Genomic DNA, 112,249 nt, shown 5'->3' on the forward strand with positions numbered 1-112,249 from the left:
GTCGTAGCGAGCCATAGTTCAATGTGTTGTGGAAACAGGCAGTTACTATAGCTCAGGAGATTAAGGGACACAGCCTAATCTACCCTCTCGCAAATCATCAGCTATCAGCACTTCTGGCTGCATGATAATCCCCTGGCCATTTAGTGCCGCGCTGCGCAACGCCTCGCCGCGATTCACCGACAATACGATATTCACCGGACCGTGATTGACTTGTTTTCTTGATGAAGTGCTCATTCACTACCGGCAAGGGGATGAGCAAAACCCAGGCAGTGATGTCGGCTAAGCGCTTCAGACGTTGCCGGTGTCCCCGCTTCGCGCAGATAAGCGGGCGAAGCGCATACGAGCGACCGATAGGATGCCAGCGGGCGCGCAACCAGCGAGTTCAGGTTTTCCAGATCGCCGATTTTTATCATCACGTCGATGTTTTCCTCAGCCATGTCGATGGTCTTATCGCTCAACACCAAATCAAGGGTCAGTTCTGGCCAGCGGGTCAGGAACCGGGCCGTTACGGGCGAAAGTGCATGAACGCCAAAAGAGACGAGCAACGAATATTGCCCATAGACATCATAACCAATCCTACATGGAGATTAAGTGCAATATTTATGAAGTAATTTAACGTACTCATCTTTTGTCTGAATACCAGTGTCTTCATTTAAATTTTGCGTAGCTTCTTCATTTCATTGCTCATAGTCATTTATAAAGTTAATGACTGTCTGCTGAAGAGTCAGCTTGGCATTTGAACTCATTGTAAAAGCAGAGAAAGTTATCGACACAAATAACACGACTAGCAATTTTAAACTTTTCATATTTACTCCTTGATGGCATAATAATCGCCTTCTTGTTCTGTAAAATCGTTAAGCGCATACCAGGCGTGCTTAAAAGCAGGCCACCTGACGTCCTCAAACGCCATTCTCCCTGGCTTTATTCTTCGCGTAACTGAACCCCTCTAATATAGAGTTTACTCACTTAGCTCCATGCTCTCCATTGTTGAGGATGAGCATTTCCCCTAACTAATGCAATATTTGCAAAAACAAAAAAGTAAAATAATATATTTCATGACAACCCCTTATGATTTTGCCATGTCAATAGCACAAGGCTTCAGCATTGCAATTTTGTAAAATTTTAATTTTCATCAAATGAGATGGATTCAAGAAGCTTCAGTGTCTTTTTAGATAAATCGTCACCTGCATTCACTACAGCACTGTTTCCTGAACCACAAAGAGCGTTATTATTGTGAATCAAACAGAAATAAACACCTTCACCGACACTTCCGTCTTTAAATTTAGCTTTGCGGTTGATGGTCATAAACCCATTTGAATTTTTACTTTTCACCTTCACTAATGATAAATGATTAAGATCTCCATTTTTTATATATGTTTTATCAGGGGCTAGTTTCCAATCTTTGTTTTTATAATCGTAAATAATTTTATTGTCTGAACTGCTAACATTAACACCTTTATTGTTAATCTGCTGACTATCATACCCGGCTTCGAAAGCCTCCCCTGAATATAGACAGCTCCATTCAGATACAGGATATTTTTTCTCGAAATATTCGTCATCAGTTAATTTTTGATATTCATAATCACTGAAGTGTACATTACATGAATCAAAGCCAGATGATGAAGAAATATCAGCATTAGAATCAGATGACAGATTTCTAATTACTGATGGGCTTCCATCGCTAGCAGTAGTCGCAGAAGCCATAGCGAAAGAACTGATACTAAGAAAGAATGACATGCAAACTAATTTCATAACGTTATGTCCTATGCTTGTATCCTTCCGGAAAATTTACTACCAAACTACCGGAAGCATTCGGGAATTTATTTTCGGTTAAAATAGCAATGGCTACACCGTACGCACAACATCTCGAATCAAATCCATTGAGTGAGCGATGGTAAAGTGAACCGATTCGACCAGGCAAATTTACTGCTGCACTTGCTTCCCAAAAACTAGGGCTCCTATAGTAATATTTAACCCCAGCATTTGAGTTAACTGATACTCTTTCTAAAACATGCTCTTTATCAGCATATTTAGCCATTTTATTTTTAACCCAGTAAAAGCCGGCACTATCCGCAGCTAATATGCTAGATGAATCACTATTGCTAACGTCGTTTCTCAACTCAATAAACTCTGTTGAAAGCGTAGGGAAGTGACGATCTTGCAGTGTAGCATTAGATCTATTTCCAGGAAGCTGAGCTGCGATTGAAGCATAAGTATTAACCAGGCTTTGTCTAAGGGGTTCCTGAACAGCTTTCCCAATATATTTAAAATAATTCAAATAATTGTCTGGGTTAGTTAATTGGAGAAAACCTCGTCCATACCATGGTGCATACCAAAGATTGCTACCATTTCCCTCGTGAAGAGTACTTAGCCAACCCGTTTCTTGTATTGCATTTCCTAAAAAACATGCAATTCTAAATGAAGTGTTAATACAATACTTCCTCATTGCATAGTTCAAATTCGAAATTTGATTGCTTAAAATAGATCCGGACTCTCTTAAATTTGTATTAATCGCTTCCCAGGCATATCGATTTATACCGGACTGGCGAAGTGCATGGCTGGGTACTATTTGTTTCATTTCAGAAAAACTCAACCAACTACAGTTCCTTAAGTGGTTAATTATCGCCTTAGGCTCGAAATGCCACAGCCTTCCGCTACCGAGAGCTCCTGAATCAAAACACAGCGCCTCAGCGTGTTGCTTAAGCTTGCCATAATCCTCTTCACTCATAAGTACCCGGTCCTTCGTTTCCTGTGTTCCGGGAACCTGCCATATGGCCGTTTTTTCCGGCGTACACTGCTCCGAGGGCAGACCGGTCATCAGCCATTTATACCTGTCATCAATGGTGCTTTTTTCCCACTCGAACGGTAAACAGCAGATAAGCCTGTTGCTTTGAGCTTCGTACCTGCCCTCTTCCTGTAACTTTCTGACGATCGCCGAATTACACTGGCTGTGAGTATCTTTATCATCATCAACCAGCAGCCACCCTGTCCAGTGAGGAAAATCGGCATCGCTGAACTTTTTAATACCGGGATCGGCAAGATTGACCACCCCGTTTCCACCCGGATAACTGACCGTCATCCATAATGGCGCATCTGCCGGCACCAGTGTTTCATTTTCCGTATTGATTACCCGACCAAAACGAAGCAACTCAAATCCGGCGCTGGGGCTCTCCTTATAATTCCGCATCGCGGTTTTATAGAGGTTGTATTCGTAATCTTCACCATCGGCATTAACCAGCGGCTCGCCCAGCAGATCATATTTCCCGTCAACCTGCGTATTTTTTTGCCGGGTCACCACCGTACAACTGCCTTGCGCCAGGGTCATGCTGACATACAGAGGCGCATTACTGGTATAGCGTTCAGACATACCCGCTGTGGAAGTGCTGTTATCCGCCGGTGCCTTGTCGTAAAACGTTGTCCCTGCAGGCAGATAAAAATGAATATCACCGTAAACCGCATCGGTGCGACCATCTTTCGAAATATCCAGCTCCTTCGTTTTTCGGCCCGTCAGTTTACTGACGTTGTCATCATCGCAGAAAATCTGAAAGTGAAATTCATTCTGGCCGTCAGTCATTCCGCAAGAGCCTATCGGGTCTTTCCGGTAAATTTTGGCGTCAGCTTTTATCTCTGCTTCCAGAAAATTCAGATGCATATACAGAGAGTAAAAAACGACCTTACCGTCCTCTCCGGAACCTATTTCCGTCTCATGCTTCAGTAAAACATAGCCATCATCCGTTCCCCTGACAGGAGCATACTTCAGGGAGAACTGATCTCTTTTTTCTGGCGGGGACGGCTTGCGGAACGACACCACGGACCCGTCAGCGATTGCCCTCACTTTCTCCGGCGTTGTGCCTGCATCCGTATGCGATATATGGATGCCCCCATGCCAGGACTCTGATGCATTGAGAGGATATCCCCGGCGAGCATTGACTGGCATCATCGCTTCAATCCAGTCTGCGTCAGACTGAGTGGCATCTTTTGCTCTCAGGAACGGAGGACTGATAATCATATTGTGACTCCCTGTCAGAAAAAGCTGAAGTTACTGGAAGGTTCGGTGGTTTCAGGTGCCACATTCGGGAAATCTTTTGGCTCACTGGCCTTATCTTTTCGCCCGTAGTGCCCGGCTCTGGTCCGGTACTCCCCCTGAGTGGCAGACTCAATGCCATTCACATCAAGCGTGATATAGCTTCCGCCCCCGTTAATCGTGACTTTTTTCTTCGCAGTAATATGGATTTCATCTTCGGTGCTGGTGAAGCTGAGTTCGCCGCAGGCGATCAGCTCCATCAGGTCATTCTGTGCCTGTATTTTTACCGGCCCTTGATTCGCAATAAGTCTGATACCCATCTTGCGCGCAAACACGCTCAGGGCATTACCCACCCCGACAAACAGATTTTTCACCACGCTGACATCGGCATTTTTACCGGCCGTGGCAATCAGGTTCTGGCCTGCCGATACCTGCAGGTGCTGTCCGCTGGTCAGCGCAATCCCGTCCGGCGCACTCATCAGCAGTACTGATTTCTTAAGGTCCGTCAGCTGTTGTTCCAGCAGCTTAATCAGTGCCTGAAGGTCCGCCGGATTTGCCCTCGCCGTCAGAGCATCATCCGAAATAGCCGTCATCTGCTTCCGGGCCTCGCCCAGGTTACTCACCGCCGCCCCCATCTCCAGCACCTCGCCCTGTGCCTTCGCCTGGCCGTCCGCCGAGATAAATATCCCCTTCTGCGCCCGGATGGCGCCCCAGCTGTCGGTTCGCAGCTCAAAGCCTTCGCCCCGCTTCTGCCGCTCGCTGTCCACCAGGTGGCCGAGGTTCAGCTGGCTTTTACCGCCGTACTCCGTCGAGACCTTGATATGCTCTTTCCCGCGTTCATCGTCGAGGCGGATTTTGTTGTTTGACGGGGTGCGCAGCACGTTGCGTTTGTAGTTCTGGATAGTGACATGGTCACCGTGCGCCGAGTCGTGCAGCACCCCAGAAATGTACGGTCTGTCCGGGTTGCCGTCCTCAAAGCCAATCGCCACTTCGGTGCCCGCCAGCGGCGGCAGGTGCAGGCCGTAAGTGTCGCCGGCGTACGGGCGGGACTGGCGGCCCCACAGGCTCTCGAACCCGGTTTCCCAGTTATCGCGGTCAAACAGCATGTTGACGCGATAGCGGCCGTCTTTATCGATGTGGCCGTAGGTATCGTTCTCGGTGGTGCTCGTGACGCGTGCCGGCAGCGTCCCGGCCATCACGGGGCGTGAGCCAGGCTCAGGACGGAAACTGAAATCAGTGCTGTCCGGGATACCGTCGAACCTGACACCAAAATCTTCATCCCGCCGCGCATGGCTGTGCATCGCCGTGATAAGCACGCCGTCAGCAAACACCGCCGCCACTTCATAACCGCCGGTGACTTTCAGTACCTGGCCCGGTGACAGCGTCGGGCAGCTGGTGATGGCCTGCGTCCGGGTCTGGCCATTCATGTAGCGCTTATGATGGCTCTCCATGCCCCAGACCGAGTCTACCCCTTCCGAATGCTGGCCAGACGGAGGTACTGACGGCAGCGTCAGGCCTTTTTCATACCCCTGCTGGCCGTCGTAAAACTCCACGACGTCGATGTTCAGGCACGTATCAGTGGTAAAGCGGAACCAAATGCCCACCTCGCCCAGCAGACGGGTAATAAAGTGCAGGTCATCCTCGCCGTACTGCATCACCTGCTCACGGCGCGGGTACTCTTTTGAGAGTGAGAACAGAAAATCCTGACCGCGCATGTTGTGACGCTCGCGCAGAATTTTTTCCACGATTTGCGGCACCGACATGTCCTGATAAATGGCGTTCTGATGCGAACGGTCAAACAGCGCCAGGCGTGGCTGGAGCGTCAGGGCATAGTGGGTTTCATCTTTTGAAGTGCTGAGTCGGTCAAAGCCCGTGACCACGCCCTGAATCATCCGCACCGGCTGCTTAATCCCCCAGCCCTGATCCACCGGGGCCTGTAACGTCAGTGAAGCCGGTTTCAGCAGCATGGCCTCTTTGCTGATAGCATGCTCGCTGCTGGTGAACTCAATGTGGTAGCTGAACGGCTGGCTTAGCGCCTCCCGACCAGCAAAGACCAGGACATCCAGATCCGCATCGCTGCCGCGTACCGCCAGCAGGTGGTGGCTGTGGCTGAATTTTATCGCGGGGTTAGTGCTCATATGTGTACGCTCCTTGTCGCTGGCCTCACTCCTGCCCGGCCCCCACTTTTCACGCCATCCCGGTGAAAGTGACTTCAGTTTTTGTGGCCATGCGGGCCAGCGGCTGCTGTCCCGTTATCGGCAAAATCTGTTGGCTGGCAGGCTGTCGATCCTGTTTGGTCATCCATGTTGGAAAGAAAGAAATTTTACGCCTGGTTTTACTCAGCAAAAGACAGCGCGTAATTCAGAAACTGAGATTATTCCTAAAAAAATTACTCTTTCCAATAACGCATTTGAACCGAAATATAGTACCAGGAGATATTCAAAAGTTTAAAAACAGACCGGCCATGTTGACACGGAATTAACATCTGAAAAATACACTAACCATCCAAACCCATCTTCATTCGCTCATTTAATCTGTAATACTCATTATATTTTTCGATATTTCCTGAATATTATTTCCCTAAAGGACGAACACCTCACCAGCATTCTAAAATTAGTTAGCTACCCAAGGTTTACACCTTATATCGTCAGGGAATGCTAATATCCCAACAATCCCTGACGCTCACATCCTCACCGGCAAACTCAGCAAACCCTTCAATGCTTTTCCCGGTGCATAGCGCCAGCCCGCCGCATGCGGCTTTGATCGCCACGGCAACCCGCACGACGACCTGTTCCGTTGCGTATATGTCATCAGAGACATTCAGATAGTGCAGCCGATTATCTGCACCGGATGCCTCAACAATGCCCATCATCCAGTCGCGATTCGCCCGGGTATTTGCCGGAAAATCCAGAACCACCGAAACGCTGCTCTGAAGCAAGGAAACCAGATGCGGCTTCATCGCCCCTTTGAGCTTAGCGGCGCAGCGCACGTAATCGGCAACAGACTGCGTTTCCTCGGCATAAAGCGCAGCAAGCCAGAGATTTTCACTGAGGGTGATGGTACCGGGAGAGGCGGATAGTTTGTCCGCAAGGGTAGATTTGCCCGAGGCGATTTTTCCACACAGCAGGTGGAGCGTAGCTTTTGCTGTCTTTGCTGGCGTGTTGCTGTTCATGTCTGACCTCACTGGTTTGTTACCGGTAAGGCCCGCCTTACCGGCGGGAAAATGACGCGTGCTATCCCACCTGGGTAAAGGAGGTGATAATAATGATCGCTGAGGGGGATGACGCTGAGCAAGTATTGTTCATCGTTTTAACCTGGCAGAGCGTGAGGGAAAAAGCAGCGGGTTTTTGAGACTGCAACTCAGAAACATGCAGGCAATCGGGGCTGGGCGGATAAACAGGCCAACGAGCACATGGACGTGCGAGGCCGAGCGGACAGGGACGTGGCAGCGGGTCCGCGTTCCGGCCAACCATGATACTCCAGGCGTGAAGAGTGAAGCCAGACGTTGAACCTGCAACAGGTTCAGAACCTCATCCCCCACACGTTCATGAAATTCCTTCATGTTCGGTGAAATTAAATCACTTTTCCTCACACAAATAATCTGGCATAAAATATGCATTAATTACTATAGACAATCATGAAGATTGATGAAGCGAAAAGCCAGAAGAACATTGCAAATTTGAGAAGGCAATAAATCAATTCAGAAATCAAGACGGCAGGTTACCATGACTCAAGAATTTAATTTTTCGATTAAAAAAACGCGTTTCGATGAGAACTATAATCCATCCGAAAATACGCGCATCACCACCAACTTTGCTAACCTGGCCCGCGGTGAAACCCGCCAGCAAAACCTGCGTAATGCCCTGGTGATGATGAATAATCGCCTCAATAACCTGGCACACTGGGACAACCCCAAAAACGATCGTTACGCTATCGAACTTGATATTATTTCGGTTGACTTGAATATTACTGGCGAAAACCACACCAGTGCGTTCCCGGTGATTGAAATTTTAAAAACCAATATCATTGATAAAGAAACCAACGAACGTATTGAAGGTATTGTCGGCAATAATTTCTCTTCCTACGTTCGTGATTATGATTTCAGCGTGCTGCTGTCAGAGTATAATAAAGGTAAAACCGAATTCAGCACGCCGGAGAATTTCGGCGATCTGCACGGCAACATCTTTAAATGCTTCGTGAAGTCAGAAACGTATAAAGCGCACTTCGCCAAGCAGCCGGTTATCTGCCTGAGTGTCTCCAGTAAAAATGTCTATAAACGCACTGGAAATGTCCATCCTGTACTGGGTATCGAATATCAGCAGGACGAACCGTCCCTGACCGATGACTATTTCGCCAAGATGGGCTTACGTGCGCGTTACTTTATGCCTGCCAACAGCGTTGCACCGCTGGCCTTCTACTTCACCGGTGACCTGCTGAGCGATTACACCAGTCTGGAGCTGATTGCGACCATCAGCACGATGGAAACGTTCCAGAAGATCTACCGTCCTGAGATTTACAATGCGAATTCTGCAGCCGGCCAGTGCTATCAGCCTAGCCTGAATCATCAGGATCACTCATTAACTCTGATTGTTTACGATCGAGTAGAACGTAGCCAGCTAGCCGTTGAACAGGGCAAGTTCACCGAGCTGCACTTTATTAAACCTTATCAGGCCGTTCTTGAAGAATGGACAGCTGATTACGCTATTTGATCCACCAAATCTATAAGGTCATGTTTTATGAAAATTTTGTTACCGACATCTACCGCTGGCAGCTTACCGAAACCTTCATGGCTGGCACAGCCGGAGACGCTTTGGTCACCGTGGAAATTAGAAGGCGATGAGTTAATAGCGGGCAAACAGGATGCTTTACGTCTGACGCTGGATAACCAGATCCGTGCGGGGATTGATATCGTCAGCGACGGCGAGCAGAGTCGCCAGCACTTTGTTACCACCTTTATTGAACACCTGAGCGGCGTGGATTTCGAGAAGCGTGAAATCGTCCGTATCCGTAATCGTTACGATGCCAGCGTGCCGTCGGTGATTGGTGAAGTCGTGCGTAAAAAGCCGGTTTTCGTTGAAGATGCGAAGTTTTTACGTCAGTTGACCGATAAACCGATCAAATGGGCCCTGCCGGGACCGATGACCATGATCGATACGCTGTATGATGGTCACTATAAAAGTCGTGAAAAGCTCGCCTGGGAATTCGCTAAGATCCTGAACCAGGAAGCGAAAGAACTGGAAGCTGCCGGCGTTGATATCATCCAGTTCGATGAGCCTGCGTTTAACGTCTTCTTTGACGAGGTGAATGACTGGGGTATTGCAGCCCTGGAGCGCGCCGTTGAAGGACTGAAATGCGAAACCGCCGTGCATATCTGTTACGGCTATGGCATCAAAGCGAACACCGACTGGAAAAAGACGCTGGGTACCGAATGGCGCCAGTATGAAGAAGTCTTCCCGAAACTGCAGAAATCGAGCATCGACATCGTTTCACTGGAGTGCATGAACTCCCGCGTACCGATGGACCTTATTGAATTGATTCGCGGTAAAAAAGTGATGGTCGGCGCGATCGATGTGGCAACCAATGCCATTGAAACGCCGGAAGCCGTCGCCGATGTGCTGCGTAAAGCTCTGCAGTTTGTGGATGCCGATAAGCTTTATCCATCAACCAACTGCGGTATGACGCCGTTATCCCGTCAGGTTGCGACCGGCAAGCTGCAGGCTCTGAGTGCCGGTGCAGAAATCGTTCGTAAAGAGCTTTCTGCCTGATAATCGGATTGTTCACGCACAGGGATGTGCCGCCTAAGGCGTTCGCTATTTTCGCTGTGGAATCGGTGAACCTGGTGAGCGTTTCGGGCAGATCGCCGGGTCGCCGTGAATCCTCCCTGGAGGCTTGGCTGCCGCATCCCTGCGGCAGACACCCGGCTAACCTGTCCCGTCACGTTCTCCCCTTTCAGACCATCGTGTTGCTGCCTAAAAGTAGCCACTAAACGTGCATATTCGCATCTTCAAACTATTAAGAAATACCGTTCCCAGGCCACAACATTAAATCAGTTCAGCTATAGCTAAATAGTGTTGCTCCGGCAGCAACGCCAAAGCATGCAGGCAATCGGGGCTGAACGGATAAGCGGACCGTCCGAGCACATGGAAGTTTGAGGCCGAGCGGAAAGGGACGTGACAGCGGGTCCGCGTTCCGGCCAGCCCCGATAAGCCAGACGCGGAAACTACAGCGACTCTCCCCGAGCACCGACACCTGGCAGCAAATCCGCCTATCCGACCAGCCCGGATAAGTCAGGCGCAGAACCAGAGACGGCTGGATCAGTGACTCTGACGTTATCAATATCTGTTAATTCAGCCGACTATCTCAATCGTTCACTGGCCAGATTATAAACCTCACTACGTTCTCGTTTACCCACCGCGACAACGGCGATAATGACTTTATCGTCGATTACCTGATACACCAGACGAAAACCCGACGAGCGAAGTTTAATTTTATAACAATCTTTTACGCCACGAAGTTTGGCCGAGGGAATATGTGGATTATCACAGCATTTCTTCAGCTTCTTAGCAAACTGCTGTTGAACGGTCTTATCCAGCTTTTGCCACTCTTTCAGCGCATCTTCCCTGAATTTAACCGTATACCTCATAGGTAACTGTCCAGATCCACATCAATCAGGGGCTGATTGCTACGCTCACTCACCATTTTTACCAGCTCATTATCGTCGAGTGCTTCGAGTATTTTCTCGTATAGTTCCGCAGGCACGCAGTAAAAAGCGGGTTGATTGCGATTTAAAATAGCAACCGGGTAACCCTCTCCTGCGTTAACTGTTGCCATTGGATTCTTCTTCAGCTCACTAACGCTGGCACTGGTGTCGCTTAGAATAAGGTGTGGCATGGGAATACCTTTCGAGACTATTTAACAGGTCTTTAAAGTACAAAATAAAAGACTGGTTAACAAGTACCGGATTGGCTGTTTTCGCGGCAAGATCCGTGGTGAGGCGACTGTTTCGAGCAGATCGCGGCAGGTTCTGTTGACGGGGCTACCGTTTCGGGCAGATCGCCGGGTCGCCGTGAATCCTCCATGGAGGCTTGGCTGCCGCATCCCTGCGGCAGACACCCGGCTAACCTGACCCGTCACGCTCTCCCCTTTCAGACCATCGTGTTGCTGCCATCTCACTTAAACTTTTCAGCAGCAATGCCAAAAGAGGCAGGTAATCGGGGCTGAACGGATAAGCGGACCGTCCGAGCACATGGAAGTTTGAGGCCGAGCGGACGGGAATATGTCCACGGGTCCGCGTTCCGGCCAGACGCAGAACCCTGTAGCGATTTAATCTTCCACCGATAAGCCGATCGCTGACTCTGAAACGGCTGGATCAGCCCCCCACCCCACTCAACGCCACCGCAGACTGACTCATATCCTGAACCTGCCCTTCACCACCAAAACGAATCCTCCGATGGCTAATCCGATCGATCAACGTCTCATCGTGACTCACCACCAGCAGCGCGCAGTTCTGCTCCGCCGCCACTTCCACCATCAGCTCCACCGTCTGCTGCTGGGTCAGCACATCAAGACGTGAGGTGGGTTCGTCAGCAAACAGAAATACCGGATCAAGCAACAGCACGCGCAGCAAAGCAAAGCGCTGAAGTTCACCGCCGGAAATCTCACCGGGCAAACGCTCCAACAGCACAGGCTGCAACTTTAGTCGCGCCATCAGCGGTGCAATACGCCCGGCATCCAGCTTATGGTGGCGTACCACATCCGCCAGCGCCTGGCGCAGCGTCACCCGGGGGGCAAAGGCCGATGGCGGGTCCTGGAAGATTTTCTGATACTTCACCGCTGCCAGCTGACGATCGCGCTGAACCTCACCGCTGTCGGCGGCCAGCAGACCGAGCAGAATATCGCCAAAGCTGCTTTTACCGCAGCCGCTCGGCCCGGTAATGCCAATCACCTCTCCGGCATGTACCCTCAGCGACTGCCCGGAAAAAAGCGGCCTGCCGCCACGCGTTTTGCTCAGGTTTGTTGCCTCCAGGACCACTTTCCCGCCGTGCGGCCGGTGCTCCCGCAGCGGCCAGCGGCTCGGATCGGCGGCCAGCAGCTGGCGGGTATACGGATGTTGCGGATGATTCAGCACCTGCTCCGCCCTGCCGCGTTCGATAATTTTACCGTGCAGCATCACCGCCACCTCACCGCCAATCTGCCGTGCCAGTTCAATATCGTGGGTGATGGTGAACAGCCCACCGCCCGCCCGAACTTCCTGCATCAGCAGCGCAATGACCTCATCGCGGCGGGCCACGTCCAGCCCCTTCGTCGGTTCATCCGCAACGATAATCTGCGCGCCGCCCGCCCGCGCGGCGGCGAAAGCCACCCGCTGGGCCATGCCGCCGGACAGCGCCTGCGGCAGGCGCGAAGCCGCATGGCCGACGCCCAGCGCTTCCAAATCGTCCCTTGCCGCCCGCAGCGCCGGGCGTTTTTCCATACCGCGCACGTAGCGATAACCTTCCGCAACCTGCTGTTCGGCCCGCATGGTCGGATCAAGCGCCAGCCACGGCTCCTGCGGCAGAACGCCCAGCCGGTGCCCCCACAGCGCCATCGCCGGGCGGCTGGCGAGGTCATGCGCTTCGCCATCAACACGCAGCCTGCCGCTGCCAGCCAGCCCGGCCGGCAGCGTACCAATAACGGCCTGAGCCAGCAGGCTCTTCCCCGATCCGGTTTCGCCCAACAGGGTAAACGGTTCACCGGGGTTCAGCACAAATGACAGCGGTTCAACCACCACGCCGTCACCGCTGACTGCGGCATTTTCAATCTCCAGCAGGCTCATGACTTCTCCTTCCCTGCCAGCAGCAGCAGGCTTAACACCAGTAAAAATACCACCGCCACCGGCTGCAGCAGCGCGTATGGCGCTTCATCATAATACGGCAGCATTTCGGTCATCATCAGCCCCAGCTCCGGGGTGGGCGGGCGCACGCCAACGCTGACAAAGCCCAGCGCGGCAATCGCCATAATCGCGCTGGCGGCACCAAATGCCCCGACGGTCAGCACCATCGGGGCCATTTCCGGCCACAGGTGGCGGCGGAATATCGTCCACGGACCGAAGCCCAGCAGCTGTGATGCCTGCACCGCCGGGGAGTTCAGTATCGGCCTGGCAATCGCGCGGCTCAGGCGAAAATACTCCACCCACAGCAGCAGCGAGATGCCGACATACAGCATCAGCGCCGAATCCGGCACCAGCGCGGTAAGCAGCAGAACCAGCAGCAGCCCCGGCAGCGCAAGAAACGTATCCGACAGCAGACCGATGCCGCGATCGACTATTCCGCCCCGCCACGCCGCCAGCACGCCCAGCAGGATGCCGGGGATCATCGCACTCAGTACGCTGACCAGCGCCAGACCCAGCGACAGCCGAATAGCCGACGTCAGTCGGGCAAACAGCGAGCGGCCAAGGTGATCGTAGCCAAACGGCGCCTGCCATTCCGGCCACTGTAGCGCCAGCATCAGCTGCTGACGCACCGGGTCCTGTGGCCAGATTAACGGCAGGACAAAAGCAAAGATCAGCAGGAGCAGGAGGATCGCTGCCCCAGCCAGCTGAGCGCGTGAGGCTTTTCGTAATAGCGTTATCATGCGGTTTTTCTCCGTGGGTCCAGCAGGTAGCACAGGCCGTCACTCAACGCATTAAGCAACACAAACATCAGCCCCATAATCAGCGCGGTCCCCTGAATCATCGGCACGTCGCGGTGGAAAATGGCATGCACCAGCGCGTGACCAATTCCGGGCCAGGCGAACAGGGTTTCCACCACGATCACCCCTTCAACCAGATAGATAAACTGCACGCTCAGATAAGTGACCACCGGTACGCTGACGTTGCGCAGGCCGTGCCGCCAGAACAGCGTTCCCGGCTTCAGGCCTTTGGTGCGGCCAAAGCGATACCACTGTGATTCCGTCACCTGACGCATCGCGTTACGCGCCACCCGGCTGGAAACCGCAGCCAGCCCCAGCGCCAGCGTCAGCGCGGGCAGCAGCACGTGCTCAGCATCGCCATATCCGGCGGCGGGCAGCAGGCCAAGCCCCAGCGCGAAGATCAAGACCAGGATCAGCCCCAGTACAAAATGCGGCAGCGCGCGCAGCGTGGTGGAGATCGCCAGCAGCAGGCGATCCAGCCTGCCGCCGGAAGACAGCCCGGCAATAATGCCCAGCGGTGGACCCATCAGCAGCGACAGCAGCAGGGCCACCGCCGCCAGCTGCATCGTCTGCCCCAGCTGATGGGCAATCTCGCCCATCACCGGCTCGCCGGAGACCAGCGAATTGCCAGGATTAAAGCGCAGCAGCTGCATAAACCAGTCGGCCAGCGCCTGCCAGGCCGGGCGATCCAGCCCCAGCTCCTGCTGTACGGCCTGCGCGGCAGCGGCATCGACGCGGTCATAGCCGTAGCGCCCGGCGGCGATACGATAGGCAACATCGCCGGGCAGCATGCGCATCAGCACAAACGTGAGTCCGCCAACAAGCAGCGCCACCAGTCCGGCCTGCAGCAGACGAAAGCCAAGCAGGCGGATCATTCACGCCACCTCATTTTTTCCAGCCCGAAGGTGCGTTCAAACGGATCGAGGGCTGCCCCGCTCAGGCGCGATGACACCGCCGCCGTTTGCTGGTACCACGCTACCGGGATAGTCGGCAGCTCGGTTTGCAGAATGCGCGTCAGCCGCTGACGTTCTGCTTCGCTGTCTTGCGGATTGCTGCCGCGCACCAGCTGGGCCAGAGTGTGATTGAAAGTGGCGTCAGACCAGTTCATCGCGCCCCAGTCGCCGCCCTGCGGCGGGTAATCCTGTAGCAGCGTGCCGAGCGGGTCCGGCGTCAGGGCGAAGTTACGCGCCACCAGTCCCAGCTCCATTGAACCATCGTGATGTTTTAAGGCGATTTCGCCGGAATTGGTCGAGTTGATGGTCAACTGCACGCCGATTTCGCGCAGCTGCTGCTGGATCGCGGCGGCAATCAGCGGCAGTTCCGGGCGATCGGGATAGGTGGTCAGCGTCAGCGAGAACGGTTTACCGTCGCGCTGCAGGATGCCGTCAGCGCCCGGCTGCCAGCCCAGCTGCGCCAGCACTTCGCGTGCCCGGGCAGCATCGGTGGTCAGCGGTGCCAGGCTGGCGTTATGCCACTGCGCCACCGACGGCGGGAACAGCTGACCGGCCGCTGCCGGATAACGCAGAATAGCGCGGGCAATCCCTTCGCGATCGATCGCCAGGCTCAGCGCCTGCCGCACGCGGACATCGTTCAGCAGCGGATGCCCGGCGTTGACTTTCACCAACACGGTACGCGGAATCGACACCGCCAGCACGATCAGCTTAGGATTTTTCTTCAGTCTGGCGCGGCTGGCGGGATCGAGGTTAAACACCATATCGGCATCGCCGCTCTCGGCCATCAGCGCGCGGGTTTCCGCACGCCCCGCCGACATATAGCTGGCCTGTTCAATGACCGGTTTATCGCCCCAGTAGCCGTCATAACGGCTGACGGTCAGCTTCTGCGGCGCCTGTAATGAGGTCAGGCGGTACGGTCCGCTGCCGATCACCTGCACCACTTTATGTTCGGCGTTATAGGATGCAGGCGCAAGGATCTGCGCGCGGTTCTCGGTCAGCAGGCCCAGCAGCGGAGTAAACGGCTGGCTGAGGTCAATCACCACCTCTCCGGCATCGGCGCGAATGGCGGTAATCGGTGCCTTATCCAGCAGTCCCGGCTGGCTGCGCGCCACTTCCAGCGCGTTGACCACGCTGTCGGCGGTCAGCGGGCTTCCGTCGTGAAAGGTGACGCCGGAACGCAGAGTGAAGCGCCACGTCAGGCCATCGTCGCTGACCTTCCAGCTACTGGCCAGGCCCGGCAGCGGTTTCCCGGCAGCATCGGCATTAATCAGCGTTTCAACGATGGACATTTTCAGGAAGATGTCGCCAGAAAGCGTGGGATCGGTGCCTTTAATTTCAAACGGGGCGACCAGCTTCGCCACGCGCGGAGCTTCCGCGAAGACACCCGCCGAAGTAGCGGTCAGCATCAGCGCCAGCAGCGGCGATAAAACAGTTTTGCGCATCAGAATATCAATCCTTAATCCAGAGAAAATGGAACAGCGCAGACAAACGCCTGCGCCGAGATGATATTTGTTACTTTATAACATTACAATTGGAAATCAACGGTTACATTTCACCACGCTGATTCAGCTGCGTGGCACCTCCACCGCGCTGGCCGGGGGGAGTTATCGCCCGTCGTTAGGGATGTCACGGTGCCCGCCGGGTAATCTCCTGCCGAAGCGTCATACAGCGGCGTGGTTACGCTGGCGTGGCCATCATACTTCTGCTGCAGCGCGAGGGAGCGGCGTTTAATTTCCGGGTAGAGATCTTCCCCATAGCGGGTGATGTTCAATAGCCAGGCCATATGGTTGATCCCGGCGATTTGCCATTTCACCCCCTCGGTAGACATATCCACGGATTTCAGCAGCGTTTCGGCGCAGACCTGCACGCTGTGGCACAGGCCAACGGTTTTGATGCCGGTGTGCTGGAGCATCGCGTCGGCCAGCGAGGCCATCGGGTTGGTGTAGTTCAGCAGCCACGCATCCGGGCAGACCGCTTCCATATCTCGTGCGAAGTCCATCATCACCGGGATGGTGCGCAGCGCACGGAAGATGCCGCCAATGCCCAGCGTGTCGGCGATGGTCTGCCGCAGGCCAAATTTTTTGGCAATCTCAAAGTCGGTAATGGTGCAGGGGATCGTAGCCGCCCACCTGGATGGCATTAATGACGTAGCCTGCACCGCGAAGCGCATTGCGCCACTGCTCCACGCCGGAATATTTCTCAATCCGCGCCTTTCCCTGGCAAAGATTGGCGTTGAGGTTATTTAGCATTCTCCAGGAGTCGTCCAGACGCTGAGCGTCGATATCATAAAGGGCGATTTCCACCTGTTGCAGCGCCGGAGTGGCAAGAATATCGCCGAGCACATTTTTCGCAAATACCGTACTGCCCGCACCCAAAAAGGTAATCTTCATTATCGGTTCCTTGTTACATCATGAGGGGAAGTCGCCCTCAACTCCAGACAAGCTGATGGCGGCTTCCTATGTCATTTTTTGACATTAATATGGTGAAAAATGACCGCCGAAATGAAGTGTAATCCGGTTCGCTAATTGCCAAGCGCCGTGATGTGATTTCAGTACCGGCTTCACACTTTGTTCAAACCGCTACATAACGAGGTCGAAAGTGGTGTTGTAATGATCTGAAATAAAACGGGAAGCCATCATGCAAAAAGATATTAATCCCAACGACATTACCTAATTTGGCCTGAATATTTATCAATACGGCCATGAGATTTGCGCCAGTCGTCACAGTTACGGCCCGGCGGTACGGCAGCACTATCTTTTACATTATGTGATAACCGGTAGCGGCACGCTGTTTACCGAAAAACAGCGCTGGTCAGTGGTAAAAGGCGAAGCGTTTCTGATTCATCCGCACGAAATTACCACCTACACGGCCGATAAACAGACGCCGTGGGAATATATGTGGATTGAGCTTGACGGATTGATTGCGGCACGAAGTCTGGAAAAATGCGGGTTACGGCGTGATATGCCAATATGGCGGCCGAAAGATCCGCTTTTACCAGCCCTGGAGTCCCAGCTGCTGCAACAGCTGATTGCCGAAGATCCGCACTATTCGCTGCGTATTACCGGCCTGACCTGTCTGCTGCTGGATGCGCTGATCGCCAATGCCGCCACAGGACGCCGCTTTGATGCCACAAGTGGCGGAAATCGTCATCTGGACGCGGCGGTTAACTTCCTTGAGCGCCACTATCGCCGCAGTGTGACAATGAGCGAAGTGGCCGCATTTTGTAACATCGACCGCAGCTACCTCAGCCGCCTTTTTCAACAGCAGTTTGGCTATGGCCCTAAGCAATATCTGTTACAGCTACGAATGCATGCGGCCACGTCACTGCTTGAGGATCGCAGCCTGCCAATAAAAATCATCGCTTATTCTGTGGGATACGGTGGTCAGATGCAGTTTGCCAAAGTCTTTCATCAGCACTTCAACTGCTCGCCCAGCGCCTGGCGTTTATCAAAGGCAGGTTCCGGCTGTTGAGCAGAGAATAATCTGCCATACTCTGTGGCACTATCCGGCCTGAAGGCTGCGGTTTTGTCTCTGCGAGGATTCTGATGAATACAGTTCTCAGCCTGTCTCCGGCTTACGATCGGCTCCACTCTTCCCTGCTGGAACAGCGCTCACAGGTGCAGTCGGCGGAGGTTATCCAGCTGGTTAACCGCGCGCTGCTGGCGGGTGAACGCGTCAGTGCGGCCTTTTACGATCTCAGCCAGCTCAAGCTGTTACAGCAGCGTAAAAGCCAGCCGCTGCTGACGCCAAAAGCGGAAAAAGAGATTGGGAAGTTTCTTGATGAGTTGAACGCGATCACCCCAAAAACGGTGGGCGACAAAGCGCAGTTCTCCGCGTTACAGAAGCAGGTTTCGCGCCTTATCGACAAGTTTCACTGGAAGCACGCCAGCCCGATCCTGGTGCAAAATGCGCTGTTTAATCGCACCTACTATCAGTGGCAGCAGGCGCTGGAAGCGCTGTTCAGCGAAGGCAATGGCGCTGACGTTTTCGACGATCTGCAACGCATTCTCAACGACTCTGCCAGAAAGATCCCGGTGCTGGGCGACACGGTTAGCCTGTTTAAACAGCTGACGAAGCTGGCTGCCGAATGCCGTGAAAAGTCGTCGCTGAACGGTTTAGAAGAGAACGTGATGGCGGGCTATATTGCCGCTGCCGATATTGCCACCCGCGGCATTATTATCTTCGGTTCCACCGCCGAAGCCGTGCTGCGCGGCGGTCCGCTTCCCGACGCCGAGCAACAGGAAAAACTGATTAAAGAACACTATCAGCAGGTCGTTGAGCGCATGCATCCGTGGTTTACTGCGGTGTGATCTTTGATGTTTCCCGGCCGGTAATGTCGCCGCTTCAGATTATAAAAACTGTCGATATAATCGATAACGTCTGCCATACCCTGACTTCGGGTTTCATAGCGACGATAGTTAACTCTTTTTTAGTAGATTATCCGCCACTACAGCCGATTTTCCACCACGTGGATAGCGGTGACGTCCGGGACGTTTCGCAACCAGCAACATGGCTTTCATTACCTGACGGACGCGGTATCGGCCAACGTTAAAACCCTGTTCACGCAACTCAATACACATACGCCGACTGCCGTACGTCGCATCCATTTCAGCATGAACATGTTTAGCCGCTGCGTGAAGCATAAGAACATCGGCTTTGAGCGCTGGCCGCCTGCTCCGTGCGTAAAATACGCTGCGCGTAAGCGACAGGCAGCGACATACCTGCTGGATGTTTGCCCCGGCCTTCTTCAGCTTAACCGCGACTTTTTGTCGTTGTTCATTACCATGGCGAAGAAGGCCGACACTTTTTTTAACAGGTCATTGTCGCTCTGTAGCTGACGTACCTGCTTTTCAAGTTCCTGTATTCGCCGTTGTTCAGGTGTAATGGCACTGGCTGCTGGCGTCTCGCCCCGTATTGCTCCGCGATACTGGCGTAACCAGCGCTGCAATGTAGAAAGACCAATATTCATTGTTTCAGCAGCTTGCGTCACCGGGTAGTTGTGCTGAAGGACCAGATTGACACATTCCTGTTTGAACTCATGGGTAAACGTTTTTCTGCGCATTCTCACCTCGTTAGTGATGCTTATTATATCTCTAACAAAGTATCCGGGATCATTAGACCATTACGGCTATTTAACTAGCTTCAAGTTGTGTCGCCAATTGTCACAGGTATTGAATGGCAGCGCAGACCTGGCGGTTCGGCTGGAATTGGCGGGACTGGGGCAGGCGCGTCAGTATCTGGCGGAGCAGGCGGCCTATAACCTGTGGCAGGCACAACAGCATGAGCACCCGCCGATTACCCGACTCACTGAGATCGCATAAATAAACCTCACCTTTCCATTGAAATCCCCCGGTGACTTTTCTAGAATTCCGTGGGTAAAAACAGTCACTGCGCCAGCATAAAAATTCATAAGACACTGGCAGTTCCCGTTGCACGATCTTTATTGTTTGTCTATTTGTTTCCCTGTTTGTATTTCCACCAGTCGAATTGCGTTTTACCGCGCCCCCCGGCAAGGAATGGCCTTTCGGGGAAAACCACCCAAGGGACAAGACTGACATGGCAAACAACATCTATGTGACCATCACAGGAAAAAAACAGGGACCCATCTCAGCCGGATGCTGCACCCTCGACTCCATCGGCAACAAATACCAGAGCGAACACAAAGACCAGACATTTGTCCTCCAGTTTGATCACGCCATCAGCCGCAGCCAGCACACCAGCCATCACCCGGTCAAATTCTGCAAACCCATCGACAAATCCTCCCCGCTCCCTGGCACCGCCATCACCAACAACGAAGAACTCGAACTCCTGTTTGACTTCTACCGCAGCAGCCAGACCGGTGCTCAGGAAAAATACTACTCCATCCAGCTCACCGGTGCGACCCTGACCAACATCAGCGTGTCCTACCCGCATGCCCTCACCCACGCGGACAACCAGCCCGAAGAAATGATCTCCGTTGGCTATAAAAGCATCTACTGGAAACACCACATCGCCGGAACCGGCGGCTACAGCATTTGGGACGAGCGCGTGTACTAAGAGGAGGGGAGTGTATGCGAAACACCATCGTTGCCCGGAACCCGTTCTGTGATATCCGGCAGGCCGGATTCAGAAAATGGGACGAAATCGACGCCATGTACTGGAAACTGACCCGAAACAATCCGGAGCGCAAAAGCGGCGAGTACTACCTCAATGCCTACAAAGACGCCTATGTCGGATACAACAAAGACAAAATCATCAAATATGCCTATCAGGCTGGCATTCTGCCCGAACTCCTGGGCGGTGTTGCCTGGATCGAATCAGGCGGCATGCCCGAAGAATACAAATTCCAGATCTTTGAAGCAAAACGCGCCCTGGGCCTGAAAGCCTACCCGGCCGACAAAACCTCCTTTGGCTCCGTTGCCATGCAGATCCAGGTGGCCGCCAGAACCCTGGGCTTTGACCCATCCACCCTCACCACCCGGGATCAGCTTGAACTCGCAAGCTGCCTGATGGAAGACGATTTTAATCTCTGGATCGTTGCACAACACCTGCGGGACATGATCCTCTACGACTACCCCGATACCGCAACCCTCTACCTGACCGACGAACAATACGTGCTGGCCGGGATCCGCTACAACCGGGGGGCAGAAAGACCCTTAAGCGACTTCATCCGCATCATCCGCATGAAACCGTCACGCGGCTCCGTCGAATTCGACTACATCTCCTACGGCGCACGACTCCTGCAGATTCGAAACCACATCAGACAACTGCTGGGGCTGATATGAAACTAGACAAAGACAAACTCATCGACCTCCTTTCCATGGTGGGGTACTTTGCATTTGCCTGCCTTGCCATTACATTCTTCTCGATCAACAAATACGACTGGATGCTGGAACCGGGCGACAGCGTGTGCAGCGTTCCCCACCAGTCACTTGGTAACCGTACCTTTCAGGCAGGCATCGCCGCATTCTTTCTGATTACCCCCTTGCTGATAGCATTCCTGCGCAACCTTTACATAGGCAACCGCTATAAGACGGGGTATTACGCAGCGGGAATCCTGGGGGTAGCCCTCTACGGCGGGTGGGTGTTCTTTGGCCGGTTTATTGTGTGCTGACCCATCACTCTGCCCCTGAACACCCTGACGCGGCCTGTGGCCTTGTCGGCTGCCCATCTGCCATTCACCTTGAAGGATGACTCACAGCCTGGCAGCTCAGGTAAAGGCGGGTTTGCCCTGCTTATGGTTAAGCTGCTTTATAAGGGAACGAATATTCCGCAGATGTCCCCTTGCCACCTCGGGTGTCGCAGGCTGGTAATCCGGTTTAGGTGAGGTCGGCGGAACCGCTGGCACAGCTTGCCTGACCTTGCTGACCACTGGCACAACCTCCGGGGTTGTTGCCTCTGGAACCGCCCTGCGCCCCGCCCACAACCTGAACTGCCCCGCCAGCGCCTTCTTGATCAGCCCGAACAGATACGCCACCGGATTCCAGGCTTCCCCCCGTTCACAGCGGCTGTCCCACTCATCGAGCACTGGCTGGCGCTGTGTGGAGGGTAGGTGCGTAACTGTTCGTAGCTGACTGTGGCAGTCAGACTGACGTGAGCAGCCAGCACCAGTAGTGCATTACGTTCCAGAATCGTGAGGCGGTTATCCTGCAGCAGAGCAAGATGCCGGGGACAGGTCGGAAAAGATTCGAAAGCAGACATGAGCGGGCTCCATCAACGTGGCGGCACACTGACCGAACCGCGTCATGTTATCCGAAAGGAAAAGCAGCAAAAAAGCGGAACGCCAAGCATTCCGCTTTTTTGAATTAATTCACTGAAACCATTTTTGAACCACTGGGTATATTGGTATTTTAAATTTATTGAAATGAGATGCGTTTTAAGCAGGTATAAGATGGTTATTTTTGAAGGGTGATTTTGTACGGCTTCCTGCATGCGGGAAGTCTTGCTTACGGATAAATTTCATGGGCATAATTAACTTCTGACTGTCCATTCTCTTAGAATCCAGCAGGCATGTAACAATCTGGAGTAACCGTCCCATAAGGAGTGCCGTGTGTCAAAGCAGCTATCACCAGCCGGAATCATGGCACTCAAAGAGGCCCTTTGTTCCGTGTATTGGTACAAATCTGAGCTTCGTAGTTTTTTGCAACTCTGCTTATCAAAACCTGGGATTTTAAATAATTTCAACTGGGAAAACTACAAACGTCAGATCGTATCTGATGTCATTGACTATTTGACAGTAAATTCATCTACACACCTCAGTGATTTAACCAATATTTGTTATGAGCTTTGCAAACTGAAAGATTTTTCACATTTAAAACCGTTGGATGATGGACCGCAAAAGGTTGAGAGAGCCCGTAATGCAGTTAACCAACTCAAGCAGCTTGTTGAACCACACCAGGATGTAAAAAAAGAACAGGACGATATCAAACAAAGGCAAGAGCTTGCTGCAAAAAAGCTTAGAGAGAATGCTGCAGTTCGTCAAAAGCTTGAAACGATAAAAACTCGATATATGACTTTGGTTGGGTCTGATAATGCGCAAAGCAGAGGATTCGAACTTGAGCGGATTATGTATGAGCTTTTTGAGTTATTTGATCTTGACCCGAAAGCATCGTTCAAAAACTTGGGCGAGCAAGTGGACGGTGCTTTTTCTCTGGAGGGGACAGAGTATCTGTTTGAAGCAAAATGGCAAAAGGAAATGGTCAATAAAGCTGATTTAGCGGTATTTACCGATAAGGTCAGAACAAAGCTTGAAAATACTTTAGGTGTGTTTTTATCAATTAATGGTTTTTCACCAGATGGTGTTAATGCACATCAAGCTGGCGGTGCATCAATATTACTCGTAGATGGTAGTGATCTTATGGCAGTTTTTGAGGAGAGAATTGATTTTACCAGTTTATTACTCCGTAAAAAACGTCATGCTGCTCAAACAGGTCAAATTTATTTGACTTTCTATCAGATGGTGGCTTCTGGTAATAGCGGTTTCTGAGGTATTGATTGCTTATCAAAATATGGAGACAGTGATTGAGAACTGTGAAGTCTGTAATATCTCGTGCGGGATCACATGCAGGTCGAGGTTTTCATTACCATGGCGAAGAAGGCCGACACTTTTTTTAACAGGTCATTGTCGCTCTGTAGCTGACGTACCTGCTTTTCAAGTTCCTGTATTCGCCGTTGTTCAGGTGTAATGGCACTGGCTGCTGGCGTCTCACCCCGTATTGCTCCGCGATACTGGCGTAACCAGCGCTGCAATGTAGAAAGGCCAATATTCATTGTTTCAGCTTGCGTCACCGGGTAGTTGTGCTGAAGGACCAGATTGACACATTCCTGTTTGAACTCATGGGTAAACGTTTTTCTGCGCATTCTCACCTCGTTAGTGATGCTTATTATATCTCTAACAAAGTGTCCGGGATCATCAGACCATTACAAACCAGCTCGCTGGAATGCTATGTTCGCCAACGCTACGGACAGCAGAAAGTGCACTATCTGCACATTCTGCTGAATCCAGGGAGCTTATCGAGGAACGGCGAACACCGCTTCGATCTCGATATTCACATCTGGTGAGAATAGCCCGGCCACCTTGACCAGTGAGCTGGCTGGATAGGCGCCGTCATAGCGTTTCGCCAGAACGTCGCGCAGCGCGCCAATATTTTCGAGCGAGGTCACAAAGACCGTGACTTTGATGAGGTCGCGCATACCAATACCTTCTGCCTGCGTGACCCGTTCAATCTGATCGAAAATTGCCTCTGCTTGCTTCGCCGTATCGTGGCCCTGCTCAGGGGTACCAAACGCCGTCATTCCCGATAAATACAACGTGTCGCTGTGGCGTACCGCAACTGAATAGGGACCGGCCGGGGGAGGCAGGGTGGGATAGTTCATTCTGCTAACCATGAGTGTTCTCCATTGTGGGAGTTAGGATTGTCTGCCGCCAACGCAGGCAGAGAGTTGGCCGAGCCTACCAATAGGCAGGCCGCTACGAGTGCTTTCATGACGGGTGTACTCCTTGTAGAAAGACAGGTGTCAGGTGGGTTGCCAGCCACCACCGAGGGATCGGTAGATGGCGACAATGCCGCGATAGAGATCCACTTCGGCCTCAGCCTGGGCATCTTCGGCGGCCAACTGCTCGCGCTCAGCATCCAGGAGTACGAGGAAATCCACGATTCCCTCTCTGTACTGGACTGACGCCAGCTGGGCCGCACCGCGGCTGGCATCGCTTCGGCGCATCAATGCCTCGAGCCGCTCCTGCCGCTTGCCATAGTCGCTGAATACGTTGGCTGCTTCCTCCAGGGCCAGTAGCACCCGCTGCTCGTACTGCGCGAGGGCAACATCCGAACCGGCTTGAGCTTCACGGAGGCGAGCCCGCACACTGCCCAGGTCGAATGCGCTCCAGGTGATCGATGGGGCGATACTCCATGCCTTTGACGCCGATGAGCCAAGTTGTGATCCGCGTCCAGCCGTGAAGCCGGGGAAACCGCTCAGACTGACGCGGGGAAACAGATCTGACGTAGCAACGCCGACTTCTGCAATGCTGGCCGCGAGCCGCCGCTCTGCCGCTCGGATGTCGGGCCTGCGACGAAGCAGTTCTGCGGGATCGCCGATAGGCAGCGTTGTGGCAATTGCCGGCAACGCTCGGGGAGAAAGGTCCTCGGTGAGTTCATCTGGGCGCATCCCCAGCAACATGCTTGCGGCGGCAAGCGTCGTGCAATGCTGGAGGCAACTGAATAGTGAAATACGCATTTCTGGCTCCCTGAAAGAGGTTCAGCTTGTACTTCCGATGTTTGAGCGCGGAGCTAGAGCTTCCGCAGGCTCGCCGACAACTCGCGATGCTCCTCAGCAAGCCACGTGTCGTGCAGCCACTTCTCGGTTTTCCGCTTGCCCGGGAAGGTGATCCACACAATGTCGCGCTCGAACACCATTGGCTTTCCGTCGCCACCGACGATGACCCAGAACCAGCGACCGTCAGCCAGATTGCGGGCCTTGACCTTCATGCCCGTGAGCGTGACCGTCTCAACGCGTCCGTTGCGCACCACCTTTACGGGCTCGTCGTGCGGATCAATCCAACTGAGCTGCATACGCTCAAGAAGGTCGGGGGCAAACTGTTGGAGAAAGTCCCGCGCGATCGCCTCAGTGCGTTCGCGCGACGGCAATGTCTTGCCGACAAGCTCCTGCGACATGTTTGCGAATCCCTTCAGCACACCGGCGTCCGACACCACAGTGCTGAAGTGTTCACCGCCCAGATCAGCGTTGCGGCCGTCGGACCGCACGTACCGCGTAAGCACCGCAGACTCGCCATCAACCGTAACCGCGTGACGGGCGACCTTTTGGTGAGAGGACGGGATGGCAACAACAGTGTTGATGGTTTGGTTCATGACTGGAATCTCCTTGGTTGAGTCAGTGTTGGCGTTGGCCATGTTCGCCAGCAAAGCGGTAGCGAGGGCCAGACTTGCAGTGGTGAACCGGATCGTGGTCATGGAAGGCTCCTATGGACAGATGGAATGCCGGGTTCGGCGGACTGCGCAGCGGGGGAGACCGGCTGCGATGAGGGCTCCCCCTGCACGAACACCAGCGCAAGAAGGCCAATCAAAATCAAAGTCATATGGACGGATTGCATGGGGCCCTGCTTCAGCCAGTAGCCAAACCACAGGCCACCGCAAATGAAGCAGAACACAGCAGCAGGAAGTTCGAACTCGCGCTTGTAGCCGCCTGCAATCGCCAGATCATGCGCAAGCTGGATGTCCTTGCGAGCGAGTCCCTGACCTGCAATGACCCTGCTGCCTTTCAGTTTGACGTTGTCCGGTTCTTTCAGCGCGTGCATCAATTCGCTGTAGGGCATCACGTGTGCATGCCGGGAAAAATCCTCAAACTGATCTGCAACTACTACGTAAATTCCCATTGCTGGATTTCCTTCCTTTTCGGTTTCCGGGGACATCGGCGGGTTGCACGGCTGTTACCGGTTTTCTTCAGAGAGACCTGTCTTGCCACCGATACCCCACCGCGGAAGTTCAGGTCATTCAACTAGCCAACACGGGAGCTTCTAACTCCCTGCGTAGCGCTAAATACAGCGGCGGCGCCGAGGCCCACCGCCAAAACCAGGAATAGAGATTCCGCTGGCCATGCACGACTACTGCTGGCAAGCCACGGCCCCAAGCTCGCGCCGATGAAAAGTAAGAAGGTGTAGAAGGACACAGCCAGACCGCGAACTTCTGGCACCGTGATTGCCGCAATTCGGGCAATGAGCCCAGGAACGCTGATTGCCACGCCGGCGACATAGACCACGCTTGCCGCAAGCAGCCAGACAATGTGGCGTTCGCCTGCGCCAGCACAAAGCGCGAGGCCAATAGCGGCGATGGTCAACCCTGCGGTTGCTACACGATGGGCTCCCCAACGCCTGATTAAGGTGGGCGCCAGCAACGGGGCGAGGAATGCTGGTAGGGCCGCACCACGCGCCTGAATTGGGCTGATCCCGAGCTCCCCGAAGGCTGTCCCCAGATGCAGGTCCATTCCGATGTAGAACGCGACGAACGACATCAGCAGCAGCAACGCGGGGAGGTAGACGCGGCGCAAGGCTGGACTCAGCAGCAACGTGAAGACCTGCAGATATCCTTCCCATAGAGAGGCCTGAGGACGTCCCGCCTCATTGCCAGCTGGAGCCGCCACTAGCCGAAGTGCTGTCAAGGCATAGACTGCCGCCAGCGGAACCAGAGCCCAGCCAAAGCCCCACCGGGTTGCCACGACGCTGCCATAGATCTGGCCGAGCAGCCCTGCGGAAAGGAACGCCGTGCTCATCCAGGCCACTCCCCAAACACGTTGCCTGGGCGTCCCTCGCTCGGACAGGTACGCCAGGGCAACGGGAGGAAAGGAGGCTGCGGCGAACCCCTGCAATGCCCGTCCGGCAATGAACAACATCGGTGTGGAGACCCACGCCAAGCCCACGGTGATGACTGCGAGAAGCGCCAGGCCGCTTACCATGACGCCCCTACGACCCACTCGGTCCGACAGTGGGCCAAACACCATGAATCCGACGGCATACGCGACGCCGAAGGCGCCGAGTGCGTACCCAGCCTGCTCTGGCGGCAGCTGGTAGACGGTCGCCAGTAAGGGAAAGATGGGGACCGGGATATACAGGAGGGAGACCACGGCCAGTGCGCAGAGGACCATCTGTGCCAATAGACTGCTTGTGTGTGACGGAGTACTGAGAGTAGATGTGTGCATTGCTACATATCTCGCTAAACGATGGATTCTATGCCGCGAGCGCTCCGCAGACTGATTCCTGCTGAGCGCCGGGCGAAAGCCGCCAAATGTGCATCTGTAGCTTGCTGTGTAGCTTGCTACATATGTATCAAAAAACTCGGCGTCAACCGAGTTCGCTCTCAAGTCGGATCCGGTGAAGTGCCGGGGCAACTCGCAGCATCAGTTTCGCCAGGACTTCACGTTCGTCTTCGTTGAAATGGCTCATGAACTTAGCCACCCAGGCATAGTGTTTTGGAAGTACGCGGCTAAGAGCATCATCCCCTTCGGGCGTGAGTCGGACGATCCAGAACCGGCCATCATTCGGATCCGGGTGTTTGCTGCACAGACCGGAAGCCTCCATCTGCTTCACGGCGCGCGTCATAGTCTGCGAGGCAACGGCCACGCCATCGGCCAGCGCACCAATAGTCAGCCCATCCGGATTGCGCTTGAGCAGCAACAGAACGAAGAATGGCGTTTGAGCCAAGCCTTCCCGCGCCAGATTGGCATTGAAAGCTGACAGCATTTCGTCCGTCGCGGATGCCCAGATCAACCAGGTGTAGAGACCCTCGACATCTGGATTGCCATAGAGCTCGCCAAAACGCGTAAGTGTCTCCCGTGACGGGAGGTCTTTCAGTTCGAACATTACTTATGTGCCTGTCTGTGTAGCTTGCTACATATTATGGCTTTGCTGCCGCAAATGTCAAGGACCTGAAACTATTCGCCAGCGGAGAGGGATGGATCTGAATCACCTCAGTGCGGTTCGGGCACTGACGCCAATCTACGATCCGGCAGGCCGGCGAGTAACGTTGTGCCACTGGGCTAGCGCTTGAGTTCAGCCGATCTGCCAGCAGTCCGTTGAAGACCGCAGACCTTTTCCACGCGGTTAGAGAGTGAAGCACTCGACCAGTGTATTGAGGTCCATAGCCAAGCGTGAAAGCTCATTGCTGGCGGCGCGAGTCTGGTCGGCTCCGGTGGCCGATTGCACTGACAAGTCGCGGGTGTTCACCAAGTTGCGGTCCACTTCCCGTGCCACTTGAGCCTGCTCTTCAGATGCGCTGGCAATCACCAGGTTACGCTCGTTGATCTCACTGATGGCGGTGTTAATGGTTTCCAGGGACTTTCTCTCTTTGTAAATCGCCGCGCCAGACGTTACTCTGGTGACGGTCTCCACGGAAAGATAATGGATATTTACAGGTTATGTCTGCCCCCGCCAAACGTAAGAACGATCCGGAAGGGTTAAAAAAACGCATTATTGCCAGCGCTCTCACCACCTTTGCCGAATTTGGCCTGCAGGGCGCGCGCATGGAACATATCGCCGATAATGCGGGAACCACCAAACGTATGGTGGTTTACCACTTCAATAATAAAGAGCAGCTTTATATTGCGGTACTGCATCAGGTTTATCAGCAGATCCGTGAGCATGAAACCGGCCTGAACCTCGCCGAGATGTCACCCTCACAGGCGATTGCCTGCCTCGCCGAAGCCAGCTTTGATTATCACATCAACCATCCTGATTTTATGCGGTTGATATGCAGCGAAAACCTGATGCGTGGCCGCTACATCAGTCAGTCAGAATCGATCCGCATGCTGAATCAGAGCGCGCTGGACGTGCTGGACGCGGTGCTGAATCGGGGGAAAGAGAGCGGTGAGTTTTCCAGCAGCGTCTCAACGGTGGATGTTCACCGGTTAATCAGCAGTATCTGCTTCCACAATGTCTCTAACCGCTACACCTTTAACAGCCTGTTCGGCAGCGAAGAGACGGAAAGCCAGAGCATCAGTCGTAACCGTAAGCTGGTGGTGGATGCCACCCTGCGCTATCTGCAACCTGCCGCCCGCTAATTTGTACAATAAAATCATGAATGTACAACTTTCCCCGCCCGTTATCACTAAATAACGGGTTTTTTTGTCTACGCTTAATAGTCCACTCTCCCGATCGAGTTTTACAGGAGCTGTCGATGACGCGTAAACCCTCTGATTTCCCGCAGCGCAATACCGGGCTGTCATCACAGGAAGCTCGCCTGTGGAACTGGGCGCAGAATGCGCCGCTGGCGGGTAAGAATCAGATACTCCAGCCTGAAAATGAACATCGCCTGTGCGAACTGGTTGCCGCTATGCCAGGCAAACTGCGGGTGATGGGCAGCCGTATGTCACCGGGCCGTATGCTGGCGCTGGGTAGTGCTGATGACTGGCTGATCGATACCAGCCGGCTTCGCGGCCTGATATCCCACGATGCCGACAGCGCTACCTTCGCCGGCGGCACGTCGCTGCATGAAGTGTATGAACTGCTGACGGCAATGGGCCGAATGCTGCCCGCCTCGCCCGGCGTTATCGACTCGCAGACGCTGGCCGGAGCGCTGGCCACCGGTACCCACGGCCAGGGGCTGTATCAAAGTTCGATCGGTGACGAGGCGCTGCGCATTCGCATAGTGCTGGCCGATGGCAGCATAAAAGAGTTTGACCGCCAGTATCCCTGGTTCCACGCGGTACAGCTCGGCCTGGGATGCCCTGGCGTGGTGACCGCCGTAACGCTTCGCACCCGCCCTTCTGCGGTCTATACCTGCTTTAAAAATGCCGTCAGCGGCGATTCGCTGGCGGAAGATCTGCTGGGCTAAGGAGCTATCGCCATGATGGCATGGACCACATTACTGACCCAACCCGGCTACCTGATCGGCGTTCGCACGCTGGCAAAATCGCTCCAGGTGAGCGGCAGTCGCTATCCGCTGGTGGTGATAGTCACCGGGAATATCGGCGCGGAGGTGCGTTCAACCCTGGAGCAGGATGGCTGCCTGGTGAGAGAGGTGGACCCGGTCAGCCCCAATCCCACGCTGGAAAATCACTATGCCAATGCGCGTTTTGCCGAAGTGTGGACCAAACTGGCGGCGTGGACGCTAACCGAATTCGAACGGCTGGTCTTTCTGGATGCGGATATGCTGGTGACGCAGAACATGGATGAACTGTTTGCACTGCCGCTGGCGCCGGACACCCTTATCGCCTGCCACGCCTGCCGCTGCAACCCCAACCGCATCGCCAGCTATCCCAGCGACTGGACGCCGGAAAACTGCTTTTACAGCTGGTGCAAGGGAGAGGAACACGTCGAGCAGCTCGATAAGGTGGATAACTATCTCAACGGGGGATTTCTGCTGCTGACGCCGGATAAGGCAGTTTTTGACGCGATGATGGCGCAGCTGGCGGCGCTGGACGATCTGTCCACCTACCTTATTCGCCGAACAGGATTTTCTCAATCACTTCTACCGCGATCGCTGGCAGCCGCTGCCGTGGGTGTACAATGCGCTGAAAACCTTGCCGCATCAGCATCCCGACATATGGAACGACCGGCGGGTAAAAAACATTCACTACATTATCGATAAGCCATGGGAAATAACGCCGGAGCCCGGCGATCGGTATTATGAGCTTAACCGCAAGTGGTGGCTGATCGCGGACACCCTGAACTGAAAAGGTCGGGAATCGACCCGCTGATATCCTGCGCTATACCGGCGAGCCGTTTTAGTCCGGCAAGCGGTTATCCTGGACGTCTCATTCTTGTCATTGCTAACAGGCAAGCTGCCAAAGCCTGAGGGTTAAGGGTTGAGGGTTAAGGGTTAAGGGTTAAGGGTTGAGGGTTGAGGGTTGAGGGTTGAGGGTTGAGTCATGCGGACTTTAGCGTTTATTGCAAAAGTCCGCATCAGGCTCAATAACAGCTGACTGTTACTCTACCCCGGAAGCCGCGTTCCTGCTTATTCTCGCGCTTAACCACGATATTCCGTTACTTCTTCGCCTCAAACAGCGGCACAGGCTGGCCCTGAATGTAGCGCTTGCGCAGCTTCGCCGAGAGGTAATCTATGGTCATGACGATCACCACCATAATAAGCGTGATAAACATCACCACGTCCCAGTTCCACAGGCGCATATTCTCCGCATACACCAGCCCGACGCCACCGGCCCCGACAAAGCCCAGCACCGCCGCCGAGCGGGTGTTGGACTCAATCTGATACAGACTGAGCGCAAGGAACGCCGGGAAAGACTGAGTGAAAATCCCGAACCGCTGCTTCTGCACCGCCGTCGCACCCAACGCATTCAGCCCGCGCCCCGGTGAACGTTCCACCGCTTCATGTCCTTCGGCATACAGTTTCCCCAACAGCCCGACATCCTGCATGATAATCGCCAGCACCCCGGCCAGCGGCCCCATGCCAACGGCGCGCACGAAGATGAGCCCCCAGATCGCCATATCAATGCCGCGTAGCAGATCCAGCAGCCTGCGTACGATCAGCGAAACCGGGCGCAGCACCGGCGTGTTCATCACGTTACGAGCGGCGAAGAACGACAGCGGCAGCGCAATCAGCGTGGCGGTCAGCGTGCCGGCAAAAACAATACCGATAGTGATGCCGATCTGGCCGAAGTAGTAGGCAAACGGCCAGTTGGCAACATCGTGCCAGACGAACATCCGCAGGAAGTAGTGACCAAGCTGCCCCAGACCAATAGTGAGCTGCTGCCAGCTGATGCCAAAGTTGGTAAAGAAGAAAATATAGTAGAGCAGAATGGCTCCGACGATAATTCCGGTCTTAGTCAGATAACGGCGCTGGACGGCAAACAGCGCGCTGTGCTGCTGCCGAATGCTGTTCTGCCGCTCGCTGTTGATGGATACGATCATACGGCTTTCCCCTCTACCACGCGCTTGCGAACCTTACCGGAAAAGGTATCCAGCAGCGAAACCACCACAATAATCAGCAGCAGCGTCATGCTGACCTGATCGTAACGATCCAGTTTGATATTGATCATCAGCTCCTGGCCGATGCCGCCCGCCCCCACTAATCCGAGAATGGTTGACTGACGGAAGTTAATTTCCAGGCGCATAAAGCCGTAGGACAGGAATACCGGTTTCACCTGCGGCCACAGCGCGAAGCGCATGCGCTGAAACGATGAGGCTCCCGCCGCCGCCAGTCCACGTACCGGCTTGTCCGAGGCGCTTTCAATGGCTTCATAGAACAGTTTGGTCAGGCTGCCGATGGTGTGCAGCGCCAGGGCAAGGAAGCCGGGGATCACCCCGATACCAAAGGCCATGACGAACATCACCGCCCACGCCAGTTCCGGCATGGTGCGTAAAAAGGCCACCCCGGTGCGGATAGCAAAACTGACCCCGCGCGGCGTCTGAGTATTGCCGGCGGCAAGAAATGCCAGTATCCCGGCCACCATCACCGACAGCACCGTGGCCGCCAGCGCCAGCTGCAGCGTTTCCCAGATCAGCGGTAGCTGAATATGCAGGCGATAACCCCACCACGCCAGCGAGCCTTCGGTTTTCACGTCTTCAAACAGGGCATGAAAACGCAGCGCCGGTATCGTTTCGCGCAGGTAGTCAAAGAAGTGCGGCAGCGACACCCAGACAGTGTGCAGATTAAATTCAGCCAGATGTGCCGAGCCAAGATACAGCCCCAGCAGCAGGAGTGACCACAGCAGCGTATCGCGCTTTTGCCTGCCGCGGATTTGCTGGTAGTAACGTTCAAAATCGGAATTTGTCATGCGGATACCTGAATTAAGGGTCGGAAGCCCGGCCCTTACAAACGGGGAGAAAGTGGCGGATTAAGAGCGCCTGGAGATCAGTTCACGTTTCATATCGATGATCGCCTGGAAATCTTTTACCGTGGACGGGCCGATATGCTGCGCGCCACCTACGGCCTTAATGAAGCAACTGTGCTGTTCGGTATCCAGTTTTTTGATCGCGGTAATCAGTTTGGCTTTAAAGTCCGCCGGCAGCTTGTTGCTGACCAGAATCGGGCCGTTAGGGATCAGCGGCGATTCCCAGATAATGCGGATTTTCTTCATCAGGTCAGGCTGTCCGGCACGGATCATACGGGAGAAGGAACCGCTGGTATAACCGGTATTATAGTCACCGATCATTGAAGCCCAGGTCACTGCGCCTTCAAACTGACCGTTCAGCACGCCCAGCACACCCTGCTCGTGGCCGCCGGAGAACGTCACGCTGGAGAAGAAGCCGTTGTATTTATCATCAATGCTGCCGCCGAACTCTTTCTTAAAGCTCTGGTTCGGGATCAGGAAGCCGGAAGTGGAATCCGGGTCGGCCATGCCGAAGGACTTGCCTTTCAGGTCAGACAGCTTTTTGTACGGGCTGTCGGCTTTCACCACCACCACGGAATGGTAGCCGCGCGATTTGTCCGCGTCGTCCACCACGATGCCAACCACATCAACCGCCTGCGGATCGGCGATGTACACCGAGGCATAAGAGGATGGAGACATGCTCAGTACCATATCTACTTTGCCGCCCAGCAGGCCCTGGATCACGCCAGAGTAGTCTGAAGAGTTACGCAGCTTAGTATCAACGTTCAGCTCTTTATCGAAGAAGTCTTTCACGCACTGGTTATCACCGATCTGCTGGGTGGCGTTCTGGCCGCCGAGGATGCCCAGATTCAGTTCTTTTGGCGCGTCTGCTGCAAAAGCGTTGGCGGCCATAACACTGCTGATTACCGCTGCGAGTAGGTATTTTTTCATTGCTGTGTCCGTATCCCAAAAAGTGTTAGTTAAGCTGCGACATCTCTTCGCCATACAGTGTATGAAGAAGACTGTCGGTCAGCTGCGATGGATGTCCGTCAAAAACAATGCGCCCTTTGGCAATGCCGATAGCGCGCGTGCAGTACTCTTTCACCAGCTCCACCGAGTGCAGGTTAACCATCACGCTGATCCCGTTTTCACTCACCTGGCGGAGCACATCCATAATACGGCGGGTGTTTTTCGGATCGAGCGAGGCAACCGGTTCGTCGGCGAGCAGAATTTTCGGGTTTTGCATCAGCGCGCGGCAGATCGCCACGCGCTGCATCTGTCCACCGGAGAGGTTCTCGGCGCGCTGTAACGCCTGCGGCAGCATATTCAGCCACTCCAGCAGGCCAATGGCGCGGGCGCGATCCTCATCCGGGAAAATTTTAAACAGGGATTTCAGCGTCGAAGTCTGGCTCAGACGCCCCAGCAGGACATTGGTCAGCACGTCCAGGCGCGGCACCAGGCAGAAATCCTGGAAAATCATGCCGCATTCACTACGCCACTGGCGCATCTGTCGGGCGTTGAGCTCAACGATATTCTGCTGTTTGCCGTTTTCGGCGAAGTGGCGGATCTCACCCTCGCTGGCCGGGATCGTGCCGTTCAGCACGTGCAGCAGCGTGGATTTCCCCGCGCCGGATCGGCCGATGACTGCCACCAGTTCACCGGCGTGCAGGTCGAAGTTAATCTCGTCCAGCACGCGTGCCTGCGAGCCGTAGGATTTACCCAAACCGTTAACCGCCAGCACTTTGGCGTGGCTGGCCGGATTGGGTATCGCCTGATGCTGTGGGGCAATTTTTAACTGTGCCTGTGCCATTGTTATTTACCCTTGTGGTTAAGCGCGTTCGTTGTTGTGCGCTTATTAAGGGCGAGCGCGATGACGCTCATATGACAGGCGGGTGATGAAACGGTGACAGACGAAAAGAATTTTGTCGGCGTTAATCCGCGGATGAAGCCCGGTAGATACGCTGCGGTCGCCCGACTCTGCCATAAACAATTTCGGCGCAGAGCCGCTGCTGGCCGGCGGCAAATTCCAGATAGCGCCGGGCAGTGGTCCGGCTCAGCTGTAGCGCCTGGGCCACCGTTTCGGCAGTATGGCGTGCGGTGGCGTCCCTGAACAAATCACTGACTTTCGCCAGGGTAAGCGCGTCAATACCGGCAGGCAGCGGTATTTCACCGGCAGTGCGGGCATAGGCATTAAACATGTCGTCAATCTGGCGCTGGCTGGCGGCATCCGGGTTTGCCAGCATCGTTAACCGCTGCTGATAGCGATCCAGCGTCTGCTCCAGTCGCGCCCAGGAAACGGGTTTAATCAGATAGTCAAACACACCGCAGCGGATGGCTTCCGCTACCGTATCCATATCGCTGGCCGCGGTGGTGAATACGATGCCGCACGCGCTGTGCGCCGCGGTGAGTTCATGCAACAGCGTGATGCCTTTCCCATCCGGCAGCGCGTTATCGAGCAGGATCAGCGACGGCCTGAAACGTGCAATCATCACCCGCGCCTGGGCTAAATCTCCCGCCAGCCATACCTGACCACGGCTGCTGCGCTGGCGAATAAACTCAGCGTGCGTTTCAGCCAGCGCGGTTTCATCTTCAACGATTAATATGCTCAGGGGTTGTGCCATGAGTTGGTTTCACTTTTGGTAAATAGATGGAAAACAATGTGCCGCGCGGATGATTATCCTCCAGCGTAATCACCCCGCCGCAGCGGGCCACGTAGCCAGCGATCAGATAGAGACCAATGCCGTGCTCGTCGTGATTATCGGCTTTACTGCTGACTCCCCGGTTAAAAATCGCTTCTCGCCGCGCTTCGGCGATACCGCAGCCCCGGTCGGCCACTTCAATCAGTACCTCCGCCCCTTCATCACTCAGATACAGCTCAACGTGACGATCTTTCGGCGCGCAGTCCCGACTGGCTTCAAAGGCATTGTCCAGCAAATTGCCAACGACAGAGGCAAATTCACCGCTGCTCAGCTCTGCCGGCAACTGCCTGAGCTGGCTGCCGTCAGCGACCGCGAGTGTTAATCCCAGCTCACTCGCCCGCTGCATCTTGCCAAACAGCAGACCGACAAGCTGTCGGTCTGTAAAAGAACCCAGCAGACGATCAACCGTCGCCTGCTGCAGCTCCGATTCGCCGTGTACCATCTCCAGTACCCGATCGTACTCCTTCATTTGCAGCAGGCCATTGAGCGTCGCCATCCAGTTGAGCTGTTCATGGCGCTGGGTTCGCAGGCCGTCAACATACTGCTCCATGCCGAGCATCCGGCGACGCAGGTAGGCGGCAAACAGCCACCACAGCAACAGCAGCAGGAAAAGCATCGCCGCAAAGGCACCGGCTACCGGCAGGATAAAATCCTGCCGCCAGCCCTCAATTTTGCTGGAGAGATAACCGAGTGATACCACGCCTATGACCTTCCCATGACGGTCAAATACGGGCGTTTTGGCGCGAAGAGCCACGCCAATCGACCCTTCCCCGCTGATAAAGTAGCTTTCGCCCTTCTCCAGCGCACCGGGTTTGGTCCACTGCATCGGATAACCAATTTTAGCGGGATTGGGGTGATACAAACGAATCGAATGGCGGTCGCCGATCACCAGATAGTCGAAGTCCGATCCGCTCGCCAGGCGACGAACGATGGCGCGAAGCTGAGCGGTATCTCGCGACTCTACCGCCGCCACCACGCCGTCATTAGAGGCGATAATCCGCGCCTGATTCATCGCCATATCGCGCACCTGGTTGTTGAGATAGTTCTCAAACCTGGCGGCAAAATAGTGCCCCAGCGCAGCGATTAATAGTGCGGAAATCAGTAAAAGAAACAGGAAGAATCGCAGAGGAAACATTTGACGATAGAACAGGCGTAAACAGTTTGTATTCATTTTATTTACCATTGCTTAATTACCTGTTTTGCCGCGCCGTATCCGTTATTGTCAATAAAATTCAAACACTCTGCATTAAGAAAAATATAACCCCGCCAGTATCCGTCACAAAATGAATTAAGCAAATAAAAACCATTAAGCTCTTTTAAATCAGATCGCAGTTTATGAAACAAATCAAAAAAAACGGGACGTCTTGCACGTACTATCGCCACATCAGTCGGTCAGCGAGCGCATTCATATAATGAATGTTATTGATTTGAAAAAATTTATCATCCTGTACGTTGCCTGAACGGAAACGTGAAGAGGTGGAAAAAGTCCAGATATGTTATCCCATTGTGTTTTTTCCCAGGTAAAACGTGCTGAAAACCGAAAGATGGCTGCCATTATTCAGTTTTTACGCAATAACGATTTGAACATCGACACATCGGTAGAGGTATTTATTACCGTTACCCGCGATGAACAACTGATTGCCTGCGGCGGCATTGCCGGAAATATTATTAAATGCGTTGCCATCAGCGAGTCCGCGCGCGGGGAAGGCCTGGCGCTAACGCTGGCGACAGAATTAATCAACCTGGCCTATGAACGGCAGTGCACGCACTTATTTATTTACACGAAAAGTGAACATGAGACGTTATTTAAGCAGTGCGGCTTTTACCCCCTTGCCCGCGTTCCCGGCATCATGGTGCTGATGGAGAATGATGCCACCCGCCTGGAGCGCTACGCCAGCTTTCTCACCACTCTGCGTCGCGGCGGCAGCAAAACCGGCTGTATTGTGATGAATGCCAATCCGTTCACCCTCGGCCACCGCTACCTGATCCAACAGGCTGCCGCTCAATGTGACTGGCTGCACGTGTTCCTGGTGAAGGAAGATACCTCGCGCTTTCCGTATGAAGATCGTCTGGCGCTGGTGCGTGCCGGTACCGCAGACATTCCGGGCCTGACGGTGCATCGCGGCTCGGAATATCTGATCTCCCGCGCCACCTTCCCCTGTTACTTCATCAAAGAACAGGGGGTGATTGACCACTGCTATACCGAAATCGACCTGCAGATCTTTCGCCAGCACATTGCCCCGGCGCTGGGGATCACTCACCGCTTCGTCGGCAGCGAACCGTTTTGCACGGTAACGGCCGATTACAACCGCGATATGCGCCGCTGCCTGGGCGATCCGGCGATGGATGCGCCGCCGATTGAGCTGGTTGAAATTGCGCGCGTTCAGTATCAGGGCAAAGCCATTTCCGCTTCCTGGGTCCGCCAGCTGCTGGTGAAACAGGAAACCGCGACCATCAGACATCTGGTACCGCCCACCACTTTCGACTATCTGCAGCACATGCTCCCCGCCGGGAAACAACCCCATTCTGAATCAGTAACAGGTGAAACATGAAAATAATCCATGCAGCCGTTGCCGGCACTCTGGAATCAGGCGATGTGATGATCCGCATCGCACCTGCCGACGGGCAGGAAATCGAATTGCAAATCAACAGCAGCGTTGAAAAACAGTTTGGTGAGGCGATCCGCGCCACCCTTTTGCAGACGCTACGCCACTATAGCGTGCAGGGCGTACAGCTGATCGTTGACGATAAAGGCGCGCTGGATTGCATCCTGCGAGCCCGTCTGGAAACCCTGCTGGCCCGCGCCGCCGACCTCGCCGCCCTGCCCTGGGAGAACGCAAAATGACCGTGTCACACAACGAGGCGCTGCGCTCGCGCATCCGCCGCAGCATGCTGTTTGTTCCCGGTGCCAACGCCGCGATGGTCAGTAACGCGTTTATTTATCGCGCGGATGCACTGATGTTTGATCTTGAGGACTCGGTGATCCTGCGCGAGAAAGACGCCGCGCGCCGTCTGGTCTACCACGCGCTCCAGCACCCCCTCTATCGGGAAGTCGAAACCATTGTTCGCGTTAATGCCCTGGATTCCCCCTTCGGTCTGGACGATCTGCAGGCCGTGGTGCGTGGCGGCGCAGATATCGTGCGCCTGCCGAAAACCGACAGCGCGCAGGACGTTATTGATATTGAAACTGAAATCAGCCGCATTGAAGCACAGTGCGGCCGCGAGCCCGGCAGTACCGGGTTGCTGGCAGCCATCGAATCGGCCCAGGGGATTACCCAGGCAGTGGCGATTGCCCACGCATCACCGCGATTGATCGGCATCGCGCTGGGAGCGGAGGACTATGTGCGCGATCTGCGCACCGAGCGCTCTCCTGAAGGCGTGGAACTGCTGTTTGCCCGCTGTGCCATTCTGCAGGCAGCGCGCTCGGCGGGTATTCAGGCGTTTGATACCGTCTATTCCGATGCCAACAATGATGCCGGATTCCTGCACGAAGCGGCGCATATCCACCAGTTGGGTTTCGACGGCAAGTCGCTGATTAATCCGCGCCAGATCGACCTGCTGCACAACCTCTACGCGCCTACACGCAAAGCCTTTAATCAGGCTCAGCAGATTGTTGACGCCGCCGAAACGGCAGCGCTTGAAGGTCGTGGTGTAGTGTCACTCAACGGAAAAATGGTTGACAGCCCGGTAATAGAACGCGCCCGCCTGGTGCTTTCCCGCGCGGCGCTTTCCGGAATTCGTGATGAATAAGGACAGACTATGACTCAGCATCAACAGCAGGAATCTATCAGCGTGCAGCGCCAGTCAGCGTTTGACTACCCGGCGTATCAACCCGTTTCCAAGCTCAATCTGCAGGCGCAAAAACCCCGTGATGGAAAACTGTGTACCACTCTCGAAGAGGCTATTCGCCGTTCGGGGCTCAAAGACGGTATGACCGTTTCCTTCCATCACGCTTTTCGCGGTGGCGATCTGACGCTGAACGCGGTGATGGACGCCATTGCCCGCATGGGATTTAAAAACCTGACGCTGGCGTCAAGTTCGCTGAATGACTGCCACGCACCGCTGATCGATCACATCCGAAATAACGTGGTCAGACGCATTTACACCTCCGGCCTGCGCGGCCCGCTGGCGGAGGCAATATCGCGCGGGCTGCTTGCCGAACCGGTACAGATCCACTCCCACGGCGGCCGCGTAGAACTGGTTGAGCGCGGCGAGCTGAGCATCGATGTCGCCTTTCTCGGCGTGCCGGCCTGCGACCCGGCTGGGAACGCCAATGGTCGCATCGGTCGTGCCTGCTGCGGCTCATTAGGCTATGCCAAAGTCGATGCAGAATATGCGCACAAGGTGGTGCTGCTGACCGAAGAGCTTGTCAGCTACCCGCACGCTCCGGCCAGCCTGGCACAGGATCGGGTCGATCTGATTGTTCAGGTAGAGCGCGTGGGCGATGCCGACAAAATCGGCGCGGATGCCACCCGCATGACCACCAATCCTCGTGAGCTGCTGATCGCCCGCAGCGCCGCCGAAGTGGTGGTTAACTCCGGCTACTTTAAGGAAGGCTTTTCGCTGCAAACCGGTACCGGCGGGGCCTCACTGGCGGTGACCCGTTTCCTGGAGGACAGCATGCGCCGCCGCGATGTCCACGCCGCCTTTGCCCTGGGTGGCATTACCGCCGCGATGGTGGATCTGCACGAAAAGGGGCTGATTGGCAAGCTGCTCGACGTGCAAAGCTTTGACCGCCACGCGGCGGAATCGCTGGCGCGCAACCCCAACCATATTGAGATCAGCGCCAACCAGTACGCCAACTGGAGTTCAAAAGGCGCCTCGGTCGATCGTCTTGACGTGGTGATCCTCAGCGCGCTGGAGGTGGATACCGGCTTTAACGTTAACGTGCTGACCGGTTCCGATGGCGTGCTGCGCGGCGCTTCAGGCGGACACTGTGACACGGCGGTTGCCGCCGCGCTGTCGATTATCGTCGCCCCGCTGGTCCGGGGCCGTATCCCAACTCTGGTCGATAACGTCACCACCTGCGTCACGCCGGGGTCCAGCATCGACATTCTGGTTACCGATCACGGTATTGCCGTTAACCCGGCACGTCCCGAGCTGGCGGACCGGTTGCAAGAGGCCGGGATGAAGGTGGTGGCGATTGAATGGCTACGTGAACGCGCCGAACTGCTGACCGGTAAGCCTCAGCCGATTGCCTTTACCGACCGAACCATTGCCGTGGTGCGCTATCGCGACGGCTCGGTCATTGATGTCGTCCGTCAGGTCAGGGAGTGACTTATGCCGCTTTATATCACCTCGGCCACCCGCGCCAGTATCACCGTAGAGCAGCTGCTGGCCAGCCGCGATGCGCGCAGCGCCCGTCAGCAGGAATGGCTGGCGCGCGATGCCAGTACGTTAATTTCCTTCACCGTGCTGGCACCGGGATCGGTAAAAGACAGTCCGCTCACGCGGTGCATTTTTAATCACGGCCTGCGGGCGCTACGGCAGTTACTTGCCGGGTCCGGCTGGGAAATCAACCGCCAGCGCTGCGTTGCGCTGCCCAGCGGTCCGGAAGGCCTGCTGGCGGTTAGCGCCCCCGCCGAGCGGCTGAAACGCGCACTGATCGATCTGGAGCAGGCTTCGCCGCTGGGCAGGCTGTGGGATTTTGACGTACTCACGCCGCAGGGGACCCTCCTGTCGCGCAAAGACTTCAGTCTGCCTCCCCGCACCTGTCTGCTGTGTCAGCAGGAGGCATCGGTGTGCGCCCGCAATCGTGCGCATCCGGTGGCTGACCTGCTCCGTCAGATGGACGCGCTGCTCCAGAAGGCCGATGCCATTAACCCCCATTAAATCCCTGATAGAGGATCGATTATGTCCATTGCGAAAGATAAAATATGGAAATCTCTGACACCGCTGGTTGTTCTCGCCATTATGCTGCTGATCCCGGCCCCTGACGATATGCCGCCGCAGGCCTGGCACTATTTTGCCGTATTTGTGGCAATGATTGTTGGGATGATCCTTGAACCGATCCCGGCAACCGCCATCAGTTTTATCGCCGTCACCATTTGCGTTATCGGCAGTCACTATGTGTTATTTGATGCCTCCGAACTGGCAGATCCGGAATTTAACGCCGGTAAACAGGCGCTGAAATGGGGGCTGGCGGGATTCTCCAGCTCAACGGTATGGCTGGTGTTCGGCGCGTTTATTTTTGCGCTGGGCTATGAGGTCACCGGTCTGGGGCGTCGTATTGCGCTGTTTATGGTTAAGTTTATGGGCAAGCGCACGCTGACGCTGGGCTACGCCATCGTGATCATCGACATTATGCTGGCGCCGTTTACCCCTTCTAATACCGCGCGTACCGGCGGCACGGTATTCCCGGTAATCAAAAACCTGCCGCCGCTGTTTAAGTCATTCCCCAACGATCCCTCATCAAAACGCATCGGCGGCTATCTGATGTGGATGATGGTGATTGGCACCAGTCTCAGTTCCTCGATGTTTATTACGGGTTCTGCGCCTAACGTGCTGGGTCTGGAGTTCGTGGGTAAAATTGCCGGTATTCATATCAGCTGGCTGCAGTGGTTCCTCAGCTTCCTGCCGGTGGGGATTATCCTGCTGATAGTTGCCCCCTGGCTGTCCTATATTCTTTATAAGCCAGAAATCACCCACAGCGAGGAAGTCTCGAACTGGGCAGGCGAAGCGCTGAAAGAGATGGGTCGCCTGACGCGAAAAGAGATCACGCTGATTGGTCTGGTACTGCTGAGTCTGTCTTTGTGGGTATTTGGTGGAAAAATCATCAACGCCACGGCAGTTGGTCTGCTGGCGGTTTCCCTGATGCTGGCGCTGCACGTGGTACCGTGGAAGGATATCACTCAATATCACAGCGCCTGGAACACGCTGGTTAACCTCGCCACGCTGGTAGTAATGGCAAATGGCCTGACCCGATCCGGCTTTATCGACTGGTTTGCCAGCACCATGAGCCGGCACCTTGAAGGATTTTCCCCCAGCGGTACGGTGATCGCGCTGGTGCTGGTGTTCTACTTTGCCCACTATCTGTTTGCCAGTCTGTCGGCCCACACCGCTACTATGCTGCCGATGATCCTTGCCGTGGGTAAAGGTATTCCCGGCGTGCCGATGGAACACCTGTGCATCCTGCTGGTACTGTCGATTGGGATTATGGGCTGCCTGACACCGTATGCCACCGGCCCCGGCGTGATTATCTACGGCTGCGGCTACGTTAAGTCGAAAGATTACTGGCGGCTGGGCGCGATATTCGGCGTGGTGTTTATTTCGCTGCTGCTGCTGGTTGGCTGGCCGATTCTGGCGCTGTGGAGCTGACCGGTTTGGGGCAGACGGCCGCATCGCCGTCTGCCCCACTCTTCCTGCGGTCAAACGGTCAAAGTTTCTCGAACCAGGAGGTCGCCGTATCCTGTAATACCTCGTTTAGCTGGCTGATATTGCGCTGGCCTTCCGCGTGCATCCAGCACTTAGCCCGCTCCTCACCTTCGGTAATAAAAGGCTTCACCCCGTCCGCCCAGGTAGCACGCCCGCACAGCACGCCGTTAAAGGTAGAACCCGCCGATTTGGCAAATCGCAGCGTCTGCTGGAACAGATCGGCGCTGACCCCTGCACTTAAAAAGATAAATGGCAGCGGCGTGGCTTCGGACTGCTGTTTAAAGTAGTGCGCCGCCTCCTGCTGGCTGTAAACCGCATCACCCTCGGCGGCAAAGCCCGCAACAAACTTCATATTGACCGGCACTTCAACTTTGAGCACATCTACGCCGTAGCGCGGTTTGGAGAACTCTTTCATCATGTCGTTGACCTTATGCGGCTTCACCCGGGCATAGGCCTGACTGGCGGAATCGGCGTTTTGCGCATCGTAGGACACCAGTTCGAGGTAAAAAGGAATATCCTCGGCGGTGCATTCCGCGCCCAGCCGTTCAATAAACGCATGCTTTTGTTCGTTAATCTCTGCCTCTTCATCAATATCGTAATAAAGCAGGAACTTCACCGCATCCGCCCCGGCCTCCTTCAGCCGTTTTGCTGACCAGATATTCAGTAAATCAGGCAGGCGGCCTTTTTTGCTGGCGTCGTAGCCGGTCTTTTCATAGGCCAGCAACAGCCCGGCGTGGCGGTCCCTGACTTTGGCCGCGGCAAGGCCGTATTCAGGATCCAGCAAAATGGAGGAAGCGAACGGGGTCAGCTCTTTTGATACCAGGGTTTTAAAGTCAACAATATCGCGATCCTCGGCACCGGAGGGCTTATGTTTCGCAATCATTTTTTTGAGCGCACCGCGCTGATCGATGGCCAGTGCAGCAATAATACCGGATTGATTGGACAGTCTCAGCATGGCCTGTTTTTTTTGTTCCGTCAGTTTGATCATCTTTATTACCTTTATACAGTGAAATGATTGAATAGCGCTTAACTGCTTTATCAGCAGGATTGGATTTTTATCTCGGCCATCATTCCTGGGAAATCAACTATATCGATGCAGCCCGTTTGTTGCTGCATGGCGTTTAATATTCCGAATGTCATCCCCTGTTTTAATGTTTCCTCCGGGGAGAAATTTTCTTTTATGGCGATAGCCAGACCGGCAAGGGTGGCATCGCCGGATCCGACTGGATTTAGTGCGTTAATTTCTGGAATGGTTGCCATGTAGTAACGTTTATTTATTCTGGCGAACGCTCCTGATTTACCCAGAGAGACAATCAGCCATGGAATACGTTGTAACCCCCGGTGGCTCTCTACCAGTGAAATAAAGGGGTCGATGGTCGTGCAGTCCAGTTCTTTACCGGTGAGTTGCTCTATTTCCTGTTTATTCGGCTTAATCAGCCAGGGAATATCGTCGCCGTTCACCACGCTGTTTAAGCATTCAGCCGAGCAGTCCAGCAGCACTTTCTTTTGCTTAGCGTTCGCCCGCTGAATCAGCTGGCAGTAGTAGTCTTTCACCATCCCCACGGGCAGACTGCCTGACATCGTGATAACCGTGGCCTGGTCCAGCAGCCGATCGAAATGGGCCAGAAACTGCTGCTGTTCCTGCTCGCTGACCTGCGGACCGGACTCCAGTATTTCTGTCTGCATTCCCTGATGCAGTATGGCGATACAGTTTCTTGATTCCTGGGCTATGGGATAAAAATCGTGGGAAATATCCACTTCGCTGAGATGGCTGAGAATATACTCGCCTAATATTCCGCCAATAACGCCGGTCGCCAGCACGTTATTACCGGCCAGTTTAATCACTCGGGAAACGTTAAGCCCTTTGCCACCTGCCTCCTTGCGCACACCGGAGACTCGATTAACCGAATTAAGTTCCAGCATCGCTAACGGATAGGAAATATCCACCGATGGATTCATCGTTACCGTAAGGATCATAGTCATACCTCTTCACACACGGTTAATATTCAGCGCTGAAAAACTGAAAATAAAATCGCCACAGCGACAATTAGTCGTTGAGTTGTTAATTACTGATGAAATAAAATGCCCATTGACTTACTCAGCAGTAATTTAAATCTCCGAACCATAAACCAATAGCGCCGTTCGAAAATAATAAAGACTTCGCCCGCAAGATATCCGGCATGGAAACGAACTAAATTAACGGTTGAAAATATACTTAGCTGACGACTTTTTCCCGTTCAATAAATGCCGTGATTTCCGCCAGGGTAGACGCCCCCTCCATCGGCCCCATGCGAGTAACGGCCAGGGCACCGCAGGCGTTGGCGTAGTACATCGCCTCACGCACGTCATAGCCCAGTGCGCGGCAGGCGATATACGCGCCGCCAAAACAGTCACCGGCACCGGTAGGATCGATTTCCTCCACCCGATGGCTGCCGACGTGGAACGTTTCACCGGCAGAATAGAAGCTGGCACCGTTTTTACCGCGTTTAATAATCACCTCCTTAATCCCATCCTGAAGATACTGCGCCACCGCGCGCTCCGGTGAGGTCTGCATAGACAGCAGCATGACCTCACTTTCACTGGGTAAGAAGATATCCGTCAGTTCCAGCACGTAGTGCAGGGCATCGCGCATTTCAGGGAGATCGAGCATTTCTTTGCGGATATTGGGGTCAAACGATACCGTGCCACCGTTATGCTTCACGATGGCCGCCGCTTTCTTCACCGCATTCACCATCGAGAAGGAAAACAGCGAAGATCCCATTACGTGAAAATGCCCACATTCCTCGAGTAACCGTTCAGTGACGTCATCGGCGCTGACTTTTCCGCTGGCCGAGTTTTTTATATTAAAAATAAAATCGCGGCTGCCGTCGGCATGGTAGGTGACAAAAGCGCTGCCGGTGGTTTCTCCAGGCAGCACGCGAATGCCGCTGGTATCCACGCCGTCTGACTTCAGGCGTTCAATATTCATTGTGCCGAAGCCGTCGTTACCTACACAGCTAATCATGCCGCACGGTGCGCCAAGCCGGGTCACCTGATCGATAAAAATAGCCGGCGCTCCGCTGGGATAAGGGCCATTCCACAGCCCGGGCAAGGTGAAAGACTGCCCCATTTTATCGGCCATGATTTCCACAAGAATTTCACCAATGGTATAAATCTTTTTCATGACATGCCCCTTATCCACGTTTCTTTTTGTTTCTGACATCGACATACACAGCAATAAGAATCACCATCCCTTTCACCATCATTTGATAAAAGTAGGGCACATTCATTAAGTTCATGCCGTTATTAATCACACCAATGATCAGCGCCCCAATCAGCGTGCCAATCACTGTCCCATAGCCGCCGTTCAGACTGGTTCCGCCAAGAACCGCAGCGGCTATCGCGTCCAGCTCATAGCTCAGTGCCGCGTTAGGCTGTCCGGAATAGAGCCGTGATGCCAGTATCATTCCGCTGATGCCTGCCATCACCGCGGCAATCATAAACACCTTAATTTTCAGTGCTGATACGTTGATGCCGGAATATAGCGCGGCTTCTTTATTGCCACCGGTGATATAAATTTTTCGGCCAAAGGTGGTTTTCGACAGGATAAAATGATTCACCACCAGCAGGACCAGCAGGATCCAGATAGGAACAGGAACGTAGAGAAACTCTCCGTTGCCAATGGCCAGGAAAGTTTCATCCTTAATCATGATGGGCGTGCCGTCGGTCACCACATAGGCAACGCCTCTGAAAATTCCCATGGTGGCCACGGTGACAATAAATGACGGGATCCCCGCCAGCGCCGTCAGGCTACCGTTGATTAAGCCAATCACCATGGCGGCAATTATCGACAGCGGCAGCACCAGTAGAAACGGAATGCCGAAGGATAAACCCAGGGCACAAAACGTTCCGACCAGGGCAATAGTGGATCCCACCGACAGATCGATATCCCCCAGTAAAAGAACATAGGTCATGCCGTAGGCAGTAATGGCAATAATCGACACCTGAAGAATAATATTGGTCAGATTATTGACGGTCAGAAAGCTGCTGTTAATTGAACTGAACAGGACAATCAGCACCAGCAGACCGGCCAGAATCCCGCCATACTGCTTGATCATCTTCGCCAGCGGCGTGTGCCCTTTTACCGACTGCTCAGCCGGATACCATGCTTTGTCGCTCATTATTCAACCCCCGTTGCTTCGGTCATAACCTGCGTTTGCGTCAGCCCCCGGCAAGAAAGCGCGGCCGCTATTTTTTTATTGCGCATGATAATGAGCCTGTCGCTCATCGCCATCACCTCCGGCAGCTCAGAAGACACCAGGATAATCGCCGTTCCCCCGGCAGCGAGCTGACGTATCACGTTATAAATCTCGAACTTTGCACCCACATCAACGCCGCGTGTCGGTTCGTCCAGAATTAAGATTTTGGGGGACTCCTCCAGCCATTTTGATAAGACTATTTTTTGCTGGTTGCCTCCGCTTAATGTGCCCACCCGCTGCCACGGCGAACTGACTCTGATGTTCATGCGTTTAATCGCCTGAGCGGTTTTATTCAGTTCCTGCTTCGGGTTGATAAATGCACTGCCGCTGAACTGAAAGGCAATATGGTGAATATTCATATTCACGTCATGCATCAGCACCAGCCCCTCCTCTTTGCGGTTTTCGGTCACAAAAGCGATTCCCTGTTTAATTGCCTGTCCTGGATTGCACAGGTCAACGGTCGCGCCGTTAATCAGAATCTCGCCCTGATATTTTTCCATACCAAAAAGCGCTTTCATCACATCAGATCGCCCGGAACCAACCAGCCCGAAGAAACCGACCACTTCCCCTGCCCTGACGCTAAAGTTGATATCGTCAAAACGCTCGGCGCGGCTGAGATGATGCACCTCAAGCAGCGGATTTTGCCTTTCATCCGGAGGTTCACCGATTCTTGCCGGGTAGACGTCCTGCATTTCCCGGCCAACCATTTCTGCGATCAGCTGCTTCATGGTGGTGTTTTCCCGGCGGTGCGTAGCGATATACTGACCGTCGCGCATCACGGAAATATCGTCAGAAACGCGCATAATTTCTTCCATACGGTGAGAAATATAAATAATCGCCGTCCCGCGCTTTTTTAACTTCTCAACGATCCCAAACAAAATTTCCGCTTCGCTATCGCTTAATGACGAGGTAGGCTCATCCATAATGACCACCTGAGACGGATAGCTCAGCGCTTTTGCAATTTCTACCAGTTGACGCTGAGCAATCGACATATCACCGACAATCTGTTGCGGATCGATATTGATGCCCAGCTCAGACAACAGCTGCCCACAGTCAGAAATCATTTTTCGGTCATTAATATAGCCGTAGCGAGCGGGTTCGTTATTAGCATAGATATTTTCCGCTACCGTGAGATTATTACTCAGGCTTAATTCCTGGAATATAATAGCAATACCGAGCCGGCGAGAATGCGCTGGACTAGTAATTGTTATACGTCCGTCGTTAAAAATAATTTCCCCACTTGTTGGCTGATATACTCCGGCCAGAATTTTCATCAGCGTTGATTTACCCGCGCCGTTTTCACCCAGCAAGGTATGAACTTTTCCCCGGCGAATATGCAGACTGACTTTTTTTAATGCACTCACCGGACCGAAGCTTTTGGTAATCTCGTTGACTGTCAGAACCGTTTCCGTCATGGCCCTCTCCACGGGCGACAGAGTTCTTCCGCTCTATCGCCGGTAAACGTTTCAGGTTATTTTTTTGCGTAAATGCCCGGTGCAACCGGTATAAGCTTGTCAACCGGCTTGCCGTTAAGATGATCGACCGCAGCATCAATGGCTTGGGTTCCCATCCGATCCGGGTACTGACGTACCACCGCCACAAAGGTTTTCTCCGCATCCACCGCCTCACGCGCTTCAGACATGCCGTCAAATCCAATGATTTTTATCGACTCGTTACGGGCAGATTTAGCCGCGATGACCGCTGCCAGAGCGGCATCGTCGCCAAAGCCAAACAGTCCATTGAGGTCCGGATGCGCCTGCATCATGTTCTGCGCCACCGTCAGTGCTTCTGCGCGCGTAATACCAGTCTGAACCGATACGATTTTGATATCAGGGGTCGCGGCAAGGCCTTCTTTGAAGCCGTCAACTCTGGCGACAACCGACTGCAGTGCAGGATAATCAATAATGCCAACCTGACCTTTACCATTGAGCAACTGGCCCATCAGTTTGCCGGCCATCACGCCGCCGGCGTAATTATCGGTGGCAACGTGCGCCACAACAGGTACGCCTTCTGCCGCGACGTCCACCGTTATCACCGGAATTCCCGCTTTCTCTGCTTTAATAATCGCAGCCTGAACGCCTTTGGAATCAACCGGAGAAATAATAATCGCGTCAACTTTTCGGGTAATAAAATCTTCAACGTCTGAAAGCTGTTTATTCAAATCCTGATTGGCAATAGAGATACTCAATGCTACGTGGTCTTTTTTTGCTTCTGCTTTCATCGCATTGGCCAGCTCAATATAAAAAGGGTGCTGCTGAGTAAGCAGAGAAGCCCCTATCTGATAATCTTTAGCCCAGCTTGAATGCGCAAATATTGTCATAGCCATCACCAGACCGGATGCCAACGTCGTGAGTTTTTTCATATTCTGTCCTCAGTCTTATTTTAATTAAAATATGCGTAGGTCACCGCCGTGCGGCGAGATTAATCTGCACGGTATTAAGGAGTAGAAATGGCCTTCGGCGGCTTCGCTGCTATTCAGATGTAGGGATAAGGTCTCGTTTCCTCCGGCTAATCTTAGATACAGATGACGGATATCCATAACGCTTATGACAATCAAAACATAAGCAAAACAAAAATAACTTACAACATGAAAGTTAATATACTGTGAGTCTCGGCTTAAAAGCGTGAGGGAGATCGAAATTTGAACAATAACTTTCATTTTGAAAGCAACACATTTAATACATTGATTAATATCTTTTTTTCAGAAAATAACTACTATTCCCAGTCAGAAGATGGGCTATAAAACACTTTTTCACTGCAAGGAGGGACAGATAAAGGCGCTCTGACCGGCAGTCAACCAACCCGACTTACAAGATGAAAGCAAACGAATAGCGATGACTTTCAATTAAAAGTCACCAACGTTATATTAAGCCCATGCATACTAATGGATGGGATAGCTATGCCCAGGAAGTCATCGAATTTACTCAAGCGCAGACTGAAGATTGCTGAACTGGTCGATCGCCAGGGTGAAATCAAAGTTGAGGATCTTTCTACTCTTCTGGGGGTATCCGGCGTCACCATTCGCGGCGATCTCAGCTACCTTGAACAGCAGGGCTATTTAAAGCGTTCCTTTGGTGGAGCGATAGCCACTTCTTCAAATTCCAGTACCTCACCCCAGGATGAAATCAGCACACCGCCACCGCTTACCCTGGCGAATAAAATTGAAATAGCACGCCACTGCAGCCGAACGATCGGCGATCGTGAGACTATTTTCCTCGGTCATGGTGAAATTGCTCGTCGCATCATCCCCTTCCTCAGTGGGCTGAGTCACCTCCGAGTGATCATCAACGATTTGCAGCATGTCCTGCTGGCTGAACAGTTTATCGATGGGGAGATCATCGTTGCCGGAGATGAGTTGATTCGCCACCGTTCTCTACTGTCCGGTAAAGCCTTTGATGATGTGATTCAGCGATTTACTGTTAATCACTGTATTCTCGAAGTCGGTATTGAGGATGGCAGCGGCGGGTGCAGCATCGACCAGCCGTTACTGGCCAGGCATTATCAACGATGCCTGGATAAAGCATTGAATTCGACGGCTATCATTAACAACGTTATTGAATCCTCCGGTCCGGTAAGTTCGCTGGGCAATCTGAGCCAGATGAAGTGTCTTGTTGCCCACCGCTATATCAATGAAAATTATCAACACGTTCTTTCCGATGCCGACTTCAATATTCGGTACAGCAATAATGAATGTTTTACGTGGTCAAATCGTAACTTCTTCGGAGAATGAGGCGTGACTATGTCAGTTAACATTTGCACCATGGGCGAGCTTTTAGTTGAATTTCTCTCTAAAGAACACAACCAGAGCTTCATGCAGCCCGGAGAATTTCTTGGCCCGTATCCCAGCGGTGCCCCGGCGATTTTCGCCGCACAGGTTGCCAGATTAGGCTATGGTGCGACGCTGTTCGGTTGCGTTGGCAATGATGATTTCGGTCGCTTAAATATTGAGAGATTGCGTCTGGAAGGGGTTATCACGGAGGGCATTAGCATTGTCGATCAGGCTCCAACCGGCACGGCCTTCGTCAGCTATCGTAACCAGATTGAACGTGACTTTATTTTCAATATTCCTAACAGTGCCAGCGGCAGTTTGAGCACGAAGCATATTGACATAAAGTTGCTCAATCAGTGCCGGCATTTTCATATCATGGGATCCTCACTGTTTTCGTTCAGAATTATCGATGCGATGCGTAAGGCGATTGATATCGTGAAGGAAAATAACGGCACGGTGTCGTTCGACCCCAATATTCGTAAAGAGATGCTTAACATCCCGGAAATGGAGCAGGCATTCGATTATATCCTTGAATACACAGATATCTTTATGCCCAGCGAAGGAGAGATATCACATTTCTCTACCCGAAAAAGTCAATCTGAACAGGATATTGTCAGTGAGCTTTTGCAAAGCGGCATTCAACATATAGTGATTAAAAGGGGGCCAAAAGGAGCAAGCCATTATCAAAAAAGCCACGATGTGCTGCTTGAAAAACACGTTCCCGGGCTGGAAACGCCGATCGTTGATCCGACCGGTGCCGGAGACTGCTTTGGTGCCACCTTTATCAGTCTGTTTCTCGCGGGGTACAGCATTGAGGAATCTTTAACGTACGCTAATGCCAGCGGTGCGATTGCCGTTTCGCACAAGGGACCGATGGAAGGGTTATCTTCGCAGGCGCAGATTAAAAACTTTCTTGCCCGCTTTTGATAAGACGCGGGCCTCTTTAAGCGGGGATTTGCTAAAAAGCGACGGCGCGCGGGGCGTCAGCATCAGAAGCTAAGTTCAGCAGGCTGGGCGCACAATCCTCGACATGGGCGGGGAGAGAATTTCCCCTGATGAAATACACAGTCAGCTCCCCGCCCTACGTTCAACGTTCCTTACTGATAAGCCGCATCAAAGAACGCCTTTTCAAGCCCCACCGCGCGGTGGAAGAGATCTTCGCACAGCGAGGATTCCGCCGGTCCAACGCGATCCAGCTCCTCGCGGATAAACGCCACAAACGCGTTGAAGTCCGGGTTATCGTGCAGCGTGACCCATTCGGCGTAGACGAAGTTATCCGGCAGCGGTCGGGCAGCCTGAGTGGCCCAGTCATAATACAGCCATTCAGCAACGTTCAGCACGGTGAGGATCGCTGCATAGCTGTGGGTGGCCGCCGCCTCACGCATGATGGCTTTGAAACCTGCCGTCGGGGCGGTGTCCGGCTGTTCGGTGCGCTGTTGCTCACTGACACCCAGCGCAGTAAACGAACGCAGGAAATAGGTGTTTTCTTCGGAGGATACCATCCCGGCAAAGCGGCCAAAACGCAGCCGGGCGTCGGTGGTATCCGCACTGGTCATTGCCGCACCAACCAGGATCAGGAAGCTGTCGAGGAAGCGGTGATCCTGAATCAGGTAATTAATCATCACACGGTCGTCAACGGTGCCGGTGACCAGCTCCTCAACGAAACGGTGATTAACGGCCGCCGACCAGGTTGGCAGATTCTGATTACGCAGGATTTCGGTAAAACGTTTGGTCATCGTGTTGTCCTGTAAAGTAAAGACAGCGCGACTGAATGTGGATACTCCGGCCGTCTCGCTCAGAGGCAGGCAAAAGTCAGACAGGTTGCGCCATCCCTTCGCCGGCATTATCCGGATCAGGTATTAAGGGTCTTCGCACCGTTGCAAGTGCAAACTCTCAGCCCGCTTGTAGGCTCCCCCTGGAAAGGTTCGGCAAGAAACATAACCTGTCAGTTCAGATGTTGTAAACAAAAACTCAGCGGCACACTTTATTCCGTGCCCGCTTATGCCGATTCACTCAGCGACGGAAATATCGCCGACATATTGAATTTCATTTGTTCATCATGGAGCAATCAGGCACCTGAAGGGCTGCCCATCTAATGATTATCTGATGTTTTGTTCCGTAACAGCACACGGTACTTCCGCCAGCAGCCGTGAGAAATCCCTCAGCGTGCGTTCCAGCTCGCCGTCGTTATTCAGCGTTACACATCCTCCCGAGATCGGTTCCGCCGCCCGCTGCATGCGCCGGACAATTTCACCTTCATCCTCGCGTCCACGCTGGCGAAGGCGGTTCGCCAGCACCTCCGGTGAAACCTGCAGGCACACCGGCAGCAGGCGGTCGCCATAGCGCTGCTGTGCTACCGCCAGATGGCGGCGCGAACCATTGACCACCACGTCCAGCCCGGCGGCCAGCCACAGATCGATTTCGGTGCCCAGCGCGTAGTAAAACTGATGCGCCTGCCACTCAACGGCAAACAAACCGAACTCGCTGCGGCGCAGAAACTCATGTTCGCTCAGCGCGATATGATTCTCCCCTCCGGCGGAGGCGCTGCGGGTAATATAGCGGTGCGCCACCACCATCCGCTCGGGGGCGCTTTCGCGCAGCGCCAGCAGCAGGCTGTCCTTGCCGGAGCCGGATGCGCCCATCAGCCAGATTAACCGCGCCATCAGAACACCATCCGGCCTTTTGCCCAGACGTTTTTGATATAGACCTGTTCCCTCGGCTGATGAACCAGTACCAGATCCGCACGTTTTCCTTCCGCAATCACGCCGCGATCGGTCAGTCCGATGGCGTGCGCCGGGTTGCGGGTGACCAGCGCAATAGCGGCTGGCAGATCCATCGGGATGGCTTCATCAGCTGCCAGACGGAATGCCGCATCCAGCAGGCTGGCCGGATAGTAGTCCGAGGAGAGAATATCCAGCAGCCCCTTCGAGGCGAGATCGCGTGCCGCAACGTTGCCGGAGTGCGAACCGCCGCGAACGATATTTGGCGCACCCATCAGTACCTGTAGCCCCATCTCGCGGGATGAGCGCGCGGCGTCTTCCGTCGTTGGGAACTCGGCAATGGTGCTGCCCACACCTTTCGATTCCAGCACGTGATCGTGAGTCGCGTCATCGTGGCTGGCCAGGGGAATATGGTACTGGCGGCACCAGGCGGAGATAGCCTCACGGTTTGGCGTGGACCAGCGCGCGGCAAGACGCAGCTGCTCGGCCTGACAGGCATCCAGCTGTTCGTCATTCATCTGGTATTTGCCACCGAAATAGGTGCGCCACGCGTCCAGCGAAACGTACTGGCGCTGGCCCGGAGAGTGGTCCATCAGTGAGACCAGCGAAAGTGCAGGATTGCACATCAGCTGTTCAAACAGCGGCAGCGTGGAGTCGTGCGGCAGCTCGCAGCGCAGATGAAGGCGATGCTCGGCGCGGTTTAAACCGTGCTTTTCACTGTGGCGGATGGCGTTAATCATCTTGTTGAGATTTTCCATCCGATGGCCGCCGTCGCGCACATCGCCCACGCCAATCGCATCCAGCACCGTGGTAATCCCACTGGCGATAATCAGCGCATCGTGGCTGCTCATCGCCGAATGCGCGGGCCAGTCCACCTTCGGGCGCGGCGTAAAGAATTTATCCAGGTTATCGGTGTGCAGCTCCACCATGCCGGGCATCAGCCAGCCGCCCTCGCCGTCAATCGCCCCAGGCAGCTGGCTGGGGGTTTCGGCATAGGCAGTAATCATGTCGTTATCGCAGGCCAGCGAACCGCTGACTACTTCCCGTTCAAGGATAAGCTTTACGTTGTTAATAATCATACGGCGTGCTCCGGGGTAACAGACTGCATCACATGCAGACGATCGGCGACGCGTTCGCGCACCGCATTATCATGAAAAATTCCGACGATGGCGGCACCGCGAGCGCGCGCCTGTTCAAGCAGTGAAACCACCGCCGCACAGTTCACGCTGTCCAGTGAGGCCGTGGGTTCATCCAGCAGCAAAATCGGTGATTCGGCGATAAATCCGCGGGCGATGTTCACGCGCTGCTGTTCACCGCCGGAAAAGGTTGACGGCGGCAGCGACCACAGACGCGACGGCACGTTCAGATGCCCTAACAGCGCCTGCGCCCGCTCTTCACTTTCTGAACGATCGACACCACGTTCCAGCAGCGGCTGCATCACCACCTCCAGCGTGCTGATACGCGGGATCACGCGCAGAAACTGGCTAACCCAGCCAATCGTGTCGCGGCGCAGCGCGAGGATCTGCCTGGCCGGGGCGCTGACCAGATCCACCCACTGCTGATGGTGTTCAACCCAGATATGGCCGCTGTCCGGCAGATAGTTACCGTACAACGAACGCAGCAGTGTGGATTTACCGCTGCCGGAATGGCCGTGCAGCACCGCGCATTCGCCGGCGGCTACCTGAAGGGACGCGTTATTCAGCACCGGAAGCCTTGCGCCGTGCTGGTTGTGCATGACGAAGGTTTTAGACAGATTCTCGATGCGCAGTTTGAGGTTCATAGCGGTTTCTCAACATGGGTTACAGAATGGATGACACCAGCAGCTGGGTATAGGGATGATGCGGATCGTCGAGCACCCTGTCCGTCAGCCCACTCTCCACCACCTGCCCCTGCTTCATCACCAGCAGACGATGAGCCAGCAGACGCGCCACGCCGAGATCGTGGGTGACAATCACCACTGCCAGGTTGAGATCGCGCACCAGGTTACGCAGCAGATCCAGCAGCCTCGCCTGTACTGACACATCCAGTCCGCCGGTCGGCTCATCCATAAACACCAGCTTCGGTCCGGTGACCAGATTGCGGGCGATCTGCAAACGCTGCTGCATACCGCCGGAAAAGGTGCCCGGCAGGTCATCGATACGCGCCAGCGGGATCTCCACATCTTCCAGCCACCGGCCGGCCTTCTCGCGGATCTGCCCGTAGTGGCGCTCGCCGACCGCCATCAGTCGCTCGCCGATATTGCCACCGGCCGATACCTGCGCCCGCAATCCATCCATCGGATACTGATGCACCACGCCCCACTGGGTGCGCAGCAGGCGGCGGCGTTCACTTTCGCTCATCGCATAAAGGTCGTTACCCTGATAAATAATTTCGCCGTGCTGCGGCGGCAGTCGGGCCGAAATCGCCTTCAGCAGGGTGGTTTTACCGGAGCCGGATTCCCCGACGATCCCCAGCACTTCACCGGGATAGAGTTCAAATGACACATCGCTGAAACCCTTACCCGGCGCGTAAAGATGGGTAAGCTGATTAACCGTCAGCAGCGGCAATTCATTGTTCATGACTGGCTTTCCTGTTGCTGATGGCAGTAATCGGTATCGGAGCAGACAAACATCCTGGTGCCGCTGTCGTCCATCACCACCTCATCCAGATAGCTTGTGCGCGATCCGCAGATGGCGCAGGGCCGATCCCACTCCTGGACGGTGAACGGATGATCGTCAAAGTCGAGGCTTTCCACTTTGGTATACGGCGGCAGCGCGTAGATACGCTTTTCACGCCCGGCGCCGAACAGCTGTAAGGCGGGCATCATATGCATTTTCGGGTTGTCGAATTTCGGGATCGGCGACGGGTCCATTACGTAGCGATCGTTGACCTTTACCGGGTAGGCATAGGTGGTGACGATATGGCCATAGCGGGCAATATCCTCATAAAGCTTCACCTGCATGATTCCGTACTCTTCCAGCGCGTGCATGGTGCGAGTTTCAGTTTCGCGCGGCTCGATAAAACGCAGCGGCTCGGGGATCGGCACCTGATAAATCAGCACCTGATCTTCGGTCAGCGGAGTTTCAGGAATGCGGTGACGGGTCTGGATCAGCGTGGCATCGACGGTACGTTCGGTTACTGCCGCGCCGCTAACCCGCTGGAAAAAGCGACGGATCGACACCGCATTGGTGGTATCGTCTGCCCCCTGATCGATCACCTTCAGTACATCGTGTTCGCCAATCATACTGGCGGTCAGCTGGATGCCACCGGTTCCCCAGCCGTAGGGCATCGGCATTTCGCGCCCGCCGAACGGAACCTGATAGCCCGGGATCGCCACCGCCTTCAGGATCGCCCGGCGAATGGTGCGTTTACTTTGCTCATCCAGATAGCCCGGATTGTAACCATGCAGTTCAGCCACGTTGTTTCTCCTGATACTCCGCGCGCAGGCGCTTTAACAGTTCCAGCTCGGCCTGGAAATCGACGTAGTGCGGCAGCTTGAGGTGCGAGACAAAGCCCGCTGCCTCAACGTTATCGGCATGAGCGAGAACAAACTCCTCATCCTGCGCCGGGCTGGTAATACGTTCACCGTACTCATCGGTTTGTAGCGCACGATCCACCAGCGCCATGGCCATCGCTTTTCGTTCGGCGCGGCCAAAGACCAGACCGTAGCCGCGGGTAAAGTGCGGCGCGGCATCGGCAGGGGTGGTAAAGCCGTTGACCATTTCACACTCAGTCAGCAGGATTTCCCCCACCTCCAGCGGAAAACCCAACTCCTCGGGTGCAATTTCCACCGTGACATAGCCGGTACGGATCTCACCGGCAAACGGATGGGTGCGGCCGTAACCGCGCTGGGTTGAATAGCCCAGCGCCAGCAGGAAGCCTTCATCACCACGCACCAGCTGCTGTAGCTTCGCCGAACGCGGCAGCGGATAAGAAGGCGGATCGCGGGTAATATCCAGCGGCTCGCTGCCGTCATCCTCTTCGGCTATCGCCAGTCCTTCCCGGGTCATCAGATCAAACATGTGCGGGCAGAGATCGTCCAGCGGCTGGTCGGCACACGGCGCAGGGGGCATTTTACCCTCGGCCAGCAGGGTAAAATCCAGCAGGCGGTGGGTGTAATCGTAGGTGGGTCCCAGCAGCTGTCCGCCGGGGAGATCCTTGTAAACGGCGGAGATTCGCCGCTCCAGGCGCATTTTTCCGCTGTCCAGCGGCAGGCTGTCGGCCAGGCGCGGCAGCGTTGTACGATAGGCGCGCAGCAGGAAAATCGCCTCAACCAGATCGCCGCTGGCCTGCTTGATAGCCAGTGCGGCCAGCTCGCGATCGTGAATGCCGCCCTCGGTCATCACCCGGTCCACCGCCAGGCCCAGCTGCTGGTCAATCTGCTGACACTGCAACTCCGCCTCACTGCGCTCGCCACGGCGCAGATCGTCCTGTAGCCGGTGGGCGGCGGCTATCGCCTTCTCGCCCCCTTTCACCGCGACGTACATCAGCACACCTCCACGTTGGTGGTGCGCGGCAGGGCCATCATGTTTTCGCCACAGGTGAAGATCAGATCGATACCCTGGGGGAAGGTGTGCGCGCGTTTGCACAGGAATTTCAGTACGCTTTCCGGCAGCTGCGGCGCAATCGCCCGGGTTTCCATCAGTCCGGGACCGCGCAGGCGCAGCGTCAGCCCGCCGCTCAGTCCGGTCACGTCGATAATCAGCGTGCTGCTTTTCTCCGGCGAGACGTTATCACCCGGCGAGAAGCTGGCGATATCCACCGAGGATTTGGCGTGCAGCAGGGCAAACGGCGCATCGGTACGATCGGTGACCGGCGCACCGGTATGAAAACGCAGGTTGTTCAGCAGCGCATCATCGTGAAAACGTTCATCGATCCACAGCGGCGTTTCGCGATCCACCAGCGTCATCAGCACCGCCGTTGCGGCCACCGAGGTGTGCCCCCAGGCGGGCAGCGACGGCAGAGAAACCATCATACCCGGTTCGCTCATGGCTTTAAGAATACGTCGGAAGGCGTGCTGGGCATCGGCAACCGGATGGCTGAAACTGGCGAGTAGGGTCATTAATTGTCTCCCCTGACAAGGGTGAAGAAGTCAACGCGACTGCTGGCAACTTCACGGGAACGCAGCTGTAGCTGTTCCTGACGTGCGGCGGCCAGCGGCGCAATAATTTGTTGGTGAAGTGTCTGTGTGCTGTCGTCCTGTAACAGAGCATCTAACAGCGCACAGCGTTCCGCGTGGGCTTTATCGCGCCCGATAACATAGCTGTAGCCGCAGGTGCCATTTTCCAGCTGAACCACCGCACGGGTGACGGTGGTATCGCCGAGAATAAAGCGTCGCCCTGTGCCGCCCATTCGCGCCTGGAGGCGGGTCAGCCCGGTTTCCGGCGCGCGCAGCAGTTGGTACTGCGGTTGCAGCGTCGATGGCCAGTGCATCAGCAGCTGCTGCGGTGTGCTGTGGGCCAGCACTGAGAGCCAGTGCTGGCGGGCCTTATGTGCTTCCATTTAATGCTCCAGCGTCAGTTCAATCATGTCGGCACGCGTCAGACTGACGGAGTATTCCGCCATCGCCCCGCTGCCGTTACGGGTGTTCAGCGTGCGCACGCAGAGCAGCGGCGCATGCAGTGTGACTTCCAGCAGTCGGCTCTCTTTCGCCTGTGCGCGGCGGGCAGCGATACGCGTCTGTTTGCGCGTCACCCCTTCGCCCAGCTGCTGGCTGATAAAATCGTGTAATGAACCGCTGGTAAATTTTTGCAGCTGCGGCCACCAGCTCAAATCGGGCAGATAGTGGTTAATCACACAGACCGGTACGCCGTTGACCCGGCGCAGCGTGCGCAGGTGGATCACCGTGTCGCCTTCATTGCAGGCCAGTGCGGCGGCCACTTCGGCGTTACACGGGCGCAGCACCGCCAGCAGACGTTCACTGGTGGGATGGCTCCCCTGCTCCATCAGGTTCTGACTGAACCGAGCCTGTGCATGCAGCGGATAGTCGTACGGGCGCATCAGTACCAAAATGCCAATGCCCTGACGGCGCTGAACCAGGCCTTTATCAACCAGCTCATCTACGGCGCGGCGCAGGGTATGGCGGTTAACTTCGTAATGGGCGGCCAGCTGTTTCTCCGGCGGCAGATATTCACCGCAGCGATAGCGGCTGCGCAGTTCATCTTCCAGCCGGGCGGCAATGGCCTGATACAAAGTGGTCGGATGTCTGGATAAGTTGAGCATTAAAAAATCTCCACAGCGTCATACCCGGCGGGAAGCGGCTTTCTAGTCGCTGCTTCCTGCCACCGATGGGCGTTACTTTGCCGGGGTTGTGTGACACTGCGGTTAAGGGGAGATGACGTTTGTAAAATGGTGCTAAAGCAGAACTCCAGGGCTTCGGATTCGCGGGCCGTCCGGTACTCAGGTTGACCGCTACGGGCAGATCGCCGAGACGCCGTTAATCCCTCCCTGGAGGCTTGGCTGCCGCATCCCTGCGGCAGACACTCGGCTAACCTGTCCCGTAGCGGTCTTCCTCTTAAACACGGGTGTTGCTGAAAAACAACGTTAGTTTTGATTAACAACGACACCTTGAATAACCAGCATGATGCCAATACGAGATGACAGGTTTCAGTTTTCCTGACAGCGACATATCAGCTAGCAGGCAATCGGTGTGTGCCGGGTTCACGGACCGTTGAGCGCAGGGATGCGCGAATCGAGGCCACACGGACGTGTTCACGCCGAGTCCGGGAACCCGGCACACACCGATACGCCAGTCACGGAAACTGAAGCAACTATGTTTGCTATGCCGCACTCAGCGCCGGAAACTGTGCCATCAGCCAGGCAAATAGCCTCGCCATCTGCTCATCCAGCGGCAGATCGCTCCCCTCACCTTTTTGAACCGCCGCAAAAACCTGATGCTTGAGGAAATGACGCCACACCACCGGCCGCTCTGCCAGGAAGGCGGTCAGCAGACGATAGCGATCATCCGTCCATAGCGCCTCAAAGCCTTCGCGCGCCGCACCCACATCAAAATGCTTATCCCCGGCACCGGGCATCGCCGCACGAAGTTCCGCAGTCGCCGACAGATCGATTTCACCCCGCTGCACCACCACGCCGTACTGCTCGCGCGCCGCCTGCTCGCTGACGAAGCCACACTGCACGTCCCGCAGCACCGCCTGCGCATCGCGATCTTTTGCCGCGCCGTAGCCGCCCGTACCCGGCCCTTTCACCGTCACCACGTCTCCCGGACCACAGTGGATCACATCGGTATTCCCGTGCTCGGTTACGCTGCCGTCGGGATGCGTAGTACGGAACCAGGAAGTGCTGCCCGCACGCCCACCCGCCGCGCCCGCAGAGGAGAACACCGAGCGGTTGCGGTTGCGGGCGGTGATGGTGGTATTTGGCGCGAACACCTCAAAGGCCATCTCCGTTGCCAGCCCGCCGCGATATTTCCCGGCTCCGGCGCTGTCCGCCGCCAGCCCGTAGCGATATGCGGCCTGTTGAGGACCGTTTATTATCACGGTCCGCACGGCGCACTTCATTTATCCTTACTTTCAACAATGAGGTATATTGGCTGCACTTTTCTGAATTCATCGTTCTGTCACAGGTAACAACGGCAATGGCTTTTATCCCTAAAAACTACGCGCGGCTGGAAAGCGGCTACCGTGAGAAAGCACTCAAAATTTATCCCTGGGTCTGCGGGCGCTGCTCACGCGAGTTTGTGTATTCCAACCTGCGCGAGTTAACGGTTCACCACATCGATCACGATCACACTAATAACCCGGAAGATGGCAGCAACTGGGAGCTGTTGTGCCTGTACTGTCACGATCACGAACACTCGAAATACACTGAAGCAGACCAGTACGGCACCGCCGTCGTGGCAGGTGAAGACGCACAAAAAGATGTGGGTGAAGCCACCTGGAATCCGTTTGCCGACCTGAAGTCGATGTTGAATAAAAAGAAATAATATCGTAGGGGTGACTGTGCTAAGGCATTTTCTGTGAATTAAGTGCTACGCAGGTGGGCAGGTGTCTTCCTTCCGGGCGGTCCTCGCGTCGCGATACCTTCACTTCGTTCGTCAGCCTCACGGACCGGCACAGATGCGCGTCCTGCGCAACTGCGCCTTTCGTCCATATCCCTGTGGCCGAATCCGGGCTTCCTCCCTGCGTTCAGCACTGCGGATTGCCCTTCAGAAAGACCCCTGCCCATCTGCTTTGCTGCATTAGCGTTGGGTTCATGGGAATCTGCAGCAGTGAGATGAAGTTAGTGGGACCGAAGTGGTCAGCTTTCGACCGCTGTCAGCCTGGCTTCCTCGTCAGGAGCAGCATTAAAGGCAGCAAGCACATGCTTCGAGGGTGCCGGCCTCTGCGGCTGCCGGGCAATTCGCAGTGCTGAGTGCTGAGGTGAAGGCAGCTGGCCAGGCGCTGCCAGCAGGGATGTTGGCAGCAGGCGAAGTCGGCCAGGGATGACACGTCTTCGCCGATCCGTGCGGCCGGATGCGTGAGCCGGAGGGACCGCAGCGCGGCGCGAGGACCGCCGGCGGCCGCAGAGGCCGGACCCCGGGCACCCATGCCGCAGCGATCCCAGCCAATCAGCCAATCAGCCAATCAGCCAATCAGCCAAATTAAAACTCAACCTGGGTATGACGCGTTATTAACGAACGCAAAGGTACGCTGCTAGCGCCGTGCCGAGCGCGGAGAACGAACCCATCACGCCCATCGCCCGCCTACTGCGATCGGGCGGAACCCCCTGCACCACCAGCGCAAGGCTGTTGACCAGCATTATCGCCCAGCCCAGCCTAGCCCGGCTCCTGGACCACGCGCGCAGCGATCAGCCAGCCGAGAGGGTTCGCCAGCCCGCAGCCAGGCGAGGCAAAAGTGAATAACAGTACACCCATGGCCAATAATCTCTCGCGGCCAAAGCGATCCCCCAACCAGCCCATTGCCAGCACCGAACCGGTGACCGCCAGCAGGTACGCCAGCACCACCCACTGGATATGGGAAAAAGCGGCATGAAAAAACGCGGCGACAGTGGGCAGCCCGATATTGGCAATGCTGCTGCTCATAGAGGAGAGCATATTGTCCGCCCGGTCGATGAGGCAGAAGCGGCGCTGCGCCCGGAGGCGGCGATGGATCTGGCGAAGTTGGATCGCATTTTCACCCTACCAACCCGTGATGGTTTTGTGGAAAACTTTGGCCCGGCGCTGGTTGCCCGCATGCGCCGGGAAGCACCCGGGTTGCGTTTTGTACCTAAGCTGACCCACAGCAGTCAGACGCTGCATGACGGCAGCGTCGATCTGGTCACCGGTGTAGTAGACGCCGAAGCCGGACCGGAACTGCACACGTGCCTGCTGTTTGAGGATCGGTTAATTGTGGTCGTGCGTGAAGGACATCCACTGGCTGACGATCCGCTGACCGTGGCGTGCTATTCCGCAGGGGGAACATATTTTGACCGGGTGCAGCGGTGAGCTGAAAGGAAGAGCAGATGAGGCGCTGGCCGCGCTGGGCCTTGAACGGGATGTTATCGCTATTGTTGACGGTTTTTCCGCCGCGATTGCGCTGGCGCGAGGAACGGATTTGATTGCCACCGTACCGTCTCGTTATACGCAGAATCTACGCCAGGGCACTGTCACCCTGCCTCTTCCACTGATGCCGCTGACCATGAAAATATCGATGATCTGGCATCCGCGAATGGATGGCGATCGCGCTCACGCCTGTCTGCGGGAAGTGTGTCATGTTGAAACTCACGTACCGGTTTTATCAAACCGATACATTCACTTTAATACATTGAATAAAAGGATGAATATGACTGACTCTAAAAAAGCATTAATCGTCGGCGCTTCACGCGGCATCGGTTTGGGTGTGGTGGAGGTCCTGGCTAAGCGTGGCTGGCAGGTAACGGCAACAACGCGGGCGGCAGTTCCGGCAAACAGTCCCGCGGCGGTCGAATGGGTCACGCTTGATATCAATCATTCCGCAGCCCGGGCAGCGGTCAAACATACGCTTTCCGCCCGTCATTTTGACCTGATATTTATCAATGCGGGCGTGTTTGGCCCCGACCATCAGGACATTCAACAGGCGAGCGATGAAGAGATTATCCAGCTGCTGTTAACCAATACCATTTCCCCCGTTCGCACTGCGGCTGAATTTATTCCCCTGCTGAATCACCGCACCGGCGTGCTGGCGCTGATGACCTCTGAGCTTTCCAGCCTCAATGTGAACGAGGTCGCCACCTATCCGCTCTATTCCGCCAGTAAAGCTGCGCTGAATATGCTGACTCGCGGGTTGCAGGAAGCGACGGATAAACAGGAACTGACGCTGCTGTCCATCCATCCGGGTTGGGTAAAAACCGATATGGGCGGCGAAAACGCCACGCTGACCGTCGAAGAATGCGCCAACGGGATTGTCGATCAGTTTGACGCTTACCGTGGAAAAGGCGGCCACCATTTTGTGGCATATTCCGGTCATAAACTGCGCTGGTAAATCTCCGCTACCCCACTAACTCTCTGACGGGATTTTCGACAGTGGCACAATTCGGGAATCCCCAATATAATCAACCCACTCATTCACCAACAGAGTACATAAGGAGGATTGCCATGCTGACCCGTGAAGTTTTTTTAATTTCACTCGTCCTTAGCGATCGTCACCGCTCAAGCGTTACCGGTATCGTGCTGCGATAACCTGCTTGAGCGAAGCTGATTGACAATCTGAGAACTTCCCTCCGGCTTACCGGTTATCGTCGGCTTTATTGACGAGAGGCATCTCTTTGCCTGTAAAACTTGAGTAAGCACCATGACATTATTATCTGCACAATCCTTATCCTTCGATAACGCCTTCGGTCCTTTGCTGACGGAGATTTCTTTTGGCCTGAAGAAAGGCGACCGCATCGGGCTGATCGGCCATAACGGCTGCGGAAAAAGCACCCTACTGAAAATCCTTAACGGAGAACTGGCGGCCCTGTCCGGGACGATCACACTGGCGAACCACTGCATTATGGCAACGGTAGAACAGCATCTTCCTGCGGCATTACAGGATGCGACACTGATTGATGCGGTGCAGAACTCTTTGCCCGGCAGCCTGCATCAGCCGGAGCGCTGGCAGGCCGAAGTACTACTGGCAACGCTGGGCTTTGAGGAAAATACCTGGCCGCTGGCCGCCGGAACGCTCAGCGGCGGGCAGCATACACGGCTGATGCTCGCGCGCGCGCTAATTCGTCAGCCGGATTTACTGCTGCTGGATGAGCCGAGCAACCATCTGGACCTGCCCACCCTACTGTGGCTCGAACAGTTTCTGCGAAACTGGAGCGGCAGTTTTGTGCTGGTTTCCCACGATCGCAGCCTGCTGGACAGCGTCACCAACTGTACCTGGGCCCTGCGCGACAACCGGTTGCAATTTATCCGACTTCCCTGCTCTCAGGCGCGTCAGGCGCTGGCGGAAAAAGATGCGACGGACGCACTGCGCCGTCAATCCGAACAGAAAGAGATTGACCGCGTTACCAAAAGCGCTAAACGGCTGGCCATCTGGGGCAGCGTTTACGACAACGAAGGCCTGGCGCGGAAAGCCAAACAGATGGAAAAACAGATCGACCGGATGAAGGAAGATCAAACCGACGTCAGCGCAGGCAGTCAGTGGCAGCTGCGGCTTTGTGGTGAAGCCTTACCGGCGGATCGCGTGCTGGCATTTTCTGGCTTTCAGGTGCGGCCTTCGCCTGACGCGGCGGTGCTGTTTGAAGTCGGTGAACTTCGGGTGAAAAGCGGTGACCGTATCGCGCTGGTCGGCCGCAACGGCTGTGGGAAATCCTCGCTGCTGCAGCTTCTGTGGCAGGCATATTGCCAAATGGAAACCGTGACTGATGGGGTGATTTTCCATCCCAAAGTGCGTACGGGATATTACGACCAGAGCCTGCGGCAGCTACAGGATGAGGACACGCTGTCGGATGCGCTGGCGAACTTTGCGCCGCTGACAGAAGAACAGCGGAAAATGGCGCTGATCGGTGCCGGTTTTCCGTATCTTCGCCATCAGCAAAAAGTCAGCTCGCTGAGCGGCGGCGAGCGTTCGAGGCTGCTTTTTATCGGGCTGACGCTGGCGAATTACTCGCTGTTGCTGCTCGATGAACCGACCAACCACCTGGATATGGAGGGAAAAGAAGAGCTGGCGGAAACGCTAAAAACCTTTAGCGGCGCGGTACTGCTGGTTTCTCACGATCGGGCACTGATTGAGCAAAGCTGTAACCGATTCTGGCTTATTCATCAGCAGCGGCTGGTGGAGTGGCACAGTCTCTCGCCGGTTTACGCCATACTGGCCGATACGCCGGTGCCGGATTCCCCTGCGGCGGAAAAAACACCGGTGGCCACGTCTGTCGTTGCAACGAACGAAGAGGAACACTGGCTGACGGCGCTGCTGGAGCTGGAAAGTAAACTGGCAGAAGATCGGGCGCGCAGGCCCAGACATCAGAAACCGGAATTACAGCAGCAGTGGCAACGGCAAATCGCCGAACTGACTGCCCTGCTGGGACTGGATTAGCGGTTCAGCTGGCGGTCGCCCTGTTCTGGCATTCGCGGATGGAGGGAGATCGCCCGTTCTGGCATCGGCGAAGGGAGGGAAATCGCGCACACCCGTGGCTGCGCGATGCTCTTTCGGCGGTCCGTACCGCTGAAACGGCGGCGATCAGATCTGGAAGTCGATAGCCGGTTCTTCTTCATTGCTTAACGCCAGTGCCTGACGCTTGATCTCTTCCAGGGAGAGATTCGCGTTGCACAGCTCCAGGAACTGCCAGACGTAGTTACGCTGCAGCTGCCCGCGCTTCAGCCCCAGCCAGACGGTGTTGGACTCGAACAGATGGTGCGCCTCAAGGCGAACCAGATCAGAGTTTTCATCCAGCTGGCAGGCCTGATCGGCCAGAATGCCAACCCCCAGACCCAGCTCAACGTAGGTTTTCACCACGTCGGAATCCTGCGCGCTGAGAACGATATCCGGCTTCAGACTGGCGGCATAGAATGCGCGGTCAACACGGGAACGCCCGGTGATCCCCTGACGATAGGTAATCAGCGGATAGCGGCTGAGCGTCGCCAGCGTCAGCGGCTGCTGCTGAATCAGCTCGTGGCCTTTCGGCACCAGCAGCGCATGGTGCCAGCTGAACCACGGGAACGCCGCCAGCGCCGGATTATTCACCACCTGCTCACTGGCGATGCCGATGTCGGCTTCACCGGCGACCAGCATGGAAGCAATCTCCTGCGGCGATCCCTGATTCAGTTCCAGCCGCACGTGCGGATACAGCGCGCGGAATGCCTTAATCACCCTCGGCAAGCTGTAGCGCGCCTGGGTATGGGTGGTGGCGATGGTCAGTACGCCGCTGGATTCGTTGGTAAACACGTCGGCCAGGCGGCGGACTTTTCCGGCCTCATCGAGAATACGCTCGGCGATGGTCAACAGCGCTTTGCCGGGTTCCGTCATCCCCAGCAGGCGTTTTCCCCGGCGGATAAAAATCTCTACCCCCAGTTCATCTTCCAAATCGCGAATATGGCGGCTGACTCCTGACTGAGAGGTGAACAGCGCGTTAGCCACTTCGGTGAGATTAAACTCGCAGCGTGCCGCTTCCTTAATGATTTTAAGTTGCTGAAAATTCACGCGCTTTCCTCCCTCTGTTATTTACTGGTTTCCTTCATGTTAAGGATACACATTGATAGCAACAAATAATAAAAAGAGGTTTTATATGCTTTTTAGCGATAAGTCAGGAGTGAGGCGCGCGGCTGCGCGCCCGGCACAGAGGGATTAACCAACCAACATCAGTTCACGATCTTCAACGACCGGCCTGTTGAGCAGCGATAATAAAATATTCTTTACCGCCTGCGCTGACGGTGACAGCGGCTGGCGAGAGGAGATATTCAGCGACAGCGGCAGGTTCAACGTTGGGCTGCTGATCCGTGCCATCCATGCGTTCGTTGAGCTGACCAGCGCACGCGCGGCAGACTCCGGCAGAACGGTGACACCCATGCCGCTGGAAACCGCTGCGGTCAGCGTCGCGATGGACTCAATTTCCCCGATGATTCTGGCGCTGAGACGACGCAGGGAGAAAGCCTCATCCACGCGTTTACGCACGGCGCTGTAATCGCGCGGCAGGAACAGATTCATTTCGGCCACATCGGCAAGATCGACAAGCTGGCCGGGGCAGGTAGTGGCGCCAACCAGATATAATTCTTCTTTCAGCAGTGGAATGCTGGTGATACCAGCGGACGGTGAGCGATCGTAAAGCACCGCCATGTCAAGCTGTCCACTCATCACTTTTTCGTTTAATGAAGAACCGCTATTTTCGTGTAAATAGACCAGAACTTCGGGGAAGTGTTCACGCACCGTTTGCAGCAGCGGCATGGTCAGCGAAGAGGCTGCGGTGCCCGGTGCCAGTCCGATAGAGACCTGTCCGGTGAGAACCTGGCCGGCGTTGACCACCGCCAGCTGCGCCTGTTCGCACTGGCGCAAAATGGTGCGAGCGTGGGAATACAGGATCTTACCCGCTTCGGTCGGCGTGACGCCGCGCTTGGTGCGGATCAGCAGCTGCTGGTCGAGTTCATTTTCCAGCGTGGCAACCTGCTGGCTGAGCGCTGGCTGTGCAATATGCAGGACTTCAGCGGCCTGGGTCAGACTGCCGATATCGACGATTTTCACGAAATATTTCAGTCGTCTTAAGTTCATTTTGCCTCCGTCTCGTATCCCCGAGTGCCAGTTTTCGCTGGCGTTTGTAATAAGTTTTCACTCTGACTGATAATTCTGTGCAATAGACGTGCCAGAAATTGACAAACAATCGAATGGCGTATTACTGACCGCCTAACAGGCCGTAAAATAAGAGAATCTGATTACCCACTAAGGGGTAATACCTCGGATTGACGTTTCGGCGGGCTTATTTGCATGGTTTTGGCCGCACGGTGATGGTGCAGGTGATGCGTTGGTGAGGTGCGGATTAGGGAGGAGGCGATCGTTACGGCCAGGTTCGCGGACCGTTGAGATGGTTCAAATGGCTTAAGATCGGGAAAACAGTGAGAAACATCGGGGATCTGGCGGGAATAGCCGGATGCCTTTACGGGTAAAGGCATCCGCAGATGAAAATTATTCAATCACCAGGCTATTAATGGCCAGAACGGCCTGCGCCGCTTCCGCGCCTTTTTTCACAAAGTGCTTATCGTAGAACTGCACGATTTCGTCAACCGGCTGGAAATTATGTGGGGTCAGCGAAACGGAGAATACCGGAACTTCGGTGGCCAGCTGCACGTTCATCAGGCCATCAACCACCGCCTGAGCAACGAAATCGTGTCGGTAGATGCCGCCGTCAACCACCAGCGCGGCGCAGACGATCGCATCGTATTTACCGGTTTTCGCCAGCTTCTGCGCGACTAACGGCATTTCAAATGCGCCGGGAACATCGAACACGTTAATCACGGCGTCAACGTTGTCTTCCTGAGCGATGCGCTGACGGAAACCCTCTAATGCCTTGCTCACAATCTCTGTATGCCAGTTGGCTTTCACAAAGGCGATATTAATTTTTTTCACTGTAACTCCAAGAACGCGATGAAATGTATCAATCTTTAACGGGGAATTTTACTGGAAAGTAAGATTATTTTCACTTGGTATAACAAGTTGAAAATACGAAATCCAGACGTCAAAAAAAAGCCGCTTCCCGTCGTTGCGCAGCATTTTATAACTCCCCTGCTAATCATTAACCGTGTTGTGGCACAGCACAAAAACAAAAAACCGGGGGATCGTTTGACCGATCCCCCGGCTTAAGGGCTAACGAAGTTGCGCTGGAGCGATTAGCGCTTCTTACGGTTGCGGTACATATCGATAGATACTGCCGCCACGATAATCATCCCTTTGATGATGTCCTGCACATAGGCATCCACACCAACGAAGGTGAAACCACTCTTAATCAGACCCAGGATTACTGCACCAATCAGCGTACCGGTGATGCGACCCACGCCGCCCATCAGGCTGCTGCCGCCGATAACGGCTGCGGCAATCGCATCCAGCTCGTAGGACATGCCCATGCTTGACTGACCGCTGCTGACGCGCGCCGCCAGTACCACTCCTGCCAGACCGGAGAGGCCACCGGCGATGGTGTAAACGATAATCAGGTACTTGTTAACGTTGATACCGGACACCTTCGCCGACACCATGTTGCCGCCGATAGCATAAACATATTTGCCATAGCGAGTATGCTTCAGAGCGATATGGAAGATGACCGCAACCACCAGGAAGATAATCACCGGCATGGCGCCCTGACCGATAGCGGTGAAGCCGTCAGACAGGAAGCTGATTGGGTTACCCTGGGTGTAGTACTGCGCCAGACCGCGAGCAGAAACCATCACCCCCAGCGTGGCGATAAACGGAGGAATACCGGTTTTAGTAATCAGCACGCCGTTCAGAATACCGCACAGCAGACCGACCCCGATCCCCGCACCGATGGGGATTACCGCAGGCATATCCACCAGCGACGGGAACATCGGCGACAGACTGTCTGAGGTTTGCGCCAGACTGGCGGCAACCACCGCCGTTAAGGCAATCACCGAGCCGGACGAGAGGTCAATACCCGTAGTAATAATGACCTGAGTTACCCCGACGGCAATAATACCGATAATCGCCACCTGTAAAACAATCAACACCAGGCGGTTAGGGTTCATCAGGAATGACTGGTCGCGAACATACCAACCAAAGGCTTCGAAAATCAGCGCGATACCGATCATTACCACGAAAATACCGGTATCTTTCGGCATCTTGCTTTTCAGATTACTGAAGAATGAGGTTGCTTCAGTTGACTGTTGCGTTGTCATTTTCATATCACTCATATTTTATTTACCTTACGCCCTTACTCGGACGCCAACGACAAAATGGTTTCCTGGTCAGCATCTTCTTTATTGAGGATGCCGGTAATACGACCGCCGTGCATCACCATGACCCGGTCGCTCATGCCCAGAATTTCCGGTAGTTCGGAAGAAACCATGATGATGGCAACGCCACGGCTCGCCAGTTCGCTGATCAGACGGTATATCTCCGCCTTCGCACCGACGTCGATACCACGGGTAGGTTCGTCAAGGATTAGAATTTTGGGCTGGGCCAGCAGCCAGCGTGCAATAAGCACCTTCTGCTGATTACCGCCACTCAAGTTATTGATGATTTGGTCCATTGTCGGCGTTTTGATATTCAGCTTACGGATCTGCTCGAGGCAGTCCTTCGCCATGTCGCCATGATTAACAAAGCCCGCTTTGGCGCTGTAGTTAGTCATTTTGACGATGCTCATGTTCTCCAGCACGGACAGCACCAGGAACAGGCCGGACTTTTTACGGTCCTCAGTCAGGAATGCCAGCCCTTTATCGATCGCCGATGCGGGGGATTCGATGGTGGTTGGCACGCCGTCAATCAGAATTTCACCACTGTCGATGGAGGTCATGCCGAACAGGCTTTCCATCACTTCGCTGCGTCCAGCCCCCACCAGCCCCGCGACTCCGAGGATCTCGCCACGGCGCACGTTAAAGCTGACATCGTGGAATACGCCGTTACGCGTCAGATTGCGCACGGTCAGGACATCTTCACCGATGTTGGCATCAAATTTCGGGAACAGTTGAGTGAGTTCACGCCCTACCATTTGTGTAATCAGCGACTGACGCGAGTAGCTTGACGTGGCGTTGCTGGCCACCCAGGTGCCGTCACGGAAGACGCTGACTTCATCGGTAATGGCGAAGATCTCATCCATTTTGTGGCTGATATAGATGATGGCTTTACCCTGCTCGCGCAGGTCGCGGATGATAGCGAACAGATGCGACACTTCGGTTTCCGTCAGTGCCGACGTCGGTTCGTCCATAATCACGATGTCCGAGTTCCAGGACACCGCTTTGGCGATTTCAACCATCTGCTGGGAGGCAATGCTCAGATCGCCAACCATCTGGTCAGGCCGCAGACGGATATTCAGTTTAACCAGCAGGTCTTTGGTCAAACGATTGAGTTTTCCGTGGTCAACGAAGCCGAGTTTCATCGGCTCGCGGCCCAACCAGATATTTTCGGCGACCGTCATATGCGGTACCAAATTAAGCTCCTGGTGGATCATGGAAATTCCCGAACGCAGTGCATCCAGCGTATCGGTAAACTGCACAGGCTCCCCTTTAATGCGGATTTGTCCCTCATCGGGACGGTAAATCCCGATGAGGCACTTCATCAAAGTGGATTTGCCCGCGCCATTCTCACCCATCAGAGCATGCACCGTTCCGGGTTTGACGCGCAGCGATACGTTGCTTAACGCCTTAACTCCCGGGAAAAACTTGCTGATGCCTTCGGCTTCAAGCGCATATGCGGACATTTAACACCTCCGTACAACTGTTATCGGCAACGGTTATTTCAGGTTTTTGCTGGTAAATTCTTCATAGTTTTCCTTGGTGATCAGCTGATAAGGGATCATCACGTTCTGCTCAACTTTTTCACCTTTTGCCAGCTTAACGGCGGCCTGTACGGAACCTTCACCCTGTCCTTTTCCGTCCTGGAACACGGTGGCAACCATCTTGCCGTTCTTGATCATTTGCAGCGCATCCGGTGTCCCATCCACGCCCGCGATCACAATTTTGTTCGGGTTTTTACCCAGTGCCTGCAGGGCACCGATAGCCATTTCGTCGTTGTTGGAAGCGATAGCCTGAATATCATCGCCCGCCGTCATCCAGTTACTGACCACGTCCACCGCATCGTTACGCATGAATTTCGCCGTCTGCTCCTGAACCACTTTCAGGCCCGGGTACTTAGCCACCACGGTTTTCACGCCTTTGGTACGGTCACGCGTCGCTTCGTTGGCCAGGTCACCCATCAGAATCGCCACGTTACCTTTGTAGTTCATCTGTTTTGCCAGCGCTTCCATCTGCAGGCGGCCCGCCAGCTCGGAATCCGATCCGACATAGGCCATTTTGTCTGTCATTTCAGTGGCGGGTTTACGGTTAACGAACACCAGCGGAATGCCGGCTTTGGTGGTGAGGTCTACGATCGGTTTCACTGCGTTGGTATCAACCGGGTTAACAATGATGGCGTCAACGCCCTGGCCAATAAAGTTTTGCACCTGTTGCAACTGCTGGGCTACGTCGCCTTTGGCATCCTCGATATGCCCGTCAACGTTTTCTTTCTTCATTTCCTTGCTGATGGAATTGCGAACAATAGTCAGGAAGTTGTCATCAAACAGTGCCATAGAAACACCAACCTGGACTTCTTTGGCGAAACTGGTGACAGGTAACATACATACTAACAGTGACGCTAAAATTGTTTTTTTCACGTTCATGGCGGGGCCCTTATTATCGTTAGCATGCGCAGGCTGGCTGAGACGTCGAATGAAAAATTTCTTTTACATTCCTTCAACGTGACCGACGACTTTAGTAAAATGTAGAGGGTTACTATTTCGTATAAGACTATTTTCTTATTTAGCACTTCATCGGTATAACTAACTACAAAACAAAAAGTTAAATTCAAACCACTGTTTTACTTCTTCCATCCCCTGCCTACGTTGCCGCAGAGCAGTTTTTTTGTTTCATATTAAAGTTAATTGAAACTTTCACTAATAAAGCACCGAAACGCGTGTTTTAAAATCGGCAAATAACAAAAATTTGACACACCTCTAACATCGCTGGTGGAAACGCTGGAAAGTGAGATCTGGCGCAAGAGATTTGAGACTGACGGCAATTGCTTTTTCGTTACCCGAGCAAAGTCACAACCGGGCTGAGAGGCAGTAAATGAAATGCCTGGGGGTAGATAGGGCTTTTCGCTGCGGTGATGTGGGTCGTGTCCCGGTATTGAGCGGCTACCGGGCAGTCCTCGCGCCGCTTCGCGGTGCCACCCTCTTCTTTCTTACTCGCTGCTTTTAAAGCAGTTCAGATGATAAAGCGCAAGCACCGCAGTTGAAGAAACCGAGCCACTATCATCTCCGTTGCTAACTACTTTAAATAACGGTTCAAATGAAACTCAGCAGTCGAGTAAACAGCGGGCCCTTTATCAGGCAACTCCGATGATGTAAACCCAGACGGGTGAATCTCACGCAGGAGCATCCACAGCGCTGAACGGAGAGAGGAAGCCAGGATTCGCCTGCATGGACGCAGCCGCGCAGGACGCGCGTCTGTGCCGGTCCTGCAGGCTGACGAACGCAGTGAGCGCGAAGCGGCGCGAGGACCCGCCCCCCCGTCTGCGCAGCCACCCGTTTCCAGCAAACAACGCCAAACAAATGCAAACGCAGCCGCAGAATAAACTGCGGCGGCGCAAGTACTAACGGGTTAGCAGATTAACAATCAGCGACTCAGTGAAGCCGCCTTCTCCAACATCATCCCTTTGGTTTCCGTCGCCAGCCAGATGGATGCCAGCAGGCCAACAACCGATACCGCCGCAGCTGCATACATCGTATGGCCGATACCCAGCGTAGCCAGTGAGTAAGGCACCAACCCTATGGCCGCGAAACGCAGATGATAGACGAGCGCGATCTGCCGGATCACATCGGCATTTCATACTATAAGAAGGCGCTGTTTATTCCCGGTACGGTGCTGGTGCAGCCTTCGGCACTAGTGAAAGGCCTGGCGGACAGTCTGCCATCTAACGTCACGCTGTATGAGAACACGCCGATTACCTCAATCGACTACGGCGATAAAGTTACTCTGATCACGATAACGGCAGCATTACGGCTGATAAGCTGATCCTGACGAACAATGCGTTTGCCTCCGATTTTGGTTTCCTGAAGCGCACGCTGCTGCCAACGTTTCTTTATGGCAGCCTGACGCGCCCGCTGAATGAAGAAGAGCAGGCGCGGCTGGGCGGCAAGCCGGTATGGGGCGTGATCCCAGCCCATCCGTTCGGCAGTACGATTCGCCGTACCGTTGACCACCGTATTCTGGTGCGTAACAGCTTCAGCTTTAACCCGAACGGGCGTCCGCGTGAGCATCTGCTGAAACGCTATATTGAGAATCACCGTCGCTCATTTGAACGGCGCTTCCCGATGCTTTCCGGAGTGAATCTCGAATATTCCTGGAGCGGTGCGATCTGTCTGTCGGAAAACCATGAGGGCTTCTTCGGCCAGCTGGCGCCCAATGTTTACGGCGCGCTGTGCTGTAACGGTCTGGGGATCACCCGCGGAACGGCAACCGGTAAGCTGCTGGCAGATATGATCGTCGGTGAGCGCAACGAGCTGATTGATTTCCTGCTGGCGTCGCCTGGAGCGAATAAGACACCGCCGGAGCCATTCCTGTCGATTGGGGTGAACTCGGTGTTTAAGTGGGGTCAGTTCCGGGCTGGCCTGGAAGTGTAGCCCGCGGAAGCAGTGATATTGCGGAGTGGAGTTTTGGGCTATTTTATCGCCAGGATGGCGGTAATGACCGCATATTGCTGCATCCTTCAGCAAACGATAGCATTTAAAGTAAAAGGGTTTTGACATCTACCCGAGGGGGCATTAGTATTCGCCCCGTTCACACGATTCCTCTGTAGTTCAGTCGGTAGAACGGCGGACTGTTAATCCGTATGTCACTGGTTCGAGTCCAGTCAGAGGAGCCAATTTAGAGAAACCAGATGTCTACTGACATCTGGTTTCTTGCTTTTTATCAATTGGTTCTACCTTCTCTAGATTAATTCTCGTTCGCTAAGAATTATACGAAGCAACAGCAGAGCTATAACTAACAACTGCAGCGGGCTTTATTGAATAAATCGGATTTAGACAAAAACGCAAAAAAATTTAACTTTCATTTCTTCCAGAGATATATTGTCGTGAAATTTTTTCCAATTATCATATACCGCTTATAAATCACTCCCAATTTATAGCAAGTGTTCCACCAGTGCTGCCAGTGCTGCCAGTGCTGCCAGTGCTGCCAGTGCTGCCAGTGCTGCCAGTTCAATTTCCACAATAGAGTTGACATCACAAATAACAAAACCACCAGAGTTATTAATGCATTTATCATTATCTAAAAAACAAACCATTATCTATTTTTATCTGACTTCCTCCCTCAGTCCTGTTTTACCATCCCATTTTTGTTATAATTTCTATAAACAATACCAGCACCAGATTCTTTATAAATTCCGTTATTATTCTTGCAAAAAAAACCCCACCCGACCAATGAAATTATTAAAATTAAATATAAAAAGGCTTGCTATAACATATTTAAACAAGCCCTCCATAGAATGGATATATTACTTCCTAACAATTAAATCCTTTGGGTAATAAACATTATCTCTAAAACTACTGTCGTCAATATTTAGTAAATTAACAACTAAAGCGGCCTCGAAGCACCAATATCCAAAATAAGCACCTTCCGCTGCTTTATCGTTGCTATGCCATGCTATCGGACGCATTCTTTTATACCAGCCATCAATAAACTCTTTCATTAGAATAGATCGCTGCTCAACTCCAGCATCTATAACAGCCAAGAGTGGCGTGTATACTTTAGGGAAAACTAATTTCTCGCTTACATTTTTACTAGATTTAACATCACCAAGTAATATAGCAACTCTATCAAATAATAGATCCTGCCCTCTATAATCAAAAACTTCCAACGCACGAGTTATATCAATTGAAGATCCACCAGTTGCGACAATAAAACTTAGAATTGCGAAGGTGTTATAATAATTATAAAGATCAAGCTTACTATACATATTCACTACACTTGGACATTCCGCTTTAATTTCCTCCAGTTTTTCCATCATCAATTTACGCATATCCAATGCTTGTTGTGTACTATCCAGCAAAGACTCTAAACTATCACCACGCCCATAACGTTGAATGAGAAGATGTACTGCATTATCAAACAATTCACTCACATGTAATGCCTGCCCCTCAGGGCGAGGGTAAACCTTTTCCTTTCCTTGATCAATCAAACTTTGTTTGAAATCAATTCCTTTTGAAAAATAATACTCATCCCGAAGAATATCTCTCACTTTCATCATATAAAAAAACTTCTCACATTCTATTTAAAAAACTCATCAATCAGTCAATGCAAATTAAAAATAATTCATCATGGCACTTTCCCTGCATTACCAAGAATTACATTTCCATTAGCATCTATTTTACTAATCTTGGTCGTGCCATCAGGCTTAACATGTACCACTCACTTCTAAAATACACCATCATTAAAAGTGACCATTTCAGTGCACTACGGAGTTTATTTTTCGCTCTAGGTTCTTTATTTTTTCTCAGACTCAGTATTACCCCGTTTTTTATCAACCACTTTTTCCGCATCCGTGGCCTCATCAAATCCCCTGGCAATCCCACCGAGTTTACTTGCTCACCCTGCGAGTAAAAATATGCTGCCGACTCGCAATAAAATCACCATACTCCTGAGCTATTTACCCATTTTTTATGCCTTTCCAGAAGTGTTACACTATTTCAATTATATTTTCCCCTTAGCTTCACAAATCCCCCCCACTAAACACCAGAAATTATTCTTCTTTCATTTCTGAATGATGTGGGAGGATTCAATTTACTCGCATCGTTTTTATTACTTAAACTGACTTTAGATAAGAAAGATTAACAACTGCTCAGTTACATATTATATACCCCCTCTAAAATCTCAAAAAACAAAATCATTTAGATAACTTTAAAATATTAAAAATATCAGTTTCTTTATCAAGCTGTAAATCATAAAACCCAACATGAACACCGCTTTCATATAACCAGCATAAATCTGTTCCATAGGGTGCATTAAAAATCTCTAAAATTACAGGCGATATATTAACCATAGAGGTAGCATTTATAATTTTAAAGTTTTTGGGGTCCGCTACATAATCGTCCTCATCATCAATAGAATAAATAGTCCAACCATTCAATTCCTGAAGATTTGACTTTTCCCTAAATGTATAACGAATAGCTTTTCCGCTGATAACATTGTTAGAAACAACAAACCCGCCGTAATCATCATTATTTATCTTCACTCTCATACTCCTTAACAATATCAATAAAATCATTTCTCCATGAATACTCTTTTGCGTAGTCTAAGCATGACTTTCCAAATTTATCTTTATGATTATAGTCAGCACCACTACTAATAAGTAGCTTGTACATATCCTTATTATCCTGAGTAGATAACTTATTGATTGATATGGCATATTTTAAAGGGATTGCAAGATATAAATCCTGAGCATTTAGATTAATACCGTGGTCAATAAGTAATCTTGTTATCTCCATCTCATACTGAATAGTTGGACGAAGCACACAAAAATAAAAAATATGCAATGCATTCCTTTTTTCATTTCTCGTTATGTAATCGATATCAATCCCTTCCTTTAACAGATATTTAATAATCTTGATTTTTTCATCTGGATTTTTATTATTAGAAACAGCCATACATAATAAATTAATATCCAAAACATTATCATTTTGATTTACATCCCCATTATAATGGTGAAGGAAATCTTGAAAAGTCCCATCTCTGACCGCATCAAAAACATCTACTATTGTCATTTTATCACCTATCTATTCGTATTTATGACTTCTATTACTGGATGGAAATTCAATTCTAAAATTATCAGGATTAGACTGGAATTCTTTCAATTCATCAAGTGAAATTTCTCGATTTTTATACTTCTCAAACATTTTTTGATAAGAATTATTTTTCGTGTGACCAAAATCTACATTTCCTTTTCTTGTCTGACCAGGTTTCCAATCAAGTATATCGCCAGTATTCGGATCACGTAACACTCCATCTGGACCTACTTGTGCATCATAAACAGCTTGCTCAAACTCAAGTTTTTCTTTACCTGTCGGCCCTGGTCTGCCATTGGGCTTCCCGTTTTTAATATATGGCCCATCTTCAAGAGGAACCAGCTTTGGCCCAACTTTCGCTCCAGCTTCTTTTGCTGTTTTTTCCGCCGCTTCTTCAGCAACTTCTTTTGCTACTTTCTCTCCAACCTTAGTACTATCCAGTGCCTTATCAACCACTTTTGCCGCATCCGTTGCCTCATCAACTACCTTAGCAACCTCACCGACTTTACCTGCTTTACTAAATTTACTTACCCACCCTGCGGGTAAAAACAAGCTGCCAACTGTTGCAATAAGATCACCACCTTCCTGAGCCTTGTTGCTCATATCAAGACGATAGTCGTTAAAGTTCACTTCACTGGCATGAGTTCTAAGAGCTTCTGCCATCTCTGACTGTGCTTTGGACTGCTCTCCCATACCAAATACAGACATCATTGCCGCATTCTGTTCCATTTCTGCGGCTGACTGATAAATACTTCCCTGAGCCATTAACGTTCCAATATCGGGCACCATATTCCAGAACCCTTTTACCGCTCCTTTTGTGGCCTCCCAGGGGTGTTGTACTGCTTCAGCTATATTATCTCCCTGCTCCACAAACCAGTCACCAACTGAACGCCAGAATCCTTTTTCTTCTTTCGTCTCTGGCTTTACGGGAGGATTCGCCTCACTCGCTTTGGTTTTTGCAGGAGCAGCCTGCCCTACTATTTTTCCCACGGTATTGCCTGTCATATGCAGATCCCGTTGTTATTGCCCATTCATCCAGAAATCATCTTCATGACGCAGAATAAAATGTTTACCCGCTCTGACTGATTTACTGTGCGATTTGGGATAGCACCTTCCCCCCACGGTATTACTTTTAATACCAGTACCAACGCCAGGCTGATCGCCGATTGTCATCGGTACGAAACTTTGGTTATAAACGATGACGGGATGTCCGTTGGCGCGTACAGAAGCAATCTCTTTTTCGCTTGTACTCATTTGTGCAATGACAGGATAAGGGACCGGAACGAATACTGGACCAACAGGCGTTTTACATATATCAGGCACGATGCTGACTACCAGCCAGCCATTTTGTTTTCTGGCAATCAAATTATCAGCCATAATTTTTCCTTAAATAAAAATCAGATAAGAGGGAGTAATTTTCGCGCCAGATGCTCTGGTGTTGTTTCGTATCTGGCTTCAAGTACCCGAACAGATAAGTCACTATCCAGAACAATTCGCCAGGTAATCGTTAATTGTTTTTCCTCTGTGTTTAAAATGAGCGTATCGGCCATCATTCTTTGCGGGATTAATTTACCATCAGTCATACGAAGTAAAACCAGGGCTTCGTGATTGGCTAAGTTAACGGTTACTGTTCCCGATGGATAAAATCCGCTTAAAATAAATCGACTACCTGGTGGTAAAAATGCTATCTGCTGATCTTGCGGAGCTGCATTCCAGTAAGCAAAGTTAAAGTCTTCTGGTAAATAAGGGTGTCGCTGCTCCAGCCATTGTTGATCATAAGTACCAGCTTTAGCTAAGCGAGGTTGCCAACTTCTGCTTATAATTCCAAATCCTGCCGGTTGATAAACCCGATCAGAAAGCTCTGATTTGCCTTCAATCAGATTTGTAAAAGCTTCTGCGCTGAAAGGTGAATCAGAGAATTCTATCCGGGGAGCAGTTATAGTCTCTGCTTGTAATGCGGTTAGATACCATGATTCGGTATAGCCACATCCCAGCGGATTATAAGGACAGACTGTATGAGCCAGCGGAGGATGAATGTTATCTGGATGGTTATGACGGGCCTCCTCAGATAACAGATAATTTTTAGGAATGGCAGCGAATTCGTCATTATTTTCATTAATCCGACATTCACCACCAAAAGCAAAACGCCAGTCAATCGGTAAGGAGGTAAAAGGTTGTGGCGAAGTCAACTCCCATCTTTTTTTGCCTTTATTCCTGAGTTGACGCTCTCCTGTGATAATAACCTCTTTGTTCAGGAGAATATTATTCTCTGGTGAAACAAGGGTAACAGATACTGGCAATCTTGTTAGTGGATTATCATCTGGAACATTAGCGGTGCCATTAATTATAATATCGCAGTTAGGTTTAAAGGGGGATAAATCACTCTCTTGCAAAACTATTGATTGATTCATCTCATCCCGAAATTCATCCTGAATACACATTGGTGACATTTTTTCACCATCAATAATTTCAGCCTGAAAATGATTTTCTCCCGTTTCAGTGAACTGATAAGTGGTTTTCATCACAGCAACAATATGTTCATGATTATTTTTATCTAACATGACATAATTCAGTGCAGGAAAAGGTGTTAAATTTCTGAACTCCATTTCAAACTGTCCTTAGTTCAGGTCAATATCCTGTCCGTTAATCTGAACCGGTCCGCTGGCGTCGAATAAAAATGCCGTTCCCTTGAGGGTAACTTTTCCTGACTTATCCATTCGTAAACTACTTCCCCCACACTTCAACTCAATTACGTCCCCTGCGCTAAAAGAAAGGGTTTTTCCTACCTTCACGGATTTATGTATACCCACCTGTTCCGTCTGACTGAGAGTGACAGTAGTATTCATGGCTGCGCCAACAGTAGTTTGATAAGCCGCTCCGATGGTCAGTGTTTTGGCTGCTCCTATGGTTTCTGCTTTGGCAACTAACACCGTTTCTACCTGGTTTTGTTTCACTGTTAACATCTGGTTTCCCCCTACGGTTTCCTGCTGATTCTGATGGACCGTCTGGATCTGGTCTTTTTCAACCGTAATATTTTGTAGCCCTTTGACCGATTCCGTATGGTCGTTAAGTACCGTGGTGGTTCTGTCATTGAGTACTTTAGTATTCATATCCTTCTGCGCATGGATAAACACTTCTTCTCTGTCTTTCTCATCTTCAAAGCGCAGTTCGTTGAACCCGTTCCCTTTATGGGTTTTTGAACGAATGCTCATCTGGGTTTTGCTGCCCGGCAGTTCTCCCTGCGGCAGGTTACTGGCATGGTAGGTTCGGCCAATAATGATGGGCTGGTCAGGATCTCCGTTGAGAAATTCAATGATGACTTCATGACCCACCCGGGGAATCGATAAGCTGCCCCATTTCTGGCCCGCCCACGGCTGGGATACCCGTATCCAGCAGGAGCTGGTGTCATCGGTTTTGCCTGACAGGTCCCATAAAAAGCGTACCCGGACACGTCCATATTCATCGCAGTAAATTTCTTCACCCGGTGGTCCGGTAACGATGGCTATCTGCGCCCCATCAATGCGTGGCTTATCAGTAACCGAGGGGCGCCAGGTCTGGCGCCTGGCGATGAAGGCGAATTCGCAGGTGACGGTAGTACCCTGTTCTCCGCTTTCTTCTTCCAGCGCCTGCGGTTGCTTGCCCGTATGTTTGACAGCCGTAATTTGCCAGCAGGCATTCATGTCGTCGCGGGGATGGCCTGTCAGGGTAACGTTGCTTCCCGGCTGAAGCGCCGCGCAGTTGGATTGCCCACTTCCACAGTGGGCATCATTGCGCAGTGCCTCCACCCGCCAGCGGGAAAAATCCTTTCCCGTTTCGTCTTTATAGCGTCCCGGATAGTCGTAGTGCAGATAGGACTGGCGCTGGTGCTGCATATCCCGTGCATATCCACTAAATTCTGCATTCCACGGCGGGTTTTTGAAGGTGTAGTCTTTGAGCAGAACCTGGGATGGCCGCAGGCTTTCACGACGACGTAAGGCGGTGATATAGGGTTCATTTGCTGGCGCAGGGTGGTAGGGGAGTTCCGGGCCTGTATTTTGCGCCGCGCTGTCATCGGCAAATACCAGCGTGTGTTTACTGTTTTCATGCTCAAAGAAGTAGAAGACGCCCTCTTCAGCGCACAGTCGCTGAATAAAGGCGAAGTCCGTTTCCTGATACTGAACGCAAAACTCACGAGCTGAATGTTTGTAGCGCAGTAAGAAGGCATAGTCATGAACGCCGTGTTCCCGTAACAGGGTTTCAAGAATGGTTTGCAGGTTTTGTTGCTGAAAGATGCGTGAGTTTTGTACCAGACTGGCACGCCAGAGAGTTGGACGTACCGAAAGTACATAGCGAGTCCGACGAAAACCGGTATCGCCCTGCTCCATTGAAACAGCGATACCATTCACTACGCGCTGAATTTGTTCGTCGCGCCATACCACCAGCGTTACGTTGCCGTCCAGCACTTCCCCAAAAGCAACGGCAGGTTTGCTACTGGCCAGCTCCAGCTCCAGCGAGAACAAGTCAGAATACTGTTCATCTAACGTAAAACCCACCACGACAAACGTATCCGCTGGCAGCCCAGCCACATTCAGTGTAAAACGTAATCCCGTTCTTGCCATGCCAGCATCATCCATAATTTGTTCAATCTACAAAGGCAGATCAGACTAAAAAGACTCTATGACGTTCATTATATAAGTGATTTTAACAAGGAAAACAATAATGGATATTCTTAAGTATATGTATTTAGCAAAACTGCTATAGTTATATTAGTTATAATGATTGCAAGAAAGGAAGTTACTCTTAGTTAAGCCACAAGTTATAGCATATTAAACCATTAAATACGCATCAATTTAAAAATAAATAATAGATTGTTATATAAGGTTTTTTAAAAAAACCTCATAGCAATAAATTATTTTCAGAAACATGATTGTGATCAAAGATGATACCTGTGGCAATCATGTAAACCCATCCTAATCAACGATAAGAGTATTAATAAGAGTAAGAGGTAATTTAAAAGAAGACGAAGGGTAATAGTGGTTATTGCTGCATAGTGACACCTATCCCTGTTTACATTAAATAGTATTTTTTAACGCTTTCACTGACGATAATAATCGCGCCACAAGACATCTCATCAAATTTACGACCGCAGATGGCTGGCGATGTATCAACCCCTGGCACAGCCATAAAAAAACCAGGTATAATCCCCGACATCATTTAACGGATTCAGAAGCAAAGATGTCAAAACTCACCTTACAAGAGCAGATGCTCAAAGCTGGCTTAGTGAGCAGCAAAAAGATGGAAAAAGTGCAACGAACGGCGAAAAAATCGCGGGTGCAGGCGCGTGAAGCCAGGGAAGCCGTGGAAGAAAATAAGAAGGCGCAGATTGAGCGCGACAGGCAGCTAAGCGAACAGCAGAAGCAGGCCACGCTATCAAAAGAGTATAAGGCGCAGGTGAAACAGCTGATTGAGATGAACCGTATCACCGTCTCAAAAGGCGATATCGGCTTTAACTTCACCGATGGCACGCTGATTAAGAAAATCTTTGTCGATAAAACGACTCAGGCCCAGCTGATTAACGGCCGTCTGGCCATTGCTCGCCTGGGCGTGGATAACGTGGGTGAAAACACCTACGCGATTATCCCGGCCGTCGTTGCCGATAAAATCGCCCAGCGCGATGCCAGCAGCATTGTGTTAAACAGCGCGCTGAGCCAGGAAGAGCAGGATGAAGACGATCCGTACGCCGATTTTAAAGTGCCGGACGATCTGATGTGGTAATCCCGCGTGATGCGGTTCGAAGAATGCGCTGACTTCCGGGGCGGCGCGGTGTCAGATCGCCGTAGCATCAGCACGATTAAAACGGCGTTTCACAGCGAGCTTCAATGCGCTCTCCGCTGACCGGATGGGTAAAATGCAGTTCGCTGGCGTGCAGCATCAGCCGCGTAGCCCGGTCGGCCCCAGGCAATACCCGTCCGCCGTAAAGATCGCAGCCCAGAATCGGATGCCCCAGCTGCTGGCAGTGGATACGCAGCTGATGCGTGCGTCCGGTTTCAGGCGTCAGCTCAACCCGCGTCAACGGCAGTGATGTTCCGTCTGGCAGCTGACGTTCAAAGCGCTCAACTACCCGATAGCGGGAGCGTGCAGGTTTTCCTTTGATGGCGCATATCGACATTAAAGGGAACAGTGCAGGATCTTTGGCAATCGGCGCATCAATCAGCCCTTCATCAGCGACCACATATCCACAGAGCAGAGCGCGGTATATCTTGCTCACCGATCGCTGACTGAACTGCTGGCAAAGTGCGGCATTGACGACCTTATTGCGGGCAACCACCATCAGCCCGGAAGTACCAAAATCCAGACGGTGCACCAGCGTACAGCCGGGGAAAAGGTTAACCAGCCGGTGGTGAACTGAATCAAGGTTCTGCGGATTTTTCCCCGACAGACTCAGCAGCCCGCTGGGTTTATCGATCAGCACCAGATGTTGATCCTGATAGAGCGTTTCGATGCTGTCATGGCAAGGTGGAGCAATAAAGGTGTCGATAATCTCGGACATCAGTTCACCCGGAGCGAAAGTGGCTGCGGATAATAACCCATTTTAAGCCCGGGAACGAATTTGCGACGGGTTTACTGGCCGGTCCCTGTTCTGTCTGGTTAACACCCTGCCCCTTCGGCCTGGCACAGCTGAAATTTATCATCCAGACTGATAGCAAAGGCGTGGTCTGCGCGGGGATTGTGTTTTACACTGCGCGCTGCAAAAACTGAGTAGATAAACGATTAAGTAGGCAAAATGGCGATGAACGGAACGATCACAACCTGGTTTAAAGACAAAGGCTTTGGATTTATCAAAGATGAAAACGGCGACAACCGTTATTTTCATGTGATCAAGGTCACCAACCCGGACCTGATAAAGAAAGACGCGGCGGTCACCTTCGAACCAACCACAAATAACAAGGGCTTGTCCGCCTTCAACGTCAAAGTCGCTCCAGAGAGCAAATACATCTTTATTGCCGGTGAACGAATTAAGCTCACCTCGATCAAATCCTGGCTGGTTTACAGCGAAGAAGTGCCCGCCGACACCCGCATTGATAAAGAGCATGTGGTGCTGTCCGTGGGTGCGCTGATGAGCAGCATTAAACCTAAAGCTGCCGTGAATCCTGATGAAGTGCGTTCAATGAAAAAACTGGCGATCAACACCTTCCAGGGGACGACATTAATCTTCTCGGAAGATGAGATAGACGTGGATGCCACGGTGAAAATGCTGAAGGTCTGAAATCGATCGCACCGACTGACTGGTAAAAAACAGAATACCTGGATAACGATGTTCACCGGGGCCAGACAATGCACACCACCGCTGGCCCCGGTGCCAATACCCGGAGCAAACAATGAGCAATAACATTCCTCTGAAATACTATGACATGGCCGAAGAATATGCGGAGGAAACCGCGCTGCCGGTGAACGAGGCAGAGCTGGATTCGCTGGCACATTACTTCCAGCTGCTGCTCACCCGCCTGGCGAACAATGAAGAAATCAGCGAAGAAGCACAGGGAGAAATGGCCGCTGAAGCCGGTATTAAGGCGGAGCGGATTGACGACATCGCCAACTTCCTTAATCAGTGGGGCAACGAGTAACTCACTGAACCGCAGGCCGCCCTGCCATCAGCAAAAGCGGCCTGCTCATTGTTCTGCATTTGTCCTCTACTGCCCTTTTCAGGTTTCGGCAGGTTTTTACGACCCTCTTTAACCTGTTTCGCGCTCACTGCCGACGCATTATTACCCCAGCCGCTGCGCATAAAGCTCAGCAGATTCGACATCTGCTGGTCATCAAGACGCCAGGCAAAACCCGGCATCGTCAGACCGGTTATCGCCCTTCACCGCCCCGCCGGTGGTATGCGTTGACGAATAACGGCGCGCGTCGTAATGCGCATCCATTTCCATAAAGCCCGTTTCATAACGATCGGGATTAATCTTGCGGACGATGCCCTCGGCTTTGCCGCCGACATAGTGCGTCATTTTCAGCTCGTTCGCCTGCCAGTCGAAGGTCATCCGCAGCAGCGGCTGGCCGTGCAGATCTTATGAAGGTGGAAAAATACATCGCCTGGCTGACCGGCTTTATGAGCATTATCTTTATTTTCCTGATCCTGCCGCATATTCACTGGGATCGTCTGGGCGAAAGCGCCCATCAGGGCAACCTGCTGACCTGGATCGGCGGCGCGGTGATGACAATGACCATGGTCGGGCTGGGCTTCCTGAACTACGGCGGCGATTTTGCCCGCTATCTGCCGAAGAAAACCCCGGCTTCGAAGGTGATTTTCTGGACTACCGCCGGCATCTCATTCCCGGTCAGCATCCTGCTAATCCAGGGAACCCTTCTGGCCGACAGCAACCCGGACCTCAGTGCAGCGGCGGCACAGGCACCGATATCCTCGCTGACCGACCTGCTGCCGATGTGGTTCTACCTGCCCTTCTCCATGGTGATTATTATTTCCCTGCTGTCGGCGGCGATTACCGGCATCTACAGCTCCGGTCTGGCGCTGCTGGCGCCTGGCCTGCCGGTCAGCCGCGCGGCGACCACCGTGCTCAATGCATTAATCATCGGCTTCGGCGCGTTCTACCTGATGTTTATCTCCGACTCCTTCCTGTCAACCTTCCAGTCCTTCCTGGCATCGATATCGGTGGTGATCGGTTCCGCCGGCGCCATTCAGCTGATTGATTTTGTGCGGCAGAAGCGCGCGGGCTGGGACATCAGCATGGCCAACAAACCCGAATCAGGCGGCAGAAGCGGACGCTGGACGGCGCAGCTGGCGTTGTGCGTCGCCACGCTGGTCGGCCTGGGAACGATTACCTCCAGCGATCCTTATATCGCCCATATCGTCGGATTTTTACTGACCGATGAAGCCCGCCACAGCGTATTTGCTTCGGCGAATATTGGCGTGATTGTGTCGATGGTGACCGGTGGCGGGATCTATGCGCTGCTGACTTTTGTGCTGAAGATTGAATCGGTTTCGGCGTCTGACATTCAGAGCGGAAAGCTTAAGGCGAGCCATCCGCAGAAAGCAGCATAAGCGAAACGACAGGCACTGCCCCTGTCCCGGTCCAGCCATGGGTCAATGTGCTTACTCTCACCATGCCAGATAGCATTGAATTCGCCGTTGCGGGGGTTTAAGGAGAGTTCTTCATCTTCTACAACCAGCTTAAGCCATTCCTCGCTGGTTATCGGATTATCAGTACCTTCAATCCAGGAGTCTGCCCTGGTAATTTACATTTCTCAACCCATGACGACATCCCGCTTATTTTCGTTTAACTGGCGAGTCACTATATCTTATTTCGGCTGGATGTAATTGGTAACGTCTATTATCGAGTCAGAACTGGCAGTGTATGATACGCCACGTGGCGTGGGGCGGTTATTGGCATAATGGCGCAAAAAAAATCATACCTGTTCAAACAAAAAGCCCGCCGCGATTCAAACCGCGAAGCCGGACGTTAAGCTTATAACGTTCAGCCTTCGCCGCGAAAACCGGGCGGGCGTATATTCTCCACGGCGGATATCACCGGGGAAAAAGTCTGTCAGAGTTCAAAGCGGTCCAGATTCATCACCCGGGTCCAGGCGGCAACGAAATCCTTCACAAACTTCTCTTTCGCATCCTCACTGGCGTAAACCTCCGCCAAAGCGCGCAGCACGGCGTTGGAGCCAAACACCAGATCCGCGCGAGTGGCAGTATATTTCACCTCTCCGCTCTGACGATCTCGCCCTTCAAACCGCTCGGCGCTGGCATCTGTCGCTTTCCATTCGGTGCGCATATCCAGCAGATTAACGAAGAAGTCAGGGGTCAGCTCCCCCAGCCGGTCGGTGAATACCCCGTGCTGGCTGCCGTCGTAGTTGGCACCCAGCACACGCAGCCCGCCCACCAGCACCGTCAGTTCCGGTGCGGTCAGCGTCAGCTGCTGGGCTTTATCGATCAGCAGGTTTTCGGTCGAGCCGCCACCGTGCCCGCGGTAGTTGCGGAAACCATCGGCCAGCGGCTTCAGCCAGGCGAACGATTCGACATCGGTCTGATCCTGGCGCGCATCCACGCGGCCCGGGGTAAACGGCACCTCGATGTCTACTCCGGCCGACTTCGCCGCCAGCTCCACGCCCACCGCGCCGGCCAGCACAATCACATCCGCCAGCGAGGCCTTCTGCACCGACTGTTGAATGCCTTCCAGCTTCGGCAGCACGCGGGCGGCCACGGTATTCACCTCCCACTCACGCTGCGGCAGCAGTGCCAGCCGTGCCCCGTTGGCGCCGCCACGCTTATCGCCGCCACGGAAGGTGGAGGCCGAAGCCCACGCTACCGAGACCAGCTCGCTGACCGCCAGACCGGAGGATTTGATTTTCTCTTTCAGTAACGCAATATCGCTGACCGTTGGGTGATAAACCGGCTGCGGCAGCGGGTCCTGCCAGATTAAATCTTCTTTCGGCACTTCCGGTCCGATGTAGCGCGCTTTTGGCCCCATATCGCGGTGAGTCAGCTTGTACCAGGCGCGGGCGAAGGCTTCATTAAACGCCTGCGGGTCGTTCAGGAAGCGGCGAGAAATTTTCTCGAATTCCGGGTCGAAGCGCAGCGTCAGGTCGGTCACCAGCATGGTCGGTTTATGTTTCTTCGCGCTATCGAAGGCATCCGGGATCACATCTCCCGCATTGCTGGCTTCAAACTGAATCGCGCCTGCCGGGCTGCGGGTCTGCACCCACTCGTATTTGAACAGATTTTCGAAGAAATAGTTGCTCCACTGGGTTGGCGTCTGCGACCAGGTCACTTCCAGACCGGAGGTGATGGCATGCGCACCGGACCCGCTGCCGTAGCTGTTGGCCCAGCCCAGGCCCTGGGCTTCAATCGGCGAAGCTTCCGGATCGGTCCCGACGTGGCTGGCCGGTGCCGCCCCATGGGTTTTCCCCAGCGTGTGGCCGCCGGCAATCAGCGCAACGATCTCTTCATCATTCATGCCCATATTGCCGAAGGTGGCGCGAATGGCGGGAGCCGCCGAAGCCGGATCGCCGCTGTGTTCCGGGCCTTCCGGGTTGACGTAGATCAGCCCCATTTCGGTCGCACCCAGCGGCGACTGCGCCAGTGCTTCAGGATGACGGTGTTCAAGCCATTTTTTTTCATCCCCCCAGTTCACATCCAGATCCGGCTCCCAGACGTCCTCACGCCCGGCACCGAAGCCGAAGGTGCGGAAGCCGGAGTTTTCCAGCGCCACGTTACCGGCAAGAATATAGAGGTCGGCCCAGGAGATTTTCTGACCGTATTTCTGCTTCACAGGCCACAGCAGACGGCGCGCCTTATCCAGGCTGACGTTATCGGGCCAGGAGTTGAGCGGCGCAAAGCGCTGCTGACCGCGTCCGGAACCGCCGCGGCCATCAACCGAACGGTAGGTTCCCGCGCTGTGCCAAGCCATACGAATAAACAGCCCGATATAGCTGCCCCAGTCGGCGGGCCACCAGGACTGTGAATCGGTCAGCAGCGCTTTCAGATCGCCTTTCAGCGCGGAATAGTCGAGTTTGGCGAACTCTTTGCGGTAATCAAAAGATTCATCGAGTGGATTAGATCGGGAGGAGTGCTGGTTTAACAGGTCAACGCGCAGCTGGTTAGGCCACCAGTCACGATTACCCGTGCCGCCGCCGGAGGCTTGATTCGGTTTCCCCGCATGGAAAGGGCATTTACCGGCCGGGGCTTCTCTGTCTGCTTCAACAATCGGCTTTGCATCGTTTGCTTCTTGATCGGTCGAATTGCTCATTGCTCTACTCCTGTTGTTATTCTCTGGCTACTCTATACGTGGGTTTGAGCGGGTCACATTTGAAACACCCTATATATTTAATAGCCTTTTCCTTACTTTATGAGAGGAGTAATGAAAACCGTAAAAAAATCAGAAAATTGGCGGACAACAATTCGCATAATTTGGCTTTTTAGCGCTGAACCTGCTTTTTACGGCCCAACAAGGCAAAAGGCCTGCATTATGCAGGCCATTACTCGGAAAAACAGGCGATCAGATGGCTTTCAGCGCATCGCTCAGGATCGTCAGTGCTCTTTTGAACTGGGCATCAGGAATAGTAAGCGGGTAGAGAAAGCGGATCACGTTGCCGTAAGTGCCGCAGGAGAGCAGCAGCAGACCGTTTTCCAGCGCTTTCTGCTGCACCAGGCGGGTTAGCTCCGGCGACGGTCTGCCGGTGGCCGGATCGTTTAGCTCAACGGCAACCATCGATCCCAGCGCGCGAACATCCGCAATCGCCGCGCATTCCGTTTTCAGGCTGTTCAGCACCCCGGCCAGTTCGCTGCCGAGGCGGCGGGCGCGTTCACAAAGTTGCTCGCCGTCGATGATATCCAGTACCGCATGTGCGGCGGCGAGCGCCAGCGGATTCCCCGCGTAGGTACCGCCCAGCCCACCCGGTGCAGGTGCATCCATCACCTCGGACTTACCGGCCACCGCCGACAGCGGCAGACCACCCGCCAGGCTTTTCGCCATCGTCAGCAAATCGACTTCCACATCCGGATAATGCTCCATTGCAAACAGGTTGCCGGTACGGGCAAACCCGGCCTGTACCTCATCGGCAATCATCAGAATACCGTGCCGATCGCACAGCTCGCGCAGCGCCTGCATAAAATCGGCCGGGGCAATATTAAAACCGCCTTCTCCCTGGACCGGCTCCAGAATAATCGCCGCCACCTGCTTCGGGTCGATATCGGTTTTAAACAGCGTTTCCAGGCTGGCAAGGGCATCTTCCGTGGACACCCCGTGCAGCGCGTTGGGGTAACGGGCGTGGAAGACCTGGCCGGGGAACGGCCCGAAGCCGAGCTTGTAGGGGGCCACTTTACCGGTCAGCGCCAGGGTCATAAAGGTACGACCGTGGAACGCGCCCCCAAAGGCAATCACCCCGGGACGCCCGGTATACGCGCGGGCAATTTTCACCGCGTTTTCCACCGCTTCTGCGCCCGTTGAAAAAAATGCCGTTTTGCACGGCCCGGCAATCGGCACGCGCTGGTTGATTTTCTCAGCCAGCGAGACGTAGCTTTCATAGGGGACAATCTGATAGGCGGTATGGATGAACTGCGACAGCTGACGGGTAACGGCCTCGATAATTTTTGCATGACGATGCCCGGTATTCAGCACCGCAATCCCGGCGGCAAAATCGATATATTCGCGGCCTGCCACATCCCACAGCGTGGCATTCTCCGCCCGCCCGGCAAAGAAATCGCACATCACCCCGATACCACGGGGCGTGGCCTGCTGACGGCGTTGATTCAGTTCTGCGTTAGTCATCATATCCCTCACTTGAAGCCGGCAACCGGCGGATACCGCACGTTGAACGAACAGGTATGAATGATTATATAGCCCTGAACTGGCACTTTAGACGAGAGCCCGTTCCGATTTTTTAACAGGAACTATTACTATCGCTTCCAGTCCTTCATTCTGAACGAATAAAGCAACCCGACTGAAAAATCGGTGGAATGGTCTTTAAAAATGATACTGCTCTCCCGGACATTTTTACCGGGTTTCGTATAGCTGACGTCAGCATAGCTCCACCAGTTCTCATTGAAAATATGTGTCCATGTCAGGCGGGTATTGCCCTGTTGAGCATTCTGGGTGGAGGGCGGCTGGGATGTACAGCAGTCGATTGCTTTCAGCCGCGAACTGGAAGCGCTGAACTGTGACTATCTGCATATTTCCAGCGGCGGGCTGTCCACCGCCCAGGCGATTACCGTGCGGGATGGCTATCAGCTGCCGTTCGCGCGCGACATCCGTCAGCAGGTCACTATTCCGGTGATTGGCGTGGGGCTGATCACCGATCCGCATCAGGCCGAAGCGGCGCTGACCGATGGCGATGGCGATCTGATCGCGCTGGGGCGCGGTATTCTCTATAACCCGCGCTGGCCGTGGCATGCCGCCGCCGCGCTTAAAGGCCAGGTCAGCGTGCCGCCGCAATATCTGCGTTCGGAACCGCACGGGGTAAAGGGAACGTTTAAAAGCGGCTCGTGAAAAAAAGGACAGGGTTATCAGCGTTAACCGATAACCCCGTGAGCAGCGCTTTCGGATATCGTCACAACCTGCATGAACCCCGTTAGCGGGGGAGTCATTCCCCCGCACGGGTCGCTACTTACCGGATTCGTAAGCCATGAATAATGCAGCAACCTCCCGATCTGCCTCCTTCCAGCGCAATTCGCAGAGCGTTTCGCGTGTCAGCCAGGTAAATATTAACAGTGTGATGCAGGTAATTAGCAAACATACGATAATAACAGCGGGTGGCAATCTCATAGCCGTACTCCTTGTCTTTCGACGGGTAAGAGGCTACATTCACGTTGTTGGGACGATCGGTAGGCCTCGTTGGTGATTGAAATATTACCTTCGGGGCTTTCTGCTTTTTGTCTCCATCGCATTCGCATGAGACCAGACAAAAAGCCTCAAGCACCGTGGTGAAGCATGCTGTGATTTAAGACAGGAGTTTATTAGTAAATTATTGTATTTTCTGGTTAATTTTTTCCCGCATGAGCTGATAGCCCCTTGATTAATTGGCTACCAATTGATTACTGAAACCTGTCTTTTTTACCCCTATTTCATCTTTGACACTTCTCAAAATCCACACTCGTCACTGCCTCGCCAGAAAGCGGCCATTCACTCACCTCCCTCACCCAAAACTCGACATTAATAATCATTTGCATCGTTAATTGTTATGTTATAACGTTTAATAATGTAAGTTTTTGTATGCCTTTATGGCTTTCCGCCAGGGATAACGATCAGGAGAGTGATATGACAAAAAAAACCGGCCGACCCGCGTTATCCGTGGTGATGGCATTAATGCTGCCACTGTTTTCCACTATGCCGGCGAATGCCAAAATCAATGTGATTGCCAGCTTCTCGATTATTGGTGATATGGCACACAACATTGGTAAAGACCGGATTACGCTGCGCACGATTGTGGGAGCCAACAGCGATGCGCACGTCTATGAACCTTCCCCGGCTGACGCTATCGCGATGGCAAAAGCCGATGTGATCCTGATTAACGGCCTGAAGCTGGAAGGCTTTATGACGCGACTGATCCGCTCCAGCGAGAGCACCGCGCCGGTCATTGAAACCACGAAAGATGCCGCTATCCTGCGCGACCCGGCAGGCGGACACTATCACTTTAACAACGGTAAGGCAGTGTTCCATGCCGCCCCGTTCGATCCGCACGCCTGGCAGTCCGTCACCAATGCGAAAATTTACGTGAAGAATATTACCGAGGCGTTCTGCGCGGCGGATAAGGATAACTGCACGTTTTATCAGCAAAACGCCGGTATCTATACGGAAAAACTTACCGTGCTGGATGGCAAAATCACCGCCGCGATCCAGCAGGTCCCGCCGGAGAAGCGCACCGTGGTTGTAGGGCATCATGCCTTCCGCTATTTCGAAGAAGCTTACGGCATCCATTTCCTTTCGCCGCAGGGCGTTTCCACGGAGTCTGAAGCCTCGGCGGCGGACGTGGCCAGAATGTTAAGGGAGATCAAAACCCGCCACGCTTCCGCCATCTTTGCTGAGAACATTTCTAATCCGCGGCTGATACAGCAGATCGCCAGCGAAGCCGGGTTGCGCGTTGCCGGTACGCTTTATTCCGATGCGCTGTCCGCCGCCGATGGCCCTGCCGCCACCTATCTCGCCATGATGGAACATAACGCCACAACGCTTGTGGCCGCCGCCATCGGGCAACGCTAACCCTCGAATTCCTCTGGGCAAAGATTTTATAAATGGAGATAAGCATGAAAAAACGCACTTTATCGGCGGCGATTTCCGCGCTGCTATTGGGCTTCGCTGCGGCTTCCGCACAGGCTGAAGACGACGTTAATGCCTGGCGGCTGTTCGTGGCCGATCACGATAAGCCGGTCATTAACGTGATTGATGCGCTTGACGGCGACAAGCTGGCAACGTTTAACGTCAAAGGCCCGGCAAGCCTTTCACGCACCGAGAGCGGCGCGGTGGTATATGCGATTCAGGGCAACGCCAACGTGGTATCAACGATTTCTTCCGGCATTGCCTTCCACGATCACGGCGATCATGCGGATATCGATATCGACGATGCGAAGCTGCTGAAGGTTGAGCTGGACGGCAAAAAGCCCGGCCACTTTGTGGAGCGCCAGGGCAAGGTTGCGCAGTGGTTTGACGGTGAAAGCAGTGCGCAGCTGCTCACCGAGCATGCGCTGCTGGCGGGTAAAAATGATGCGGCCAAAGTGAGCGTGGTTGCGGCGCATCACGGCGTCGCGGTGCCGTACGACGGCTATGCGGTGGTTTCTATTCCAAACCCCGAAGATGCCACTAAGCAACCTGTCGGTGCACGTGTCGTTGATCTTAAAGGGAATAAAGTCGGTGAGGATGTCGCCTGCCCGGGGCTGCACGGTTCTGCCGGCTCGGGCAATATCTATGCCCTTTCCTGCGCTACCGGCCTGCTTCTCATCACGCAAAATGACGATGCGCCGGTGATTAAGCATCTGCCTTACGCCACATCACTGCCGGAGGGCAGCACCACCACACTGATTGGCGGCAAAGGTATGCAGTACTTTATCGGCAACTACGGCCCGGACCGCCTGGTGCTGATTGACCCGACCGAAGCGGAGAGCTTCCGGCTGATCCAACTGCCGACTCGCCGCGTGCATTTTGCGGTTGATCCACTACGGCCGAAATTCGCCTACGTCTTTACCGAAGACGGCAAGCTAAATCAGATTGATGTGCTGAAGGGGCAGATGACCAGGTCGGTAAAAGTGACCGAACCCTACTCGATGGACGGCCGCTGGGACGATCCGCGCCCGCGCATTGCCGTGGCGGACAGCAAGATCTTCGTGACCGATCCGCTGAAGAGCAAAATCCACGTATTGGACGCAGTCGCGTTTAAAGAAACCGGCGAGATCGCGGTAGAAGGACAGCCGTTTAACATCGTGGCGGTGGGTGGTTCGGGAAAAGTTCACGGCGGCGGGCACGCTCACGATGAACACGATCACAACCATGAGCACGCGCATTAACAGGTAAAACTCCGCCGCCGGAGCAGGACCCGGCGGCGGTGGTTAACGGATAAAGCAGCAATCAATGGCCTGAACCCGCGGTTAACATGCTGAATAGTGAACTTTCGGCAAATTCGACAGGCGCGGACGTTTTGTTTCAGCAGCGTTTTCTGCCCTGACTGCGGTTTATGCCCGGCTGCGCAGTTGAGTGCAGAACGGGCAGCTGCAACCCGCAACCGGAACGGCGGTGCAGGTGGCAAAGGCGCTGGCCTGGCCTCGCACTCCATGCGGGTTATAGAAGTTGCCGATGAGCGCATTCTTAGCGGTTTTTAGCTGCTCCTGCGACGGAGCGGAAATTTGAGTCTCTTTGGCCTGAAAGGCCAGGGCCTGGGCCGAGGCCATCGTCAGAGAGAACGCAATAATTTTACTGATTTTCATCTGAACCTCTAATAAGCATTCCGGGCGCTGTCGGGCTGTCTTAACGACTGCGGGCATTGGGTGAAACGGTTTTGGTTCAAAAACTGAATCTCGATCTGAATGGTTATAAAATAACATAACATCCGCTTCGCGCTGCTCAAATTTCTTTCCAATGACTCTTTTACACTTTCAGGGCACGAAAGAATTTCCCAGCCTGTGATTCCCCGCTCGTGCTTACCTACCCAGAGCGTTACCCTGCCCTGTCGCTGCCCTGAGCCAACACCGAATTCAGCGCCAGATGCTGAATCAGCATAATGGTTTTCGCATCCTGAATCTCCCAGCTGCGGATGGCGGCCAGCGCGCGTTCGAAGGGCCACTCCAGCACCTCAATGTCCTCACCTTCCTCGACCAGACCACCGCCGCTGGTGCTGCGGTCCCGTTCGGCATATTCGGCGATAAAGAAATACAGCTTTTCCGTCACCGAACCGGGGCTCATATAGGCCTCGAACACCTTCTCCACGTTAGCCACTTTGTAGCCGGTTTCCTCTTCCGCCTCGGCCATAATTCGCTCCTCGGGCGAGGCGTTATCCAGCAGCCCGGCGGCGGCCTCTATTAGAAACCCCGAATGCCCGTTGATATAGACCGGCAAGCGGAACTGTCGGGTGAGCACCACCGTTTGGCGCTGTTTGTTGTACAGCAGGATAACCGCGCCGTTGCCGCGATCGTAGGCTTCCCGGCTCTGTTCCTGCCACTGCCCGTCCCGGCGCTGCAGTTCAAAGGTGAATTTTTTCAGCGTGTACCAGTTATCCGACAACAGCTGTTCGCGGATATTGCGGATTCTGAGCGGTTCAGTTTGCACGATTTTCCCCAAAAGAGATGACAGCAGGCACGCTAACATGCATAATCGTGAAAAATCAAGAAAAATCAAGAAAAAACAAGAAGGAAAAATCATGCTCTCCAGCCAGAGAAAGCAGCGTATTCTGGACATCCTTGCTGATGAAAAGCAGGTCATTTCCCGCGAGCTTAGTGAAAGATTTGCCGTCTCCGAAGACTCTATTCGCCGGGATTTAAGGGAGTTGGCGGCGGAGGGAAAACTTCAGCGTGTCCACGGCGGTGCGCTGGCGGTTTCAACAGCCATCGCGCCCTATGAAACGCGCAAAAACGTGCAGACTCAGGCAAAAAGGATTATCGCTCAGAAAGCGGCGGCATTGATCCAGCCAGGCAATGTGGTGATCGTTGACGGTGGCACCACCACCGGGGAGATGGTCCGCCTGATCCCGAAAACGCTGCCGTTTACGCTGGTCACCCACAGCCCGAGCATTGCGGTCAGCATGGTCGATCACCCGCTGGCCGAGGTGATTCTGATTGGCGGCCAGCTGTATAAGCATTCGCTGGTCACTGTCGGTGCGGCAATGATCGAATCTATCCAGCGCATTCATGCCGACCTGTTCTTTATGGGCGTAACGGGCATTCATCACACTGCCGGATTTACTACCGCGAATTATGAAGAGTCCTGCGTGAAGCGCGCCCTTTCAGAACGCGCCGCTGAAACCGTGGTGATGGCGTCACCGGAAAAACTGAATTCCGCCTCGGCCTTTGTGATCGGTGGCCTTGAGATTGCCAGCACACTGGTTGTGGCAGAGAGCCTGAATGACGAGATGAGCCACCTGCTGGCAAAGTTACAGATTGCGGTGATTTAAGGCGGGTCTTGCTGCGCCGTCCTCGAACTGACCATCTGATTGCACAGGGTTTGCCTGCGCAGGCCGGTGACAACTGATGATGTTCGCTCCAAAAAGTGACCGGAGCGAACATCAGCGGCAAATCTGAAAGGATCAGTAAAGCTCCAGATGCAGTCGCCCCTGCTGTGCAAGCTGCTGCCACAGCGTTTCTTCCGTCTGGCCTGCTAAGCCGCAAACCGCCGTCAGCGCATTTTCCACCGCACCTTCCAGATGCTGCTTGTTGCCGCACAGATAAACGTGTGCGCCGCGCTGTAGCATCGCGCTGATGTACTCAGCATGTTCAGTGATGGCATCCTGCACGTAGTATTTGCTGGCTCCGTCGCGCGAGAAGGCAGTAATCAGCTGGCCAATCGTCCCCTGCTGCTCAAGCTCCTCCAGCTCGCTCTGATAGAGGAAATCCCCTTCACGGCGCTTTTCACCAAAGATCAGGCAGGTTTCACGCGTCGTCGCGCTCTCCATGGCCTGCTCGCGCAGCAGCCCGATCAGCGGTGCGATACCGGTGCCGGTGCCGATCAGCAGCAGCGGCGCACTTTCGTCCTTCGGTAACCAGAACCCCGGGTTTGCACGGCTGAATATTCGCATCGCGCCGTTGTCACCCAGCAGCCAGCCGGTTGCCACACCCTTGCGCGCCCGGCTCCGGCGTTCATAGCACACTTCACGCACGCACAGATCGACGATCTCCGTATCGGGGCGCGAGGCGATAGAGTAAGCGCGTGGCAGGCAGCCAGGTAGCAGCTCCAGCAGCGCTTCCAGCGTCACCGACTGCGGCGTGCAGAAGTCTTCGAGCACATCGAGCAGGTCTGCCCCATAAAGGTACGCCTCCAGCGTTTTGCGCTGGCTGATTTTCAGCATCGCCTTTAGCTCATCGCTAGCGGAAAGCTTCGCCAGTTCGCGCAGCGTGGTTTTGCTTATCTGCCGCAGTTCCCGGCGGCGCAGGGCCTCGTCAGCGTCGCTGCGGCCAAGCCAGTTGCTGAGGGCTGCCAGCAGATCGGCGTCATTTTCCGGCTGGAGATAGAGCGTATCCCCGGCGCGGTAGTGGATGCCGCTGTCGGCAATATTCAGACGAATATGCCAGGCGTAGGGCGCTTCGGCGCTGAGTCGGCGACGTTCAACGATCGGCGCTGCAAAAGCGTTATCGTCGCTCCAGGCGGTCACCTGCAGGTGCAGATCGCGCCCCGCCTGTTGATCGCCGCTCAGCACTTTTTCCAGTACCGGCAGCCACTGGGAGAAAAAGCCGTCAAAAGCGGCATCGGCATCCACGCGGTTAATCACGCTATACGCCCCTCGCTCGGCCAGTGCCGCATCAAGCGTTTTGGTGAAACCACAAAAGTTGGGGTAGGCGGTATCGCCCAGGCCAAAAATCGCGTAGCGCAGACCGTCAGCATCCGCATAGTGTTGCAGCTGGTCAATAAACTGTTCCGCGTTGGCCGGGGGTTCGCCATCGCCAAACGAGCTGGAGACGATCAGCAGCAGATCGCCGGCGCGAGGCTCTGCCTGAAAGAGATGGTTAAGCTCCAGAACCCGTGGAGCGAAGGGTTGCAGAAAAGGCTGTTCGCCCAGGCGCAGTGCCAGCGCCCGGGCATTGCCCGATTCCGAACCGTAGCCAATAACGATGCGTTCGATGAGATCGGCCATCGTGATGTCTTAGTTATCGTAGAATTCGTCGAACTGTTCTTTAGAGAACTCCACTGCTTCAAAATCGGTCATCAGGTCGTTAATCACCCGGCGGATGCTGATGTAAGAAGAGATAGCGCCCTGCTCGTCGTACAGCGGTTGCACGGTGGTATCCACCACGTACAGGCCACCGCCTTTACCGACGTTAGGGATGATGCCGGTCCAGATATTGCCCGCTTTGATGGTATCCCACATATCTTTGTAGGTCGCTTTCGGTACCGACGGATGGCGCACGATGCTATGAGGCTGGCCCAGCAGTTCTTCGCGGCTGTAGCCGGTCAGCTGACAAAACAGATCGTTAACGTAGGTGATGGTGCCCTGCAGATCGGTCGTGGAGATCACCATAACTTTATCGAGGGCGGACAGCAGCTGGTCGGATTTAAGAGTCTGGCTCATAGCAAATTTCCTTGTCGTTAACCTGATGAGGTGGCTCAGTGCAGGTGAGGTCAGTGTATCGTCATGATGCGAACCATAAGTTGCATTTGAAATGCATCTTACAACCAATAACCCTATAAGATCAAGTTAAATGATTGTTGCAAAAAGGAAATAAACCTCTATTAAAAATGTAACAACTACAGTGTCGATTGCTTCACGATCCTCACAGAACCCCTCTCAATCCGGGCCTGAGTCGCCGTTTGGCATGCAGATAAAAATCTGACTGAAACCTTTTGTAATTTTTTGCAATGGTGAGTGAAAATTGTTCTCACTGAGTTATAGCCCATGCTATAACTCATAGCATCAGCTAATTGCCCTGCGTGACTTTATTACAGGAGAACATTGATGCCTCGTCTTAACTGGTTTAAAGGATTGTGCTGCGTTGCCCTGCTGGCGGCGCTGCCTTTAACGCCCGCCTCTGCGGCAGAAAAATTCCGGGTTATTACCACCTTTACGGTGATTGCCGATATGGCACAGAACGTGGCCGGAGACGCCGCCGACGTGGCGTCGATCACCAAACCCGGCGCGGAGATCCATGAATATCAGCCCACGCCAGGCGACATCAAACGCGCGCAGGGGGCACAGCTGATCCTCGCCAACGGCCTGAATCTGGAGCGCTGGTTCAGCCGCTTCTATCGCCATCTGAAAGGGGTGCCGGAAGTGGTGGTGTCCGCCGGCGTGGAGCCGATGGGCATCAGCGAAGGGCCGTACAGCGGTAAACCAAACCCGCACGCGTGGATGTCGGCGAAAAACGCACTGATCTACGTCGATAACATTCGCGATGCGCTGGTGAAATACGATCCGGCCAATGCCGCCACCTACCAGCGCAACGCCGAGCGCTACAAGCAGCAAATCAGCGCCACCGTTGCCCCGGCCCAGCAGGCGCTGGCACAGATCCCGGAAGACAAACGCTGGCTGGTGAGCAGCGAAGGCGCGTTCTCCTATCTGACCCGCGACTACGGCCTGAAAGAGCTGTATCTGTGGCCGATTAACGCCGATCAGCAGGGTACGCCACAGCAGGTTCGCCGGGTGATTGACCAGGTGAAACAGCATCAGATCCCGGCGGTATTCAGCGAAAGCACCATCTCCGACAAGGCCGCGCGCCAGGTTGCGCGTGAAACCGGCAGCCATTACGGCGGCGTGCTCTACGTGGATTCACTCAGCCAGCAGGACGGCCCGGTGCCGACCTATCTGGATTTACTGCGGGTGACCAGCGAGACCATCGTGCGCGGTATCCAGCAGGGGTTAGCAAAATGACCGAACTTAGTGCCCTTCAGCAGCCCGGCGGCATCCACGTGAGCGATGTCACCGTGACCTATCGCAACGGCCACACCGCGCTGCGCAACGCTACGCTTGATATTCCCACCGCCAGCATCGCTGCGCTGGTGGGAATTAACGGCTCAGGAAAATCGACGCTGTTTAAGGCAATTATGGGGTTTGTGCCGCTCTCTTCCGGCAGCATCACCCTGCTTGGCCGCCCCGGGAGCCAGGCGCTGAAACAGAACATGGTTTCCTACGTGCCGCAGGCGGAAGACGTGGACTGGTCGTTTCCGGTGCTGGTGGAAGACGTGGTGATGATGGGGCGCTATGGGCATATGGGCATGCTGCGCATCGCCCGGCAGCAGGACCGCGATATCGTCTCCGACGCCCTGGCGCGGGTGGGGATGTCCGACTATCGCCACCGGCAGATCGGTGAGCTTTCCGGCGGCCAGAAGAAGCGCGTATTCCTGGCCCGTGCCATCGCCCAGCGCGGCCGGGTGATCCTGCTGGATGAGCCGTTTACCGGGGTGGATGTGAATACCGAGCAGCAAATTATCAGCCTGCTGCACGAGCTGCGCGATGAGGGACGCACCCTGCTGGTGTCAACGCACAATCTGGCGTCGGTCAGCGAGTACTGCGATCACACGGTGATTATTAAGGGTACGGTGCTGGCCTGCGGTGCCACCGCCACCACCTTCACCCGCGAGAATCTGGAAAATGCCTTTAGCGGCGCGCTGCGCGATATCGTCTGGGGGAATTCGTAATGGGCTGGCTGGCGGAACCGTTCCACTATGAGTATATGCTGAATGCGATGTGGGTCTCCGCGCTGGTCGGCGGCGTGTGTGCGTTTCTCTCCTGTTATTTGATGCTGAAAGGCTGGTCGCTGATTGGCGATGCGCTTTCCCACTCCATCGTCCCCGGCGTGGCGGGTGCCTATATGCTCGGCCTGCCGTTTGCCCTTGGCGCGTTCTTTTCCGGCGGGCTGGCCGCGGCCGGAATGCTGTTTCTTAACCAGCGCACCCGGCTGAAGGAGGACGCGATTATCGGTCTGATCTTCTCCTCATTCTTCGGTCTTGGGCTGTTTATGGTGTCGCTGAATCCTACCTCGGTGAATATTCAGACCATCGTGATGGGCAATATTCTGGCGATTGCGCCCGGCGACATCCTGCAGCTGGCGATTATCGGCCTCACCTCACTGGCGATCCTGCTGATAAAGTGGAAAGACCTGATGGTGACCTTTTTCGACGAGAACCACGCCCGCTCGATCGGTCTTAATCCTGCCCGGCTGAAGCTGCTGTTCTTCACTTTGCTTTCCGCTTCTACCGTTGCCGCCCTGCAAACCGTCGGCGCATTCCTGGTGATCTGCCTGGTGGTCACGCCGGGGGCGACCGCCTATCTGCTAACCGACCGCTTTCCACGGCTGCTGACGATCGCGGTAGCCATCGGCAGCATCACCAGCTTTTTCGGTGCCTGGCTCAGCTACTATCTGGACGGCGCAACCGGCGGCATTATCGTGGTGGCGCAGACGGTGATCTTCCTGCTGGCGTTTTTCTGGGCCCCTAAACACGGGATGCTGGCGCGCCGCCGCCTGGCCCGACAAACGCAGGAGGCACAGCCATGAACCTGACCGAACTGCTGCTCAGCCCGTTTGAGTTTGATTTTATGCAGAACGCGCTGGCGATTTCGCTGCTGGTGGCGATCCCCTGCGCCCTGCTCTCCTGCTTTATGGTGCTGAAAGGCTGGTCGCTGATGGGCGATGCGATGAGCCACGCGGTGTTTCCCGGCGTGGTGCTGGCCTATATCATCGGTATTCCTGTAGCGATTGGCGCGTTCGTTGCCGGGCTGTTCTGCGCGCTGGCCACCGGCTTTGTAGCGGAGAACAGCCGCATCAAGCGCGATACGGTAATGGGCATTATCTTCTCCGGGATGTTTGCCCTCGGGCTGATCCTCTATCTGTCCATCGAGTCGGACGTGCATCTCGACCATATTCTGTTCGGCGATATGCTGGGGATTGGGCTGTCGGATATGTTGCAGACCGGAGGAATTGCTGCGCTGATTGCGCTGATTGTGCTGGTGAAGTGGAAGGATTTACTGCTGCACGCCTTCGATCCACATCAGGCGAAGGCCTGCGGGATTAACACCTCGCTGCTGCACTATGGCCTGCTGTGCATGATCGCCATGACCATTGTGGCCACACTGTCGGCGGTGGGGATTATTCTGTCGATTGCGCTGCTGATTGCGCCGGGGGCGATTGCCCTGCTGCTGATGCGCCGCTTCTCGTCGGTGCTGATTTTCGCCGTGCTGCTGTCGATGGCGGTGTGCTTCATTGGCACCTGGCTATCGTTTTTCCTCGACAGCGCGCCCGCACCGACGATTGTGGTGCTGTTCAGCCTGATCTTTATTGTGGCGTTTGTCTGGTCGAGCCTGCGCGCCCGCGCGGTGATGGCTTAGACCGCAGCTTTCTGAGGCAGCCGAGCCCGTACAGTGGCGCTCAGGCACAGACGTTTCGCTTCTTTCTGATTCAGCCCGGACCGGGTAGCAGCACTCGGCGTTGAACGTTCAGACAGGCTGCCCCCTGCGGGGCAGCCATAGTCTTAGCCGAGATCCTGGCCGTTGGTGGCAATCACCTGCTTATACCAGTAGAAGGATTTTTTACGGTAGCGAGCGCCGGTGCCGTTGATGTTGTCATCCAGATCGACGTAGATCATGCCGTAGCGCTTGCTCATCTCCCCGGTAGACATACTCACCAGATCGATACAGCCCCACGGCGTGTAGCCCATCAGATCCACCCCGTCTTCAACTGCCTCCGCCATCGCGCTAATGTGCTGGCGCAGATAGTTAATGCGGTAATCATCGGCGATGTAATGATTTTCATCCGGCTTATCTATCGCGCCCAGGCCGTTCTCAACGATAAACAGCGGCTTCTCGTAGCGATCGTACAGCTCGTTCAGAGCAATCCGCAGGCCGGTTGGGTCGATCTCCCAGCCCCAGTCGCTGGCTTCCAGGAACGGGTTACGCGCGCCACCCAGCAGGTTACCGTGCGCCGCCGCGGCTTCCGGATTAGTGGCGTAGATGGTGCGGGACATGTAGTAGCTGAAGCCGATGTAGTCAACGGTGTGCGCTTTCAGCAGTTCCATATCGCCCGGCTGGATATCCAGCTTGACGCCCAGCGACTTCCACAGGCTTTTCGCGTAGTACGGGTATTTGCCACCCACCTGCACGTCAGCGCAGTAGAAGTCTGACGACTGACGCTCTTTCAGCGCCGCCAGCTGGTTCACCGGGTTACAGTCGAAGCCGTAGCTGGTGGCATAGAGGATCATGCAGCCAATCTTGATATCCGGGTTGGTTTCATGGGCGATTTTCACCGCCAGGCTGCTGGCAACGAACTGATTATGCAGCGCCTGGAATTTGGCCTGTGGCTCCAGCGCGCCAGTTTTCACCGTCAGGCCCTGGCTCATAATCGGGAAGTGGAAGGCGCTGTTGATCTCGTTAAAGGTCATCCAGTACTTCACCTGCTGGCCAAAACGCGCCAGCACCGTGCGGGCAAAGCGCTCGAAGTGGCCGATCACCTCGCGCCCCTGCCAGCCGCCGAAGGTTTTCGCCAGGTGCAGCGGCATCTCATAGTGGGAAATGGTGATCACCGGCTCGATGCCGTGGGCGATGCAGGTGTCGATGACCTGCTGATAGTGGTTGAGGCCCGCCTCGTTCGGCTGCTGCTCTACCCCGTTCGGGTAGATGCGCGTCCAGGCAATGGAGAAGCGATAGCATTTGAAGCCCATTTCCGCGAACAGCGCGATATCCTCACGGAAACGATGATAGTGATCGATGCCTTTATGGTTCGGGTAGGTATAACGCTCGGTATCCAGCGAGAAATCAAACTCCGGCGAGGAAACGATGCTCAGACGCGCCTTGCCGCCGGGGATGGCATCAACAATCGACAGACCTTTACCGTCCTTATCGTATGCGCCTTCCACCTGATTGGCAGCGGTTGCGCCACCCCACATAAAGCCTTGCGGAAATCTTTCTTTCATTGCCGTAATCCTTTAAAAATTCGCCGAGTTTGCGGGCTCGCCTGCGGAGGGATCGTTTCAGTGCACCCATTGGCGATAATACTCGAGCCGTCGGCAAAGCGTAACCCGCTGCCCGCCGGGAAGGCGCAAATGGCGTAAAAATAAGAAGGATGCTGAGATAAATGCCGACGAAATCAGCATTTTGCTGCAAACATCAGCAGTTAGCTGATTTTATTGATTTTCCACGTTGACACACCCGGCCCCGATGATTAATATGCGCCTCGTTCACACGATTCCTCTGTAGTTCAGTCGGTAGAACGGCGGACTGTTAATCCGTATGTCACTGGTTCGAGTCCAGTCAGAGGAGCCATATTTAGAGAAGCCCGCTTAAGGAAACTTAAGCGGGCTTTTTGCTTTTCTACTCAGCTCCCGCGATACGTGGAGTAACCATACTGGCTCAGCAGCAGCGGAACGTGATAGGTGGTAGCCGTATTGCTGATGTGGAATTCCACCGGGATTTCCGGGAAGAAACTTTCCTGTTTCCGATCCGCGAAATATTTGCCGGTTTTAAAGGTCACGCGATAGTCGCCCGCCTCAAACGGTTTTTCCGGCCACAGCGCCGCCACGCGGCCATCTTCGTCGGTGCTGGCAGTGTTCAGCACGGTCCAGCTTTCACCCTGTTTTTTCTCCAGCGTTACCGCAACATGCGGGGCCGGCATTCCCGTTTGCTGGTTCAGGGCATGCACACTGATCGGGTTTTTACCGGCGGCAAGGACCATACCGGGCGCAGCCAGCAGCATAGAAAGGGAAAAGGCAGCGACAGACTTTTTCATGTTTTATTCTCCTGTGTTAATGACCGTGCTGTTATACCTGCGCGGGGGGCACGGTTACCTGTCAGAAAGATGACCATATTGTCATCTGGCGCTGAAACGCTGGGGCGCCCCTTTATTTCATGGCACACTGCGCCCATGAAACTGTTACTGATTGAAGATAACCAGAAGGCCAGCGCCTGGGTGCGCAAAGGACTTGAGGAAGCAGGCTATATCGTGGATCACGCCGGTGATTTGCCTCACGGCCAGGGATTCGGTGGACGATCGTGTTAAAGGCCTGGAGCTTGGCGCGAACGATTATCTGGTAAAACCCTTCTCGTTTGCTGAACTTCTGGCGCGGGTAAAAAATCAGCTTCGCCAGCATCAACCGCACAGCGCCACACTGCGCGTGGCGGATCTGGTGATGGACTCGGCGCGTTTTCAGGTCACGCGTGGCGGTACTCCGGTGGCGCTGACTCGCAAAGAGTTCATGCTGCTGTGGCTACTTGCCAGCCGTCACGGCGAGATCCTGCCCCGTACGCTGCTCGCCAGTGAAATCTGGGGTATGAATTTCAACAGCGAAACCAATATCGTGGATGTCGCCATTCGTCGCCTGCGCCGTAAAGTTGACGATCCTTTTCCGCAAAAGCTTATCACCACGGTCAGAGGCATGGGCTACTGCCTGTCTGAACAGGAGAGTGATCGTGTATAGCCCTTCCCTCACCCTGCGGCTGACGGCGATCTTCACGCTGATTGTCGCGCTAGCCTGCGGCGGTATCAGCCTGATCCTGTATAACGCATTACGCAGCGAACTGGTGCGGCGCGACGATCAAACGCTGATCAACCGCGCCGCGCAGCTGCGGCAGCGCGTATTACCGGCATGAGGACGGAAAGACTATTTTTGGGGTAAGGATCGCTTCCGGCGAAGGGAGCCTCGCCGGCAGAAAAACCGTCGGCCATAAGCGAAAAGCCGACATTTCAAACTAATACAGGCTTATCTAATCCGTTTTCGTTGAAGAAGCCCGTCAGGAGGCTCGTGCTGGGTGAGCACAGACCGATTCATAACCTTCCCGGGATCGCTTCACCATCAATGATGACTTTGATCTTATGTACGACTATTCCAGCTCCAGTCGAGTCGATACCTCTACAGCCAGTTCAGCAAAAACCCGGGCCGCAAAGCTCTGATAGGCATCCCTGCGCCGCATAAGGACTACTGTGCGCTGCAGGCGTTCTGGTTCGAGGGTAATCGCCACCAGATCCTCCTGAGCCATAGCGGTCTTTGCGGGCAACAGCGTTGACAAAAGTGTTCTTCGCACTATTTCGATTACCGCACCGAGAGCATTAGCCTCCATCATCACCTTTGGGTAAATGCCATGTTTTCTACAGTGGCTGTCTATCTGTTCGCGGGTCGCGAATTCCTTGCTGAGCAAGACGAGGGACTCTGTATTGAGGGTCTGTAATCCAACAGATTTTTCCTTTGCCAGTGGATGTCTGGTGCTGACCACCAGCGCAAGCGTCTCGTTTAGCAACGGGATTGCCTCGATGTCCGGGCAGTTTACTTCCCCGAACGCTATCCCCACATCCAACTCACCCGCCAGCAGCAGATCCTCCATGTGCTCCTGGGATATTTCACGCACGCTGAGGGTAATCTGCGGATACCGCGAGTGAAACGCTTCAACCAGTGGCCCGATCAGGTAGGTTGTAAAGGTCGGCGTTACTGCAACCCGCAGTGAGCCGCGGCTGAGATCGCTTACGTCATGAATAACCCGCGTCGCTTCCTGCAGCTCCTGAGAAGCACGGCGAACATACTGAAGATAGGCCTCACCCACATCCGTCAAGCGTGTTGTTCTGCCTGTACGGTCAAACAACTGAGCATTAAGGCTTTCCTCCAACTGCCTGACCAATTGTGAGAGAGCAGGCTGAGAGACGTGTAGCGCCGCTGCAGCTTTGGTGAAGCTGAGATGTTCAGCGACTGCCATAAAATAGCGAATACGTCGGTCGAGCATAACCTACCTCATAAGATTATCTGATTCAGATAATAATAAATGAGACTTTTACCTTATGCCACGCTCTGTTTAATCTCTGCCTCACACCCAGTGACATTGAGACAACATCCATGAAAGAGATCATTGAAGGTTTTCTTAAGTTTCAAAAAAATGCCTTTCCCGAGCGGGTAAAGCTGTTCAAGAACCTTGCTAACCAGCAAAGTCCCAGAACGCTGTTTATCTCCTGCTCTGACAGCCGGCTGGTGCCTGAACTGGTTACCCAGCGCGAGCCGGGCGATTTATTCGTCATCCGCAACGCCGGTAACATTGTGCCATCCTATGGCCCCGAACCTGGCGGCGTTTCAGCCTCCGTGGAATACGCAGTAGCCGCACTTCAGGTCAACGATATCGTGATCTGTGGCCACTCTGACTGCGGCGCAATGACTGCCATTGCCACCTGTAAATGCCTGGACCATATGCCCGCAGTATCAAGCTGGTTGCGTTACGCAGACTCAGCCCGGGTGGTTAATGAGGCCCGCCAGCATCCGGACCAGCCGGCCAAAGTTGCGGCCATGGTTCGCGAGAACGTCATCGCGCAGCTGGCTAACATCCAGACTCACCCTTCTGTACGCCTGGCGCTTGAAGAGGGCCGCGTGACCCTGCATGGCTGGATCTATGACATTGAGAGTGGACGTATCGACGCCTTTGATAGCCGCAGCGGCACCTTCGTGTCTCTCGCAGACAACCCTGACATTCAGGCCGTTTCCCCACAAACCAGGCGTGTTGCCTGAACACCACATTTATCCAGGAGATGAAATTATGATCCAGACTCAAGTAACCCAGACCGCCCGCCAGATTCTCACCGAAACCATTATTCTGGCTAAGGCCCGCAAAGACCTTTCCTTTGCCGAGATTGTAGACGGTACGGATTTGTCCGAAGCCTTTGTCACTGCGGCTCTGCTTGGTCAGCACCCACTACCCGCCAGCGCAGCGGAAGTTGTTGGTCAGAAACTGGGGCTTAATGCTGATGAAGTCGCTTTACTGCAGTCGATGCCAGTTCGTGGAAGTTTTGCGGATGGGATACCGACAGATCCGACAATTTATCGTTTTTACGAAATGATGTCGGTTTACGGTACTACTCTTAAGGCGCTGGTTCACGAGAAGTTCGGCGATGGCATTATCAGCGCCATCAACTTTAAACTGGACATCAAGAAAGTCGAAGATCCGGACGGAGGCCATCGCGCCGTTATCACCCTGGATGGCAAGTACCTGCCTACAAAACCGTTTTAACCTCACAGTGGCCAATCCGGGAATGATTACTGTTGTAGAGTAAGAAAGGTTTAGTTCATCAATCGTTGGCCAAATCAATTTCTGAAGGAGAGCACTAATCATGTCATTTACTTCTGGTTCCAACTTCATGATCTGTTGAAGGCAATGGGATTGAAATCGAATTTGCGCCAACGCTAATAAGAGAAGGGCCGTCAATGCATATGATGTGCTATGAACCGAGTGGTATAAGAATCGAGTTGCACTATTCTGAGTAGTGATTTACCCAATTCCCCTCTGAATCCTTCCCGTTATTCAGTTTTTTGTCTTATCGTTAAAGGTGATCGCGCTTGTGGTCACCGAACCCGACGCCACATCTGCCCGTCGCACATCTGACCCGTTTATACACCTCTTCGACGACGACTTCTTAAGCTGTCCTAAAAACGCCAGTGCTCTCGATCCTCCCGCCCCAGGTCAGACGCTAACGTATTTAATTCCATTTTATTTATAAAAATCAATAAATTAGTTTATTTTTTGATCGTTTTTTTAATCCCGACGATCTTTCTTATAGAAAAACGTTGACGAGGCAGAACGATCGTTCTACCTTTAGAGCATGAAGACGAAAACGAGTAATACCCGAGAAAAAATCCTGCAGACCGCCGAGCAGCTCATCTATCAGAACGGTATTCATGCAACAGGCATGGACCTTCTGGTTAAGACCTCAGGGGTCGCGAGGAAAAGTATTTATCGCCATTTTGCGAACAAGGAGGACGTAGCAGCTGCTGCGTTGAATGGGCGCGACGAACGGTGGATGCATTGGTTCAGGACCGAGTCGGATAAGGGCGAAACGCCTCAGGATCGCATTCTGAATATGTTCACTGTTTTGAAGAGCTGGTTTGAGTCCGAAGGCTTCCGTGGCTGCGCGTTTATCAACACGGCCGGAGAAGTGAGTGACCCTGAGGACCCTGTTCGGCAGATTGCAAAGATGCATAAACAGAAGTTGCTGGATTACGCCCTTGAACTTGCCGGGCAGCTGAACGTAGAACATCCGGCGGTTCTGGCCAGGCAGTTACTGATTCTGATGGAGGGTGCTATCACCACGGCATACGTGATGGGTGACGGGAGCGCAGCCGACAACGCCAGGGACGTTGTGAAGCTTTTGCTGGAACAGGTCTCTTCCTGAGAGTTGTGTTTCGAGAATATTTATTACATTCAATCAACATCGGCAGGAGTTTCACCATGACCGATTCACAAGTACGCCCACCGCTTCCCCCTTTCACTCTGGAAACGGCTATTGAGAAAGTCCGACTGGCTGAAGATGGCTGGAACAGCCGCGATGCAGCAAAAGTCGCGCTGGCTTACTCGCAGGATACCCAATGGCGCAACCGTGCCGAATTTGCAAATAACCGTGAAGAGGCGCAGGGGTTCCTTGACCGTAAGTGGAAGAAAGAACATGAGTACCGCCTGATTAAAGAGCTGTGGGCATTTGGCGGTAACCGTATCGCGGTCCGCTACGCTTATGAATGGCACGATGACTCCGGTAACTGGTTCCGCTCTTACGGTAACGAAAACTGGGAGTTTGAGGCTGATGGTCTGATGAAACGTCGTTTCGCATGTATCAATGACATGCCCATCAAAGAGAGCGAGCGCAAGTATTCCTGGCCGCTGGGGCGCCGTCCGGACGATCATCCGGGCCTGTCGGATCTGGGTCTGTAAATCGCCAGGTTATCCCGCATAAACCCCACGGTAACTGCTCTGGCCGATTTACTTCTCGGCCAGTCGATTTAAAAAAGTACAAAGTGGGCATCATATCGCCCCCGGCAGAAGGCGGCCGGCTGTAAAAATTAACACGCTGCCCGGCGTTTTTACGCGGGGCAGCGTCAGGTCTGTCAGATTTACGCGCTTTATTCTCAGCGGCAGTGCATCACCCTCTTACAAGCTGCGCAAAGCTCAGCCCTGCTCCAGCCGTGGACCTGCCTGAGCAATACGTGCACCGGCCTCGTTATCACTGTACTGCTTGAAGTTACTGATAAACAGCTGCGCCAGTTTCTCCGCGGCTTCCTGCCACTGTTCCGGGGATGCCCAGGCGTTACGCGGATCGAGCGTGGCGATATCCACACCGGCAATCTCCTGCGGCATGGCAAGACCAAAGATCGGCAGCGCTTCCTCGCGCAGTGCGCCCGCTTCTCCCTCCAGAATGGCGTTGACGATCCGGCGCGTATCCTTCAGCGACAGGCGCTCACCCGCACCGTTCCAGCCGGTATTTACCAGCCAGACTTCCGCATTGTTCTGCGCGACCTTCTCCTGCAAAACACCGGCATACTGTGTCGGGTGCAGCAGCAGGAAAGCCGCGCCGTAGCAGGCCGAGAACGTTGGCGTTGGGGCGGTAATACCGCGCTCGGTACCGGCGAGCTTGGAGGTAAAGCCAGACAGGAAGTGATACTGCATCTGTTCAGGCGTCAGGCGGGAAACAGGGGGAAGCACCCCGAATCCATCCGCAGCAAGGAAGATAATGCGTGAAGGGTGACCGGCGCGGGAAACCGGTAGGACGATATTCTCAATATGCGACAGCGGATAGGAGACACGCGTATTCTCGGTTTTGCTGCCGTCAGCATAATCCACGCTGCCATCGTCCCTGACCACCACGTTTTCCAGCAGCGCGTTACGGCGGATGGCACCATAAATTTCCGGTTCCGACTCCGCTTTCAGATCGATGGTCTTGGCATAGCAGCCGCCCTCAAAATTGAATACGCCGTCTGCATCCCAGCCGTGCTCATCATCACCAATCAGCTGGCGGCGCGGATCGGTCGATAGCGTGGTTTTCCCGGTGCCGGAGAGGCCAAAGAACAGCGCCACATCGCCTTTTTCACCGCGGTTTGCTGAACAGTGCATGGAAGCGATTCCCTTCAGCGGCAGCAGGTAGTTCATGACCGAGAACATCCCTTTCTTCATCTCGCCACCGTACCAGGTACCGCCAATCAGCTGGATATTTTCCGTCAGGTTGAAGGCGACGAAATTCTCTGAGTTTAACCCCTGCTCCTGCCATTGCGGATTGACGCAGCCCGC

General features: G+C 53.9%; 116 protein-coding genes, 2 tRNA genes, 7 pseudogenes and 1 riboswitch (1 of these 126 cut by a window edge). Of the genes and pseudogenes, 47 read left to right on the top strand and 78 right to left on the bottom strand.

What is annotated here, in order from left to right; all coding sequences use genetic code 11:
* Positions 1-60 precede the first annotated feature (60 nt).
* From AC07U6_RS12470 to AC07U6_RS12495, 6 genes are all read right to left on the bottom strand, one after another.
* Complete coding sequence (locus AC07U6_RS12470) at positions 61-234, bottom strand: LysR substrate-binding domain-containing protein (protein WP_494762486.1); 174 nt, start codon at positions 232-234, stop codon at positions 61-63.
* The gene (locus tag AC07U6_RS12475) at positions 231-545 is read right to left on the bottom strand and encodes a LysR substrate-binding domain-containing protein (RefSeq protein WP_494762485.1); all 315 of its coding nucleotides are present in this window, start codon (positions 543-545) and stop codon (positions 231-233) included. Before AC07U6_RS12475 ends, AC07U6_RS12470 begins: the two co-directional genes overlap by 4 nt.
* A gap of 577 nt (positions 546-1,122) precedes the next feature.
* Complete coding sequence (locus tag AC07U6_RS12480) at positions 1,123-1,752, bottom strand: hypothetical protein (protein ID WP_494762484.1); 630 nt, start codon at positions 1,750-1,752, stop codon at positions 1,123-1,125.
* Between the two features lie 4 nt (positions 1,753-1,756).
* On the bottom strand, positions 1,757-4,009 hold the full coding sequence (locus AC07U6_RS12485; RefSeq protein ID WP_494762483.1) for a M23 family metallopeptidase: 2,253 nt from the start codon (positions 4,007-4,009) through the stop codon (positions 1,757-1,759).
* A 14-nt stretch (positions 4,010-4,023) separates the two neighbouring features.
* Positions 4,024-6,162, bottom strand: a complete 2,139-nt coding sequence (locus AC07U6_RS12490; protein WP_494762482.1) for a type VI secretion system Vgr family protein — start codon at positions 6,160-6,162, stop codon at positions 4,024-4,026.
* A 509-nt stretch (positions 6,163-6,671) separates the two neighbouring features.
* Positions 6,672-7,196 (bottom strand): P-loop nucleotide/nucleoside kinase family protein, encoded by a 525-nt coding sequence (locus AC07U6_RS12495; protein ID WP_494762481.1) that lies wholly within the window; start codon positions 7,194-7,196, stop codon positions 6,672-6,674.
* A gap of 553 nt (positions 7,197-7,749) precedes the next feature.
* Here AC07U6_RS12495 and AC07U6_RS12500 point away from each other — a divergent pair.
* Together AC07U6_RS12500 and AC07U6_RS12505 are read left to right on the top strand one after the other, a co-directional pair.
* On the top strand, positions 7,750-8,733 hold the full coding sequence (locus AC07U6_RS12500; RefSeq protein ID WP_494762480.1) for a DUF1852 domain-containing protein: 984 nt from the start codon (positions 7,750-7,752) through the stop codon (positions 8,731-8,733).
* 27 nt (positions 8,734-8,760) lie between these two features.
* Positions 8,761-9,789 carry a methionine synthase gene (locus tag AC07U6_RS12505; protein WP_494762479.1) on the top strand — a complete coding sequence of 343 codons (1,029 nt, stop codon included), beginning with the start codon at positions 8,761-8,763 and terminating at the stop codon, positions 9,787-9,789.
* Between the two features lie 590 nt (positions 9,790-10,379).
* Here AC07U6_RS12505 and AC07U6_RS12510 read toward each other — a convergent pair.
* From AC07U6_RS12510 to AC07U6_RS12540, 7 genes and pseudogenes are all read right to left on the bottom strand, one after another.
* Positions 10,380-10,667, bottom strand: coding sequence for a type II toxin-antitoxin system RelE family toxin (locus AC07U6_RS12510; protein WP_494762478.1), 288 nt, complete (start codon positions 10,665-10,667; stop codon positions 10,380-10,382).
* A complete protein-coding gene (locus AC07U6_RS12515; protein ID WP_200560824.1) occupies positions 10,664-10,915 on the bottom strand; it encodes a type II toxin-antitoxin system Phd/YefM family antitoxin in 252 nt (83 codons plus the stop codon). The genes AC07U6_RS12510 and AC07U6_RS12515 overlap by 4 nt, the downstream gene beginning before the upstream one ends.
* Before the next feature lie 478 nt (positions 10,916-11,393).
* A complete protein-coding gene (locus AC07U6_RS12520) occupies positions 11,394-12,839 on the bottom strand; it encodes an ABC transporter ATP-binding protein (RefSeq protein WP_494762477.1) in 1,446 nt (481 codons plus the stop codon).
* Complete coding sequence (locus tag AC07U6_RS12525) at positions 12,836-13,636, bottom strand: ABC transporter permease (protein WP_494762476.1); 801 nt, start codon at positions 13,634-13,636, stop codon at positions 12,836-12,838. The genes AC07U6_RS12520 and AC07U6_RS12525 overlap by 4 nt, the downstream gene beginning before the upstream one ends.
* Positions 13,633-14,568 carry an ABC transporter permease gene (locus AC07U6_RS12530; RefSeq protein ID WP_494762475.1) on the bottom strand — a complete coding sequence of 312 codons (936 nt, stop codon included), beginning with the start codon at positions 14,566-14,568 and terminating at the stop codon, positions 13,633-13,635. Before AC07U6_RS12530 ends, AC07U6_RS12525 begins: the two co-directional genes overlap by 4 nt.
* Positions 14,565-16,088: an ABC transporter substrate-binding protein gene (locus AC07U6_RS12535; RefSeq protein WP_494762474.1), complete on the bottom strand. Its 1,524-nt coding sequence runs from the start codon at positions 16,086-16,088 to the stop codon at positions 14,565-14,567. The genes AC07U6_RS12530 and AC07U6_RS12535 overlap by 4 nt, the downstream gene beginning before the upstream one ends.
* A 251-nt stretch (positions 16,089-16,339) precedes the next feature.
* Positions 16,340-17,039: pseudogene (locus AC07U6_RS12540) on the bottom strand (family 4 glycosyl hydrolase); the annotation flags it as partial.
* A gap of 292 nt (positions 17,040-17,331) precedes the next feature.
* Between AC07U6_RS12540 and AC07U6_RS12545 the strand changes: the two are divergent.
* Together AC07U6_RS12545 and AC07U6_RS12550 are read left to right on the top strand one after the other, a co-directional pair.
* A complete protein-coding gene (locus AC07U6_RS12545; protein ID WP_494764806.1) occupies positions 17,332-18,117 on the top strand; it encodes an AraC family transcriptional regulator in 786 nt (261 codons plus the stop codon).
* A gap of 74 nt (positions 18,118-18,191) precedes the next feature.
* Complete coding sequence (locus AC07U6_RS12550; protein WP_494762473.1) at positions 18,192-18,956, top strand: hypothetical protein; 765 nt, start codon at positions 18,192-18,194, stop codon at positions 18,954-18,956.
* 108 nt (positions 18,957-19,064) lie between these two features.
* Here the strand turns inward: AC07U6_RS12550 and AC07U6_RS12555 are convergent, their stop codons facing one another.
* Both AC07U6_RS12555 and AC07U6_RS12560 read right to left on the bottom strand, forming a co-directional pair.
* On the bottom strand, positions 19,065-19,289 hold the full coding sequence (locus AC07U6_RS12555; RefSeq protein ID WP_494762472.1) for an IS3 family transposase: 225 nt from the start codon (positions 19,287-19,289) through the stop codon (positions 19,065-19,067).
* Between the two features lie 104 nt (positions 19,290-19,393).
* Positions 19,394-19,708, bottom strand: coding sequence for a transposase (locus tag AC07U6_RS12560; protein WP_494762471.1), 315 nt, complete (start codon positions 19,706-19,708; stop codon positions 19,394-19,396).
* Positions 19,709-19,805: 97 nt separating this feature from the next.
* Here AC07U6_RS12560 and AC07U6_RS12565 point away from each other — a divergent pair, with 97 nt between their 5' ends.
* The 4 genes from AC07U6_RS12565 (at position 19,806) to AC07U6_RS12580 (ending at position 21,739) form a co-directional block, all read left to right on the top strand.
* Entirely contained in the window at positions 19,806-19,967 is a 162-nt protein-coding gene (locus tag AC07U6_RS12565) for a hypothetical protein (RefSeq protein ID WP_494762470.1), read from the top strand.
* A 235-nt stretch (positions 19,968-20,202) separates the two neighbouring features.
* Positions 20,203-20,682, top strand: a complete 480-nt coding sequence (locus tag AC07U6_RS12570; RefSeq protein WP_494762469.1) for an Hcp family type VI secretion system effector — start codon at positions 20,203-20,205, stop codon at positions 20,680-20,682.
* Positions 20,683-20,696: 14 nt separating this feature from the next.
* Positions 20,697-21,410 carry a hypothetical protein gene (locus AC07U6_RS12575; RefSeq protein ID WP_494762468.1) on the top strand — a complete coding sequence of 238 codons (714 nt, stop codon included), beginning with the start codon at positions 20,697-20,699 and terminating at the stop codon, positions 21,408-21,410.
* A complete protein-coding gene (locus AC07U6_RS12580; RefSeq protein ID WP_494762467.1) occupies positions 21,407-21,739 on the top strand; it encodes a DUF2645 family protein in 333 nt (110 codons plus the stop codon). The genes AC07U6_RS12575 and AC07U6_RS12580 overlap by 4 nt, the downstream gene beginning before the upstream one ends.
* A 96-nt stretch (positions 21,740-21,835) precedes the next feature.
* Here AC07U6_RS12580 and AC07U6_RS12585 read toward each other — a convergent pair whose 3' ends face one another.
* Positions 21,836-22,153, bottom strand: a complete 318-nt coding sequence (locus tag AC07U6_RS12585) for a hypothetical protein (protein WP_494764800.1) — start codon at positions 22,151-22,153, stop codon at positions 21,836-21,838.
* Between the two features lie 522 nt (positions 22,154-22,675).
* On the opposite strand from AC07U6_RS12585, the gene AC07U6_RS12590 reads away from it, so the two are divergent.
* Positions 22,676-23,611: a hypothetical protein gene (locus AC07U6_RS12590; RefSeq protein ID WP_494762466.1), complete on the top strand. Its 936-nt coding sequence runs from the start codon at positions 22,676-22,678 to the stop codon at positions 23,609-23,611.
* A 71-nt stretch (positions 23,612-23,682) separates the two neighbouring features.
* Here the strand turns inward: AC07U6_RS12590 and AC07U6_RS12595 are convergent, their stop codons facing one another.
* The 8 genes from AC07U6_RS12595 to AC07U6_RS12630 form a co-directional block, all read right to left on the bottom strand.
* Positions 23,683-23,985: a transposase gene (locus AC07U6_RS12595; protein ID WP_494762465.1), complete on the bottom strand. Its 303-nt coding sequence runs from the start codon at positions 23,983-23,985 to the stop codon at positions 23,683-23,685.
* A gap of 150 nt (positions 23,986-24,135) precedes the next feature.
* Positions 24,136-24,501, bottom strand: coding sequence for a RidA family protein (locus AC07U6_RS12600; RefSeq protein WP_494762464.1), 366 nt, complete (start codon positions 24,499-24,501; stop codon positions 24,136-24,138).
* Between the two features lie 141 nt (positions 24,502-24,642).
* Positions 24,643-25,359, bottom strand: a complete 717-nt coding sequence (locus tag AC07U6_RS12605; RefSeq protein ID WP_494762463.1) for a TolC family protein — start codon at positions 25,357-25,359, stop codon at positions 24,643-24,645.
* A gap of 53 nt (positions 25,360-25,412) precedes the next feature.
* Positions 25,413-26,093, bottom strand: a complete 681-nt coding sequence (locus tag AC07U6_RS12610) for a hypothetical protein (RefSeq protein WP_494762462.1) — start codon at positions 26,091-26,093, stop codon at positions 25,413-25,415.
* Entirely contained in the window at positions 26,090-26,515 is a 426-nt protein-coding gene (locus AC07U6_RS12615) for a hypothetical protein (RefSeq protein ID WP_494762461.1), read from the bottom strand. Before AC07U6_RS12615 ends, AC07U6_RS12610 begins: the two co-directional genes overlap by 4 nt.
* A 122-nt stretch (positions 26,516-26,637) precedes the next feature.
* A complete protein-coding gene (locus AC07U6_RS12620) occupies positions 26,638-27,834 on the bottom strand; it encodes an MFS transporter (RefSeq protein ID WP_494764801.1) in 1,197 nt (398 codons plus the stop codon).
* 142 nt (positions 27,835-27,976) lie between these two features.
* Positions 27,977-28,495, bottom strand: coding sequence for a MarR family winged helix-turn-helix transcriptional regulator (locus AC07U6_RS12625; protein ID WP_494762460.1), 519 nt, complete (start codon positions 28,493-28,495; stop codon positions 27,977-27,979).
* 240 nt (positions 28,496-28,735) lie between these two features.
* Positions 28,736-29,023 (bottom strand): hypothetical protein, encoded by a 288-nt coding sequence (locus AC07U6_RS12630; RefSeq protein WP_494762459.1) that lies wholly within the window; start codon positions 29,021-29,023, stop codon positions 28,736-28,738.
* 26 nt (positions 29,024-29,049) lie between these two features.
* Here AC07U6_RS12630 and AC07U6_RS12635 point away from each other — a divergent pair, with 26 nt between their 5' ends.
* The 3 genes and pseudogenes from AC07U6_RS12635 (at position 29,050) to AC07U6_RS12645 (ending at position 31,305) form a co-directional block, all read left to right on the top strand.
* A complete protein-coding gene (locus AC07U6_RS12635) occupies positions 29,050-29,691 on the top strand; it encodes a TetR family transcriptional regulator (RefSeq protein ID WP_494762458.1) in 642 nt (213 codons plus the stop codon).
* Positions 29,692-29,807: 116 nt separating this feature from the next.
* The gene (locus tag AC07U6_RS12640; RefSeq protein ID WP_494762457.1) at positions 29,808-30,464 is read left to right on the top strand and encodes an FAD-binding protein; all 657 of its coding nucleotides are present in this window, start codon (positions 29,808-29,810) and stop codon (positions 30,462-30,464) included.
* Positions 30,465-30,476: 12 nt separating this feature from the next.
* A pseudogene (locus tag AC07U6_RS12645) lies at positions 30,477-31,305 on the top strand (glycosyltransferase family 8 protein).
* A 310-nt stretch (positions 31,306-31,615) separates the two neighbouring features.
* On the opposite strand, the gene phnE (AC07U6_RS12650) reads toward AC07U6_RS12645, so the two are convergent.
* The 6 genes from phnE (AC07U6_RS12650) to AC07U6_RS12675 form a co-directional block, all read right to left on the bottom strand.
* Positions 31,616-32,500: a phosphonate ABC transporter, permease protein PhnE gene (gene phnE / locus AC07U6_RS12650; RefSeq protein WP_494762456.1), complete on the bottom strand. Its 885-nt coding sequence runs from the start codon at positions 32,498-32,500 to the stop codon at positions 31,616-31,618.
* Positions 32,497-33,366 (bottom strand): phosphonate ABC transporter, permease protein PhnE, encoded by an 870-nt coding sequence (gene phnE / locus AC07U6_RS12655; RefSeq protein WP_494762455.1) that lies wholly within the window; start codon positions 33,364-33,366, stop codon positions 32,497-32,499. Before phnE (AC07U6_RS12655) ends, phnE (AC07U6_RS12650) begins: the two co-directional genes overlap by 4 nt.
* Before the next feature lie 60 nt (positions 33,367-33,426).
* Complete coding sequence (gene phnD, locus AC07U6_RS12660; protein WP_494762454.1) at positions 33,427-34,353, bottom strand: phosphonate ABC transporter substrate-binding protein; 927 nt, start codon at positions 34,351-34,353, stop codon at positions 33,427-33,429.
* Positions 34,354-34,378: 25 nt separating this feature from the next.
* A complete protein-coding gene (gene phnC, locus AC07U6_RS12665) occupies positions 34,379-35,212 on the bottom strand; it encodes a phosphonate ABC transporter ATP-binding protein (protein ID WP_494762453.1) in 834 nt (277 codons plus the stop codon).
* A 121-nt stretch (positions 35,213-35,333) separates the two neighbouring features.
* Positions 35,334-36,023 carry a two-component response regulator DpiA gene (gene dpiA / locus AC07U6_RS12670; RefSeq protein ID WP_494762452.1) on the bottom strand — a complete coding sequence of 230 codons (690 nt, stop codon included), beginning with the start codon at positions 36,021-36,023 and terminating at the stop codon, positions 35,334-35,336.
* Entirely contained in the window at positions 35,992-37,284 is a 1,293-nt protein-coding gene (locus tag AC07U6_RS12675; RefSeq protein ID WP_494762451.1) for an ATP-binding protein, read from the bottom strand. Before AC07U6_RS12675 ends, dpiA begins: the two co-directional genes overlap by 32 nt.
* A 310-nt stretch (positions 37,285-37,594) precedes the next feature.
* Here AC07U6_RS12675 and citC point away from each other — a divergent pair, with 310 nt between their 5' ends.
* Genes citC through AC07U6_RS12705 form a run of 6 tightly spaced genes read left to right on the top strand, consistent with a single transcriptional unit; the run spans position 37,595 to position 43,418 of the window.
* On the top strand, positions 37,595-38,653 hold the full coding sequence (gene citC / locus AC07U6_RS12680; RefSeq protein WP_494762450.1) for a [citrate (pro-3S)-lyase] ligase: 1,059 nt from the start codon (positions 37,595-37,597) through the stop codon (positions 38,651-38,653).
* Complete coding sequence (gene citD, locus AC07U6_RS12685) at positions 38,650-38,946, top strand: citrate lyase acyl carrier protein (protein WP_494762449.1); 297 nt, start codon at positions 38,650-38,652, stop codon at positions 38,944-38,946. The genes citC and citD overlap by 4 nt, the downstream gene beginning before the upstream one ends.
* On the top strand, positions 38,943-39,851 hold the full coding sequence (locus AC07U6_RS12690) for an aldolase/citrate lyase family protein (protein WP_494762448.1): 909 nt from the start codon (positions 38,943-38,945) through the stop codon (positions 39,849-39,851). Before citD ends, AC07U6_RS12690 begins: the two co-directional genes overlap by 4 nt.
* Before the next feature lie 9 nt (positions 39,852-39,860).
* Positions 39,861-41,378 carry a citrate lyase subunit alpha gene (gene citF / locus AC07U6_RS12695; RefSeq protein WP_494762447.1) on the top strand — a complete coding sequence of 506 codons (1,518 nt, stop codon included), beginning with the start codon at positions 39,861-39,863 and terminating at the stop codon, positions 41,376-41,378.
* A gap of 3 nt (positions 41,379-41,381) precedes the next feature.
* Positions 41,382-41,933 carry a citrate lyase holo-[acyl-carrier protein] synthase gene (gene citX / locus AC07U6_RS12700; RefSeq protein WP_494762446.1) on the top strand — a complete coding sequence of 184 codons (552 nt, stop codon included), beginning with the start codon at positions 41,382-41,384 and terminating at the stop codon, positions 41,931-41,933.
* A gap of 21 nt (positions 41,934-41,954) precedes the next feature.
* Positions 41,955-43,418, top strand: coding sequence for an anion permease (locus AC07U6_RS12705; RefSeq protein ID WP_494762445.1), 1,464 nt, complete (start codon positions 41,955-41,957; stop codon positions 43,416-43,418).
* 58 nt (positions 43,419-43,476) lie between these two features.
* Here AC07U6_RS12705 and lacD read toward each other — a convergent pair whose 3' ends face one another.
* The 6 genes from lacD to AC07U6_RS12735 form a co-directional block, all read right to left on the bottom strand.
* Positions 43,477-44,463: a tagatose-bisphosphate aldolase gene (gene lacD / locus AC07U6_RS12710; RefSeq protein WP_494762444.1), complete on the bottom strand. Its 987-nt coding sequence runs from the start codon at positions 44,461-44,463 to the stop codon at positions 43,477-43,479.
* Between the two features lie 50 nt (positions 44,464-44,513).
* A complete protein-coding gene (locus AC07U6_RS12715) occupies positions 44,514-45,452 on the bottom strand; it encodes a hexose kinase (RefSeq protein ID WP_494762443.1) in 939 nt (312 codons plus the stop codon).
* A gap of 238 nt (positions 45,453-45,690) precedes the next feature.
* Entirely contained in the window at positions 45,691-46,638 is a 948-nt protein-coding gene (locus AC07U6_RS12720) for a tagatose kinase (RefSeq protein ID WP_494762442.1), read from the bottom strand.
* A gap of 10 nt (positions 46,639-46,648) precedes the next feature.
* Positions 46,649-47,635, bottom strand: coding sequence for an ABC transporter permease (locus AC07U6_RS12725; protein ID WP_494762441.1), 987 nt, complete (start codon positions 47,633-47,635; stop codon positions 46,649-46,651).
* On the bottom strand, positions 47,635-49,128 hold the full coding sequence (locus AC07U6_RS12730; protein ID WP_494762440.1) for a sugar ABC transporter ATP-binding protein: 1,494 nt from the start codon (positions 49,126-49,128) through the stop codon (positions 47,635-47,637). The genes AC07U6_RS12725 and AC07U6_RS12730 overlap by 1 nt, the downstream gene beginning before the upstream one ends.
* 56 nt (positions 49,129-49,184) lie before the next feature.
* Complete coding sequence (locus AC07U6_RS12735; protein WP_494762439.1) at positions 49,185-50,075, bottom strand: substrate-binding domain-containing protein; 891 nt, start codon at positions 50,073-50,075, stop codon at positions 49,185-49,187.
* Between the two features lie 537 nt (positions 50,076-50,612).
* Between AC07U6_RS12735 and AC07U6_RS12740 the strand changes: the two genes are divergently transcribed.
* Complete coding sequence (locus AC07U6_RS12740; protein WP_494762438.1) at positions 50,613-51,443, top strand: DeoR/GlpR family DNA-binding transcription regulator; 831 nt, start codon at positions 50,613-50,615, stop codon at positions 51,441-51,443.
* Positions 51,444-51,452: 9 nt separating this feature from the next.
* Positions 51,453-52,409 carry a sugar kinase gene (locus tag AC07U6_RS12745; protein ID WP_494762437.1) on the top strand — a complete coding sequence of 319 codons (957 nt, stop codon included), beginning with the start codon at positions 51,453-51,455 and terminating at the stop codon, positions 52,407-52,409.
* A 170-nt stretch (positions 52,410-52,579) separates the two neighbouring features.
* Here AC07U6_RS12745 and AC07U6_RS12750 read toward each other — a convergent pair whose 3' ends face one another.
* From AC07U6_RS12750 to AC07U6_RS12800, 11 genes and pseudogenes are all read right to left on the bottom strand, one after another.
* A complete protein-coding gene (locus AC07U6_RS12750) occupies positions 52,580-53,218 on the bottom strand; it encodes a TenA family protein (RefSeq protein WP_494762436.1) in 639 nt (212 codons plus the stop codon).
* A 76-nt stretch (positions 53,219-53,294) separates the two neighbouring features.
* A riboswitch (TPP riboswitch) is annotated at positions 53,295-53,408 on the bottom strand.
* A gap of 173 nt (positions 53,409-53,581) precedes the next feature.
* On the bottom strand, positions 53,582-54,145 hold the full coding sequence (phnN, locus tag AC07U6_RS12755) for a ribose 1,5-bisphosphokinase (protein ID WP_494762435.1): 564 nt from the start codon (positions 54,143-54,145) through the stop codon (positions 53,582-53,584).
* Complete coding sequence (gene phnM, locus AC07U6_RS12760) at positions 54,145-55,281, bottom strand: alpha-D-ribose 1-methylphosphonate 5-triphosphate diphosphatase (RefSeq protein WP_494762434.1); 1,137 nt, start codon at positions 55,279-55,281, stop codon at positions 54,145-54,147. Before phnM ends, phnN begins: the two co-directional genes overlap by 1 nt.
* Complete coding sequence (gene phnL, locus AC07U6_RS12765; RefSeq protein ID WP_494762433.1) at positions 55,278-55,982, bottom strand: phosphonate C-P lyase system protein PhnL; 705 nt, start codon at positions 55,980-55,982, stop codon at positions 55,278-55,280. Before phnL ends, phnM begins: the two co-directional genes overlap by 4 nt.
* A gap of 19 nt (positions 55,983-56,001) precedes the next feature.
* Positions 56,002-56,760 carry a phosphonate C-P lyase system protein PhnK gene (gene phnK, locus AC07U6_RS12770; RefSeq protein ID WP_494762432.1) on the bottom strand — a complete coding sequence of 253 codons (759 nt, stop codon included), beginning with the start codon at positions 56,758-56,760 and terminating at the stop codon, positions 56,002-56,004.
* Complete coding sequence (locus AC07U6_RS12775) at positions 56,757-57,599, bottom strand: alpha-D-ribose 1-methylphosphonate 5-phosphate C-P-lyase PhnJ (RefSeq protein WP_494762431.1); 843 nt, start codon at positions 57,597-57,599, stop codon at positions 56,757-56,759. Before AC07U6_RS12775 ends, phnK begins: the two co-directional genes overlap by 4 nt.
* Positions 57,592-58,668: a carbon-phosphorus lyase complex subunit gene (locus tag AC07U6_RS12780; protein WP_494762430.1), complete on the bottom strand. Its 1,077-nt coding sequence runs from the start codon at positions 58,666-58,668 to the stop codon at positions 57,592-57,594. The genes AC07U6_RS12775 and AC07U6_RS12780 overlap by 8 nt, the downstream gene beginning before the upstream one ends.
* On the bottom strand, positions 58,668-59,243 hold the full coding sequence (phnH, locus tag AC07U6_RS12785; protein WP_494762429.1) for a phosphonate C-P lyase system protein PhnH: 576 nt from the start codon (positions 59,241-59,243) through the stop codon (positions 58,668-58,670). The genes AC07U6_RS12780 and phnH overlap by 1 nt, the downstream gene beginning before the upstream one ends.
* Positions 59,243-59,683, bottom strand: a complete 441-nt coding sequence (gene phnG / locus AC07U6_RS12790; protein ID WP_494762428.1) for a phosphonate C-P lyase system protein PhnG — start codon at positions 59,681-59,683, stop codon at positions 59,243-59,245. Before phnG ends, phnH begins: the two co-directional genes overlap by 1 nt.
* Positions 59,684-60,403 carry a phosphonate metabolism transcriptional regulator PhnF gene (gene phnF / locus AC07U6_RS12795; RefSeq protein WP_494762427.1) on the bottom strand — a complete coding sequence of 240 codons (720 nt, stop codon included), beginning with the start codon at positions 60,401-60,403 and terminating at the stop codon, positions 59,684-59,686.
* A gap of 557 nt (positions 60,404-60,960) precedes the next feature.
* Positions 60,961-61,650, bottom strand: a pseudogene (locus tag AC07U6_RS12800) (hydantoinase B/oxoprolinase family protein); the annotation flags it as partial.
* A 128-nt stretch (positions 61,651-61,778) separates the two neighbouring features.
* Here AC07U6_RS12800 and yajD point away from each other — a divergent pair.
* Positions 61,779-62,126, top strand: coding sequence for an HNH nuclease YajD (gene yajD / locus AC07U6_RS12805; protein ID WP_494762426.1), 348 nt, complete (start codon positions 61,779-61,781; stop codon positions 62,124-62,126).
* An 831-nt stretch (positions 62,127-62,957) separates the two neighbouring features.
* Here yajD and AC07U6_RS12810 read toward each other — a convergent pair.
* Positions 62,958-63,236 carry an MFS transporter gene (locus AC07U6_RS12810; RefSeq protein ID WP_494764802.1) on the bottom strand — a complete coding sequence of 93 codons (279 nt, stop codon included), beginning with the start codon at positions 63,234-63,236 and terminating at the stop codon, positions 62,958-62,960.
* Here AC07U6_RS12810 and AC07U6_RS12815 point away from each other — a divergent pair.
* The 4 genes and pseudogenes from AC07U6_RS12815 (at position 63,171) to AC07U6_RS12830 (ending at position 66,681) form a co-directional block, all read left to right on the top strand.
* Positions 63,171-63,626 carry a LysR substrate-binding domain-containing protein gene (locus AC07U6_RS12815; protein ID WP_494762424.1) on the top strand — a complete coding sequence of 152 codons (456 nt, stop codon included), beginning with the start codon at positions 63,171-63,173 and terminating at the stop codon, positions 63,624-63,626. The two genes, AC07U6_RS12810 and AC07U6_RS12815, sit on opposite strands and share 66 nt — an antisense overlap.
* Positions 63,607-63,831 (top strand): annotated as a pseudogene (locus AC07U6_RS12820) (LysR family transcriptional regulator); the annotation flags it as partial. The gene AC07U6_RS12815 and the pseudogene AC07U6_RS12820, both read left to right, overlap by 20 nt.
* 132 nt (positions 63,832-63,963) lie before the next feature.
* Positions 63,964-64,641, top strand: a complete 678-nt coding sequence (locus AC07U6_RS12825) for an SDR family oxidoreductase (protein ID WP_494764474.1) — start codon at positions 63,964-63,966, stop codon at positions 64,639-64,641.
* Positions 64,642-64,950: 309 nt separating this feature from the next.
* Complete coding sequence (locus tag AC07U6_RS12830) at positions 64,951-66,681, top strand: ABC-F family ATP-binding cassette domain-containing protein (RefSeq protein ID WP_494762423.1); 1,731 nt, start codon at positions 64,951-64,953, stop codon at positions 66,679-66,681.
* 144 nt (positions 66,682-66,825) lie between these two features.
* Here the strand turns inward: AC07U6_RS12830 and cbl are convergent, their stop codons facing one another.
* The 7 genes from cbl to AC07U6_RS12865 all read right to left on the bottom strand — a co-directional run bounded on the left by cbl (position 66,826) and on the right by AC07U6_RS12865 (position 74,600).
* Positions 66,826-67,785: an HTH-type transcriptional regulator Cbl gene (gene cbl, locus AC07U6_RS12835; RefSeq protein ID WP_494762422.1), complete on the bottom strand. Its 960-nt coding sequence runs from the start codon at positions 67,783-67,785 to the stop codon at positions 66,826-66,828.
* A 144-nt stretch (positions 67,786-67,929) separates the two neighbouring features.
* On the bottom strand, positions 67,930-68,847 hold the full coding sequence (nac, locus tag AC07U6_RS12840) for a nitrogen assimilation transcriptional regulator NAC (protein ID WP_494762421.1): 918 nt from the start codon (positions 68,845-68,847) through the stop codon (positions 67,930-67,932).
* 411 nt (positions 68,848-69,258) lie between these two features.
* Positions 69,259-69,699 carry a 6,7-dimethyl-8-ribityllumazine synthase gene (locus AC07U6_RS12845; protein WP_494762420.1) on the bottom strand — a complete coding sequence of 147 codons (441 nt, stop codon included), beginning with the start codon at positions 69,697-69,699 and terminating at the stop codon, positions 69,259-69,261.
* 260 nt (positions 69,700-69,959) lie between these two features.
* Positions 69,960-70,982, bottom strand: a complete 1,023-nt coding sequence (locus AC07U6_RS12850) for an ABC transporter permease (RefSeq protein WP_494764473.1) — start codon at positions 70,980-70,982, stop codon at positions 69,960-69,962.
* Between the two features lie 29 nt (positions 70,983-71,011).
* Positions 71,012-72,496: a sugar ABC transporter ATP-binding protein gene (locus tag AC07U6_RS12855; RefSeq protein WP_494762419.1), complete on the bottom strand. Its 1,485-nt coding sequence runs from the start codon at positions 72,494-72,496 to the stop codon at positions 71,012-71,014.
* Between the two features lie 33 nt (positions 72,497-72,529).
* Positions 72,530-73,453, bottom strand: coding sequence for a sugar ABC transporter substrate-binding protein (locus AC07U6_RS12860; protein ID WP_494762418.1), 924 nt, complete (start codon positions 73,451-73,453; stop codon positions 72,530-72,532).
* Between the two features lie 997 nt (positions 73,454-74,450).
* Positions 74,451-74,600, bottom strand: a complete 150-nt coding sequence (locus AC07U6_RS12865) for a hypothetical protein (RefSeq protein ID WP_494764803.1) — start codon at positions 74,598-74,600, stop codon at positions 74,451-74,453.
* A gap of 21 nt (positions 74,601-74,621) precedes the next feature.
* On the opposite strand from AC07U6_RS12865, the gene AC07U6_RS12870 reads away from it, so the two are divergent.
* From AC07U6_RS12870 to AC07U6_RS12880, 3 genes are all read left to right on the top strand, one after another.
* Positions 74,622-74,849, top strand: a complete 228-nt coding sequence (locus tag AC07U6_RS12870) for a hypothetical protein (RefSeq protein ID WP_494762416.1) — start codon at positions 74,622-74,624, stop codon at positions 74,847-74,849.
* A 2-nt stretch (positions 74,850-74,851) separates the two neighbouring features.
* Positions 74,852-75,457: an NAD(P)/FAD-dependent oxidoreductase gene (locus AC07U6_RS12875; RefSeq protein WP_494764807.1), complete on the top strand. Its 606-nt coding sequence runs from the start codon at positions 74,852-74,854 to the stop codon at positions 75,455-75,457.
* Positions 75,458-75,623: 166 nt separating this feature from the next.
* Positions 75,624-75,699: transfer RNA gene (locus tag AC07U6_RS12880), tRNA-Asn, on the top strand.
* Positions 75,700-75,957: 258 nt separating this feature from the next.
* On the opposite strand, the gene AC07U6_RS12885 is transcribed toward AC07U6_RS12880, so the two are convergent.
* From AC07U6_RS12885 to AC07U6_RS12920, 8 genes are all read right to left on the bottom strand, one after another.
* Complete coding sequence (locus AC07U6_RS12885; protein ID WP_494762415.1) at positions 75,958-76,119, bottom strand: hypothetical protein; 162 nt, start codon at positions 76,117-76,119, stop codon at positions 75,958-75,960.
* 210 nt (positions 76,120-76,329) lie between these two features.
* The gene (locus AC07U6_RS12890) at positions 76,330-77,082 is read right to left on the bottom strand and encodes a PoNi-like cognate immunity protein (protein ID WP_494762414.1); all 753 of its coding nucleotides are present in this window, start codon (positions 77,080-77,082) and stop codon (positions 76,330-76,332) included.
* Positions 77,083-77,718: 636 nt separating this feature from the next.
* Positions 77,719-78,066: a DUF2185 domain-containing protein gene (locus AC07U6_RS12895; RefSeq protein ID WP_494762413.1), complete on the bottom strand. Its 348-nt coding sequence runs from the start codon at positions 78,064-78,066 to the stop codon at positions 77,719-77,721.
* On the bottom strand, positions 78,053-78,595 hold the full coding sequence (locus AC07U6_RS12900) for an ankyrin repeat domain-containing protein (RefSeq protein WP_494762412.1): 543 nt from the start codon (positions 78,593-78,595) through the stop codon (positions 78,053-78,055). The genes AC07U6_RS12895 and AC07U6_RS12900 overlap by 14 nt, the downstream gene beginning before the upstream one ends.
* Before the next feature lie 12 nt (positions 78,596-78,607).
* Positions 78,608-79,621: an HNH/ENDO VII family nuclease gene (locus AC07U6_RS12905; RefSeq protein WP_494762411.1), complete on the bottom strand. Its 1,014-nt coding sequence runs from the start codon at positions 79,619-79,621 to the stop codon at positions 78,608-78,610.
* Between the two features lie 15 nt (positions 79,622-79,636).
* Positions 79,637-79,993: a PAAR-like domain-containing protein gene (locus AC07U6_RS12910; RefSeq protein WP_494762410.1), complete on the bottom strand. Its 357-nt coding sequence runs from the start codon at positions 79,991-79,993 to the stop codon at positions 79,637-79,639.
* Positions 79,994-80,013: 20 nt separating this feature from the next.
* Positions 80,014-81,222 (bottom strand): DUF2169 family type VI secretion system accessory protein, encoded by a 1,209-nt coding sequence (locus AC07U6_RS12915; RefSeq protein ID WP_494762409.1) that lies wholly within the window; start codon positions 81,220-81,222, stop codon positions 80,014-80,016.
* Positions 81,223-81,234: 12 nt separating this feature from the next.
* On the bottom strand, positions 81,235-83,214 hold the full coding sequence (locus tag AC07U6_RS12920; RefSeq protein WP_494762408.1) for a type VI secretion system Vgr family protein: 1,980 nt from the start codon (positions 83,212-83,214) through the stop codon (positions 81,235-81,237).
* Between the two features lie 616 nt (positions 83,215-83,830).
* Between AC07U6_RS12920 and AC07U6_RS12925 the strand changes: the two genes are divergently transcribed.
* Complete coding sequence (locus AC07U6_RS12925; protein ID WP_494762407.1) at positions 83,831-84,370, top strand: DUF2058 domain-containing protein; 540 nt, start codon at positions 83,831-83,833, stop codon at positions 84,368-84,370.
* Positions 84,371-84,446: 76 nt separating this feature from the next.
* Here AC07U6_RS12925 and AC07U6_RS12930 read toward each other — a convergent pair whose 3' ends face one another.
* Complete coding sequence (locus AC07U6_RS12930; RefSeq protein ID WP_494762406.1) at positions 84,447-85,145, bottom strand: RluA family pseudouridine synthase; 699 nt, start codon at positions 85,143-85,145, stop codon at positions 84,447-84,449.
* 234 nt (positions 85,146-85,379) lie between these two features.
* Here AC07U6_RS12930 and AC07U6_RS12935 point away from each other — a divergent pair, with 234 nt between their 5' ends.
* Together AC07U6_RS12935 and AC07U6_RS12940 are read left to right on the top strand one after the other, a co-directional pair.
* Positions 85,380-85,862, top strand: coding sequence for a cold-shock protein (locus AC07U6_RS12935; protein WP_494762405.1), 483 nt, complete (start codon positions 85,380-85,382; stop codon positions 85,860-85,862).
* A 112-nt stretch (positions 85,863-85,974) separates the two neighbouring features.
* Entirely contained in the window at positions 85,975-86,220 is a 246-nt protein-coding gene (locus tag AC07U6_RS12940; protein WP_494762404.1) for a DUF2543 family protein, read from the top strand.
* On the opposite strand, the gene AC07U6_RS12945 is transcribed toward AC07U6_RS12940, so the two are convergent.
* Positions 86,202-86,438, bottom strand: a complete 237-nt coding sequence (locus tag AC07U6_RS12945) for a c-type cytochrome (RefSeq protein WP_494762403.1) — start codon at positions 86,436-86,438, stop codon at positions 86,202-86,204. The genes AC07U6_RS12940 and AC07U6_RS12945 overlap by 19 nt on opposite strands.
* Complete coding sequence (locus tag AC07U6_RS12950) at positions 86,413-86,634, bottom strand: hypothetical protein (protein WP_494762402.1); 222 nt, start codon at positions 86,632-86,634, stop codon at positions 86,413-86,415. The genes AC07U6_RS12945 and AC07U6_RS12950 overlap by 26 nt, the downstream gene beginning before the upstream one ends.
* Positions 86,635-86,663: 29 nt before the next feature.
* Between AC07U6_RS12950 and AC07U6_RS12955 the strand changes: the two genes are divergently transcribed.
* Entirely contained in the window at positions 86,664-87,653 is a 990-nt protein-coding gene (locus AC07U6_RS12955) for a cytosine permease (RefSeq protein ID WP_494762401.1), read from the top strand.
* 502 nt (positions 87,654-88,155) lie between these two features.
* On the opposite strand, the gene katG is transcribed toward AC07U6_RS12955, so the two are convergent.
* The 3 genes from katG to AC07U6_RS12970 form a co-directional block, all read right to left on the bottom strand.
* Positions 88,156-90,363 (bottom strand): catalase/peroxidase HPI, encoded by a 2,208-nt coding sequence (katG, locus tag AC07U6_RS12960; RefSeq protein WP_494762400.1) that lies wholly within the window; start codon positions 90,361-90,363, stop codon positions 88,156-88,158.
* A 249-nt stretch (positions 90,364-90,612) separates the two neighbouring features.
* Positions 90,613-91,884, bottom strand: a complete 1,272-nt coding sequence (locus AC07U6_RS12965) for a 4-aminobutyrate--2-oxoglutarate transaminase (protein WP_494764471.1) — start codon at positions 91,882-91,884, stop codon at positions 90,613-90,615.
* A 128-nt stretch (positions 91,885-92,012) separates the two neighbouring features.
* Complete coding sequence (locus AC07U6_RS12970) at positions 92,013-92,249, bottom strand: MipA/OmpV family protein (protein ID WP_494764808.1); 237 nt, start codon at positions 92,247-92,249, stop codon at positions 92,013-92,015.
* Between AC07U6_RS12970 and AC07U6_RS12975 the strand changes: the two are divergent.
* Positions 92,206-92,601, top strand: a pseudogene (locus tag AC07U6_RS12975) (oxidoreductase); the annotation flags it as partial. The gene AC07U6_RS12970 and the pseudogene AC07U6_RS12975 sit on opposite strands and share 44 nt — an antisense overlap.
* Positions 92,602-92,715: 114 nt before the next feature.
* On the opposite strand, the gene AC07U6_RS12980 reads toward AC07U6_RS12975, so the two are convergent.
* Positions 92,716-92,877: a type I toxin-antitoxin system Hok family toxin gene (locus AC07U6_RS12980; RefSeq protein WP_494762399.1), complete on the bottom strand. Its 162-nt coding sequence runs from the start codon at positions 92,875-92,877 to the stop codon at positions 92,716-92,718.
* A 492-nt stretch (positions 92,878-93,369) separates the two neighbouring features.
* On the opposite strand from AC07U6_RS12980, the gene aztC reads away from it, so the two are divergent.
* Positions 93,370-94,311, top strand: coding sequence for a zinc ABC transporter substrate-binding protein AztC (aztC, locus tag AC07U6_RS12985; RefSeq protein ID WP_494762398.1), 942 nt, complete (start codon positions 93,370-93,372; stop codon positions 94,309-94,311).
* 44 nt (positions 94,312-94,355) lie between these two features.
* Positions 94,356-95,609: a zinc metallochaperone AztD gene (aztD, locus tag AC07U6_RS12990; RefSeq protein WP_494762397.1), complete on the top strand. Its 1,254-nt coding sequence runs from the start codon at positions 94,356-94,358 to the stop codon at positions 95,607-95,609.
* A gap of 165 nt (positions 95,610-95,774) precedes the next feature.
* On the opposite strand, the gene AC07U6_RS12995 is transcribed toward aztD, so the two are convergent.
* Together AC07U6_RS12995 and AC07U6_RS13000 are read right to left on the bottom strand one after the other, a co-directional pair.
* Positions 95,775-96,143: a hypothetical protein gene (locus tag AC07U6_RS12995; RefSeq protein WP_494764804.1), complete on the bottom strand. Its 369-nt coding sequence runs from the start codon at positions 96,141-96,143 to the stop codon at positions 95,775-95,777.
* 112 nt (positions 96,144-96,255) lie between these two features.
* A complete protein-coding gene (locus AC07U6_RS13000) occupies positions 96,256-96,903 on the bottom strand; it encodes an NUDIX domain-containing protein (protein ID WP_494762395.1) in 648 nt (215 codons plus the stop codon).
* Positions 96,904-96,955: 52 nt separating this feature from the next.
* On the opposite strand from AC07U6_RS13000, the gene AC07U6_RS13005 reads away from it, so the two are divergent.
* Positions 96,956-97,705, top strand: coding sequence for a DeoR/GlpR family DNA-binding transcription regulator (locus AC07U6_RS13005; protein ID WP_494764469.1), 750 nt, complete (start codon positions 96,956-96,958; stop codon positions 97,703-97,705).
* Between the two features lie 132 nt (positions 97,706-97,837).
* On the opposite strand, the gene AC07U6_RS13010 is transcribed toward AC07U6_RS13005, so the two are convergent.
* Together AC07U6_RS13010 and AC07U6_RS13015 are read right to left on the bottom strand one after the other, a co-directional pair.
* Positions 97,838-99,379 carry a flavodoxin domain-containing protein gene (locus AC07U6_RS13010; protein WP_494762394.1) on the bottom strand — a complete coding sequence of 514 codons (1,542 nt, stop codon included), beginning with the start codon at positions 99,377-99,379 and terminating at the stop codon, positions 97,838-97,840.
* Positions 99,380-99,388: 9 nt separating this feature from the next.
* Entirely contained in the window at positions 99,389-99,814 is a 426-nt protein-coding gene (locus AC07U6_RS13015; protein WP_494762393.1) for a PAS domain-containing protein, read from the bottom strand.
* A 384-nt stretch (positions 99,815-100,198) separates the two neighbouring features.
* On the opposite strand from AC07U6_RS13015, the gene AC07U6_RS13020 reads away from it, so the two are divergent.
* Genes AC07U6_RS13020 through AC07U6_RS13035 form a run of 4 tightly spaced genes read left to right on the top strand, consistent with a single transcriptional unit; the run spans position 100,199 to position 103,564 of the window.
* On the top strand, positions 100,199-101,110 hold the full coding sequence (locus AC07U6_RS13020) for a metal ABC transporter substrate-binding protein (RefSeq protein WP_494762392.1): 912 nt from the start codon (positions 100,199-100,201) through the stop codon (positions 101,108-101,110).
* The gene (locus AC07U6_RS13025) at positions 101,107-101,877 is read left to right on the top strand and encodes a manganese/iron ABC transporter ATP-binding protein (protein WP_494762391.1); all 771 of its coding nucleotides are present in this window, start codon (positions 101,107-101,109) and stop codon (positions 101,875-101,877) included. The genes AC07U6_RS13020 and AC07U6_RS13025 overlap by 4 nt, the downstream gene beginning before the upstream one ends.
* Positions 101,877-102,734: an iron/manganese ABC transporter permease subunit SitC gene (gene sitC, locus AC07U6_RS13030; RefSeq protein ID WP_494762390.1), complete on the top strand. Its 858-nt coding sequence runs from the start codon at positions 101,877-101,879 to the stop codon at positions 102,732-102,734. The genes AC07U6_RS13025 and sitC overlap by 1 nt, the downstream gene beginning before the upstream one ends.
* Complete coding sequence (locus tag AC07U6_RS13035) at positions 102,731-103,564, top strand: metal ABC transporter permease (protein WP_494762389.1); 834 nt, start codon at positions 102,731-102,733, stop codon at positions 103,562-103,564. Before sitC ends, AC07U6_RS13035 begins: the two co-directional genes overlap by 4 nt.
* A gap of 143 nt (positions 103,565-103,707) precedes the next feature.
* On the opposite strand, the gene AC07U6_RS13040 is transcribed toward AC07U6_RS13035, so the two are convergent.
* Entirely contained in the window at positions 103,708-105,144 is a 1,437-nt protein-coding gene (locus tag AC07U6_RS13040) for a glycoside hydrolase family 1 protein (protein ID WP_494762388.1), read from the bottom strand.
* A 273-nt stretch (positions 105,145-105,417) separates the two neighbouring features.
* On the opposite strand from AC07U6_RS13040, the gene AC07U6_RS13045 reads away from it, so the two are divergent.
* Positions 105,418-105,493, top strand: a tRNA-Asn gene (locus AC07U6_RS13045).
* 52 nt (positions 105,494-105,545) lie between these two features.
* Here the strand turns inward: AC07U6_RS13045 and uraH are convergent.
* Positions 105,546-105,956, bottom strand: a complete 411-nt coding sequence (uraH, locus tag AC07U6_RS13050) for a hydroxyisourate hydrolase (protein ID WP_494762387.1) — start codon at positions 105,954-105,956, stop codon at positions 105,546-105,548.
* 135 nt (positions 105,957-106,091) lie between these two features.
* On the opposite strand from uraH, the pseudogene AC07U6_RS13055 reads away from it, so the two are divergent.
* Positions 106,092-106,644, top strand: a pseudogene (locus tag AC07U6_RS13055) (winged helix-turn-helix domain-containing protein).
* A pseudogene (locus AC07U6_RS13060) lies at positions 106,637-106,807 on the top strand (two-component sensor histidine kinase); the annotation flags it as partial. The pseudogenes AC07U6_RS13055 and AC07U6_RS13060, both read left to right, overlap by 8 nt.
* Before the next feature lie 240 nt (positions 106,808-107,047).
* Here the strand turns inward: AC07U6_RS13060 and cynR are convergent.
* The gene (cynR, locus tag AC07U6_RS13065; protein ID WP_494762386.1) at positions 107,048-107,938 is read right to left on the bottom strand and encodes a transcriptional regulator CynR; all 891 of its coding nucleotides are present in this window, start codon (positions 107,936-107,938) and stop codon (positions 107,048-107,050) included.
* 110 nt (positions 107,939-108,048) lie between these two features.
* Between cynR and AC07U6_RS13070 the strand changes: the two genes are divergently transcribed.
* The 4 genes from AC07U6_RS13070 (at position 108,049) to AC07U6_RS13085 (ending at position 110,899) form a co-directional block, all read left to right on the top strand.
* Positions 108,049-108,708, top strand: a complete 660-nt coding sequence (locus AC07U6_RS13070) for a carbonic anhydrase (RefSeq protein WP_494762385.1) — start codon at positions 108,049-108,051, stop codon at positions 108,706-108,708.
* Between the two features lie 28 nt (positions 108,709-108,736).
* Positions 108,737-109,207, top strand: a complete 471-nt coding sequence (cynS, locus tag AC07U6_RS13075) for a cyanase (protein WP_494762384.1) — start codon at positions 108,737-108,739, stop codon at positions 109,205-109,207.
* A gap of 589 nt (positions 109,208-109,796) precedes the next feature.
* A complete protein-coding gene (locus tag AC07U6_RS13080) occupies positions 109,797-110,366 on the top strand; it encodes a TetR/AcrR family transcriptional regulator (RefSeq protein WP_494762383.1) in 570 nt (189 codons plus the stop codon).
* Between the two features lie 56 nt (positions 110,367-110,422).
* On the top strand, positions 110,423-110,899 hold the full coding sequence (locus tag AC07U6_RS13085) for a nuclear transport factor 2 family protein (RefSeq protein ID WP_494762382.1): 477 nt from the start codon (positions 110,423-110,425) through the stop codon (positions 110,897-110,899).
* Positions 110,900-111,133: 234 nt separating this feature from the next.
* Here the strand turns inward: AC07U6_RS13085 and pckA are convergent, their stop codons facing one another.
* Positions 111,134-112,249 carry the 3' portion of a phosphoenolpyruvate carboxykinase (ATP) gene (pckA, locus tag AC07U6_RS13090; RefSeq protein ID WP_494762381.1) on the bottom strand. 513 nt of this gene lie beyond the right edge of the window, so the window shows 1,116 of its 1,629 coding nt (coding positions 514-1,629); the start codon falls outside the window, past its right edge; its stop codon occupies positions 111,134-111,136.

The sequence above is a fragment of the Erwinia sp. GW821-FHT03D09 genome, from assembly GCF_059420805.1.

Coding starts and splice junctions, on each gene's coding strand:
- AC07U6_RS12470 (WP_494762486.1), bottom strand. CDS start 234: ATGAGCACTTCATCAAGAAAACAAGTCAATCACGGTCCGGTGAATATC.
- AC07U6_RS12480 (WP_494762484.1), bottom strand. CDS start 1,752: ATGAAATTAGTTTGCATGTCATTCTTTCTTAGTATCAGTTCTTTCGCT.
- AC07U6_RS12485 (WP_494762483.1), bottom strand. CDS start 4,009: ATGATTATCAGTCCTCCGTTCCTGAGAGCAAAAGATGCCACTCAGTCT.
- AC07U6_RS12490 (WP_494762482.1), bottom strand. CDS start 6,162: ATGAGCACTAACCCCGCGATAAAATTCAGCCACAGCCACCACCTGCTG.
- AC07U6_RS12495 (WP_494762481.1), bottom strand. CDS start 7,196: ATGAACAGCAACACGCCAGCAAAGACAGCAAAAGCTACGCTCCACCTG.
- AC07U6_RS12500 (WP_494762480.1), top strand. CDS start 7,750: ATGACTCAAGAATTTAATTTTTCGATTAAAAAAACGCGTTTCGATGAG.
- AC07U6_RS12505 (WP_494762479.1), top strand. CDS start 8,761: ATGAAAATTTTGTTACCGACATCTACCGCTGGCAGCTTACCGAAACCT.
- AC07U6_RS12510 (WP_494762478.1), bottom strand. CDS start 10,667: ATGAGGTATACGGTTAAATTCAGGGAAGATGCGCTGAAAGAGTGGCAA.
- AC07U6_RS12515 (WP_200560824.1), bottom strand. CDS start 10,915: ATGCCACACCTTATTCTAAGCGACACCAGTGCCAGCGTTAGTGAGCTG.
- AC07U6_RS12520 (WP_494762477.1), bottom strand. CDS start 12,839: ATGAGCCTGCTGGAGATTGAAAATGCCGCAGTCAGCGGTGACGGCGTG.
- AC07U6_RS12525 (WP_494762476.1), bottom strand. CDS start 13,636: ATGATAACGCTATTACGAAAAGCCTCACGCGCTCAGCTGGCTGGGGCA.
- AC07U6_RS12530 (WP_494762475.1), bottom strand. CDS start 14,568: ATGATCCGCCTGCTTGGCTTTCGTCTGCTGCAGGCCGGACTGGTGGCG.
- AC07U6_RS12535 (WP_494762474.1), bottom strand. CDS start 16,088: ATGCGCAAAACTGTTTTATCGCCGCTGCTGGCGCTGATGCTGACCGCT.
- AC07U6_RS12550 (WP_494762473.1), top strand. CDS start 18,192: ATGAATACAGTTCTCAGCCTGTCTCCGGCTTACGATCGGCTCCACTCT.
- AC07U6_RS12555 (WP_494762472.1), bottom strand. CDS start 19,289: ATGCTTCACGCAGCGGCTAAACATGTTCATGCTGAAATGGATGCGACG.
- AC07U6_RS12560 (WP_494762471.1), bottom strand. CDS start 19,708: ATGCGCAGAAAAACGTTTACCCATGAGTTCAAACAGGAATGTGTCAAT.
- AC07U6_RS12570 (WP_494762469.1), top strand. CDS start 20,203: ATGGCAAACAACATCTATGTGACCATCACAGGAAAAAAACAGGGACCC.
- AC07U6_RS12575 (WP_494762468.1), top strand. CDS start 20,697: ATGCGAAACACCATCGTTGCCCGGAACCCGTTCTGTGATATCCGGCAG.
- AC07U6_RS12580 (WP_494762467.1), top strand. CDS start 21,407: ATGAAACTAGACAAAGACAAACTCATCGACCTCCTTTCCATGGTGGGG.
- AC07U6_RS12595 (WP_494762465.1), bottom strand. CDS start 23,985: ATGCGCAGAAAAACGTTTACCCATGAGTTCAAACAGGAATGTGTCAAT.
- AC07U6_RS12600 (WP_494762464.1), bottom strand. CDS start 24,501: ATGAACTATCCCACCCTGCCTCCCCCGGCCGGTCCCTATTCAGTTGCG.
- AC07U6_RS12605 (WP_494762463.1), bottom strand. CDS start 25,359: ATGCGTATTTCACTATTCAGTTGCCTCCAGCATTGCACGACGCTTGCC.
- AC07U6_RS12610 (WP_494762462.1), bottom strand. CDS start 26,093: ATGACCACGATCCGGTTCACCACTGCAAGTCTGGCCCTCGCTACCGCT.
- AC07U6_RS12615 (WP_494762461.1), bottom strand. CDS start 26,515: ATGGGAATTTACGTAGTAGTTGCAGATCAGTTTGAGGATTTTTCCCGG.
- AC07U6_RS12620 (WP_494764801.1), bottom strand. CDS start 27,834: ATGCACACATCTACTCTCAGTACTCCGTCACACACAAGCAGTCTATTG.
- AC07U6_RS12625 (WP_494762460.1), bottom strand. CDS start 28,495: ATGTTCGAACTGAAAGACCTCCCGTCACGGGAGACACTTACGCGTTTT.
- AC07U6_RS12635 (WP_494762458.1), top strand. CDS start 29,050: ATGTCTGCCCCCGCCAAACGTAAGAACGATCCGGAAGGGTTAAAAAAA.
- AC07U6_RS12640 (WP_494762457.1), top strand. CDS start 29,808: ATGACGCGTAAACCCTCTGATTTCCCGCAGCGCAATACCGGGCTGTCA.
- phnE (WP_494762456.1), bottom strand. CDS start 32,500: ATGATCGTATCCATCAACAGCGAGCGGCAGAACAGCATTCGGCAGCAG.
- phnE (WP_494762455.1), bottom strand. CDS start 33,366: ATGACAAATTCCGATTTTGAACGTTACTACCAGCAAATCCGCGGCAGG.
- phnD (WP_494762454.1), bottom strand. CDS start 34,353: ATGAAAAAATACCTACTCGCAGCGGTAATCAGCAGTGTTATGGCCGCC.
- phnC (WP_494762453.1), bottom strand. CDS start 35,212: ATGGCACAGGCACAGTTAAAAATTGCCCCACAGCATCAGGCGATACCC.
- dpiA (WP_494762452.1), bottom strand. CDS start 36,023: ATGGCACAACCCCTGAGCATATTAATCGTTGAAGATGAAACCGCGCTG.
- AC07U6_RS12675 (WP_494762451.1), bottom strand. CDS start 37,284: ATGGTAAATAAAATGAATACAAACTGTTTACGCCTGTTCTATCGTCAA.
- citC (WP_494762450.1), top strand. CDS start 37,595: ATGTTATCCCATTGTGTTTTTTCCCAGGTAAAACGTGCTGAAAACCGA.
- citD (WP_494762449.1), top strand. CDS start 38,650: ATGAAAATAATCCATGCAGCCGTTGCCGGCACTCTGGAATCAGGCGAT.
- AC07U6_RS12690 (WP_494762448.1), top strand. CDS start 38,943: ATGACCGTGTCACACAACGAGGCGCTGCGCTCGCGCATCCGCCGCAGC.
- citF (WP_494762447.1), top strand. CDS start 39,861: ATGACTCAGCATCAACAGCAGGAATCTATCAGCGTGCAGCGCCAGTCA.
- citX (WP_494762446.1), top strand. CDS start 41,382: ATGCCGCTTTATATCACCTCGGCCACCCGCGCCAGTATCACCGTAGAG.
- AC07U6_RS12705 (WP_494762445.1), top strand. CDS start 41,955: ATGTCCATTGCGAAAGATAAAATATGGAAATCTCTGACACCGCTGGTT.
- lacD (WP_494762444.1), bottom strand. CDS start 44,463: ATGATCAAACTGACGGAACAAAAAAAACAGGCCATGCTGAGACTGTCC.
- AC07U6_RS12715 (WP_494762443.1), bottom strand. CDS start 45,452: ATGATCCTTACGGTAACGATGAATCCATCGGTGGATATTTCCTATCCG.
- AC07U6_RS12720 (WP_494762442.1), bottom strand. CDS start 46,638: ATGAAAAAGATTTATACCATTGGTGAAATTCTTGTGGAAATCATGGCC.
- AC07U6_RS12725 (WP_494762441.1), bottom strand. CDS start 47,635: ATGAGCGACAAAGCATGGTATCCGGCTGAGCAGTCGGTAAAAGGGCAC.
- AC07U6_RS12730 (WP_494762440.1), bottom strand. CDS start 49,128: ATGACGGAAACGGTTCTGACAGTCAACGAGATTACCAAAAGCTTCGGT.
- AC07U6_RS12735 (WP_494762439.1), bottom strand. CDS start 50,075: ATGAAAAAACTCACGACGTTGGCATCCGGTCTGGTGATGGCTATGACA.
- AC07U6_RS12740 (WP_494762438.1), top strand. CDS start 50,613: ATGCCCAGGAAGTCATCGAATTTACTCAAGCGCAGACTGAAGATTGCT.
- AC07U6_RS12745 (WP_494762437.1), top strand. CDS start 51,453: ATGTCAGTTAACATTTGCACCATGGGCGAGCTTTTAGTTGAATTTCTC.
- AC07U6_RS12750 (WP_494762436.1), bottom strand. CDS start 53,218: ATGACCAAACGTTTTACCGAAATCCTGCGTAATCAGAATCTGCCAACC.
- phnN (WP_494762435.1), bottom strand. CDS start 54,145: ATGGCGCGGTTAATCTGGCTGATGGGCGCATCCGGCTCCGGCAAGGAC.
- phnM (WP_494762434.1), bottom strand. CDS start 55,281: ATGATTATTAACAACGTAAAGCTTATCCTTGAACGGGAAGTAGTCAGC.
- phnL (WP_494762433.1), bottom strand. CDS start 55,982: ATGAACCTCAAACTGCGCATCGAGAATCTGTCTAAAACCTTCGTCATG.
- phnK (WP_494762432.1), bottom strand. CDS start 56,760: ATGAACAATGAATTGCCGCTGCTGACGGTTAATCAGCTTACCCATCTT.
- AC07U6_RS12780 (WP_494762430.1), bottom strand. CDS start 58,668: ATGTACGTCGCGGTGAAAGGGGGCGAGAAGGCGATAGCCGCCGCCCAC.
- phnH (WP_494762429.1), bottom strand. CDS start 59,243: ATGACCCTACTCGCCAGTTTCAGCCATCCGGTTGCCGATGCCCAGCAC.
- phnG (WP_494762428.1), bottom strand. CDS start 59,683: ATGGAAGCACATAAGGCCCGCCAGCACTGGCTCTCAGTGCTGGCCCAC.
- phnF (WP_494762427.1), bottom strand. CDS start 60,403: ATGCTCAACTTATCCAGACATCCGACCACTTTGTATCAGGCCATTGCC.
- yajD (WP_494762426.1), top strand. CDS start 61,779: ATGGCTTTTATCCCTAAAAACTACGCGCGGCTGGAAAGCGGCTACCGT.
- AC07U6_RS12815 (WP_494762424.1), top strand. CDS start 63,171: ATGAAAAAACGCGGCGACAGTGGGCAGCCCGATATTGGCAATGCTGCT.
- AC07U6_RS12810 (WP_494764802.1), bottom strand. CDS start 63,236: ATGCTCTCCTCTATGAGCAGCAGCATTGCCAATATCGGGCTGCCCACT.
- AC07U6_RS12825 (WP_494764474.1), top strand. CDS start 63,964: ATGACTGACTCTAAAAAAGCATTAATCGTCGGCGCTTCACGCGGCATC.
- AC07U6_RS12830 (WP_494762423.1), top strand. CDS start 64,951: ATGACATTATTATCTGCACAATCCTTATCCTTCGATAACGCCTTCGGT.
- nac (WP_494762421.1), bottom strand. CDS start 68,847: ATGAACTTAAGACGACTGAAATATTTCGTGAAAATCGTCGATATCGGC.
- AC07U6_RS12850 (WP_494764473.1), bottom strand. CDS start 70,982: ATGAAAATGACAACGCAACAGTCAACTGAAGCAACCTCATTCTTCAGT.
- AC07U6_RS12855 (WP_494762419.1), bottom strand. CDS start 72,496: ATGTCCGCATATGCGCTTGAAGCCGAAGGCATCAGCAAGTTTTTCCCG.
- AC07U6_RS12860 (WP_494762418.1), bottom strand. CDS start 73,453: ATGAACGTGAAAAAAACAATTTTAGCGTCACTGTTAGTATGTATGTTA.
- AC07U6_RS12870 (WP_494762416.1), top strand. CDS start 74,622: ATGATAGACGAGCGCGATCTGCCGGATCACATCGGCATTTCATACTAT.
- AC07U6_RS12885 (WP_494762415.1), bottom strand. CDS start 76,119: ATGGTTTGTTTTTTAGATAATGATAAATGCATTAATAACTCTGGTGGT.
- AC07U6_RS12890 (WP_494762414.1), bottom strand. CDS start 77,082: ATGATGAAAGTGAGAGATATTCTTCGGGATGAGTATTATTTTTCAAAA.
- AC07U6_RS12900 (WP_494762412.1), bottom strand. CDS start 78,595: ATGACAATAGTAGATGTTTTTGATGCGGTCAGAGATGGGACTTTTCAA.
- AC07U6_RS12905 (WP_494762411.1), bottom strand. CDS start 79,621: ATGACAGGCAATACCGTGGGAAAAATAGTAGGGCAGGCTGCTCCTGCA.
- AC07U6_RS12910 (WP_494762410.1), bottom strand. CDS start 79,993: ATGGCTGATAATTTGATTGCCAGAAAACAAAATGGCTGGCTGGTAGTC.
- AC07U6_RS12915 (WP_494762409.1), bottom strand. CDS start 81,222: ATGGAGTTCAGAAATTTAACACCTTTTCCTGCACTGAATTATGTCATG.
- AC07U6_RS12920 (WP_494762408.1), bottom strand. CDS start 83,214: ATGGCAAGAACGGGATTACGTTTTACACTGAATGTGGCTGGGCTGCCA.
- AC07U6_RS12925 (WP_494762407.1), top strand. CDS start 83,831: ATGTCAAAACTCACCTTACAAGAGCAGATGCTCAAAGCTGGCTTAGTG.
- AC07U6_RS12930 (WP_494762406.1), bottom strand. CDS start 85,145: ATGTCCGAGATTATCGACACCTTTATTGCTCCACCTTGCCATGACAGC.
- AC07U6_RS12935 (WP_494762405.1), top strand. CDS start 85,380: ATGGCGATGAACGGAACGATCACAACCTGGTTTAAAGACAAAGGCTTT.
- AC07U6_RS12940 (WP_494762404.1), top strand. CDS start 85,975: ATGAGCAATAACATTCCTCTGAAATACTATGACATGGCCGAAGAATAT.
- AC07U6_RS12945 (WP_494762403.1), bottom strand. CDS start 86,438: ATGCCGGGTTTTGCCTGGCGTCTTGATGACCAGCAGATGTCGAATCTG.
- AC07U6_RS12950 (WP_494762402.1), bottom strand. CDS start 86,634: ATGACCTTCGACTGGCAGGCGAACGAGCTGAAAATGACGCACTATGTC.
- AC07U6_RS12955 (WP_494762401.1), top strand. CDS start 86,664: ATGAAGGTGGAAAAATACATCGCCTGGCTGACCGGCTTTATGAGCATT.
- katG (WP_494762400.1), bottom strand. CDS start 90,363: ATGAGCAATTCGACCGATCAAGAAGCAAACGATGCAAAGCCGATTGTT.
- AC07U6_RS12965 (WP_494764471.1), bottom strand. CDS start 91,884: ATGACTAACGCAGAACTGAATCAACGCCGTCAGCAGGCCACGCCCCGT.
- AC07U6_RS12980 (WP_494762399.1), bottom strand. CDS start 92,877: ATGAGATTGCCACCCGCTGTTATTATCGTATGTTTGCTAATTACCTGC.
- aztC (WP_494762398.1), top strand. CDS start 93,370: ATGACAAAAAAAACCGGCCGACCCGCGTTATCCGTGGTGATGGCATTA.
- aztD (WP_494762397.1), top strand. CDS start 94,356: ATGAAAAAACGCACTTTATCGGCGGCGATTTCCGCGCTGCTATTGGGC.
- AC07U6_RS12995 (WP_494764804.1), bottom strand. CDS start 96,143: ATGTTATTTTATAACCATTCAGATCGAGATTCAGTTTTTGAACCAAAA.
- AC07U6_RS13000 (WP_494762395.1), bottom strand. CDS start 96,903: ATGTTAGCGTGCCTGCTGTCATCTCTTTTGGGGAAAATCGTGCAAACT.
- AC07U6_RS13005 (WP_494764469.1), top strand. CDS start 96,956: ATGCTCTCCAGCCAGAGAAAGCAGCGTATTCTGGACATCCTTGCTGAT.
- AC07U6_RS13010 (WP_494762394.1), bottom strand. CDS start 99,379: ATGGCCGATCTCATCGAACGCATCGTTATTGGCTACGGTTCGGAATCG.
- AC07U6_RS13015 (WP_494762393.1), bottom strand. CDS start 99,814: ATGAGCCAGACTCTTAAATCCGACCAGCTGCTGTCCGCCCTCGATAAA.
- AC07U6_RS13020 (WP_494762392.1), top strand. CDS start 100,199: ATGCCTCGTCTTAACTGGTTTAAAGGATTGTGCTGCGTTGCCCTGCTG.
- AC07U6_RS13025 (WP_494762391.1), top strand. CDS start 101,107: ATGACCGAACTTAGTGCCCTTCAGCAGCCCGGCGGCATCCACGTGAGC.
- sitC (WP_494762390.1), top strand. CDS start 101,877: ATGGGCTGGCTGGCGGAACCGTTCCACTATGAGTATATGCTGAATGCG.
- AC07U6_RS13035 (WP_494762389.1), top strand. CDS start 102,731: ATGAACCTGACCGAACTGCTGCTCAGCCCGTTTGAGTTTGATTTTATG.
- AC07U6_RS13040 (WP_494762388.1), bottom strand. CDS start 105,144: ATGAAAGAAAGATTTCCGCAAGGCTTTATGTGGGGTGGCGCAACCGCT.
- uraH (WP_494762387.1), bottom strand. CDS start 105,956: ATGAAAAAGTCTGTCGCTGCCTTTTCCCTTTCTATGCTGCTGGCTGCG.
- cynR (WP_494762386.1), bottom strand. CDS start 107,938: ATGCTCGACCGACGTATTCGCTATTTTATGGCAGTCGCTGAACATCTC.
- AC07U6_RS13070 (WP_494762385.1), top strand. CDS start 108,049: ATGAAAGAGATCATTGAAGGTTTTCTTAAGTTTCAAAAAAATGCCTTT.
- cynS (WP_494762384.1), top strand. CDS start 108,737: ATGATCCAGACTCAAGTAACCCAGACCGCCCGCCAGATTCTCACCGAA.
- AC07U6_RS13080 (WP_494762383.1), top strand. CDS start 109,797: ATGAAGACGAAAACGAGTAATACCCGAGAAAAAATCCTGCAGACCGCC.
- AC07U6_RS13085 (WP_494762382.1), top strand. CDS start 110,423: ATGACCGATTCACAAGTACGCCCACCGCTTCCCCCTTTCACTCTGGAA.